Here is a 108,434-nt window from a genome sequence, read left to right as displayed (position 1 = left end):
TTCGAGGCGGTCTTCGCCGCCATGGCCGGCGTGCCCTCCGACAGGGTCCAGCAGGCCCGCACCAAGTGCCTCGGCGCCATCGTCGCCGAGTCCTGTTGGGGCCCCGGGGTCCCGGAGGTGACCACCGAGTGCTCCATGGCGGCCACGGCCACCGTGGTCGTGGACGCGGCCCGGCTCTCCTACGACGAGGGGCGCCACATGAGGCCCTGGGTCGTCGTGACGGGGCGCGTGGCGTCGGTGGCCGCCGACGCCGACGCGGGGTCCCCGGTGCTCGGCTACGGGGTCGCGGTCGTGGACATGGGGGAGAAGGCCCCCGTGTGCCAGGTGTGCGTGGACCTCACCGACGCCGACCTCGCGTCCCTCGTGGCCGCCGGCCTGCACCTCCGCGGATCGCGCCTGGACCTCTCGGGGCTTCGCGGGGCCTCCTTCGAGATGCCGGCCTCCGTCGACGTCACCCAGGTCTCCTGGGAGCAGGAGCGCTCCGTGGTCTTCGTGGACTCCATCGACCTCGAGGACGGCTGGCCCGTGGAGGGTCTCGGCGCCTTCGTGACGGTGAGGAGCCCGAGGGGCGTCGAGGATGCCTGACGACCCCTGCGTGGTGTCCGCCTCCTTCACGGTGCCCTCGCCCCGGGGCGGCTCCCGGGGTGCCTCCCCGGGGGCCCACGCGGCCCGCTACGTCGGCCGCGACGGGGCCTGCGAGTCCCTGGGCGCCACCGCGGCGCCCCTTCTCGCCCCGGATCCGCCCCGGATGCCCCTGACGTCGGTCCCCGGGGGCCGGAGGGTGGCCGACGGCAGGCTCTTCGGCTCCATGGAGGGCATCGGGTCCACCCTGTCGGGCACCGGCTCCTGGGCCGAGGCGGCCTGCCGCCGCATCCAAGACCTGTTCCTGGCCGGGCGCACCGTGGTCACCCTCGTCTTCTCCTTCGCCAGGTACTTCATGGAGTCCGTCGGGGCCGTCGCCAAGGGGGCGCTGGCCCTCGGGAGGGCCCAGGTGCTCCGGGTCCGCGCCGCCGTGGCCCGGGCCATGGAGCGGGTGGGGGAGGAGTACGACTCCATGGGCTGGGTGGCCGGGGTCCACACGAACACGGACCACGTCCACTGCCACGTCTCCGTGGTGGAGCAGGGCCGGTCCCCCCGGACCTCTAAGGGCAAGGTCCCCCGGCGCTGCCTCGCCGAGGCCCGGCGACGGGCCGCCGAGGCCCTGGAGGACGGCTCCTGCGGCCGCCCCTGGGCAGCCGTGGCCGCCGCTGACGAAAGGTCCCAGGCCTCCGTCCTCGACGGCCTCGAGGCCCCCGTGGTCGCGGCTGGGAAGTCCGCCCGCGACGCCGTGGCGCGGACCCGGGGCCAGGTCGCCTCCGCCCTGGAGGCCATGGCCCCCGAGGAGGTCCGGGACCTGGCCGCAGACGGCCAGGGCGGCACCTTTGAGCCCCCGTGGCCGGTCCTCGGGCGCCCCATGGCCAAGAGGTCGGCCGCCGAAGAGCGCTCGTGCCGCGCCCGGGCCCTCTCCGAGAGGGCGGCCGCGCGGCTCCAGGTGGAGTCCGTGAGGCCATCGGACACGGCGGGGCTCCAGGCGGCGTGGCTCGCCTCCCTGGCGGAGGCCGCGGCCGAGCTCTCCGAGCGGGAGCTGGAACGGTCCCGCCGAAGGCGCGCGGTCGCCGGGAGGGACCCGGAGCAAGGCCCGGAGGACGCCCCGGAAGACCCCCGGAGACACGCCCCCGGAAACGCCCCCGACGCCCTCGCGGAGGCCCTCCAGGACCTCGCCGACGCCGCCATCGCCCCGGAGCTTATCTCCGAGGCCGTGGCCCTGGGCATCGTGGAGGGCCCCCGGATGGCTCCGGCTCCGGAGGACCCCCTTCAGGACCGCCAGCCGGCCGTCGGCGCCACCGCGGCCAAGGGCCGCCAGACGCCCGCGGCACCCCCACATCGCCGCCCAGGGCCCGAGGCCGACGGGTCCGTGCCCAAGGCCGCGGAGAAAGCCCGGCGGGACGCCGACGCCGAGGCGCCGGAGGCCCCCCGGGACCCCTGGGGGCACGGGATCTAGACCGAAAGGAGGGCCGCCATGGCCCCTATGGACATCTACGGATCGCTCTCGACGGTGTTCTCGACCCCCAAGGGGCGCTCCGGGCTCGACGGGGAAGGCCCCGACGGTTTCGCCGCGGAGCCCCGCCGGCGCCTGGCGGACCTCTCGGGGTACGACGCCATCGCCTCCTGGGGCGACCTCTGCCCGGTGCCCGCCAGGGCCGTCGAGGGCAGGGACGCGGAGCTCGCCCAGGTGAGGTCCGCCCTGGCCCGCCCCGAGAGCTCCAACGTGGTGCTCCTGGGTCGCGCCGGCACGGGCAAGTCCACCATCGCCTACGAGGCCGCGAGGACCGACGGCGAGCGCATCTGGCTGGAGCTGGACGTGGCGTCCATGACGGCGGGCCTCTCCAACCCCGACGAGCTCGGCGCCCGCCTGAAGCGGGTCTTCTCCGAGGCCTCGGACCTCGCGAGGGGCGAGGACGCCGACGTGTGCCTCTTCATCGACGAGTTCCACCAGCTCCAGGCCCTGTCCTACGGCGCCGTGGAGGCCCTGAAGCCCCTTCTGGCCCGTACCGCCGACACCCGCGTCCACGTGGTGGCTGCCACCACCATGGAGGAGTGGGCCGAGCACCTGTCGGCCAACAAGGCCCTGGCCGAGCGCTTCGGCCGGGTGACCGTGGCCCCCATGGGCCACGACGCCTGCGTCTCGGTGGTCCAGGCCTTCCTGGAGCGCCACCTGGAGGAGGACTGCAGGATCCCGACGGGCTTCGCCGCGTCGCTCGTGAAGGCCACCGACGACTACATGCCCGCCGACGCCCAGCCCAGAAAGTCGGTGCTCGCCGCCAACGAGGTGGTGGGTGAGCACCGGGTGAGCGGGGCGCCGCTGGACCGTGCCATGCTGGCCCTGGCCGTGGAGCGGCTCTGCGGGGCCAAGCTCGAGGCCTGCTTCGACCCCGACGAGGTGCTCCGGGCCCTGGAGGCCCGGGTGTTCGCCCAAGGGGAGGCCTGCGGCGTCGTGGCCGCCCAGCTGAGGCTGGCTGCCGCCGGCTTCTGCGACCCCGGCAAGCCCAAGGCGTCGTTCCTCTTCTGCGGCTCCACCGGCGTCGGCAAGACCGAGCTGGCCCGCTCCCTCGCGTGCTCCCTCTTCGGCACCGAGGAGGCCATGGTTCGCCTGGACATGAGCGAGTACGTCACCGAGGCCTCCTGTGACCGCTTCCGCCGGGAGCTCTGCCAGAGGGTCTGGGAGCGGCCCTTCTCCGTGGTGCTCCTGGACGAGGTGGACAAGGCCCACCCGGCCGCCGTGAGGCTCCTGCTCCAGGTCCTCGACGACGCCCGCCTCTCCGACCGCAACGGCCGGGTCACGTCGTTCTCCTCCTGCTACATCTGCTGCACCACCAACGCCGGCTCCGACATCTTCGCCGACGTGGCCCGCTACGACTCCGACGCCTCCCAGGACCTGCTCACCAAGCTCGACCCCCTCGTGAGGCGCCGCCTCACCTCCTCGGACGGGGTGGGGGGCAAGTCCCGGTTCCCGCCGGAGCTCCTCGGCCGCTTCGACGCCGTGTGCCCGTTCCGGCCCCTCTCCGAGGCCACGTCCATGAGGATCGTGATTCGCGAGCTCGACCGGGTGGCCGCCAAGGCCAAGAGGCTCCACGGCGTGGAGGTGTCCTTCGCCCCCAGGGTCGCCGACTTCTTCGAGAGCGACCGCATCGACGACGCCTCCGGCGTCAAGGACGCCGCGGCCGGCGGCGCCCGCCGCATCCGCAGGCTCGTGGAGAAGGAGGTGGAGGTGCCGGTGGCCGACGCCGTCATGCGCCACCCCGAGGCGGCGTCGCTCCACGTGGACGTGGAGGGGGAGCTCCTCTCGGAGCAGCCCGAGGAGGCGGCCCTCAACTTCAGCCGACGCATCATGTCCGAGGCCCGCGTCGTCGTGGAGGCCGGGTCATGGAGGTGAGAGCGCCCCACGGCCAGGTCTCCCCCTGGGCGGGCAGGACGCGCCCGTCGGCCGGTCCGGGGCGGCGGAAGGCGGGCCGCGCCCTCGACCTGGTCCTTATCGCGGCGGCGGTCCTGGCCGTGGCCGGGGCCGTCCTCTGGTTCGCCCCCGGTGCGGTGGAGGGGGCGCGCCTCGAGGCCATGGCCGAGGAGACCTCGACCGATGCCGGCGGAAGGGACTGGGGGGCCCTGAGGGCCGCGAACCCGGCCTGCGTCGCATGGCTCACCGTGGAGGGGACCCCCATCGACTACCCCGTGCTCCAGGCCACCGAGGACGACCCGGACTACTGGCTCTCCCACGACTTCTGGGGAGGATGGAGCCGGGTAGGGTCCCTGGTGGTGGACGCGGACACCGACGCCTTGGCCGCCCACACCATGGTCTACGGCCACCACATGGGTCCCGGCGAGGCCTTCACGCCCCTCTACCGGGCATGGGACGACGGCGTCTTCCAGGGCATCGGCACGGTCGTCCTGGACACCCCGGAGCGGGGCACCGAGACCTTCCGGCCCCTCTTCGCCTTCCGCTGCGACAAGGCCGACCCCGAGGTGCAGCGCTTCGACTTTGCCGGCGGGGCGGACGGTTCAGGATGCGACGTCGCCACCCTGAGGTCCTGGCTCTCATCCCTGGGCACCCGGGCGGAGGCGTCGGCGGAGGGCTGGCAGGAGACCGCGGACGGCACGTCCCGGGTCCTCACCCTCGTCACCTGCTCGAGCCCCTGGGCGGGGCAGCGCGGGCGCACCGTGGTGGTCTGCGCCAGGGTCTGAGGGAGCAGACGGCATGAGGCCCCCTAAGGGATCGTCCCCTGGGGGCCTCTTTCTTGGCCGGGGATGTCCCTAGGCCGTCTTGTGGGCGGCACCGCCTGAGGCGCGATCCCACAGCAGGCGCCCTTGCCACCTCTCCCAGAGCCCGGCCCCCTCGGCACTTTCCCAGAAGGCTCCCTCGGCCTCGGTCCACCGGGAGCACCCGCCGACCGTTTCCTCGATGTCCACGGCGGCATGCTCCGTGACGAGTCCCAGGAAAAACCAGGACACGGGGGTTTCCGAGAGGGCCTCCGCCAAGGCGCCCTCGTTGTCGGCGAGCTTGGCGATGAGGCGCTTCACCTCGTTGTACTTGTCGACCCTTCCGTTCCAGCCCTCGGCGGCGGCTCCGAAGGCGACCTCTGCGGCCGGGGTCCCCAGGAACCCCCTCGGGTCGATCTCGATGCAGGCCCCCTCGGCGGCGCCTTCCATGGCCAGGGGCGCGACCGGGTGGCTCCTCCCGGGGGTCCGGCGGTGCTTTCGGCGAAAGGGGAGGTCGAGGCCGTCGTTCAGGAGCTCGCCCGCGGCCCAGCCCAGGCGGTACGCGAAGGGGTGCGGCGCAGGGTCGGCGGACGGCGCCACGGGGTGTGCCGCGGAGCCTGCCAAGAGCACCTCTACGGCCTCCCGGAGGCGGGCCGCGAGGGCGTCCCGGACCGCGTCCACGGGGACGGCCGACGGGGCCTTTGCGGGCGCCCCCGCGGGGGTCCTCGCGGGGGTTTCGGCAGCGGTCCCGGCGGGGCCCCTCGGCAGACGCCGGCGGAACGTCCCGGCGAGGGTCTCGGCGGCGGTGTCGGAGGGCAGAGCCAAGGGTCTCCTTCCCGGAGGGGCCGTAGCGGGGCGGTGCCTAGAGGGGGTTTCCTCGGGGAGGCTCATCGGTCCAGACCGAGGTGCTCCTCGACCTCCTCGAGGGAGTAGGTCTCAAGCTTCCCCGCGCGCCAGGCCCGGACGTCCTCCAGGACGGCCTTCTCGAAGGAGGCGTCGTAGGGGGTCTCGCCGGAATCTTCGCCGGTGGGTGCCGCGGGGGTGTCCTGGGTGCTCATCGAGGGGCTCCTCGGGGTTCGTGTCCAGGGTGGACGGAAGTGGATGTCTGTGTATTTTAGCAGCTCGGTGGGGGTGCCTGAGGTGGGACGGTGTCCTTCGGGACGGGCCGTTATATTACCTTATATTATAATCAAATATAATTACTGGGGGGATTCGGGCCGGTCTCCGGGTGCGGAGGATGCCCCCGGCGCGCCGCGCCATGGCGTGCGGCTCCGGGCCTCGGAGGACGACTCGCAAGGGACGCGCCTGAAGAGGTCGGTCCCCGCCGTGGGGATGTCTCGGGGGAGTTCCCCGCCGTCAGGTGCCGTCGACGTCCGTCACGGAGGTCCGCACGGTGCCGCCGCCGGCGTTCACCGCGACGGGGGCGACCCACCTGACGAAGGTGTCCGTGGGGGCGCCCTTGGGGCCGTGGTGGTAGGTGTGCCAGTGACCCCTGCGGATGTGGGGCGCCACGGTGCGCCCCGGGCCCTCCCCCGGGCCCTGGCCGGACCGGGCCCGCCGGAGGTCCGAGAGGAGGCTGAAACCCACGTCGGAGAGCTCGCAGGAGCGCCTTTTGGGGAAACGGCGCCGGATGGACCTCCTCCGGGCCGTCCTCGGCTCCTCCAGGGGCACCATGTCGGCGTTCTCCGAGGATAGGTACATGAGCGAGGCCAGGGTACGGGACAGCAGGAGGCCCGTGGTGGCCGCGAACGGGGCGGGGACGGCGGCCAGGGCCGAGAGCCTTCTCACGGTGTCCTCCACGACCTCCTCGACGGTGGAGTCCCAGGGGACCCTCAAGGGGATCGGCGCCACGGTGCGTCCCGCGGGGCCGCCGGTGTCCAGGAGGAGCACCGCCAGCACGCCCTCCTCGAGGGCCGAGGCGAGGACCCCGGTGCCGTCGCCGAAGGAGAGGTAGAGGTCGTCCACCGGCAGGTGCGCTAGGGCGCACGCCGGGAGCCGCCCGCACCCGGCGGAGAGCTCCTTGGCCAGGGCGGCGGGGACGCGGTAGACGCGCCTCGAGAGGTCCCAGGCGCAGGCGACGGAGATCGACGTGAACGACCCGACGCTCGGGTCGGCGGTGTCCATGGCGGAGAACAGCCCCGAGAGGTCGTCGGACCTGGCCCGGGAGAGGTCCCGCCTGATCCTGTCGAGGGCCCCGGGGCCCACCCGGGGGTCCTCCGACTCCTGCAGGAGGAGCCTCTCCGGCATGAACGGCGGCATCTCGCGCCGGGTCTCGGCGGGGGTCTCGGCGGTGTCCATGGGGGCTCCTCGAGGGTCCTGGGGGCGAAGGTGGGCTCACGGGGTATTCTAGCGGGTCCGGCGGGGGCATTGCAGAAATCATTAAGGACTTCCCTGTGGGGGCGCCTGGGATGGGCTAATCTGGTGCCGTGCCCCGCCGCCGGCCGTCACCGCGGCGGGCGGGTGTGCCCTTGTCCTTGGAAGGTGGGTCTCACATGGCGGGGAACAGTGCGTTGGGGGCCGCGAGGACCGCCAAGAACGACGAGTTCTACACGCAGCTCACCGACATCGAGAAGGAGCTGCGCCACTAAAGGGGGCATTTCAGGGGCAGGTCCGTCCTCTGCAACTGCGACGACCCGTTCGAGTCGAACTTCTTCAAGTATTTCGTGCTGAACTTCAACCGGCTCGGCCTCACGAGGCTGGTCGCGACATGCTACGCCGACTCGCCCATCGCGGGACGGCAGTTCCCGCTGCCCGATGTCGCGGGGGGGGGCTCGCCGAGGGCGTGAGGGGCAGGCCGTACAAGGCTGTCGTGACGAAGGTTTACGACGCGACCGGTGACGGCGGCATCGGCATGCTCGACGTAGCCGAGCTGTTCAGGCGGAGGGAGAACGAGCTCGTCGAGCTCGAGGGGGACGGGGATTTTCGGAGCCCGGAGTGTCTGGGGCTGTTGAGGGAGGCGGACGTGGTCGCCACCAACCCCCCCCCCTTCTCCCTTTTTCGCCAGTACGTCTCGACGCTCGTGGAACTCGGGAAGGACTTCGTCATCATCGGCCCGGACAGTGGCCGGAAGTACAGGGAGACGTTCCCGCTCATCAGGGACGACAGGATGTGGCTGGGCGCCACGAGGCCGAGGCGCTTCTACGTGCCCGACTCCTACCGGGCAAAAGGCGTGAGGGTCGACGACGAGGGCCGCCGCTACATGCAGATGGGGAAGGTCTGCTGGTACACGAACCTCGACATCGGGAAGCGCCACGAGGACCTGGTGCTGTTCCGGCACTATACGCCGGAGGCCTATCCCCCGTACACGAACTTCGACGGGATCGACGTGTCCAGCGTGAGGGACATCCCCTGCGACTACGCGGGTGCCATGGGGGTGCCGGTCAACTTCCTCGACGAGTACAACCCGGACCAGTTCGAGATCGTCGGCCTGGGTGAGGGCAACCTGGCCAAGGAGATCGGCGTCACCCGCAACCACGAGGGGCGCACGAAGCTCGAGGTGCGCGGCGAGGACGGGTCCTACAGCCTGCCGTATGCCCGCATCGTCGTCCGCAACAGGCGCCCCGAGACCCCGAAGGAGGCATGAGGCGATGCGTATCAAGGAGCTCAAGGTGACCGTCCGCGAGGTGTGCAAGGGCTATGCCAACGACGCCGAGGAGGGCGTGGTCGGCTACGGCGGCCGGCTCGACATCCGCCCGAGGTACCAACGGGAGTTCGTCTACAGGGACAGCCAGCGCGATGAGGTGGTCCGGACCGTGATGAGGGGGCTGCCCCTCAATGTCATGTACTGGGTCGACCGGGGCGAGGGGTGCGGGGGCGACACCGACGGGCCGCGCTACGAGGTGCTGGACGGCCAGCAGCGCACCGTCTCACTTTGCGAGTACGTTGACGGCTCCTTCTCGGTGGACGACCTGTACTTCTACAACCTGCCGGCCGACCGTCAGGAGCAGATCCTCGATTACTCACTGTTCGTCTACGTGTGCGAGGGTACGGACTCCGAGAAGCTCGACTGGTTCCGCATCATCAACATCGCCGGCGAGCGGCTGACCGACCAGGAGCTCAGGAACGCCGTGTACGCAGGGCCGTGGGTATCGGACGCGAAGCGGTACTTCTCGAAGACCGGGTGCGCGGCGTCCACCTTGGGGGACGGCTACCTGAAGGGCAAGAGCATCCGCCAGGAGTTCCTGGAGGCGGCCATCTCATGGGCTGCCGATGCGGAGGGGAAGACTGTCGAGGGCTACATGGGGGAGCACCAGAACGACCCGACGGCCCAGGGGCTGTGGAGCTACTTCCGGTCGGTGGTCGAATGGGTGCAGGCGGTGTTCCCGACCAAGCGTGGGGAGATGAAGGGCCTCAAGTGGGGGCTGCTCTACAACGCGCATGGCGACCGGCGCGACCTGGATCCCGAGGTGCTCGAGGGGCGCGTGAGCGAGCTCATGGCCGATGAGGACGTCACCAGAAAGCCGGGCGTCTACGAGTACCTTCTGACGGGCAACGAGAGGGTGTTGTCGATCAGAGCGTTCGACAGGCGGGACGCGAGGGCGGCCTACGAGCGCCAGGAGGGCGTATGCCCCATCTGCGGGGAGCACTTCGAGTTCAAGGAGATGGAGGCAGACCACATCGTGCCGTGGAGCGAGGGGGGCCGCACCGTCCCGGACAACTGCCAGATGCTCTGCCGCGACTGCAACCTGAGGAAGGGTGCGCGGGGCTGACCGACGGCGCCTGCCGGTCAGGGCCCCGACGGGGGAGGGGGCCTTGGGATGGTCCGGGGCAGTAAAAAGGAGGGGCCCCATAGGGGCCCCTCCTTGGTTACGAGCCGGGGTTCACGACGGGTGCCCCCCCCTTCGCGGTCCCGGCCCTACTCCCAGTGGCCGGGGACGTCCACGACCCACTTCTGGCCGGTCTGCTTCTTCTCGTAGTGGCCGTTGTCCACCTTCTCGTCGTAGGAGTCGTCGAGGTAGGTGCCGTGGGAGAAGTCGCCTTTCTCGCAGTAGGCGAAGTCGTGGTCGCCCCAGGCGTCCACGGAGCTGAACGACGCACCGCACCCGTTGCACACGTATTTCGGACGTGTGACGTAGGTGATCTTCGGCACCCACACGTTCTCGTAGACGGGCTCGTAGTGCCCCTTCTCGGCGACCCACTTCTTGGCCGGGGTGGTGGAGCCGCCGGAGGAGCCGCTGCCGCCGGAAGACTGGCCGCCACCGGAGGAGCCGCCATTGGACGACCCAGACGCCTGGCTGCCGCCCGAGGACTGGCCCCCGGAGGAGCCGCTACCGCCGGAAGAGCCGCTGCCGGACGACCCGGACGTCTGGTTGCCGCTGTCCGCAGGCTTCTGCTCCGCGGGCTTCTCCTCGGGCTTCTGCCCCTCCTCGGCCGGCTTGGACGCCGGCGCCTTGGAGGCGTTCTCCTCGGCCCTGTCCGTGGCCTGGGACCCGGCGTCTCCCGAGAGGGTGCCGTCGCCCCTGGCCACGGCGTCGGCCAGCTCGCCCTTGATCTTGTCCAGGTCCTCCTTGGTCACCTGGTCGGCGGGCACCGGGTCGAGCTTGACGTCGACCTTGGGGGCCTCGGCCCCCGCCCCGTCGTCGTCGGCCTCAGCCTCCGGTGCGGCCACGGTCACCTCCTGGGGCTCGGGCACCTTGTAGACGGAGCCGTCCTGGTTGATGGGGGAGACGAAGGAGACGGTGTAGGTGCCGGGCTTGAGGTCCACCGACGCCGTGCCGGAGGACACCTCCTCCGCGCTCACGGCGTGGGCGAAGGCCTCGGTGGGGGAGGCGGACCCGTCGTCGGCCCCCTGCTCGTCGCCCCCGGCGTCGGCCACGGGCTCCACCACGGCCACCAGCGGGCTGGACTGGTCCGTGTAGCCCTCGGCGCTCACCTCCAGGGCCACGGCCACCGGCTCCGCCTCCCCGTCGTCGGAGGCCTGGGCGGCCGCGGTGGGCGGCTCCGCCGGCACCGGCAGGGCGCCGGGGGCGGCCGCAGCCCAGGCCCCCACGCCGACCAGCAGGGCCGCGGCGGCGCAGCAGCCGGCGGCCACGGCGCGGTTGCGGGCCCTGTTCGGCGACGTCGTCAGGGCCTCCCGGAGGCGGGAGGGGACGGCCTTTATGGAGACGAGGACCCGTCTGGAGGCCTCGCGGAGCTCTTGCAGGGGCTGGTGGTCGGCCATACGGAACTTCCCTTCGGTCGTGGCCTACTGTTGAAAACAGTATAGCACGAACTAAGGGAAACGGCTGCTAGAACCGGGAAAAGAAGGAGACGGCACCGTTCGCGTTGAATATCGCCTGCATACCCTCTGGCCGGAGGGGCACCCCCTCCCCGTACCGTAGGGGCGCCCCGCGCCCGGGGTCGAGGCTCTGTGGGACACTGTCTGTCTCCGATCACAGTGTCGGCATCTGTTGTACAATGTGGGCACGCGACGGGAACGTCCGCCTTGGTCAGTGGGCGCCACCCGTGTTTACTTCGCTGAGAACCGGTAGCCTAGGCTACCGGTTCTCTGTTTTGTCGCGGATAGCGTCCTCGCACACGAGGCGGCGAATCCTCACCACCATGTACACGACATCAAGAGTGTAGTAGGCGCCCTGCAGGACATGCAGGGCGACGACAGACGTCTCGGCCATGGGTCCCACCTCCTTCCAGGAGGGCGGCGCCCACGACGGCCGTCCCCGCCGCGCACCGGCGATGTTAGCAAAAGGGTCGCCTTGCGTGTCCCGTTCGTCATCGACTTTGGCGCCGCCTTCGGCATCCCCCCAGCTAGACACAGGAATCGGGATTTCGCGCCGAATCCGGCCCCTCTACTCCCATACGACACTTGGGTCGACCGAGCCCACCGTGGGCCGAAAGGGCCCACCCGTCACCCCATCTCGGGGGCCTCCGGGACGAAACCCCAGCTAGGACGCTCGGGCCCCTCCCGACGACCCGGCAGGGGTCCCTCGGGTCCGCCACCATGGTCCCTGTAGGGCGAGTCCCGGTCCCGCGACGGCGGGGCGCCCTTGTCGGGGCCCCGCGATGGAGGAGAGGAGGATGCCGTGAGAGCCACCCGTGCCGGTCCCCGGGGCCGGCGAGCGAGCAGAGAGAGCAACGGAAGAAAGGAGGCCCCATGGGCCTCGGTATCGAAAGTAAGCGAAAGCAGGCCTCGCCCGGGGGCGGCCTCGGCCGCCGCCTCAAGGCGGCCCTGATGACGGTCCTGCTCGTGGCCTCCCAGGCCGCGGGGGTCCTGGCGTGCGCCACCCCGGCCGTCGCCGCCACGAGCCAGCAGCAGATCCGGGCCAGGAGCGCCCTGCACTACGGCCCCTTCGGCGCCACCGGCGTCTTCGAGGCCCGTGGCGGGGGCCTCCTCCAGTGCGCCGACGCGCACCTGCCGAGCCTCGCCCACGTGGGGGAGGGCTACAAGGCCCATAACACCACCTCGGACTGGGGCTGGTTCTTTCACGATTCCGTGAACAACACCGCCACGAACCGCAACCTCGTCCGCGCCATCATGTGGTGGGGCCCCGGGGGCCCGCGCTACGAGAACGCCAGCTGGGGCTCCGACGGCGGGCTCTTCCCCTCGACATCGGTCGTGAACCTCGGCGACATCTCCGAGTGGGACCGCGACTGGTTGCTCATGCACGTCCTCCTCACCGACATGCGCAACGGCAACGGCGACGTGGCCTGCACGGGCCTCACCGATGCCCAGACCGCCGCCGTCAAGCGCTACGTCATCGGTTTCGACCACCCTGCCACCTACGACGGCGAGGTGGGCGGCTGGGCCACCTCCGAGCACTGGAGCGGCGGGCCCTATCCCGACTCCACCCGGGCCAAGCTCATCAAGTACTCCGCCCCCGGCGACACCACGTGGCTGCCCGCCGAGGACGAGTTCGCCGTCTACTTCGCCACCGCCCCGGCGGACCCCCTGGGCAACCAGACCCTGGTGGGCTTCGAGTACAACCCGCGGGTGACGGTCACCTTCACGAAGCTCTCCGCCGACGCCCGCATGACCGTGGGCAACAGCGAGTACGCCCTGGGCGGTGCCGAGTACGAGCTCACCCACATCGCCTCCGGCGAGAAGACCAAGGTGGTCCTCGACGCCAACGGCCACGCGGACCTGAAGCTGAAGCGCAACGCCGAGTACTCCTACCGCGAGACCAAGGCCCCCAAGGGTTACAAGCTCGACCCGGAGACCCACTTCTTCCGCACAGGCAACTCCACCTGCGAGGAGAAGGTGACGGACGACCCGGGACGTCTCTTCCTGCACATCCAGAAGAAGGACTCCGCCACCAAGGGGGACGCCCAGGCCGGCGCCACCCTGGAGGGGGCGGAGTTCGAGATCAGCTACCCCTACAACGGGACCACCCAGACCAAGCGGGCCACGACCAACGCTAACGGGAATCTGTCCTTCCGGGACATCCCCTTCGGCACCGTGACGGTGCGCGAGACCCGGGCCCCCAGCGGTTACAGGCTCGACCCCACGGTCCACACCTACCACATCACCGCAGACTCAATGAACAACGCCGGCGTCGTCGAGCTCACCCCCGAGGACGACTACCTCGAGGACGTCATCGCCTTCAACCTGAAGCTCGTGAAGTACCTCGACACCGGCAACGAGGGTTCCGGCCTCCAGAACCCCGGCCGAAACATCTCCTTCGAGGTCGTCTCCAACACCACCGGCCAGGTGGTGGCGACCATGACCACCGACGACGAGGGCCGCGCTGAGCTTACGTCGGGCTGGTACGGCTCCGGCACCCGCCCGGACACCGTCAAGGGCTGCCTGCCCTACGACGCCGCCGGCTACACCGTCCGCGAGGTGGCCTCCACGGTGCCCTCCGGGTTCTCCCCGGCCCAGCCCTGGCAGATCACGGCTGACCAGATGGTCGACGGGGCCACCCTGTCCTACATCGTGGACAACGACCGCGTCGAGTCCCACGTCCAGATCGTCAAGACCGACGCCGAGAGCGGGCAGACCGTGCCCCTCGCCGGCTTCGAGTTCCAGCTCTTCGACGCCGAGGGCAACCGGATCGAGAACGAGCTGTGGTACCCGAACCACACCGTCCTCGACACCTTCGTCACCGACGGCTCCGGCATGGTGACCCTGCCCGAGGGCCTCCAGCCCGGCACCTACACCATCCGCGAGGTCAAGGCCCAGGCCCCCTACCTCCTGAACGGCAAGGACCTCACCTTCGAGATCGCCGGCACCCACGAGACGGCCCCCGTGACCGTCGTGAGGTTCTCCGACGACCAGGCCAAGGGCCGCGCCTCCATCGAGAAGACCGACGCCGAGACCGGCGAGGCCTTGGCCGGCGCCACCTTCCACGTCTACGCCAAGGACGACGTGGTGTCCCCCGACGGCCGTGTCCAGGCCGCCGCGGGCCAGCTCATGACCATGGTCACCACCGACGCCGAGGGCCGTGCCGAGACCGGGCTCCTGCCTCTCGGCACGGGGTCCGCCACATACAGCTTCGTCGAGACCCGGGCCCCCGACGGCTACGTCCTGGACGCCACCCCCCACGAGGTGACCCTCACCTACGCCGACGACAGGACGCCGGTGGTGACCGCCGGCACCGCCGCCGCCAACGCCCCGAACCACCTGGTCCTGTCCAAGGTCTCCGCGACCTCCGACAAGGACCTCAGCGGCGCCACCTTCGCCCTCTGGCCCAAGGACGCCGCCGACGCTGCCGAGGAGGGCGCCTCCCCGCTGCGCGTCGTGGCCCCTGACACCGAGGACCACGACATCCGCCTCGAGCCCGTCGACGCCTCGGCTGTGGTCCTGGCCGGCGACGTGGCCGAGGGCGTCTCCGTCTCCCTCGTCTCCGAGGACGGCTCCCAGACCTACGCCGTCACCGACGGCGGCACCCCCGTGGCCCCGGGTACCTACCGGGTGGCCCTCCAGTGCAACGGCAAGGAGGCCGAGGCCTCCGGCGAGACCGAGATCGAGGTCTCTGCCGGCTCCGCCTACACCCTGAACGTCGCCGACGTCGACGGCGCCTGGGAGGTGGGCTGCGCCGTGGCCGACCACGACGACTCCGTGGCCCTCTCCCGCGTCGAGGGCTCCGACTCCACCTGGGAGGCCCCTGAGGCCTTCGGCGGCTGGAACCTCGTGGTCGACGGCGAGACCGTGCCCGTGGCCGGCGCCGTCGCAGGCATCGCCGACGTCCGCCAGGGCGGCTGCACGCTCTTCCTCGGCCGCGCCGAGGGTGTCGCCCTGCGCGTCGACCGCCTGCTCACCGACGGCTCCGGCACCCGCTTCGCCACCACCGGCGCCGACGGCCGGGCCACCTTCGACCGCCTCGGCACCAACGCCCGGGCCACCACCTACGAGTACGCCGAGGTGGCGGCTCCCGTGGGCTACGTGGTCGACCGCACCGTGAGCCCCGTGACGGCCGCCGAGGACGGCCGCATCGAGGGCGACGGCGACCACCTCGTCACCGTGGCCGACGAGCCCACCAAGGTGGACGTCTCCAAGGTGGAGGTCACGGGCGGCCCCGAGGTCCCCGGGGCCACGCTCACCGTGACCGACCCCTCGGGCACGGTGGTGGACCAGTGGGTGTCCGGCGACGAGCCCCACCGCATCGAGGCCTTGGCCCCCGGTGAGTACACCCTCACCGAGACCATGACGCCCCGCGACCACGACATGGCCTCCGACGTGACCTTCACCGTCACCGAGGACGGCTCCGTGGTGCCCGTGGAGATGGTCGACGAGCCCATCGAGATCTCCGGTGAGCTCGACAAGCGGCAGCAGGTCGCCGACCCCGTGGCCGACGACGTCGTCGAGAACGGCGACGGCGCCAACCGGGCCCCGGTCATCGAGAGCGCCGACGGCACCTATACCTACACGCTGGACCACCGCTCCACGTCCAACACCTGGTGCGACGAGTACACCGTGGAGGACCCGCTCGAGGCCGTGGCGGCGGGCCTCGCCGAGCTCGACGCCATCCGCACCGGCGTGGCCGGCGCCGACTACGACGGCAAGGTGAACGTCTGGTATAAGACGAACCTCACCCCCGAGGACCACGTCGACCCCTCCGGGGCCAACCAGACCCTCTCCGACGGCCATGACAACCCCTGGCTTTCCGCCGACGAGAACGCCGGGCGCCTGGGCGACGACGGCCGCCGCCTCGACTACACCGGCTGGCGCCTCTGGGCCGAGGGGGTGCCCACCTGCATCGACACCGAGCTCAAGGTCGCAGACCTGGGGCTCGGCGAGGGCGAGCGCGTGACCGGAATCCGCCTGGAGTACGGCCGCGTGGAGGCCGGCTTCACGAGCCGCCCCGACGGGTCCACCTGGACCCGCGAGGACCTCAAGGACAACCACGACGACATCACCCAGGTCCTCCCCGGCGGTCCCTTCGAGTGCCCCTTCGAGGGCCACACCGGTCACGGCGACGGCTCGGGGAGCGCCTACGGCCCCATCCAGGTGACCATGAGGGTCAACGGCTCCTACATCCCCGAGACCGCCCTCGAGAACAGCGCCAACGTCTTCCTGGCCAGGAACGGCGGCGACGCCGACGGCCTCGAGGACTCCGACGAGGACAGGGTCGTCCAGACCCCCAAGGTCGCCGACATCGAGATCTCCGGCCGCCTCGACAAGCGCCAGCAGATCGCCGACCCGGTGGCCCCGGGTGTGGTGGAGAACGGCGACGGGGCCAACCGCGCGGCCGTCACGGTCTCCGACAGCGGTGAGTTCGACTACACGCTGGACTTCCAGAACACGAGCAGCACCTGGGTCGACGAGTTCACCGTCACCGACGAGCTCACCTGCGTCACCGACGGCCTAGCCAACCTCAAGTCCGTGACCACGCCCCAGGCGTGGCAGGACCACGACGGCCTGCTCAACGTCTGGTACGCCACGGACATGACCGACCGCGACTTCGTGGAGGAGTCCGGCCCGAACGCCACCATGGACGACGCCTACGACAACGAGGGCAAGGAGCGCCGCCAGAACTACACCGGCTGGCACCTCTGGAAGGCCGGCATCCCGGCCGCCGACGCCGACACCCTGGAGGTCTCCGACCTGAAGCTCGCCGAGGGTGAGCACGTGGTGGCCGTGCGCTTCGAGTACGGCCGCGTGGAGGCGGGCTTCACCACCCGCCCGGACGGCTCCGCCCTCTGGCAGAGCGACTCGCTCAAGGCCCCCCACGACGACTTCGAGGGCGACCCCGAGAGCCAGGGCACCTTCGAGGGGGCCGACGGGACGACCCGCCAGTACATGCCCGCCGTGCTCACCTGCGAGGTGACCGACGCCTACGTGCCCGGGGCCGACCTTGAGAACTCTGCCGACCTCTACGTCGCCCGCACGGCCTACGGCCGCCTCATGGAGGACACCGACGAGGACTCCGTGGTTCAGACCCCGCGCGACCAGGGCAAGCCCATCGAGGTGGCTGCCGCCGAGCACGCCGCCCGCACCATGCTCCAGACCGGAGGTGCCCCGGTGCTCGCCGGGTGCCTCTCCGTGGCCTCCGCCGCCACGGCCTGGTTCCTGCGCCGCCGCACCTACTGAGCCATAGGGGAGAGGCGCTGAAAAAAGGAGGGGCCCCGGGTTTCCCCGGGGCCCCTCCGTCGTCTCTTCCGCGATCGTCCGGTACGGGAGACCATGCGCCGACGTATGCGCCGGGGCGGCCCTCAGGCCGGTCCCCGGTCGACGTCGGCGCACGGCGCCGGACCCTGTGGCATTCCCTAGGACGCCCGCGTCCCCATGAGAAGGGGAGCGAGCCCCGGGTACTGCTCGAGGAGCGCCTCGACGCAGCACCCGAGGGACTCCCGGGCAGCCGCGGCGTAGGCGTTCGCAGACAGCCCCGCCCCGCAGGCCCCCTCCTCGTCGTCCACCGAGGCGACGAACTCGAGGGCCCACCGGTCCATGGGGCCGGCGGCGCCGCCCTCTCCCAGGATGCGGACCCGCCGCACCGCCGCGGAGGCCTCGTCTGCGGCCCACCGGCGGAACTGCTCGGACTCCTCGAGGGCGCCAAGGCACCTCTCGGTAAGGGTCCCGGTCTTCCAGCTATCGGTTGCGTCCATTGCAACCCCTATCTTTCAGAGTGTATTCAGAACTAAACCTGAAGACTCAAAACCATACGTCATGCAATCCTACTACCGGTGGGACCTAAAGTGTCCCACCGACCCCAAAGCGGCGCGGCGTCGGTGGGGGCCTACGCCGGTTGTGCCCATGGCTACTTTTACCCCCCCCCCCCCCCGACTTTCGGCAGCACGGGGCCATGAAAAACCCGTCGAAGGTTTCCCGGTGGGACGAAGGACCCTCTCCACATCCCTGCGGGTTTTCCCAAAGGGACGGTCAGGAACCTAAAGGCGCCCCTGCCAGGGGATGTCGCCGACCCTGCCGCAGCCCCCGAGGACAGCCCCGCCGAGGGTGCCTGGGGCCGTGGCAGCGCCGATTCGGTCGGTGTGCTCCGAGACCACCGCCACGAGGTCCCGGCGGGCCCTCGTGAGGGCTACGTAGTCGAGGCGCAGGTCCTCCTCGGAGGTCCTGGCGCCGTCCACGAGGCACACCACCCCGTCGAACTCCAGGCCCTTGGCCCCGTGGACCGTGGACACCCAGAGCCGTCCCGCGAGGTCTGTCCGCACGTCATCGTCGTCTGCCGGGAGGGAGGTCTCGAAGACGCGGATGGAGTCCATCAGGTCCCTCTCGCCCCGAAGGCCCAGGCGGCCCGCCCAGGACGCCCAGGCGGCCGCGGCGGCCTGGGCCTCGCCCCGTTCCTCGGCTGGGACGCCGAGCTCGGCGAGGTTCCGGCACACCTGGTGGCAGACCAGCCGGGGCCAGGTCTCGGGCGGTGTCAGGGACAGCACACCGCGGTAGCGGGCCCACCAGGCCGACAGACACGACGGCTGGGCCCTCCTGGGGGCCCTCAGCAGGTCCACGGCCACGTCTGGGAAGGCCTCCCTCAGGGCCTCCACGCACGCCTCCGCCTGGGAGTTCGTCCTGACGAGCACCGCACCGCTCCCGCCGGCCGCCACGGAGCCCACCACCCCCGCGGCCGCCCTCGCAAGGGTGTCTCCCAGGTTCTTCCGGGCGCAGGCCCTGCCGCGCCACCCGAAGGTGAGCCCGGTGGCGGAGCCCCGGGCCGCACCGTCGGGGGCCTTGAGGGAGATGCCCGCGGTGTTGCTGGCCATCATGGGCAGCACGGCGTTGGCCACGGCCAGCACCTCCGGGGCGCTTCGGAAGTTGTGGGTGAGGGTCATGACGTCGAAGGCTCCGGTGCCCGCCATGGCCGCCAGGGTGTCCGGGGAAGCGTCGCGGAACTCGTAGAGCGACTGGCAGGCGTCGCCGACCATGAACAGCGACGCCTTGGCCGCGGCGCAGAACGACAGCACCACCAGCAGGTCCACCGCCGAGTCGTCCTGGGCCTCGTCGACGATGACGTGGGATATGCCGGTGCCCTCGGACCCGGCCTGGGTGGCCGCCACGAAGGCCGCCTGGCCGGTCAGGTCGCAGCACCCCAAGGACCCCAGGGCACGCCTGACGGAGCCCGGGTCCCGGGCCACCTCCCAGACGGCCTCCAGGGCGCTCCCGTGACGCCCCTGCTCGGCGGCCGACGAGAGGGCCGCGATCCCCTCCAGGGCAGGGATGTCGCCGGCGAGGTTGGCGAAGGTCTCGCCGGAGCACGTGGCGACGCCCGGCATCGCCTCCTCGAAGCGCTCACGGCACCACGACGCGACGGTCTGGCTGCGGATGCCCGGGCAGATGCTGGTGAGGTGGTCGGCGGCGGCGTTGGTGAACGACAGGCAGAGGACCTCGCTGGGGTCCACGCCGGAGGCCGCCAGGGCCGAGATCCGCATCTCGATGACGGTGGACTTCCCGCAGCCGGCCCCGGCCACGACGAGGGTGGCGGGACCCTCGGCGCAGACGCAGGCGACCTGCTCGGCCGTGGGCTCGAAGGGGGTCTCGGGCATGGCGGGGGAGACCCTCGGGGCCTCGGGGCGGCTCTCGGAGAAGGCCGCCATGGCCGATGCGAGCAAGGGATCGTCGAGCACGCTGTTTCCTGCCACAGGGCATCACTCCCCACAAAAATGTATTAAACTTGTCCCAAAAGGTGCCCGGCTGTTGACAAGGGAGGTCCCATGAGGGGGAAGACCCACTTCGCCTGCGGCGTCGCCGCCGTCTTCACGGCCGCGTCCGCGGCCACCCACGCCGGGGGGTCCCCGGACCCCGTCCTCTGGGGCGGGATGCTGTTCCTGGCGGGCTGCGTGGCCCCCGACCTCGACACGCCGGACTCGGCGGTCTCCCACCGCCTTCCCTGGGCCCACCGGGGCCTGGCCATCCTCGGGGTGCGCCACCGGACCCTGACCCACTCCCTTGTGGGCGTGGCCCTCTGCGGAGCGATCTGCTGGGCTGTCGCGGCCACCTCCCCGGGGGCCCTCTGGCTCTGGCCGTGGTTTCCCGCCGGCTGCCTGTTCCACGTGCTCCTCGACTCCCTGAGCGACGCCGGGGTCCCCTGGCTCTGGCCCGGGGGCCGGTCGAGGAGCGTCCGCGGCCGCACCGTGGTGCCGGGCCATGTGGGCCTCTACCGCGTCGGCGCCCTCTCGGAGTACGTGACGGCCGCAGCCGTCTGCGCCGCCGTGGTGCTGTCGGTCCCTGTCTGGGACCTGGTCCTGGCCACAATGCCCGTCGCCTGAGGCCGGCGGGGGAGGGGTCCCTAGAGCCCCATGGCCCGGGAGTCCCCGGTCTCCGGGCGCTGCCCCAGGCCGCCGTCGCGGCGCCGGCGGGCATCCTCCGCGGCGGCCCCGGTCTCCCTCTGGAACGCCATGGCCCTCCTTGCGAGCTCGGCGTCGGTTATGGCCTTGGGGTCCTCGACGAGCCTCGGGGCCCGGAGGAGCCTCTTGGAAAAGCCCCCGTGGGTCTGGCAGTAGGCCGTGAGGGCCCGCCTCGCGTCGAGACCCATGAGCCTCTCGAGGCCCTGGGGGACGACGTCGAAGAGGGCCCGGCCGCCGGCCGCCGCCCCCTTGGTGGCGAACCCGGAGGGTGCGACGGCCCGGCCGGTGACGGTCAGGGCCAGGTGGAGCCCCGGGTTCTGCCGGTCGTCGACCGGCAGGAAGACCTTGGGCACCCCGGCGTCCATGAGGACGTGGACGTCCCGGCCCAGGTAGGCTGCGAGCCGGATGGGCAGGGCCTCCTCGTAGGGGGCCCTACGGAACCTCCTGGAGGCGCAGAGGGCCGCCTCCAGGTCGACGTCGGCCGCGGGGTCCTTTCTGCTGAACTGAGGGTAGGCCGTGAGGATCGCCACCTTGGCGGAGGCGGGGTCCGGGGCCACGAAGACCACCTGGGCCCTCTGGGACCTCGAGGCCTCGAGCCTGCCGGCCGCCCAACGGAGGCTCACCCCGCAGTCCGCCTTGGCGATGTTGACCACCGCCCTGGTCGTCCGCGGGGGGCCGGCCATCCTGCGCCGCACCCGGTCGATCTGCTCGCAGGCGTCGTCCAGGACGTCGGCGGCGACCGCACGGCTGGTAAACACCGAGGACAGCTCCTTGGATTCCGGGGCGAAGAGGCGGTCCACGGCGTCGGTCAGGGTGCCGGTGTGGATGGACTGGTGGGAGACCGAGGGGTCCACGAAGCGGTCCGACGGTCGCCTGCCGCCCCTAGGCATTGTCGGGGTTGTCGGCGCTTGCGGCCCACTCTTCGTCGTCGTAGCCCTTGAAGCCGTATTCGTCCTCCACCCAGGCCTCGCACTCCTTACTGGCGACGATCCGGTCGATGAGGTCGGCCACGAGGCGGCGGGGGGCGTCGGTCTCGACGATGTAGGGGGTCTGGAGGAAGCCCCAGTCGGGCCACTGGCGCCAGGCCATCTCGGCCCTGCCCTCGTCGTTGGTCCCGTGGCCACCCTCCCGGTAGCTCAGTAGGCGCGTGGCCGGGTAGCCGAGGCGCCTCAGGTTCCAGCCGGCGATGTCGGCGATCTCCATGGGGGCGACGAGGCGCCAGGGCCCCTCCGCCTTGCCGCCGGCCTTGACGTCGACGACGGGCATGGGGAGGTCCCGGTACCTGCTGGGGCCCCTCCTCTGTCTCCACCTTCGGACGATCCGGTCGCGCTCGTCCCGGGGGATGTCCGGGGTGAGGACCAGGGCCGCCCCGTCGGCGTCGGTGCAAGGCCCGATGGTGTCGGGGTGGTCGAAGTCCACCGAGGCGAGCAGCCTCTCGAGGTCCGCCCGCTCCTCGGGGTCCATGGCGTTTTCCATAGCAGTCCTCCCTCTCTCTCGGTCGGCCGTTTCCCGGGTCCCCTAGAGGATCCCCTGGGCCGCCGTCTCGGCCAGGTAGTCGTACCATTCCATGCCGCGCCGGCGCCCCTTCTTGATCTCCCTGAGCTCGGCATCGGGGAAGGTCCTGCGGGCGACGTCGGCGCACACCGCCAGCATCTCCCCGCGGCTGCACGAGGGGGCCTCGCGGCTCTCGGCGGCCCTGTGGAGCAGCCAGCGCATGCGGCGGTACTCCCAGGCGCTGCGGTCGCCGTCCGGGGCCTCGCCCCGGCGCTCCGAAAGGCGCATCAGCCACTCCGACAGGCTCAGGGCGTCGCCCTCGTGGGTCCTGACGGCCCTGGCGCGGAACCTTGCGAGGTCGTCGGCGGTGGGGTCCCGGCGCCTGCCGGAGAGGTGCTGGGGGCAGGCCGCGTAGTCGGCCACGAGGGCCGAGACGTCGGTGCCCCTGGCGGAGGGGTCCACGGCCCTGCCGGTGAAGGCCACCCAGTGCCTCTGGAGGTACTCGTGGTCCCCGTTGGCGCTGCGGACGCGCTCCGCGTCCCTGTCGAGGTGCCCCGCCAGGTCCCCGGCGTCGAACACGAGGTGGAGCCCGCGGCCCGACAGGGAGGCCTCCCCGTAGAGCCAGGGGGCGCCCATGAGGGCGTCGACCACGGAGGGGTCGCAGCCCGGCTCGATGTCGGCCACCAGGATGCCGGCCTCGGCCATGTCCAGGCGGAATGCCACGGGGGATCCGGCGGGCACGGCGTCGAGGAGCCGGGGGAGGTCCCAGCAGTCCGTGGCGTCGCCGTGGCGGTTGCCGCGGAGCCTGAAGTCGCCCCAGGAGCCCATGTCCACGGGGATCTTCGGCTTGCCGGGCATGGTGGCGCACCAACGCTCCAGGTGCGCGATGCGGTCCCAGAGCGGGCTCTCGCGGAGGGTCTCGAAGGCCATGAGGCTCCTTTCCTGGGTGTTCCGGGGACATGGCGACGGGGAAAAGGGGCGGGGCCCGCCTGAAGGCCCCCTTTAGAGGGTACTTCGTGCGGGCCCCGGACCCCGCGGGCGATCAGCCCGCGATGCCTCCGCCGAGGCCCACGGGGGCCTGGCCCTGGCGGTGGGCGGTCAGGGAGTGCTGGAGGGACTCCATGCGGGCCTTCTCCTCGGGGGAGAGGACGGACCCGGTGGCGGCGCGGGCCATGAGGGCGCCGAGCTCGGCCTGGAAGCCGTCGAGCTCCGCGGGCGTCGGCGGGAACGGGACCTCGTCGGCGAGCGTGCCCGGGGGCACCGCGGCCGCGACGGGCACGGGCTGGACGGCCGCGGGGGCCTGCGGCATGGGCTGGGGCGCCGAGGCGAAGACCGGCTGGGCGACCTGGGGCTGGGCAGGGGCCTGGGGTGCCGCGGCGGGGCCCACCACGTTGAAGCCCCAGGCGCTGGCGTCGGGGGCGCTGGTAGTCTCGGGGGTCCAGTAGGAGAGCTCGTCGAAGTAGACGGCCTTGAGCTTCACGTAGGTCGTGGGCTTCTTGGCGCGGTCCTTCGGCTTGGAGCGGCAGCACTCCACGAGCAGGTGGACCGGCAGGCCGCGGTCGGGCTCGCCCTCCAGGTCGATGGCCTTGTAGGTGCCGTCGGGCAGGCGCAGGTAGAAGAACGGCTTCGGATAGAAGACGTTGTTGGGGTTGCGCTCGTCGTTGGCGTTCTCGAAGTTCTCGTTGGTGGCGCGGGTCTTGGCGCTGAAGTGGTGGACGCCGTCGGCGCTGACGTAGTTGTTGACCTTGGCCATGGCGTAGAGCTCGAAGTTGGACTGGCCGCCGGTGGCCGGGTTCGGCATGAGCTGGGCGTTGTCGACGGTGATCGACCAGTAGGGGGCGGCGACGTTGGAGTTGTTGCGCTCCATGTCGTCGCGCAGGGCCTGGCCGTGGACGCACTCGAACAGGCGGCAGAAGCTCGTGGTGCCGCTGACCATGGCGTTGTCGCCGGCGTTGGAGGACTCCAGGTAGGGTCGGGAGTCGATCTTGGCCGTGGGCTGGGCGTAGGCGGGCTGCTGGGGCTGGCCGTAGTTGTTCGTCATGGCTGTGCTTCCTTTCTTCCTGGGAGTTGTGCCCCTCGAGGCTCTTCCTCTCGGGTCCTTCCTCCCTCTCCTCAAGGGACCTCCCGCCGGGGCCTGAGGCCCCGGCCCCTGCCGGTGCCTGGGGCACCCCTAGGACACGGGGACTGCCCTCGACCTCCTGCCGAGGGCGTCTCTCGCCACGTCCCGGAGCACCGAGTCCTGGACCTCGCGCTTGCCCGCGAGGGCTCCGGCGACCCTCTGGTCGACGGTGTCGGCGCACAGGATCCGGTGGATGATCACGGGGTGGCGCTGGCCCTGACGGGCGAGGCGGGCGTTGGCCTGCATGTAGACCTCCAGGGCCCAGGGCAGCGTGTACCAGACCATGGTGTGGCCGCCCTCCTGGAAGTTGAGCCCGTGACCGGCGCTCTGGGGCTGGATCAGGAGGCGCCCGATCTCACCCCGGTTCCACCGGGCGAGCATGGCCGCGGTGCCATCGAAGACCTCCACCGGGAAATCCCTGCGGGTACCGTCCCCCGCCACCCCGAAGCGCCGGCAGATCATGTCCAGGTCGCTCCTGAAGTGGTAGCAGACGAGCACGGGGGCGGTGCTCGCCTCGAAGACCTGTCCCAGGGCGTCGAGCTTCCTCTCGTGGACGGGGACGTACTCGCGGCCGTCCCCCACGTAGAGGGCCCCCGAGGCCATCTGGCGGAGCTTGTTGGAGAGCACCGTCTTGGAGACCGCGTCCACCTCCACGGGCCTGCCCTGGCCGTCGACACCGAGGGTGAGGGTCCAGTTGTAGAAGAGGTCGTCGTAGAGGTCGCGCTCCTTGGCGTCCATGGCCACGGTGATGTCGTTCACGGTGACCTCGGGGAGGCTGATGTTGGGGTTGGCGACCGACACACAGGTGTCGGCGATGCGGGCCATGACGGCCCCGTGGGCCCCGGGGAGCGGGTCCCAGAACCGGATCTTCTTCTTGCCCCGACCCGGGTCGTAGTCGTGGGGTGTGAAGAACGTCGTCAGGAAGGCGTCCTCCGAGGTGCCCAGGGATCTTCCTCCATCCAGGAGGTAGAGCTCGGGCCAGAGGTCCGTGAGGCCCTGGGGCGAGGGCGTCCCGGTGAGGCCCACGATCTTGGCCACCTGGGGACGGACCCTGGCCATGGCGCCGAAGAGCTTGCTGGAGCTGCTCTTGAAGGCCTGGAGCTCGTCCAAGATGACCACGGGGAAGGGCCAGGTGCCCATGAAGGGGCACGCGGGGTCGTCCATGACGTGGGCCACGACCGACGCCAGGCGCTCCTTGTTGAGGAAGCACAGGGTGGAGGGCTCCGCCGCAAGCCCGTCCACGAGCTCCAGGGTCCTTCTCCCGGGAAGTGTCCTGCCCCGCCCGTCCACCACGAGGCTCAGGGTGCGGAAGGGGTAGCCCCACTTCTCCACCTCGGCCGGCCACGTGGTCGCGGCCACGGTCTTCGGGGCCACCACGAGGGTGTGGCAGGCGGGGTTCATCTCGTAGAGGGCCTGGAGGCAGGTGAGGGTGTTGTGGGTGACGATGTACTCACCGATCTGGAAGAGATGGTCCTCCGCATCGACCGTGAGGCAGGTCATGTCCCTGGGTTCGACCTCCTCGATGTCCGTTATGGCCATGAAGGAGTCGAGCCACGTGTTGAAGTAGGCGCCATGGACCATGTCCAGCTTCCGTTTGCACGTGATGAGCATCTCGTTGGTGTAGATGGCCACGGAGAGGTCGTGCAGGGAGCCGTCGGGCTTGCGGGTCTCCTGGGTCATGGCTGCGAAGCCCAGGGACCGCGCAAGGCGCGCCACGTCCCTCTGCATCTGCCTGCTGAGGGTCGAGAAACGGTGATGCATCGAGCCCGTTCCGCCTTTACGCGAGAACTGGAGCGTTCCGTCGGTGTCGAGGAGGCCCTGCAGCAGCCTCTTGCGGTTCTCCTTCGAGTCCATGAGGTACTCTTCGGGGATCCACTTGTCCACGGATTTCACTCTGGTGAGCCCCAGACGCTTGAGCTCACGGCGGGCGCGGTCGGCACCTTCGCACCTGGTGAACTGCCAGCTGTAGTTTCTTCTGCTTTTCGAGACGTTCTCCCTTGGAACGCCCAGGCAGTCGGCAACCCCCATGACGACGTCCTCGTCCTGGGAGGAGATCGTCAGCGACGTGTCGCCGAACGACCCGTCTCCCAGCAGGGCCCCCATGGCGTAGGGGTCTATGACATGGTCGCGCCTCGGATAGCATGCGGCGTCGGGCTGTGGGATCCGGTACTTGTTCTTGATGTAGCCCTGGCTGTTCACGACGTTGTAGTCGTCCAGCATCTGACCGAGGGGCTTGACCTTGAGCTTCTTGGCCCCGGTATAGGTGATGTGGGGGATGAGGTGCTCGTCGCAGCATACGAACGAGCGGCCGTCTCTCAGGGTCACCCGGAAGGCCCGCTTGTCTTTGTGGTGCCAAACCGCGGTGACCCTTGTCGACCTACCGTCTCGCCCCAGAACCTTGTCGTCGACAACGATGTCCCCGATGGGCCTGAACGACCCGTCGGCCATGGGGACGGGGGTGGCGTCGTCGCAGGCTTTTCCGAACCCCATATCCAGGAATAAACCAACTCCCGATTTATGCAGGATGAGGTCCTTGGAATACTCCTGGTAGTCGTGGAGCCTCACGTCAGGCACGGAGCCCTCCTTCCTTTTTCTCGGCGGCCATGGTCAGGGCGGCGTCCAGGGTGACGCCCCCGATGGACCCGTCGGCACCCCTGGTGAGGTACGCGGGCACCTCGGAGGCCCCCACGGATGCGGCGAGGGCGGCCCCGGCGGCGGACCGGGTGGAGACCCATCGGGCTCCGCCGGTGGGGAAGAGCCCCATCACGGCCTCGCAGTCCGGGCACCCCGGACGGAACAGCACCGTGACCTCGCCCTCCGAGACGAGGTCGCCGGCGTCTTCCGGGGCCACCAGGAAGGAGGCGTCGGGGGGTCCTGTGAGCGCGCACGCCAGGGTCCTCGCCGGCCCCTCCTCGAGAAGCGTCGTGACCGACGCCCCCCGGGAGGCGCAGAAGACGGCCAGCAGGAGGGCGGCGAGGGCGGCCCCGCAGAGGAGCCCCCAGGCCCCGAGGGCCCTGCGGAGGGGCCCTCTCACGCCTCCTCCCAGAGGGCCTCGGCACCGGGGCGCCCCGCGAGGTCCCTGCGGATGGGCATGGCGGGGCCCCGGCGGTGCTCCCCGGCCCAGCGGACGTCGGGCTCGTAGGCGCGGAACCCGTGGTTGGCGCCGAGGTAGAAGGCGTGGGTGGCCAGGATGTCGACGGTGTCCGGGCCTACGGTCACCCGGCAGGGGACCTCGATGTCCAGCCGGCTGCCCTCGGCAAGGCAGGGGGCCGCCATGGCCAGGCCCATGAGGAGGCCCTTTTCCATCCCGGGGCGCCAGATGAGGTCCGGCGCGGTCATCACCGTGATGAACCGGGGGGTCGCCTCCAGGGGGACGAGGCCGAGGCTGTCGAGGATCGCCGCGAGCACGACCTGGCCTTCGGGGGTGGTCCTCTTGTGCACGGGCATGTGGCAGCGGACCACCTCGGGGTGTCCCCACACCGCCCGGAGGTTTCTGGCCACCGCCGCCGCGTGGTAGTCGCTCGGTGTGAGCGCGACCGGGTCCGGGAAGACCGTCGCGACATCGCAGTCCCGGGGGTCCTCGTAGGAGAACCCGTCAGGGCCCCCGTCGTCGGGGTCCTCGTCCTTCCCGAGGGCGATTTCGGCCGGGACCTCAATCTCTTCCACGTCGGGCCCGTCGAAGTCCGCGTCCTCCATGAGGAGGGACCAGGCCAGGGCCTCGATCTCCTCCACGTCGGCCTCTCCGACCGCCCCGAGGACCTCGTCGATGATTGCGGGGTCCGGGTCGTGGTACCCGAGCCACCCCTCGTCCCAAGGGGTCCACCCTTCGAGTTCCGTCATGGCTCCTCCTCCCATTATGTTGGGTTCAGATATAAACTCAATCCGAATGTGGCCGAAATATCGTCAAGTACGAGATATGATGAAAGCAATCTGGTTGAAGGTTTCCGGGGCCTGCCAGCGTTCTTTTCTCGAAATCCTAGGTAGACGCTTACGTATGTCTATATTTAAGGGAGAAATCGTATTCCTGAACCTGAGCTACATAAAACCATAGTAACATTGGTATCGACTGGTACCGCGTAGGTGTGAAGGGGGCATATCTTGAAGCTCTCGGGTAGGGTTCGGGTGGTCGTCGCCGCGACGGGGGAGTGCCTCGACTGGTTGGAGGAGGCGCTGGGCCGCGTCTCGGAGAACATCGAGACCCATGTGGTGGACGACGTGGAGGGCCTGCTCACGGCCACAGACAGCGGGCTGTTCGACACCTGCCTGGTCTCGGACGGGTTCTGCGAGCCAGAGAGGCTCCCCGTGATCATCCGTGCCGTCCGCAGGGTCAACCGGCCGGTCCCCGTGGCCGTCCTCGTGAGCCGCAAGGTCACCTGGGAGACCGCCTGGAGCGAGCACGCCGACCAGGCGCTGGCCGAGGGATCCTCCGACGGCAGGCTCGCCGAGGCCCTGGAGTCGCTTCTCGCCAAGGTCGCCGACCCCTGCATCGCCGTCTGCGCCATGAACCCCATCGAGGTGTGCCGAGGCGGCGCCCTCTACTGGGTGAGGCCGAGGGACATCTCCTGCATCGTCTGGTCCGCGAAGGAGAGCCGGAAGGACGTGTCCGTCATCACTGCCGACGGCGCCTACGTCTGGAAGAAGATCACCATGGTCGAGGCCGCCAGGCGCCTCACCGCGTCCGGCTTCGTCATGGCCTCCAGGGGATGCCTCGTCAACATCGCCCATATCAAGAGGGCGGAGAGGATGAGCTCCAAGCGCTACGCCCTCTACGTCGACTTCATGGACGAGCCCGTCGTGGCGTCCAAGGCCCAGACCCGCCAGATCAGGAGCGTCCTCGAGCACATGGGCCCCCTCGGCGCCCGGGCGCTCCAGCCCCTGAACCTCCATCGCGACCGGGACGAGAGCATCGAGGCCTACGCCCAGAAGTTCTACGAGCTCGTCGACGGCGCCGATGCCAGGCGCATCCCCGTGGTCCACCACGTCGAGTGCATCGATCGCGCCCTGTCCTCCAAGGGCCTGAGTCTCGCCGCCATCGGGGCCCGCGCGAGCTAGGCTCCGTGACCCAGCCGTCAAGGCCCCCGCGGGATGCGGGGGAGGCGGACGATAACCTCTACTTTACATAATCCACATTATCAGAGATTCCCCCTTCGAAATGAAACCCCAGCTACCGGTGGGTTCTCAAGGGGGTTCACTACGATATGTGATATGGGGTTCTCGGACGGCGCGAGGGTGTCCCCGAGGGCACCTGTGTCTCGGGGTCCGGGCCGGCCTCCAGACGTGACCCCCAGAGGGCCATTCCGCGCGGGCCTCTGGGACCCGCGCCGGCATCGGCCGGTTCTATCGGCCGGTCCTGCGGCCGCGACCCCGGCCCATACCGGCCCGGGCCGAGTTTGAACCGTGTTTTCAGTCCATGTTAAGTGCATCGACGCATTTGGTGTTTTACTCTTTAGGGGTAATTCGTGGTAACTCGGGTACCTTACACCTTAAGTTCACCCAATTTGACATCGCCCCCTTCGAATCGGGCGACGTCGCCTGACTGTGGCGATCGTTCTAAGTGCGGAGGAGCACGGTATGGCCAAGAACAAACCCGATGGGACGGTCGGCCGCGGCCCATCGGACGGCAACCGCCGTTTCAATATCCGGGCCCGGGGCCTCAACGAGGTCGGCGACGACGTCTGGAGGGCCGATTGGGACGTCACCGACCAGTACACGGACGCCCAGACGCGGATAAGCCAGCGGTTCTCGGCGAAGGGCCTGGAGGAGGCGAAGCTCCGAAGGGACGTCCTGGCCCCCACCGTCGAGGACAGGATCGTCGCCGGGGATTTCTGGCCCCTCATGGCCGAGATCTACCTCACGCTGTTCTCGCTGACCGTGTCGCGCGACGACCACCTGGGGCTCGTCCATGAGGTCACCAAGGCGCTCCCCCACGTCGCCGAGGCGCCGATCGGCAAGCTCTTCAGCTTCCGCTACAACAAGATCGCCGAGGGGTCCCTGGTGGACGTCCTTGCGGAGGGCGGCACCGACCGCTCCGCGGCAGAGGAGTTCTCGGCCATCCTCCTGAACAGGATCTCCCGCAAGACGGGGGGCGAGGGATGCGTCCCGGCCAACCCGGCAGGTGAGGCCAGCGGGCTCGTCAACGTCGGCAGCCGCACCATCTGCCCCCTCTCCGAGAACGGGATCCATAAGCTCGGCGAGCTCATCGACAGGGGGGCCTTGGCCGTGGTCATGGAGGTCGCTGGCGACGACGTCCAGTCGCCCGCCATGTGCGCCGCGGCGGCATGGGTGCACCTGCTGACCGGCCTCCCCATCGAGTCCATCCTCTCCCTCAAGGCCGAGGACGTCGACCTCGAGCAGAGGAGGCTCGTCGTGAGCAGGAGGCTGCTGACCGTGGGGCCCTCCGGCGACGTGCACAGCTTCGAGGCGAAGAAGATCAGCCTCAAGAACAGCACCTGGCCGAAGGGGCTCGCCCCCGTCTTCGAGTGGCTCCTAGGAAGGGCCCTGCCCGGCGGGTGGCTCTTCTACCTCGGGGACGCCTCCAACCCCAGGCGCCTCCTGCTGGACGACCTCAACGGCTGGGCCGTCAGGGCGCTCCACCCCCTCCTGTCCCAGATCGACAGGCGGTACTCGGTGGGCCCCATGAAGTTCCTGAGGGCCGTTTACGCGACCACCATGTTCGACCACGGCCACACCCGCTACCGGATCGAGAGCGGCATCGGTTACTGCAACTTTATGAGGGAGTGGCCGACCAGGGAGCCCCCCCGGGGCGAGGGGAGGCCCGAGCCCCTCTACGTCACCGCCCAGGACTGCCTCTGCTCCCCGTCGGCGGACCTCTGGAGGGACCTCGCGAAGGAAACCGACTAGCCGTCGGCAGATCCACCGCTCGGAGGAAGGCCCGGGCATCGGCCCGGGCCTTCCTCCATTTTCGGCCGCCGGGTCCCTCAGGGCTCCAGGGAGAACGACCGGGCCACTGCCAGAGCGTCGTCTCCGGTGAGGACGGTGTCCCCGGTGACCTGGGCACCCCTGCGGCCCAGGAACGTGTTGACCGAGGCCTCCCCCACCACGCACACGGGGGTCCCGGGCCCGATCTCCGCGAGCGCCCCGGCGGCCCTCCACCCTATGGCCTCGACGCCCTCGAAGACCCATTTGACATGGTCCTTGTCCCTGCCCATGGTCCTCACCTCGGCCTCCTCCCCTGCCAGGAAGAAGAGCGCCCCTTGGGGTCGGGCGAGGCCGGGGCCGAAGGGGGCCACCCGGGACAGAGCCCTGAGATAGCCTTGGACCTCGAAGAGGTAGTCGTCGCCCACGACGGTGTCGGCGGCCCTCCCGGGGGCCACGAGCCAGTCGACGGCCGACGCGGGCCCCACGGCCCCGGCGATCTCCCGAAGCTCCCCGTCGGCGGCCCGGAGCACCGAGGCGGCCAGCTCCAGGGACCCCTCGGCAACCGAGACGCCGAAGGCGGGGCCGTGGCCGGCTGCGGCGATGCCCGCGGCGACCAGGCGGCCCCGCAGGTTCGCCCCCATGGGGCAGCGCCCCGACCCCGACCACACGCCGTCGCCGGCGTCCACCAGGACGAGGCAGGGGGAGCCTGTGGCCTCCATGAGGCGGTTGGCCACCAGGCCGGCGAAGGAGGGCCTTACCAGCCCCGAGGTGTCGCAGAGGACCCACGGGGCCAGGGGCTGCTCCGAGGCCAGGAGCGCCTCCATGGCCTCCTCCACGGCGGCCTTGCGGCGCTCGTTCAGCGCCACGAGCTCGCCGGCCGCCTCGCTGCGCGCCTCCTCCGTGGGCGCCGTCATGAGGGCCCAGAAGCAGTCGAGGCCGGAACCGGTGCGGCGGATGGAGTTCAGCTGGGGGGACACCCTCATGTCCAGGAAGTGCTCGTCCACCCGGTCCACGGGGTCGGCGGACCTCTTGGGGGTGCCGTCGTTGGCGTACTCGAGGTTCCTGCGGACGAGGGCGCGCAGGCCCAGCATGACCGCCCCCCACATGCCGCCGTCCGTCAGCATGGAGCCGTCGGACAGGCAGATGAGGTGCATGAGGTCCACGGCCCGCCTCACCGAGGCCCGGGAGGGCCCCAGGGCTGGCATCATGTCGCCCCGGGCTCCCAGGCCGGCGATGGCCCGGGCGGCGTCCACCTTCCAGGCGACGGCGGCGTCCACCTGGAGCAGCGCCGCCACCTCCCCCATGAGCCGGGACGCCACCTCGGCCCCGCACACGGTGTGGGGGTAGGGGTCCTCGGGAAGGGCCGGGTCCGCCCAGGCGTCGGCCGACCTCACCTCCGAGTCCTTCTGGTGGTGGTCGGTGACCACCACCTCCACGCCCCTGCCGTGGGCGTACTCCCAGGCGTCGTCGGCCGAGATGCCCACGTCGGCCGTGAGGATGAGCCCCGTCGTGGGGTGGAGCTCCAGGAGCTCCGCCACCTGGGAGCGGGAGATTCCGTAGCCCGAGGCCGGGTCCGGCAGGTAGATGCCGACGTCGGCCCCCATGGCCGACAGGGAGGCGGTAAGGACCATGAGGCTCGAGAGGCCGTCGGTGTCGAAGTCGCAGAACAGGCAGATCCTCTCGCGGGAAGCCACGGCCCGGGCGACGCGCTCGGCGCAACGGTCCAGCCCCAGGATCGGGGCCTCCTCGTAGGCGTCGAGGGAACCCAGGAACTCGTCGGTCCACCCGCGACGCTCGCAGAGGCTTCGGAACAGCTTTGATTGGACCATGGTCGTCACTCCCCTCTCGGGCCGCCGGCGCGGACCTTGGCCATGAACCGGTAGACAGGGACGGCGAGGACGAGGGAGGCCGCAGAGAGGGCCAGGACCCCGTCGGGCTGGATCGGGCCGGTGGCCACGTGGGCCAGGGCCGCGAGGGTCATGGAGCAGAACAGGGCCGCCGGGCCCGCGAGGCGCACGATGGCCCAGGCCATGACGCTGGCCGCCCCGAGGCCCAACACGGCCACGAGGTCCACGGGCGCGCCGCAGGCGGCGCCGATGAGAAGCTGCGGCGCGCAGAAGGAGACGAGGGCCACGGAGGCCCGCTCCACGCGCCCCGTCCTCTCCCGGGCCATCTCGCTCGAGAGCTGGCCCATGCCGTAGAGGGGGCAGTAGCACACCACCATGGGCACGAAGACGAGGGCCGCCACGCCCGCCCAGGAGGCGGGCGCCATGGTGGGGGCCGCCGCAGGCACCATGGCCACGGACCCGACCGCGACCAGGGCGACGGTCGCAGCGCGGAGGCGCCTGGCCCACGCGGCCAGGATCAGGGCCGTGGCCGCGATCGGCTTGATGTTGAGCCAGAGGGTGAAGGCGGCCGCCGCGCCCGCGACGACCAGGCCCAGGGGCCCCGGGAGGCCCACGGCGGTGACGGCGAGGGTGCCGGCGGCCACGGCCACATAGGTCCCGGATCTGGCACGGGCTTCCTTACGTATCTCGTCGGAGGCCATGGCCCCCTCCTTTCAAGATCGAGGCCGACACGACAGGTGCGGCCAGACAGACGGTTCCCACCAGGGATGCGGCGACGCTCGCGACCGGGGCCGCCGCCCAGAGGACGGGGCTTGAGGCCAGGCCCTGGGACGCCGCGTTGAAGGCCCCGTGGCACGCCATGGAGGCGGCGACGCCGCGCCTCAAGGACACCACGGCGAAGGCGGCGCCGGCCAGGAAGGTCCAGAGGGTGCCGGCCATGTCCCTCGAGTGGACGAGGGCGAAGACGGCGGAGGTGGCAAGCACCGCGGCGGTGCGGCCGAACCTTCCCGCGAGGAGGCGGAGCACGGGGCCCCGGAAGCAGAGCTCCTCCGCTAGGGGCGCGCCGACGACCACGGAGACCCAGGCGACCGCGGGCACCGTCTCCTGCCGCTCGTGGCCCGCCGCCGCCTGGGCGGCGACGAAGGCCCAGAGGACGGCCAGGGCCACGGCCCTGGCCGGGACGGCGGGGCCCTTCCCCCTCCCGTACGGGGGCAAGGACGCCTGCCATGCGCCGAACAGGGCCGCCGTGGACAGCTGCCCCGCGAGGTTCACGGCCCAACGGTTCTCCGTCCCGGCGATGGCTGCCGCGGCCAGGGCGAGGCCCAGGGGCACGGCCACCGTGGCCGCGAGGGCCACTGCGCCGCCTGCGGCCCGGCGCCATGGGATGGGATGCAACGGCGGCCCCCTTCGCTTCGATGTCTGAATGTAGTTTAGCATTGTTTCAGCACCCATCAGGAACCTGAGGGAGCCATGGGTCGGCTATGGAAAGATAGGAATATAAGAGGATGGGATTCTCTTAATCCGGTTTCCGACCCCGGCCCAGCGCCGAGGCGACCGGGCCCCCTCAAGGACCATGCCGAGGGCAATGCCGCGCCCCGGGGCGTCGGGAGCCCCTTCCGCAGGCCCTTCCCACCCCTCCGACAGATCCCCCGCCCGGCGCTTACCGCGCCGGGGGCTCCCCGGGTTTCCCGCGAGGCCGCCGCCGGGTTTTCCCGCGAGGTCGGCGCGGGATCCCCCTCCCACGGGCGCCCCCGGTCGATGGCAGGGTACCGCCCCGATCCACCCCCCCCGGGGGGGGGTCTTCGAAACCTCCTGCGGCCCTCCTTCCCCCACCCGCGGCCGGCCCTCGGGGCCAGGGCGCCCAGCCCCTCCGGCGTCGTTTCCCCGGGCCACCGGAAAGGACCTTTCCGACCCATCCTCCCCGGCCCGGCAGCGGGCACCCAAGGGGGCAGGCCCCTGGGGCACCTCCCGCCGCCGGGCCGGGGAAGGGGTCCTGGAAGCCCCCTCCGGAGGACCCCGCGGGAGGCCCTGCCCGGAGGCGGCCCGGGGGCCCCGATGGGGGTCCCTCCGACGGGGCACCGGCGCCTTGCCGGGGGTCTCGCACCCATAACCTTCCGAACCGTCTCCCATGGGGCCCACGGGGTTTCACCGTTGATGGCTAACGGTTTCCCTTATGCTCCCTCAACCATGGGGGACCCCCCGGTGCGCCCCCGTGCCTGCCCTTGGAGCCCCTTAGGTCCCGCCAGCCTCCCATAGGCACCCTCCCAGTGCCTCCCCGACGGTCCCCACCTCGCGAATCCCTTCCCCCGGGGTCCCTGCCAGGGCCCCGCCGTGCCCTCCGCCTGTGCCCGGGCCGCCTTCGGCCCTCCCCCGCCATGGCCCCCGGGCCACCGCCGGGCCGGCCGGGCCACCCCCGGCCCGCCCCGGTGTCTGCCTGCGGTTTCGCCCCGGCCCTCCCCGGGGCCGCCCCTTTCGTGACACATATCTAAGCCATTCGATGGGTATCCCCGTCTCTGCCCCCGAAACCCGCTGCGGCCCGGCCGCGGCCCCCCGGGGCGGCGGCGGCACCCCCGCGGCCTCCCGTCCGACCCCGGCCCCTCCCCAAAGCACCTTCCCGAAGGGTTTTCCGGGGTGCCCTCCCGGCCCTTCCGGGGTGCCTCCGCGAGGCCTTTCCGGCCCTTCCGGGGTGCCTCCGCGAGGCCTTTCCGGCCGTCCCCCCGGGCCCCTCCCGAGGCGTCCCCGGGCTTCCCGTCGGGGGTCCCCGGGCCCTCCCGGCAGAGGTCTTCCGGGCGCCCCCGCGGCATCCCCGCCATGGGTCCCGCCGTCGCTTCCCCGGCCGTTCCCCGAGCACCTCCCGAGCTCTTCCCGGGCCCCTCCCCGGGAGTCCCCCGGACATCTCCCCGGGGCGCCTCCGAGTCTCCAGAGGGCCTTTCCCAGGGGTTTCCCAAGGGGTCCTCCCCATATCACCCATGGAACTTCCATCGCATAACCTACGAAACCTCCGACGGGGACGCCGGGGGGTCCCGCCGGCCCCTTCCGCGGGCACCTCCCGGACGTGTCGGGGGCGTCCCCCGAGCGCTCCCCCAGGGCCCGGTCCCGGCCCCGTGGCGCTCCGGTCGCCCGTCGAAGGGATTAAGAGAATAACAACATAGGAGGATAAGAGGTTCTTATCATAAGAGCCTTAGGGGTGGCCCCTGGGCCCTTAAGGGACCCCATGGGGACCTTCGAGGACGTCCCAAGGGGGCCTCCGGGAGGGTCTTCCGGAGAGCCCCGGTAGAGAGTCCCGGAAAAAAAGAGGGGGCCCGGCGGGGTCTCCGTCGGGTCCCGGGGGGGTCTTGGGGCCGTGTCCCCGGGTGTGCCCGGGGCCCTCCCCGGGGTTTCCCGGGGGGCCCGGCGGGGCCTCCGTCAGGCGCTTGCGGGCAGGGGCGCGGGGGCCACGGCGAAGGGGACGTCGTCTACGGCGGCTGGCTTCGGGCGTGCCGCGGCCATGATGTCGATGTCCTCCACGCGCACCGACAGGCCGTGGCGGGTGGCCCCTGAGGCACGGTCGGTCCAGGTGTCGTAGTGGTTGTGGCCCTTGATCATGACCTTGGCCCCTTTGGCGAGCACCCGGGAGAGACCCGCCGCGCGGGGGCCGAAGATCGAGCAGTTGCGGAAGCACGTGATCTCCTCGATGGTGCCGTGGCGGGGCTCCCGGGTGGTCACGGCGATGGCGAAGCGCAGCAGGTGCGACTCGCCCACGGCGATGAGCTCCGGGTCGGCGGTGAGGTTGCCGATGTAGGTGCAGCTGTTGATGCCCATGGGGGGCTCCTTTCGTCCTGTCTTCCCTCGGGGTCTTTTCCGGCCGCCCTTAGGCGTCGGCCAGCACCAGCACGCCGCCGTCGGCCATGGGGACCGCCCCGCCGCGGGGGGCGCGGTTGTTGAAGTCGATGTCGACGATCTCGATCTCTTCCTCGCCGGTGCGCATCCTGCCGGTCTTCTTGTCGAGGTAGCGGCCCTGGCGGATGGGGCCGCTGACGGCCACCTTGGTGCCCTTGCGCAGGTGCTTGGCAAGGCTCTCGGCGCGCTTGCCGAAGGTGACGAAGTTGGCGTAGCCGGTCTCCTGTCGGTAGGAGCCGTCGGCGGCGCGGCCGGGCTGGTCGAAGGCCACGCGGCCCTTGAGCTTGGCCGTGCCCGAGGCCGTGCGGGTGAGCTCGGGGTCGCTGACGAGGTTGCCGGAGATGTGGTTCATATTGAGTCCTGCCATGGTGCTCCCTTTTCTCTATCGGTTTTCTGTCCCGCGGCCGCGCCCCTGGCGTCTTGCCCGGTGCCCTGCCGCGGCCATATTTCGGGCCGGGGTTTCCCCCGGCCCCCTCCCCTCCGGCCGGCCGTTTCCCGGGTCACGGCCTGGAGGGGGTCTGCCGTCTTCTCCTCAGGCCATGCAAAGGTGGTCGAGGTCCAGCACCATGCGGCCGTCGTCGAAGTCCCAGTGGGAGCTGCCGAGGAGCCTCGCCTCCATGGCTTGGAGGCAGGCGTCGGCGCCGTCGCCGTAGTCCACCATGTCGGCCAGGCCCGAGAGCTCGTAGGCGTCGCTGAGGGCGTCGCAGGCCATCGCGTCGATGGCGTCGTCGAAGTTGGTGAAGTTGATGAGCTCCATGGCTCTCCCCTTTCCGGATCCTGCCCGGGTCGTTCCCCGGGCTCTCTCAAAGAGACCCCCGAGGGCCCCGTGAAGGGGCCCTCCCCGGTGGGACGTGCGCCCCGGCCCGGGGTCGCCCAGCGTCTCGCACCGTCGAAAAAACCGGGGCCCGCCGGCGCTTTGTCCGGCGGGCCCCTCTCTCGGGTCCCTGGTCGTCCCTTGGGGCCTTCCCTACTCGACGCCCTCGGGCACCGGCACCTGGTCGGGGACGGCGCCCTGGGTCTGGGCGGGGCTCATGAACTCGATGTCGTCCACGTAGACCTCGAGCTTGGAGCGGTTCTTCTGGGTGTCCTTGTCCTGCCACTGGCTCCAGTGGAGGTGGCCCTCGATGGCCACCTTGGTGCCCTTGGTGATGTAGCGGGCGATGGACTGGGCGCGGTTGCCGAACAGCACGCAGTCGACGTAGTTGGGGCGGTCCTCCCACTGGTCGGTCTGGGGGTTGTGCCAGCGCTCGTCCACGGCCACCGAGAACTTCAGCATCGAGGTCTGGTTGGCGGTGGCGGCGAGCTCGGCGTCGCGGGTGGTGTTGCCGGTGACGATGACGCGGTTGATGCTCATGGTGTTTCCCTTTCGTCTTGGGTCTCTCTTCCCTGAAGGGTCCTTCTCGGCCCCTCCCATGGGTCTGTCCGCGTCGCGGTCGTCCGCGACGCCTTGTTCCCTGCGGTCTCCGGCCTGCCTCAGGCCCCCTGTCCGGAGGTGCGGCCATGGCCTGTGCGGCCGAGGATCCGACCGCGGTCCGAGGCCCAGGCGCACAGCAGCATCGCGCCGGCCGCGCAGCAGAAGCAGCCGGGGTCCACGACGCAGGCGGCGGCCCCCTCGGGGGTCACGCCGGAGGTGGCCGTGACCACCGTGACGATGGAGGCCACGGCGGCCATGGCCCCAGAGGCGAGGGAGATCAGGTGCATCGTCCGGGCGCTGTCCATGGGGTCCTCCTCGGTCGGTCCTTGCCCGAGGGGTCCTCCCCCGGGTCTTCCGCAGGCGCCTCCGGAGGCGGCTCTTGCCGCCTCCCCTGTGGCAGGTCACGGGGGCGCGGGACCTTCAGAAGAGAAGGGAAAGAGAAAGGCGGCCTCCGGACAATCTTCCGGAAGCCGCCCTGGTCATGCATGTGGTCTGTGGTCTTGGCCGCCCCCTCACACCAGGCAGGCGACGTGTTTCACGGTCTCGGGGTCGACCGACCGCAGTCGGTAGCCCTCCTCCAGCCGCAGCCAGAACTCCGCGCTGGTGCCGAGGGCCTTGCCTATGAGGGCGGCGTACTCGGCGGTGATGGCGCGTCGGCCGTTGACGATCTCGGAGACGGCGGACTGGGGCTTGCCGATGGCCTTGGCAAGGCGGTACTGGCTGATGCCCAGGGGGTCGAGGAACTCCTCACGGAGGATCTCCCCAGGGGTCGAGACGATGTCATCAATGGTAGTCACAGAGCTCAACTCCCTTCGGACCGTCCTCGGTCCATTCGAAACAGATACGCCACCGGTCGTTCACCCGGATGCTCCATTGGCCGGAGCGGTCCCCCTTCAGCTGCTCGAGGCGGTTGCCGGGAGGAACCTTCAGGTCACCGACGCTGCAAGCGGCATCGAGCATCTGGAGCTTTCGAAACACCGCCTTGCCCATCGGTGGGCGAAGCCGCCTGGATGTCGGGGCCGTCGGGTCTGCCCAGAACGCGGCCAGGTCCTTGTCTTTGAACCACATCGGTTGCTCCGATCCGGATACTTCTGCCCAACAGAAGTATACCCCATCGTGTCATTCGCGCGATCGTCATCTTTTGTCCGTCTTCCCCAGCACCCCGAGGTGCCGGGTTCCGCGGCGACGGTGCCCCGGGGTCTCCCGGAGCCGCCCCTTGCCCTCCTATAGCGGGATCTCGGCGAGGGTGCCCAGGGTCAGGGTCGCGGGTTTCCCTGCGTCGATCCTGAAGTCGAGGGCCCTCAAGGGGACCCCCGCCGCCTCGGCATACCGCATGGTGGCCTCGGTGCCCCCTGTCCTGGCATCCCTGAAGGCCGGACCTCCGGAGTAGAGGGCGACACAGAGGGCCGCGGCGTCCACCATGGCGCGGTTCCTCCGGTGCATAGCGGCGCCCCGACGGTCGTCCGCCCCGCCGATGTGGAAGACCCGGTCCGCCACGGCCAGCATGGTCCGGTACTCCCTCTGGCCGAAGCAGCCCCTCTCGGCCCACCGGAACTCCTGGCCAGGGAAAGGCACGGCCACCGCGTTGCAGATGTCGGGGTGGCCCGACCGCCCCTTTGCCTTGTGGACCGCCCAGAAGGCCAGCTGGTCGAACCCCTGGGCACCCCCTGTCAGAAACCGCCGGAAGCCATCCCGGTAGAGGGACTCGACGACCTCCACGAGCCCCGCCACCGCCCCGCGGTAGCTCCCGTGGTCGTAGCCGCAGAGCCTCTTGGGGCGGGGGCCGGTGAAGCAGACCGTCCGGGGACGCAAGGTCGAGGACCGGGCCGTCAGGTCCTCGATGTCGAGGTGGGTCATGGGTTCCTTCTTCGGGTGTCGCGGGCTCCGTCGGTCTGCCGCAGCCGGGTCACAGCACCCCGAGGTGACGCGGCGCCACGGCGACGGTGCCCCGGGGCGCCACGACCCTTTTTAGGCCGCTTCCTCACTTCTGACCTCTAGGTACCTGGGCTCGATGGTGACGTAGCTGTGGGGCGCCTCGGAGTCCAGGGCGAAGCAGTCCATGGTGAGAAGGCCCCCGTGACGGTCCGTGGCCAGAGGCACCCGGGCGTTGCCGTAGCAGTCCACCACAGGGTCGCCCTCGAGCCCCCTCCAGACCCGGTGGATCTCCAAGAGGTCCAGGGCTTCCGAGAGCTTGCTCAGGGCCCGCTCGGTGTCCTCCCGATGGCGCCCCTCGTCTTTCAGGGGCACCCCGTCGGGGGCAAGGCAGATCCCGAAGACGTCCATGTGGTCCCCTGTGCCGGGGCCGTCGGGAAGGTCGATGCGGCGATAGTGGGAGACGTCGCAGGGAAGCTTCCCAAGGTCCTCCTCGGATAGCATCCCCGAGAGCTCCGCCGAGACCTTCCTCGGGTCCATCTTGGGCAGGTTGCAGCCGGGGATACAGACGTATCCGCAGAACCACACGCGCTCCTTACCCGAGGCGTCCGTGCGAATGTGCCGGCGGACCTCCGTGGGGATGAGCCCGTCGGCACAGCCTCTGTGGCCCACCGGGTCGCCCCCGAGGTAGTCCAGGGACCTAAAGACGGTGCGGTGGGTGTCGGCGGGGTCGATGCAAGAACCCTCACTCATAGCCACCCCCCCCCTTTCCGGTCAGGAGCTCGATCACGTTCTCGATGGCGGCGACCTCACCGTTGAGCATGTAGCTGGCGTCGACTTCGCGTGGGTCGAGGTCGCCGCCCTCGTAGGCGACGTCGAGGACCGCCATGGCCCCCTTCGCCGTCGCGAGGGACATCCTGAGCAGGTCCAGGGCGGTGGCGACGTCGCTCTTGGTCTTTTCCATGGGTTCCTCCTTGAAGGTTCTGTCTCGGGTGTCTGTCGCAAGGGGACGCCCGGGGTCCTATCCCGGGCGTCCCCTTGCGGTCCTTAAGCCATGGCGCTGCCGCAGGCCTCCTCCAAGTGCCCCTGGAGGGCCAGGCGGACGTCCGGGAAGCACTTGACGGCGGTCTCGACCCACCTGGTCCAGAGGGTGCGGTCGCGGGTAACGAGGGAGACGGCCTCCGCGACCGTCGGGGTGGTGCCTGCTGCCTCCGCCTGGGCGGCCACCTCGGCCACGGCGCAGGAGACCGCGTCGGTGAGGTCTGGGGCCGGGGCGGCAACGGCATCTTCGAGGCCAAGGAGCGCCAGGCACTGCTCGGCCGGGTCCTGCCCGTCCACGACGATGACGTCGTAGCAGACGTCGTCTCCGGAGCCGAACACCTCGTCGGCCTCGCAGGTCCAGACCTCTCCCTGGAGCCAGGCGTTCAGGACCGAGAGCTCCAAGTCCATGAGCTTCGATGCGGCCTGCTCCCAAGTCTCCCCCTCGCCGCGGTTCACATCGTCTTTCGAGACCCACTGGAACCCGTCGACGGGACGTGCCCGCTCGCCGAGGCTTGCGAGGACGGCGAGGTCCCATCCGTCCACCTGCCACGGGTCGCGCGGGTCACCGGATGCGACGACGGCCCTGAGATACACCCCGCGGGATGCGAGGAGCCTGGCGGTGTCTGCCGGTTCCCCTGAGAGGGCGTCCAAGCAGAGCTCTCCCAGGAGCCGGAGGTCGCGCGTGGCCTCCACCGAGGGGGCGCAGTCCGGGTCGGTCTCGTCCACCAGGAGGTAGTCCCCTGTGGGCCAGGGGCAGGGGATCAGGGCGAAGCCGTCCACGGGACCGGCCTCGAAGGCGTCCCATAGGTCGGGCTCCGTGGCGCCCTCCAGGGACGGGGCACGGCACCCCGCCTCCACAAGCTCGCGGATGCAGTCGAGAGCGCCATCGCCCTCGAGCTTTCCGGTGTAGCCAGTGCCCTCGTAGCCCACGAGGAGCGGATGGGGGCCAAAAGGCGAGTCCACGAGCTCGTGGTCGGTGAGGCCTCCTTCGGCCACGAAGGCTACGACCTCCTCCGGTGTGCAGGCGTCCTCCAGAAGCGAACGCAGGACCCCCTCGGGGTCCCGGCGCTGGGTGCCTGACCCGTCGGCGAGCCAGTCGAGGTCGCCGAACATCGCGAGGTGGTCCGGGTGGTCGAAGTCCCGACGCGGGTTCTCGGCATACTCCTCGCGACGGGCGAAGACGCAAAGCAGGCGGCCGTCTGAGTCCCTCACATAGGTGAGGTCGGGGAAGTTCTTCCAAAGGTCCATGGGGGCTCCTCTCGAGAAGGGCTGACGGAGGGGACGGTTCCAGACCCCTCGTGGGTGCCCCCGCCCGGGCGTGGCGCCCGGGGACCTCCGGCCTAGGACCGGCGATGCGGTCCCCTACCGGGGCGTCCTCCTTCTCAGCCCGTCTTCCGCCCCCACGGCGTCCACGATCTCCAGGAGCTCCGTGGCCTGGAAGAAGCGCCCCCGGCGCCGGTTGCCGCAGGGGCTCACCACCTGGGCCTCGCACGCCTCGTCGAGGACGTTCAGGGCCTGGCGCTCGCTCACGCCGAGGGCCTTCGCGGCGATGGCGACGGAGGTGACGGGCTGGGCCACCAGGTGGGGCAGGAGCCTCGCCGCGGCCCCCGTCCGCCTCGACCCCATGGCCTGCCGCCACCTTTCCATGACCGAGTCGACGGCCGTGGCCGCCCGGCGCCCCACGGCGACGCCGTAGAGGACCGACTCGGCCAGGCGCCCCACCAACGGGGACACGTCCCCCCCTTGGTAGGCGTCGATGGCGTCCATGTAGCGGCCGACGTCGTGGAGCAGCCCCGCCGAGAGCGGCGTCACCAGGCTGCGGCACACCCCGTCGTCTTTCAGCATGCGGTGGATGAGGGCGCGGCCGCAGCGCCCGTTGCCGTCCGCGAAGGGGTGGACGGTCTCGAACTGGCCGTGGAAGCAGGCGGCCTTGACCACGGGGTCGATGTCGTCCCTCCGGGAGAACGCGCAGAGGTCGTCCACGAGGGCGGCCACGCGCCCCGCCTGGGGCGGCACGAAGAGGGCCCCGTGGGGGCTGTAGGGGGTGCCGCCCACCCAGACCTGCTCCCCCCTGAGCCCCCAGGGCCTGCCCATGAGGGCCCCGTGGACCGAGACGACAGTGTCGCGGTCCACGGGCCCCCCGACCTCCAGGGCCCGGCCCATGGCATGGAGGTTCCGGGCGATGAGGCGCGCGTTTTCCGGGAGGTCGCCGGACACCTCGGCCCAGGCCACGTTCCTGGCGCTCGACGTGAGGTGCTCGATCTGGGAGCTCGCCGACGACTCCCCCCTCAGGAGGATGGCGGGAAGGTCGTAGCCGCGCTCCCCCTGCTCGGCGTCGAAGCGGGCGAGCTCCCGGCCGGCCTCGGAGACCAGGGGCCAGAGGTCGCCCTCGACCTCCGGGGTCGCCTCCGCGATCTTCGCCGGCACGGCCGCCCGAAAGGTCCCCAGGATCTTCCGACGCCGGCTCCGGGGAATCCAGGAGTCGTCGTCGTTGCCCGACCTCCAGGGCAGCTCCTCCCAGCCCACGGCCGGCCAGGCGCCCCTCTCCGGTTCCATGGCGCACCCCCCTTCCGGATCTCGTCCCTTTACGGAAATTATAGCCGGAAAATTTCCGTTATGGTGCCCCTTTCGGAAATCCGCCGGGAAAAAGCGAGGGGCCTCGGGGATTACCCCCGGGGCCCCTCGGTGCGGCCGCCCTAGGCGACCGGCTCGTAGTGGTTGATCAGGTAGCCGCCGCCCTCCACGCAGGTCTGCATGCCGATGCCGCCGTTGGCGTGCACCCAGCCCTCCACCTCGTTCCAGGTGGTGTCCCGGCTGACCTCCTTGGAGCCGGCCAGGCGGTAGGTCTGGCCGTTGACCTCGACGTACTCTGTGCGGCCGGTGATCTTGGCGCCGCTGTCGCTCCAGTCGTGGGCGATGTAGTAGCCGTCGGCCCACTCGGTGACGCCGCCGTCGGAGGCGGCCTCGGCGGTGCCGTGGGCCCTGCTGTAGTCGATGTGCCAGACGCCGTCGGAGCCCCGGTAGGTGGTGGCCCCGGCAGGGGCCGCGGCCACGGCGGCGGCCTCGCTGGCATAGCCCGCGGACGTCCCGATCGTCTTGGCGGCCGCCCTGGCGGCGGCCTCGGCGGCCTCGCGCTCGGCCACAGCGGCGTCCACCTCGGCCTTGACCGCAGCGGTCGCCTCCTGCAGGTCCTCCGTCGCCCCCCTCACCTGGGAGGCGTCCCAGAAGGTGTCGGCGCGGCCCATGAGGCGCACGAGGCAGGTCGCCGCCTCGAGGCGGCCCCTCGCCCCCTCCGAGGCCAGGGCGATGTCGTCCGACGCGGAGAGTCCCTCGGCCTCCGCCAGGGGTCCCTCCGCCTCGGCCCTGGCCGCACCCAGGGCGGCCTCCTTCTGGGCCCCGAGGCAGGCGGCCCTCATGAGGTAGGCCTCCTGGGCAAGATCCAGGGCCTCGCCGCGGGCCTGGCGGGCAGCCCCCGCGGCCGCCCCCATGGCCATGATGGAGTCCCCGGGCCCCTCCGCCGGCACCTCCGCCGGACCGTCCGCCAGCCACCCCTCGGCGGCGGTGCGGGCATCGCCCTCGGGGGTGTCCCCGATGACCTGGGCGAGGGCCTCGCGCTGGCCCGCCAGGCTCCCCTGGGCCACGGCGAGCTCCGCCCGGGCGGCCCCCAGGGCCTCTGCGGAGGCCTGCCAGAGCCCCGCCGAGGTGAGGGCCGCAGCCGCCACGGCCAGGGCGCAGGCGAGGGTCCCGGTCATTCTCCCGGGGGTGCGCCGGCGGTCCTTCGCGGCGCGGGTCTTGTATGCGGTGCTCTCGAGGATGGCCTCCATGGCGGGTCTCCGATCTCTCTCGACGTTCCCTTCTCACGGGGGTCGCCGCCGGCGGCTCCTGCCGCCGGGGACCGGGAAGGGGCCTCGGTGCTATCGGGGGGTCCTCGGGGGTCCTTCCAAGGAGTTCTTCCAGGGGGTTTTCGCCGGGGAGCTCGGCGGGGCCCTCGACGGGAGTTTCGGCAGGAGGAGCCGGCGGGAGGTGCCGGCAGGGCCCTCTGAGGGGGTGCCGGCGGAGCCTTCGGCGGGATGTCCCGGCGGGGCGGCTGCGGGAAGGCCCCACGGCGCCCCGGGGCGCCGGACCACGGGGGTCCGGGGGTCCTGTCAGGGCCCCCGGGGGTTGTCCTTGGGCTTTCCCGCGTCTCAGACCCAGGGGGTCTCAGGTGGCCCGCCGTCGGGCCATGGGGACCCCGGGAAGCCGAGGACGCCCCCAGGGCCACCGTCCAAGGCGCACCCCATATGGGGAGCCCCCGGTGCCGACTCCCTCGGGAGCCTCCCGGATCCGGCCCACGGTTCCGGCCGGGCCTTGGGTTCGGGGGCCGGGGGGCCGGGTCCGGCCCGGGCGCAACGCCGGGCACAACGCCCGCCATAGACCCGGCCGCCTCCGGGCGGCCGGGCACTACCCTCGGGGGACGGGGGCACAACGCCAGTTCTTCTTAAGGACAAAAAGCAGGGCCCCACCCGGACTCGTTCCGGATGGGGCCCTGGCCCTTCGGTTGTCTTCTGTCGGCTCGCGCCGGGGGCCGCCCTCAGGACTCGGCCGCCGGGTCCAGGCCCAGGGAGCGGTCCTCGAGGATGTCGCCGCCGGATGCCGCCAGGCGCTGCCGGCCCACCGCCACGGCCTCGAAGAGGGTGCGCTCCGACGCCTTCAGCACGAGCTCCCGGTAGCACCCCACGCACTGATCGCGGGCCCCTTCGGGAAGAGACCCTGCGGGTATGCCCTCCAGGGCGTCCGCGAGCTCCCCCAGGAGGGCCACGTAGGTGCCGAGGACCTCGGCCGCGGCGACGGTCGCGGCCCGGCCCGAGGGGACGAGGGGGGCGACCCGGGGGACCTCCGGGGCGTCCGGGGCGATGCGGCAGAACACCGGCAGGTCCGGTCCCATGGCCCCGCAGAGGCGCTCGTCGCTCACGTCCATGCGCCGCCCGAGCTCGGCGGCGAGCTCCCACTCCATGTAGCACCAACCGTCGACCAGCTCGACGGGGAGGTGCCCGAGCACCTCGCGGACGCTCTCGTGGGCATCGTATATCTCGTAGTCGGCACCCTTGAGGGGGGCCTCGAAGGTGCTGCGACGGCGGTGCCTGTCATCGAATCCATGCATGGGTCGTCACGGTGCCGGGCCTGCCCTGGGGCCGCGCCGGCACCTTCCTCCTTTCCATTCCCATTCTCTCAAGGCGATGGCCGAGGGGCCCTCGGGGCCCCTCGGGACCATGGCCCGCGGAAGGCCCCTCCCCATACCCCGGGGCGCCCGAAAAGAGGGGGCGCACCCGGTCGGGTACGCCCCCTTTGAGGCAGTGGCTATCGGGAGACGGCCTCTGCCAGGGCCTCGCGCTGGCGGGCGCCGAGCCCCGCCACGCGGCGCTTCTCCGGGATGCCCAGCTCCTCCACGATCTTGGCCACCTTGGCGTTGCCGAGCCCCGGCAGGGCCTTGAGCAGGGACCTCACGGGCAGGCGGCGGCAGGTCTCGTCGTCGGAGGCCAGCACCTCGGCGACGGTCGTCGTGCCGTCCTTGACCCGGGCGAGGAGCTCGGCGCGGGCGTGGCGGGCGGCAGCGGCCTTGGCGAGGTTCGCGGCGCGCTGCTCGGGGGTGAGGTCGGGAAGTGCCATGGGTATCTCCTCTCGCCCCCCCATCGGGGGGGGGGTCGTTCTCCTTGACTGTCAGATGGCGCCTACCCCGATATACCCCGGGGTAGGCGCTTTTCGGTCGATCTTTTAGAAGGGGCTTTCGGGGGACGGCGCCGCCGCCCGGTGCCGTCGGGACCCCGGGTCAGACGCCCAGGGCCCGGAACAGCTCGGCCGCGCCGGGGTAGGTCTCGTGGGGCCCGGCGGCCAGGGCCTCGGCCTCGGCCACGGCCTCCAGGGTCTCGGCGTTGGGGGTGTCGTCGTCGGCGGGCAGGTCCCCGGGGCCTGTGCCAGGGCCCTTGCCGAACGGGTCGGTCCCGGTCGTCATGGCGGCCTCTCCCACGGCCTCTCCCTTCGGTCGTCGCCCCGGGCCCGCCTGCAGGGACGGGGCGGTTGGGCTATGCTTGCGGTGTCGGCACCGGGGCAGGGCCCGGTGCGGCGGGTGGCCTCCCATGTGGCCGCCCACGGGTTGAAACTGTGTTAAGTGGGGGCAGGCGTTAGCCTCGGATGGGGGCGGTCCCCGCGTCCATGCGGGGCCGCCCCTTTTCCCTGTCGGGGCCCCTAGCGGCCGTCCCTCCCCTTGTCGTGGGCGCGCAACGCCACGTTGCAGACGGCGGCGAGCTGGCGGGCGTCCAGGGAGTCGGTGGGGTCGCTGTCCTCCCCCATGGACTCGGCCCAGGCGCCCCGGACGCAGGCGATGACGTCGGCCCAGGTGCCGGGGTAGCGGGACAGGCCGGAGATGATGCCGGCCCGGTGCCAGGTGTCCTCCATGGAAAGCGTGCCGTCCGCCTCGGCCTCCCGGTACTCGGCGACGCTCATCCACCCGTAGGGCTCCGGGGCGGGCCTTGCGTCCGGGTCGCCGCCACGGCCGGGGTAGGCCACGGACGGGTCGTCGGGCACCTCGCCGTCGCCGAGGTAGAAGGTGTCGCTGCCGGCGTCGACCATGGCCTGCCACTCCCTTTCGGTCTCCACCCACTGGGCCTCGGGCGCCTCGGCCCACTCCTCGCGGTCCTCGGTGTACCAGCCCTCGCCGCGCCAGACGTTGAAGGTCTCCTCGTCGGTCATGGTCCCCTCCCTTTCCTTGCGGTGACCGGGACATAGGCTATGCTAGCGGTGTCGGCACCGGGGCAGGGCCCGGTGCGGCGGGCGGCCTCCCACGTGGCCGCCCACGGGTTGAAACTGTGTTAAGTAAGGGCAGATCTTGCATCCGGGGAAACGGGTCACGCGTCGACGTCGTGACCCGTTTCCTTTTCTCGAGCGCCCGTCGTCGCTCCGGCGAGGGTGTCGTCCACCGTGCCTGCCCGAGGGTTCCCGCGGCCTCGGCCGCAGGGAGACGTCAGCGTCTGCCCGCTCACACCGCCCGGCTGGACCCGTCGGTGTAGTCGATGACGACGCCGTCCTGGACGTTCTCGACGTGCTCGTCGATCTTGAGGTCCCCCTCCAGGCAGGACGCCTCCATGCGCACCGCCCGGCAGACGGCCTCCTCCCCCTCGAAGAGGGGCGTCACCTGGTACATCACGGGGTGCCCCGTGGACCTCAGGTGGGAGGCCACCTCGTTCTCGATGGGAAGCATCCCCTCCACGTTCATCTGGCGGGTCCCGGTCACCAGGTTCTTCCAGTTGGCGCTGTCGTCGTTCCAGAGCTGGTCGCCCAGGAGGTGGCAGCGGTTGTAGAGCCAGCCGCCGTCGATGCCGTCGTAGCGCTTCTGCCTCCACCCGCTCGGCTCCACCCCCGAGATGTCGGGCCTCTCCCCGGACCCCATGTAGGCCTCGTCCAGGACCGCGAACACGGGCCCGCACCGCAGGTTCCCGTCGAGGTCCGAGAAGGTCGCGTGGGGCTCCAGCGAGCCGTCGTAGGCCGAGAACGACGCCGCCATGTCCCCGGGGGCCCCGGCGGTCGTCGCCGCCGGGGCCGTCGACGCCGATGCGGTGGGGTCCCCGACGGCCCCGGGGGCCTCCCAGGGGGTCTGGGCGAGGACGGCCGTCAGGGCCGCGACGACGATGGCCCACGCCCCGCCGATCCTCGGGCGGCCCTTCCCGCGTCTTGCCATGGATCCTCCTTCCGGTGACGCCCGCAGCGGCGGCCCTAGAGCACCTCGTGGACCATCTCGACGCCCTCGGGCAGGCCCTCGCCGTCGGCCTCCACGACGTAGTCGCCGAAGGACGTCGGGACGTCCACGCCCTCCTTGAGGGACGCCGAGACGCGCTCCAGGTTGGCCTCGGCGGCGCACACCCCCAAGGCGTTGGGGTGCGTGAAGCAGGTCAGGGTGCGGAGCCTCATGGAGGGGCGGCTCGAGCTGCGGTCCTCCCAGAACATGCGGCGGAACGCCCCGATGAAGGCGTCCCAGTCCCCCCAGGTGAAGCCGGTGTCTCTGGCCCGGGCCGGGGAGACGAAGCCCGAGACGCGGTAGAGGCCGTAGGGCACGACCCACTTGACGGCCATCTCGGAGGTCTTCTTCTCGCGGTCGGCCTCCGTGGTCACCGCCTGGCGAGTGAGGGTCTGCCCCTCGGGAAACACCGGGTGCTCCGAGACGGCGAAGGACAGCTGCACGGGGCCGCGCACCTGGCCGCCGGCCAGGTTGTTCTTGGCGAAGGTGGTCATGACGGCGCCGAAGCAGCGCACGTCGAAGTAGGTGCGGCACATGGCGTCGCGGACCCGCAGGGCCGCGTCGGGGTCGCTCTTCCTGAGCCCCTTGAGGTCGGCCCCGGCCCCGAGCACGGCCTCGAAGCCGCGCTCGTCCTTGGAGTTCAGGGTCCCCGTGGGCTCGATGTACAGGTCGAAGCCCTCCTCGCCGCCGTGCTCCAGGGCGATGCGGTCGCGGACCTTGCGCTTCAGGCACACGTCGGTGACGATGCCGCGGCCGTCGTCGAGCTGGCGGGGGCGGTTGCCGGCGTCGGGGTCGCCGTTGGGGTTGCCGAGCTCCACATCGAGGTAGGCGACGAACTCGATGCGGCGGTCCAGGGTGTTGTCCATGGGTGGTCCTCCTTGGGGGAAACGTGTGGTGGGGCCTTCCGTCGTTCCGGGGCGGTGCGGGAGTGGGGCCCTAGCCCGCGGGCACCTCCTCCGCCTCCGGGTCGGCGCCGTCGCCGGCGGGGCGGTAGAGCTGGTCGCGCTGGCGGTAGTAGCCAACGTAGAAGCGCCAGGAGGCCGCAGCGTCCATGGTGAGGGGCACGGGCCCCGCGGCCACGGCCTCGGAAAGCGCCGACTCGTAGAAGGCGGCGAGCCCCGGCTTGGTCCGGGAGAGCTTCTTCAGGTGGGCCTGGGCGGTGGCGACGAGCGTCGGCAACACCCGGGCGGGGCTCTTGGCGGCCCCGGCCATGTAGCGGGTCCTCACCGGGGCGGCCAGGCGCCCCTGGGCGGCCTTCTGGAGGCCCTCCAGGATGGCGAAGATGCAGCCGGCCCGGTAGGCGGGGTCGGCGGGGCAGAGCAGGTCGTCGGTCTCCATTCCCGACTCCTTTCGTGTCGACAGGGCCGAGGCGGCCAGGGTGCCGGCCACCGTGGGGCCGATGTCTCCCGCGGACGCCATGGCGGCCGCCCTCTGGGTCAGGGTTCTCGGCCAGGGCCCTCCCACGACCAGGGCGCCCACCAGGGAGGCGGCGTCCTGGCAGCGGGTGGCCGGGGCCTTCTCCCCCGGCCTCTCCAGGGCCTTAAGAATCGAGAAGGCCGACGGGACCCTCCCGCCGAAGCAACCCTCCCACCGCCCCAGGGAGTCCCTGGCGTCGTCCCAGGTGACGGTTTCGTACCAGCGGAGCTGCACCCGGGCGTACTTCGAGGAGAGGCAGGCCACGTGGAGGGGCGCGCCCCCGGCGTCGGCGTCCACGTCGGCCGCCCCCTGGCCCCGGAGGGCGTCGGCCACGGCCGGCGCCACGGATGCGTCGGCCTCGCCGTCGGCCCACCAGACGAAGGTGGCCTCGCCGAGGCGCAGGCTGTGGCACCCATCCTTCAGAAGCCAGTCCAGGGCCGCCGAGTAGCGCTCGGCCGTGGGACGGGCCATGGGCGACAGGTAGCCCTGGGAGGCGCCCCAGGACTGGGCGCTCTCGATGTTGCAGCCCACGACCGGCGCCGCCTTCTCCCCGGGCCCCGCGAGGGCCGGGGCCTTGGGGTGCACCCTTAAGGGCTCGCAGGGCTCCCCTGTGACCAGGTCCGTGTAGGCGCCGCCGCCCCTCTGGCAGGAGCGCCTCTCCAGGGCCTCTTTGACACCCTCCGTGTCCAGGAGGTCGCGGACGGCGCCGTCGGCGTCCACCAGGCAGAACTCGAGGAAGGCCCCGTCAAGGTCCACGGGGCTCTCGGCGACGGCCGTCACGGACGGCGCCCGGGCGGGGTCCCAGGAGTCGAGAAACGCCAGCAGGGGCGCCGCCTCGGCCACGCCCCCGAGGGCCTCGCGGTGGAGCCTCCGGGACGCCTCGAACTTCTCGGCGGCCCGGGCGTCGCCCTTGGGCGAGTGGCCGAGGAGGTAGGCGGCCGTGTCGCAGAGCAGGGCCGCGGCGATGTTGGCGGACCTCACCGGGGGCGCCGGCGCCAGGGTCTCCGCGGGCTCGTCCCCGGAGTAGTCGCCGGGAAGGATCCCCAGGAGCCTTCCTGCGGGGTCGATGGCGACGCGCCCGCGGACCTTCCGCCACGCCATGCCGGCGGGGGCCACGGCGGCCCCGCGGGAGACGAGCTCCCCGTGGAGCCTCACCAGGTCTTCCAGGAGCACCTAGACCACCTCCCTTCCGGCCACCTCGACGCACCCGCGGTCCATGACCGCGTGGAAGAACCGGGGGCGGTCCACGGCGGGGTCCGTGCGGTCCATGCCGCAGAACACGAGGCCGAGGTCCACGGGGCCGCACTGGGAGTAGTGGCCCTCGGGCACCCCTCCCTCCCAGGCCGAGAAGGAGCAGGGGTGCTCCCGCACGCCGAGGTAGGGCTGCTGGTAGCACTGGCCGCGCCGGAGGCGTCTATCGACGATGGACGCGATCTTGGCGCGCTTGGCCCTGGAGTCGGTGCCGTCCGTGATGGAGAAGCGGCACTGGACCACGTAGTCGACGTCCACGAGGCGCGACGTGCACCGGATCTGGCGGGGCTCTTCCACCCCCACCCTGGGCATGGGGCCCTTGCCCTTGGCCGCCTGGAGCACCTTCGCGGAGCTCGCCTTGGAGGAGACCTCCTTCACCGCCACGGACTGGCGGCGGATCTCGTTCAGGACCCAGTAGCGCTCCACCTGCCACTCGATGCCGGGGTGGAGGTAGATGGAGGCCAGGGCGCCGGCCAGGGCGCTCGGCGTGGGGACGTCGTAGCTGTAGCGCTCGACCTTGAACTCCGGTCGGGTGAACAGGGCCATGGGGCCCCTGAGACGGACCATGAAACCTTGGGCCACGAGGCACCTCCCTTAAATCTTAAATAATCTGAAAGTGACTATATCACAGGGCCTTAGGCCGCACGGGTGCCCGGCCTCTCATGAGTCGGGACCCAGGTCCTCGTGGGCCATGAGGTCCTTGACGTGGTCGGGGAGCTCGTCCCAGGCGTACACGGTGGCATCGTTGGTGTACGGCCACTCCGTGCCGTGCCAGGTGTTCGGGTCGTCGGTGGCCACGTAGCCGTGGCGCTTGAGCCACGCCTCGGTGCCCCGGCGGGTCTTCAGGGCCCGGTGCCACGTGTTCCTCCAGAGCTCGCCTTTCTCATCGGACTCGCGGTAGTTGACGTAGTATCTCAACGCATCCCTCCCCTTCAGGCGGCCCCCGCCTCGGCGTCCCCGTTTTCCGCCTCGGAGAAGCAGTGGTCGAAGAGCCAGTCCGAGGCCCTGCCCGCCGCCGTGGCGGCGGTCATGAGGGCGTCGGCGCGGTCGCCCTCGTCGAAGGCGGCAAGCCAGCCCTTGAGGTAGGCCCCGTGCTCCGCCCACCGGCCCCCTTCGGCCAGGTCCGCCGCGGTGAGCTCGGAAAGGTCGATGGAGAGCCTGCTGGCCGCGAACACGCTGCCGAGCTCCGCCACGAGCTCCTCCCGGGCGATGTCTTCGCGGGTCGCATCGGCCCGACCGCACACGGCGGGGCGACCGAGGCGCCCCTCGGCCCCGGTGGCGTGGCACTCCTCGTGGAGCAGCGTCCGGAAGAACGCCCCCTCGGAGGAGAAGGTCGCCGCCGGGGGCACCGTGATGCGGTCGCGGCCCGGCTCGTAGAAGGCCCCGTTGCTCACCACCGTGTCCACGGGGCACGGGCCGTGGTCCACGAGGAGGTCCATGACCTCGGGGTTCTCGGGGGTCGCCTCCACAAGGAACGGCTCGACTCCCTCGATGTCGACGGCGTTGAAGACGGTGTAGTGGCCCACGGGCACCACCCGGGTGCCGTAGCGGGGGTCCTTCCGCATGGCCGCCCTCTCCCGGGCCCCCTTGGGCTGGGCCACGGGCTCCTTGGGATCGGCCTTCAGGAAGAAGACCTCCTGCCACCGCTCCACGGGAAAGCCGTGGGCGCCGCGGCGGACCATGAGGCCGGCCTTCCGGACCTGGGTGAAGGTCATGAACCGGGGGTCCGAGAAGCGGTGCTTGCGGATGACGTGGGTGAGCAGCAGGGCGTTGCGCCCCTTGTATACGGTGCCGGACAGCGGGTTCCGAGGTGCCTGGGATACCCAGGGGCGCACCCAGTTGGCGCCCAGGGCGTCGATGTCGGCCGCGATCTGGGCCGCGATCTCCCTGCGGGCGGCGTCGAGCTTGGCGTCTGCCATGGGGACCTCCTTCATAGGTTGTCGGGACGGTCGGTACGGGGGTCAGCCCTTCCCCTGCCACTGGTTCCAGGCATCCACGGCCTGCTTTCTGGCGGACATCTCCACGTCGTAGGGGCAGTCCTGGGGCGTCGTGACGGTGACCTTCGCCCCGCACTCGTCGTTGGCGCAGGCCACCTCGATGCGGGTCCTCTCGAGATCCGGGTCGTAGGTCTCCTCGACCCGGGCGTCGCAGTGGCAGAAGCCGCAGGGGGCGAGGTCGGTGAGCTCGAAGTCCTCGACGGTGGTGACCGTGGGCTCGGGAGGCATCCGGTCCAGGAACGGCAGGTCCTCCTCGAAGGGGCCGACAGGGCCCCTCCATCCGAGGCAGGTGACCCTCACCCCCTCCTGGGCGAGCACCTCGGCCACCCGGGCCGGGTAGAGGTCCATGAAGTCCTTCTGGGCGTCCTCGTCGTCGGGCCATACCCGCTCGGCCAGGGTCTCGGCGGGCTCGCCCACGAGGGCCGGGGCGAGGCCCACGGAGAAGACGGTGCCCACCGTCATCGGGCACGCCCGGGAGTAGACCTCGCAGCAGAGTTCGCGGAAGTCCGACGGAGTCTTGACCGGCCGGCCCTCGACCAGGAAGTACGCCTCATATCCCGACCCCGTGTAGCGAAACGTTGTCATGGTCACTCCCCCGCCCTGCGGTTCCAGGCGCTCACCACGTCGGTCACGGCGACGTCCACCCCGGCTTCCGTGGTGAGCAGCCCGATTCGGGCCGCGCACATGTCGTAGGAGCACTCCACGGCCACCGTGACGCCCCCAAGGACGCTGTCACGGCCTCTGTAGACCCTCGCGGGGGCCCCGCAGAATGGGCACCGGCGGAGGTCCGTGAGGTCGAAGTCCTCGACCACGACGGCGTCCCTGTGGACCTCGGAGAAGCGGTCGCGCTCTGCGGCCGCGGCTTCGTCCACCTCGTCGGGGTAGTAGTAGCCGAGGTTCTCGAGGATGACCCCGGACTTCCGAAGGGCCTCTCGGACCCTCCCGGGGTACTCCCCGAGGAAGTCCTCGCGGTCCCCGCCGTCGATCCCCGCGAACCTCGCGAGGTTCTCCGCGGGGTCGTCGGTGAGGGCCGGCAGGAGGCCCACGGCGAAAGTGACCCCGACGGTCACCGGGCAGGCCTTCGCAAAGACCTCCCGGCAGAGGCCGCGGAACACCTCAGGGGAGTTCACCTCGGGGCGGTCGCACGAGAGGTAGCAGACGAAACCCTCCTCGACGTACTTGAAGACGGCCATGGGATCTCCTTTCGACAGATATGCGCCAGGGCCCCGCCGGCCATCCGACGGGGCCCTGGAAGAGGGGTTCTATGGGGTTTCGCGGGGGGGGCGGAGGGGCGGTCACTTCCCCACCCTGAGGTTCCAGGCCTCCACCACGGAGACCCTGGCGTCCTCGACGTCCCCTTTCGGGGCGATCAGGGCGATCTGGGCGCCGCACATGTAGTTGGCGCACTCCACGGCCACCTTGGTTTCGCCGGATACCCCGTCGGGTTCCTCGCGGACCCTGGCGATGCCCCCGCAGAAGGGGCACTTCCGAAGGTCCGTGAGGTCGAAGTCGCGGATCACGTCGGCGTCCCAGTAGACCGCCGCGAGGCGGTCCCGCTCCGCGGCCAGATCCTCCGACTCCCCGTGCATGAAGTAGTAGCCGAGGACCTCGAGGGAGACCCCTGTCTCCCTAAGGGCCTCCCAGACCCTCTCGGAGAACTCCCCGAGGAAAGCCCAGCAGTCCTCGCCTCTGAGGCCGGCGTCCCAGGCCAGGTTATCCAAGGGTTCTTCCGTGAGGACCGGCAGGAGGCCGACCCCGAAGGTGGACCCGACGGTCACCGGACAGGCCTTCACAAAGACCTTGCGGCAGAGGTCGCGGAACGCCTCGGGGGAGTTTACTTCAGGGCTGTCACAGGCAAGGTAGCAGACGAAATTATCCTCGACGTACTTGAAGACGGCCACGGGCGCTCCTTTCGACAGGTACGCGAAGGCCCCGCCGGGGTGTCCGACGGGGCCTTTCGCGAAGGGAACTTCTGGGGTTCAAAGGGGAAGGCCCCGGATTGCGGGCTCCGAGGCAGGCCAGGCCCCAAGCTCTAAGCAAGAGGCTCGTGTGCATTCTAGGGGACTTCCCTGGGTTCGCCTTTAGACGTTCAGACGCGACTTTTGGTCCTTGGCCTTCTGGCGTCGATGCCGAGGTCCGGGGCCACGGGGCCGTTTCGATCCACACGCCTCGCAATGGGCGTGACTGCCACACAATGGGCGTGACTGCCACAGCTTGTGGAATGTCGCCCCTTTCGTCGCGTTCCACGGGACCTTCCACCCGGGCCTGCCGGCCCGGGCCCCCTGTGGAGCCGATTCCGGTCCAGGGGCACGACCGGTTGAGGGAGGTCGGCTCAGAGCTCGCCGGTACAGGGGGTGCTTCAGCGCTCCAAAAAGCGCACCTTGAGCTCTTCAAAGCCCTCTTTGGTAAAGCCTTCAAGTTCGTCTTTAGAGCACCAGGCAATGGTGTCTCCTGCCCAGGCGCCCACCTCATCAGCGCTATCGGGGCCGTAGTAGTCTCCCCCGCCTTGACCGTTGCCTACCGCGCAAAGCAAAGGCAGCGGATGATGGGCGCAGCAGAAGTGGCCGAAGCAATTGACTTCGCGCAGACCCAGTGAGGCAAGGATGTCTACGAAGAGCTTCCTGGAAAGATTTACCAGAAAGCCCTGGCAAGCGAGGTGCCCGTCAAGGGTGTTCGACAGAGGCGTTGCCTTGTTCGAGTTCTTCCAAGCGGCTTTCCAAGCAGCGACGCCATCGACATCGGTATTGGAAAGAACGTCGTCGGCGTAGTCGCCCATCCACCACACTTGAGCACCCGTGGCACCGGCTTCCTTAAGGGCACCCATGGCGGCAGACACAGCCTCGCCAACACAGGGGCTGCCGGGAGTACCAAGGTCGTTGGCATAGGCGTGTTCGGTCAGCTTTAGGCCATCCTTGAGAGAGCCGGGGTCTGCCAAAAGAAAGTCGTCTGAGCCTTTCTTGCGAAGCACTCCTACAAAATACTGTCCCATGAAGGGCCTCCTTATATTCCTAGGTGCCTGGTTCATCGGCCAAACCAACGTGGATGTCGGAGCCAAAGCAAGGGCCCCTCTCTTGAGCTGGTCGACTAGAGGCTTATTTCAAGCTCCCACCTCCATAGGTGGGGGTAGTTGACTATTGACCCCATCTCAAAAAGGCCCTCCGAGGAGGGCCTTTGCTCGATGTCGTTCTCTAGGCCACCAGGCGAGGGTTTTGTCCGTCTTCCACTCGCCCGGAAGCCACCGCAGCGGCCCCCTCAAGGCGCCCCTGCTCATAGGCATCGCGGCCATAGGACTTCTTGCGTCGCTTGTGAGAGGTCAGATTCATGTTGTCCATATAGTCGGCTACCTCAGAGGGCACCAGCACAAGGAGCTCTTGGGTCTGCTTGTCCAGGACACTGGCAACCCCCGACACAAAGCCCGCTAGAAAGCTCGTGCGAGCTTTGGCTGCCTCCTGGTTGAGCCAACGCTTCACATAGTCCTCTTTCAGCGACTCATGGCCATAGAGATCCGCCTGGGCCTGGGCAGCCTGCTGCTTGCGGGCCTCCCCTGCCTTCTTGGAAAGCTTCTGCCCGAGGTTTGCCAGGGAATCGAAAACCAGCTTTGCCGCGCTGGCGTCTGAGGAACGACCCACAAAGATGCCCTGGAAGGTCTTGCCGCCACCGCTTAGATAGCATGAGCAGCGATAGCTGCGAGCGACCACGCTCAAAAGGCTCTTTTTCCAGTCCATGCGGACGCTGCCCACAGAGATCTCTTCGATCACCTCGGGCACCTCTGCCCAAAGCTCTCGCTCAGAGATGTCGTGGGCCACCATGAGGCGCTGGGCGGCCAAAGCGGCAGCCACAGCCTCCGCCTCCGTGGCCCCCGCCTCAGAGGTCACGGCCAAAAGCTTCTTGATCTTGTCGATGAGACGGTCTTTGGCGGTATCTGCCATGGGAGCTCCTTTCCACATTACTTCGCAGGGCCTCTGGCCGCTGGTTTTACCAGCGGGCTTTTTGGCGTGAACGAACACAGGACCCCAGGAGAAAGCGGCTTTCCTGGGGCTTCTAAGACATTTGCTTTTAAGCTTCTAAGACAGTGTGTTTGGCAAGTGCTTTCCAAAGTGGCCTATGACGATCTGGCGGGCGTCCTCGTCAAAGATGAAGTGCAGCCGCACCGACCTGTCGTTGCCAACGTTGCACACTTTAAGTATGGCCGACAGGCCCCGCGGGGTTCCCGCAGGCCCTGCCCGCCCTGTCTCGAACGATCTCGCCGGCCCTCCATGAGAGGGCCTCAGGCCTCCCAATTGCTGTGGGTTTCTGCGGAATAATATTCCACGGAAACCCACACCAAGGCGTCTAGCTGGGGATACTTCGACCGGCGTGCGGCCTCAGCCCTCGGCGCGGCGGCGCTCCCGGTCCAGGAGGTCGCCCACGGCACGGCAGATGACGTCGGCGTTCCTCAGGCAGAAGTAGTTCTGGCCGCCGGTGGTGTCACCCGGCCCCTCGCAGATGCGGTACAGGGCCTTAGGCAGGGCCCTGGGCTGCTCCCCCAGCATGGGGAGGATGTCGGTGTCCACGAACACCCAGCGCTCCCCGTCGGTGAAGTAGCCGGAGCAGCCGACCCTCTGCTCGTGGAAGAGGATGTTCTTGACGTCGACGGCCTCGATGTCCGGCCGGACCCTCTTCATGGCGTTCTTGAGCTTGACGGCGAGGACGACCGGCTCCGCCTTCGGTTTCATTGGTGTGGCCATGGAACCTCCTTGAAGTATGGCCGGCAGGACCCGCGGGGTTCCCGCAGGCCCTGCCGGGCCCTGTCTCGAACGATTCCGCCGGGCCTTTCTGAGAGGGCCTCAGGCCTCCCAATCGAAGGCGCCGACGATGTGGCGCAGGCGCGCCATGCGGTCTCCCGTGATGACGATGGAGACCACGTCCACGGAGACGGTCCCGGGGCGGTCCTGGGTCGCGACGTAGGAGAGGGCGTCCCTGCGGAACCCTGGGCGCTCCCGGTCGTCCACCACGGCCATGAGCGGGTCGGTCGCCCCGGGCTCCACCCGGGCCCTGACAGACACCAGGACGGGGGTGCCGTCGGCGTCCCTCGCCTCGATGTAGGGACGGCCCCCGGGGCCCACCCAGGGGTCCTCGAGGACCTCACAGCCCCTGCGGAGCAGGTAGATCCGGGTGAGGTCCGCGGCCTCTGCGAGGGTCTCGGCCTCGCCGTAGGCCTCCACGGGCTTCCCGGGGCGCTCGAAGGCGTCCCAAGGGGCACAGGAGGGGTCGGCCGCGAGGTCCCAGCGGACACCGCACGGGATGTCGGCGGGCTTCTCCGCGGACCCGTGGCGCGGGGCCTCCCCGGGGGTCTTCTCGGCCCCTCCCGCGATCTTTGCGAGGCACCCCGCGAGGGCCAGGAGGTCCCACCACGGGATGTCTTTGCCCGAGGGCCCCTCGGAGAGGTCCGAGACGCGCCCCGAGAGCACCGAGGCCAGGGTGTCGGCGTCCATGGGCTCCCCCGCCTCGGAGCACCACCGGGCCGTGGCCGCCCAGACCAGGGCCTCGCGGATCTCTCCCGGGAGCTCTGCGAGGAAGGCCTGGGGGCCCCAGGGGGTGCCCTCCCCGGGGGCCGGGGTGTGGAGGTCTGAGACCATGGCGTCGAGCACCGACCAGAGCCTGGCCGTGGCCGATATGCGGGCGCGCGCCGCCTCGCGGCCGAGCTCGCCGCCCGCCGACAGGCCGACCTCCCCCGGGACCCGGGCCAGGTCGGCCGCAGCGACGATGAGCTCCCCGGCCTCCCCGTCGCAGCCGAGCGCCGGGCCGTCCTGGGCGCAGCGGATGTAGGCCGCCGCGCCCGGCAGGCCGTCGCCCCCGTCCAGGCCGTAGTCGAAGGCCGAGAGGCCCTCTCCCCAGCGGGAGGGCCCCTCCGTGGCGGGGCCCACCCAGGGTCCGGCCACGGCCAGGATGCGGCTCCGGTCCTCGTCGAGCATCACGGGCACGCAGGCGCCGCGGCACGGGTCGTCCACGGGGGTGACCACCACGCAGCAGGCGAGTGCCCGGCCGTCGTCGAGGTCCAGGGTGCCGACCACGGCCATGTGGCAGGCCGTGTCCCAGTCCGGCACCTCCATGAGGGCGGGCAGGGCCCCGTCCTCGGTGAAGCCCAGGGAGGCCGCCTCCGCGGCCACCTCGGCGATGCGCTCCGAGAGGGCCTCGGCGGCGCACCCGACGAGGCCCGCCACGAGGCCCGGCTGGGGCGGTTTCACGAGGATCGATGAGAGGTTTCCGGCGGGCCAGCCCACCGCGGGGTCGAGAAGGTCCATCATGTCCTCCTTGAGGTTCGGTCGCGGGTGTCTCGTTCGGGAAGGCCCCCTCAGGCGGTCTCGGGGGCGCGGCCCTCGGCCCAGGCCGCCTCCCCCTCGTCGGAGTCCCAGAAGCCGCACTCCCCGTCGCAGGCGGCGACCACGGCCCTCACGGCCCGCTCGCAGGCGAGGCGGTAGAGGGACTGGTAGGCGCCCACGTCGGCGAGCCACCGGTCCCAGGAGTCCGTGGGAAGGCCGTCTTCGTCGAGCCCCCACGCGTCGGCCTCGGCGGCCTCGAGGGCGCGCCCCAGGGAGGCGAGGGTCGGGACGAGGCGGTTCCACTCGGAGCAGCCCTCGTAGTCGAGGTCGCAGGTAGCCTCCACGGGCAGGGCCCGGGGCACCTCGTCGCCGTCCAGGTCCACCTCGAGGTAGGTGCCGTGGACCGAGTCGTAGAGGTACCAGCCACCGACCGATGGCAGGGTGCAGGTGCGCCCGGTGCCGAAGTTCTCGAGGTAGACCCAGAAGCCGTCCACCAGGCGGGCCCCGACGTGGGCGCAGAGGCGACGGACCGCCCGGTCCCCCCGGGCGCAGATGCCGGCGACCATGTCGCCCAGGACGTTCGTTGCGTGGTCAGTGCGGCCGGTGACGGTGCCGAAGGTGCCGGTGCGCTCGACGGTCGTTTCCATGGGATGCCCCCTCTCGTCTCGGGCGCACCCACTGCGGGCCGCCCCCGCGGGCACTGCCGGGCGCGCCTTTGCGCGCGACCCTCGCCGGTGCCGGGGCGAGGGAGGCGGGGCGCCCAGGGAATCCCGGGCGCCCCGTCGGACCTGTCGGGGATGGGCCAGGGAGGCCGGGGCATCGACCGGCCCGGCCGTCCAGGCCCCGTCGAGGCCGAGGTCGAAGGCGACATCGGCCAGGGGCCCCGGGATCTCTCCCGGGGCCCCTCGGGGTGCCTTCTCGGATGTCTTGGGTCGGGTGCCCCGCGGGGCGGCCTAGGGACGGCCCCCGGCCGGGTGGGACACGGACAGGGGGCCGGGCTCGGAGCGGAAGACCCGCCTCTCCTGCCCGCAAGGGGGGACTTTCGGCCACCTTTCCCGGCTATCGTGTAAGTTATCGGCGTAACTTACACGATTGTGCAGGATGTTGCACATTGGAGCCGGTCCTAGCGAAGTCTCGCCAGTGTGGCCTCGCACACGGATCCGACCGGGTCCAAGAGGCGGATGCGAAGCTCCTCGGCCCCGCCCACGCCGGAGACCTCGTCCAGGGCCGTTGCGACGGCATCGGGGAGCCCCTTCGAGAGGTCGGCCACCTTCGCGACACACCAGTCACCGTTCAGGTCGCACGCCTTGGCCATACGCGTCACCGCCCCGATGCCCAGGCGTCCCACCGCGCTCACGCCCCCTATGCCCATGGCGACCCTGCGGTCCCTCGCTCCGTCGTAGGGAAGCCCGGACGCGCAGTCGTACATCGGGGCCAGGCGGACCCCTCCGTCGGGATACTCCAGGAGGGAGAAGTTCTTGGCGTGGCCGTCGGGCGCCCCCAGCAGGTGGTTCGCGACGGCCATGAGGAAGAAGGCTTTCTTGTCCGTGTCCGGGTCGTCGCTGAACCGGTCTATGGCGGCGGCGATGTCCGGGGCCCCGGGGCCCCCGTTCTCCGTGTACTTGTTCTCCGGCAGGATCCCGCACGCCTGGCAGAGGTCCTCCTGGTGGATCCGGACGACATCGAAGGGCCTCCGGACGACCCGGTCGAACCTCTCGATGCAGACGGCACCGAGCCCGTCGAGGTACTCGGTGTTCGCGACCTCGACGCCCATGAGGGCGCATGCCCTCATGGTCACGTGCTCGACCAGGGACTGGAAGGCCATGCCCTTGATTCCCGGCTTAAGGATGTGGGTCGTGGCCGCGTCGCCCTCGCAGGAGTACCAGCGTCCGTCGAAGCGGGCGAGGGCGATTTTCGGCTGGAACCCCCCGAGGGACCAGTGCTCCGCCCTCGCCTGCCAGGACGCCTCGCCCCCGTCCATGAGCTCGGAGAGACGGAGTCCCAGGACGCCCTCGTCGACCTCGACGTAGTCGGACGCCCTCGGAACCGGGCCCTCGCCCACGCCGAGGAAGGAGACGGCCCCCGGGCAGTCCCTTCCCATGAGGGACAGGAGCCCCATGACGTTTCCGGGGCCGACCCCCTCGCCCTCGCCCATGGCCGCCCTCGCCTCTCGGTCGTCCGGCAGGAGCCCGGCAAGGAAGGGCTTCAGGTCCTTCTCGAGGTAAGGCGGCGTCCTTACGGGCAGGCGCACCGAAAGCGGCATGCCGTCGTAGCCCGGGGCGTACCGGAGTCTCATGAGGCCGTGCCCGTCGCGGTCCACGACGGCCGTGGGGGTGCCGTAGAGCCATGCGGTGAGGGCCTTGGCTACCATGGCGCTCCCTTCTCGGACGCCTCGAGCATCCTGGCGATCGCCTCGCTGCGTGCCTGCTGCCGTCGGGCGCGAAGCTCCTGGATGGTGGGGCCCGCAGGTCCTCCCTCGTCGGCCCCGACGGTCACGGCGAGCCCCAGGGCCTTGAGGATGCGGTCGGCCTTGTCCATCGCCATCCCGTCCGCCCGGCCCGCCTCGAGGTCGAGGATGCGCCGACGGGAGACGCCGGCGAGCTCGGCCAGCCGGGCCTGGGTGAGGCCCTGCTCCTCCCTGGCCTCCCTCACGGCGAGCCCTATCGCCAGGGCCAATCTGAAGGCCATGGGACACCTCCGTCCGTGCTGGATGTGCAATATCATGCACAAGTCTCCATGGGCATGATATTGCACATCGGGAGGGGCATCAAGGGAGGGGTCGGCGGCCTGCGACGAGAGAAGGGCCCCGGGAGATGATCCCGGGGCCCTTCGGGGGCGCACCCGTCGTCCGCTTCGCTGTCTAGGACCCGACGGTCCCCCTGAGCGTCCGGACCGCCCTCCGGATCGCCTCCGCCTCGGCAGCGAGGTCGCCGCACGGGACGTCGAAGGGCTCCGCCACGGACACGAGGTCGGACACGGTGATTCCCGAGCCCTTCCCGGCCACCGTGCAGGCCCTCTCCCGGGTGCCGTAGGCCCTCCATGAGGGGGTGAGGTCGTAGGCGGGTGCCAGCTCCCAGGCACCTTCGCGGCACAGGTACGAGAAGTTCTTCGCGTGGTCGTCGAGGTTTCCCGAGAACACGTTGAAGCACATCAGGCGGAAGAGCCGCAGGCGGTCCCCCGCCGGGCACCGGAGGGCGTCGGTCAGCTGGAACAGGTTCTCGTAGTCGAGGACAGGGATCCGGTGGGAGACCTCGAGAAGGCCGCCGGCGCTCACCATGTGGACCCGTCCCCCACCGGGCGTGCGGTCGAAACGGCGGACCGCGAAATAACCGGGGCACACCTCCGACGGGGGCAGACGCGTCTCGGGGACGTCCAGGCCGCATTCCGCGGCACAGGCCATATAGGCATACTCCTCGACCCCCGCAGACGGTCCGTCCTGCCCCGTGGGGAACTTGACGATCCACGGGTCGCCTTCGATGGAGACGAGGGCCTTGGGTCGGTCGCCCCCGGAGGAGCCGGCGAGGACCCTGAGCCTGTCGACGTCGGCCGGGTCCTCCAAGGGCTCGTCGTCGAGGATCCGGCGGCACTCCCCCAGGAAACGGTCGAGGTCGCCGATGTCGGCGACCATGGTGTCGGCCAACTCCCGGCTCGGTTCGAACGAGAGGGCCCCCATGGCGCCGTCGCCCACGAGGCAGAGCCTCTCGAGCACCCCGACGGACCTCGGGTCCACGCCCTGCATCCTCAGGGACCTGTCCAGCAGGAGCCTCCCCCACCCGTCCGGCATCGCGTCGTCGATGACGCCGAACACGCCTTCCAGGGGGTCCGGCGAGGCGACCCGGACCCCCGGGGCCAGCGGGAGGCTGAAGGGGCTGATCGAGAACCCCTCCTCGATCCAGGAGGGGGCGTACGAGAAGGCCATGAGGCCGTCGGGTGTCATGGCCGCCGTACCGACCCGCGACCCCTCCAGGGAGACGGAAACGGTCTTCGGGGCCTCAGCGACGGGGTTTCCCCTCCGTGCCATCGGCGACCACCTCCTCGATGGTCCGGTACGCGGGCTTGGCGAACAGGGCGTCCAGGTCGCTGTCGCAGCCCAGGGCCCGGGCCACCTCCACGACCGTCTTCAGGGTGGCCCTGCCGCGGTGCTCGAGGTTCCGCAGGGTGGCCACCGAGACGCCGCTGCGCTCCGCCAGCTGCTCTTGGGTGAGGCCGAGGGCGGACCGCCGTGCCCGGACACGGGAGCCGAGGGCCTCGAGGGTCCTTTTGGGCGTCGCCGTTCCGGATATGATCTCGAGCGGTGTGGCCATCATGGACTCCAGAATCGCTGGTTTCTTAGCGGTAGCGTTGCGCTTATCTGGGATTATTCTACCAGAAGCGCTAGATTTCTAGCGGTAATGGCAGCGCAGTGCCAGGTAGAGGCGGGCCACATCCTAGTCGAGGAGCCCGCAAAGCTCCTCGAACTCCCCCTCGGGAAGGGATACCGTGCCCATGGCCTCCGAGACCATGGTGCGCAGGTTCCAGTCGTCCTCGAGGCGCTCCGCCATGGCCTCCATGACGAGGCGCCGGCAGGTCGAGTTCGGGCACTTCCTCCGGAAGATCTCGGAGTCGTCGTTGCCGGTGGCCGCGAGGACGCCGGCGGCCACCCCGGCACTGCGGCTGACGCCGCCGTCGCAGGCCACGACGACGAGGCCGGCGAGGTCCATGGCCAAGGCGCCGTCCCAGACGAAGTCGGCCACGGCCATCGCCTGGTCCTTCCCCATGGGCTCCAAGGGGCGGCCCCAGGAGGCGTGCTCCCCGTCCTCCACGTCGTCGAACAGGAGCTCCAGGTGGCGGGCGGCGCCCGCGGGCACCTCGATGGGGTCGGAGTCCGGGCCGGTCATGAGGATGCAGTCGAAGGGGCCCTCCAGGCTGGACGCCTGGACCCTCGGGCAGACGACGATGCGGTGGGCCTCGCCGAGGATGGTGCAGTCGACGGCGACGAGTTCGGTTCCCATGGCGGGCTCCTTTCTGGGGGTCGGTCGTTAGGGGTCGTTGTCTTGGGTCAGGGGGACGAAGCTGGGGCCCTCGGGGCCCTCCCGTCTCACGGCCGCCACGCAGCCGGTGAGGTTCGGGCACCGGCACGGGAAGAGGTCCCCGATGGCGCAGCCGCACCCCGCGTCGGTGTCCACCAGGCCGTCGGCCCCCGCCTTGTGGAGCGTCTGGGAGAGCAGGACGTCGGCGGCCGTGAGGCGGGCGAGGGCCCGCGCACAGCGCCTTCGGTAGGACTCCGACGGCAGGGTCCCCTCGAACCGGGGGTCGAGATGGTCCTGGAGGTCGGCCGTCTTCACGAGGCTCGCCACGGGGTCCTTGGCCACGCGGTCGATGTAGGCGGTGTAGCCCTCCCCCTCCCTGCGGGTGAGGGCGTCCACGGAGGCGGCCAGAGCCGGTGAGAACCCGAGGGAGATGTCGTCCAGGGTGACCTCGGAGTCCTCCACCAGGTCGTGGAGCAGGGCGGCCGAGATGGGACCGGTGTCCGCGGGGCCCCAGGCCCTCTCGACGGCGGCAGCCACGCGCTCGGAGTGGGCCTTGAGGCCGTCGTCGAACTTCGCCACGTACAGGAGCAGGAAGCGGGCGTTCTCCACCTCCGTGTGGTCCGACCAGCCGGACCCCTTGGAGATGATCTCGCGGATGGGTATGTCCATGGGGGACCTTTCTTCCGTAGGGCGGTCCTCTAGGACCACTTAGGGACGGTCCCGTGGCGGTCCTCCGGCTCGTCCGAGGAGGGCTCGCCGGGGTCCGGGAGAGCTCCGTCCATGGCTCAGGCTCGCAAGTTGATCCAAGCCAGCGCGAGGCCCGTCCCGCTCCCGATCAATGCCGTGAGGGCCAGCGGGCGCTGCGCCACGCCGTCCCCGTAGATCGCGGTCATGGGGTCCACGAGGAAGGAGAAGAACAGCAAGAGATATGCTGGGATGATCACGAGGAGCGTGGCGGCCATGAGGCACTGGAGAAGGACCGGGTGGCGCCTGGCCCAGGCCATGAGGGAGGCGTCGACGGCCTTCACCAGGGGGCACTGGAGAAGGGCCCGACAGCGCCTGGCCCAGGGGCGGCGGCCGCCCGTCTCGATGTCGTCCATGGGATCTCCCTTCGGGTGATGTGCTTGGTTTCGGGTGGCGTGCCTGCGGGTCGCCCGGAAGGACCTGCATCCCCGGTGCGCGTCAGCACCTAGGGGAGGGTCTCCCAGTGTCCCCCGTGGCGGGGCCCCACCCGCCTTAGGCGCCCCTCGGCCTTGAGCCTGGAGGCGCACCGCTCGACCTGCCTCACGGTCGCGCCCAGGGCCCGGGCCGCCTGGGCGAGGGACAGGTCCGGCCGGTCCCTGAAGAGGGCCAGGAGGCGCCCCTGCAGCGCCCGGGGGCCTTCCCGGTCCAGGGGCGCCAGGCCCCGGCCTGCCACCGCCCGGGACAGGGACGCCCCTATGGCGTCGAGCATGAACGCCACGAACGGTGCGGCGCCCCCCGTGACCCCGGCTACCCCCAGGGCCCGGCGGTAGCCCTCCTCGCGCCCCCAGACCTCGGACTCCACGGGGAGGTAGGTGAAGACGCCGCTCCACCGGCACAGGACCGCCGTCTGCCAGAGCCTGGCCAGGGCCCCGTCGCCCTCGGCGAAGGGGCGGGTGCACAGGATCTCGCAGTGGGCGACGCAGGCCGCCACCAGGGGGTGGGCCGTCGTATGCCCGATCCAGGAGAGGAGGTCAGAGACCCCCTCCGGCACCTCCCCCACGGGCCGGCCCGTGAGGGTGCCGTGGGCCCAGAGGAGGTCCTCTGCGGAGTGGGGCGCGAGCCCCGGCAGGGCGGCGTAGGCCCTGCAGACGTTCTCGACCCCGAGGGCGTCCGGGTCCGGACCGGCCGCGGCGCGGCCCCAGGCCAGGGCGGCCACCTGCCCCTCGGACAGGGTGCCTCCGCCCAGGGCCAGGGAGGCGTGGACGGCCCTCGCCCGGGCGCGCCGCCGCACCGCCGGCTCAGGCTCCGCGAGGCCCGCCGCCTCGGCCCGGCCGACGAGCCGGCCTATGGAGACCATGGACCGGACCATCCCGTCGGAGACCGCGAGGGCCCTTTCGAAGGCCAAGGCGCACCCCCTTCCACCGCCGCCTTTGGCGCCATGGTACCGGTTATCCCCGGGAAGTGCGGTTTTTCGGCCCATCCGGGAAATCCTGGCGTCTCCGCCGTCAGAGGACCCCGTCACAGACCCGGTAGGGCTCCATGGCCTTCAGGTCCAGCCGGACCAGGGGGTAGGTGCAGAAGCCGCTCTTCTCCTCGATGCCCGTGGGGCGATACAGCCCGAGCTCCCCGAGGCGCTCCCGGAGCGCTTTGGAACAGCCGTTGGTGTCGATGTAGGCCATGGCGCCGTCCACATCGGGCATCCCGCCGAGGTTCACGGTGACGTCGCAGAAGGGCTCCCCGGTATCCGCCTCCACGGCACCGACGTAGGTTCCTCCGAAGTAATACTCCTCCACCGTCAGGTAGAGCTCCGTGGGTTCACCCAGGAAGTCGATGACGATGGGGGTCGGGCGGGTCTCATCGGTGTTCGCCATGGCGTCTCCTCTACGTTGTTTCTTTGCTTCCTTGGCCGCGGTGCCGGGGCCTCACCCCGTACCGCTCGCGCCCCCTCCCGCCCGCGCCTCCCCGGCGCGGGTCCCTCGGCGATCCCGGTGTATGATCACTGTGGGGATAAATATCACCCGGGTGATATTTTCTGGAGGTGCCATGGGTCGGTTGGAGAGGCTCCGCGAGGTGGAGCGCGAGATCGAGGGGAGCCTGTCGGACGCCTCCATGGGGTGGACCCGTGTCTACCGCCTGGTGTCGGAGGTGGCCGAGGAGCGCCTCTGGCTCGACTCCTACCGCTCCCTCGCCTCCTGGATGAGGTCCTTCGGGGACAGGTCGAGGGTGTCCGTGAACTACCTCAACCGGGTCCTTGCCGCCGGGCGCTCCTACGAGGCCTTCCGGGAGCGGTCCCTGGCCGCCGGCAGGCCTTGCCCGGAGCTCTCGGCAGCCCCGGTCTCGGCCACCGCCGTGGCGGAGGCCCGAAGGGTCTCCGCCGGGCGCCCCGAGGCCTTCGATCGCCTCATGGGCTCCCTCGTCTCAGGCGACACGACGCTTTCGGAGGTCCGCCGGATGGCGGCCGCCGGGGCCGGCCTGAGGGACCGCGGGCGCCCCCGGGCGGGCACCTCGGCGCCTTCTGGGCACCTGCCCGAGGAGCTGCTCTGGGCCCTCTCGCCGGAGGCCCTCGGGGCGACGTCTTCCGACCCCTCCCGAAGGTTCCTCTGGCAGGCCTTCCCGGAGACCTCCGGCAGGCACTCGGCGTCAACCCTCGTGGCCACAGACTGCCTCAGGCAGGCCACCCTGGAAGACCTCGACGGCACCCCTGCGGGGATCGACCTCCTGTGGTTCGCCGCCGTGGCCGACCCCGGGTTCCCGTCGGCGGTGGTGCCCAAGGCCCCTGCCGGGGTGGATTTCGCGTGGCTCTGCGTAGACGCCGCGGAAGCGCCCGCCGCGGCGTCGGCGAGGCCCTCCGGATGGGGCCTCACGGTCTGCGATGTCTCCGCCGGGACCGTGACCGAGGTCACCCGGGGGCGCCGCCGGAGGGCCGACGCAGGGGGGCGCACCGACCTCCTCGAGGGGGCCCTCATGAGGTGCCTCAGGAGGGTGTGAGAGGGGCTGTCAGAGAGGTGCGACGGCGTCCTCCACGAAGGCCTTGCCGAGGCCGTCCTTGAAGGCCCTGAGGCCGCCGGCGAGGACGAGGCGCTCTTCGACGGCCCTCTTCCTCTGGGCGGTGTAGGTGGCAGGGACGCTCATGGGCCCATAGGGCCCGTACAGCTCGTCGACCAGGGGGCAGGCGTCGTAGGAGAGCGCCCATGGGCCCCTGTGGCGCCCCAGGGCCTCCGCGAGGGCCCTGTGGTCGCCCTCGGAGAGGCTCCGGCGGTAGAGGCCGGGGCCGGCGGCCACGTAGGGCGGGTCGAGGTAGCAGACCGCGTCGGGGCCGAGGGTCGGTGCGACCTCGGCCATGAAGGCCGTCGCGTCGCACCACCGCACCTCGATGCGGTCGGCGAGGGCGGCGATGGAGCGCACCTTCGCCTCGAGGTCCTGCCGATTGAAACGGTCGGACAGGGCCCAGGGACCGGTCTGGCCCATGCCCCCCATGGGCCTCGCGCCCAGGATTCCCGCCCTGTTCGTCCGGGACAGGAACAGGCAGGCGCAGGCGAGCCCGAAGGAGGGCTCCGCGGCCCCGGCCCAGAGGTCGTGGCACCTTCGCCACGTGTCCAGGTCCAGGTCCACCCGGCCGATGAAGGCGCAGAGGTCCTCGGGGCGCTCCCTCACGGCCTGCCAGAAGGCGGCCACGGCCGGGTCGGCGTCGGCGAGCACCACCCGGGACACGCAGCCCTCGAGCAGGAGGGCCATGGCGAGGCCCGCCCCGCCGCAGAAGGGCTCCGCCCAGGTGCCGCCCGTGAGGCCGTTGGCGGCGAGGAGGCGGGCCATGAGGGGGAACAGCCGGCTCTTGCCGCCGGGGTAGCGCAGGGGTGTCTTGGTGACAGGCATCGGTCCTCCTCTCCCCTGCGGCCCCCGCCGCCCGCGCCTCCGGCGCGGGGGCGACCCCGCACGAAAAAAGGCCCTCCCGGGGCTGCGCCGGGAGGGCCTTGGTCGCGCGGTACCGGAGGGGTTTTGCGGTCTATGGCCCCTTGAGCCTTCGCTCCGCCGTGAGAAACACCCTGCCACCGTCCCTGGGGCCGATGGCCACCACCTCGACCACCTCTACGACTCCGTTTCTGATTCTGTACACGAGCCTCAGGTTGTCCGATCGGAATTTGAGCTCCCGACATGGGGCCAGGCCGCCCCGCAGGGGTTTTCCCACTTCGTCGGCACGGTGGCGAAGCCTGTCGAGCCCGGCGTTGACGATGAGGCGCTGGGAGTTGTCGAGCTTGCCGTAGTCCTTGGCAGCCCCTGGAAGGAACTCGATCGCGAAACGCCCGCTCATTCGAAAAGGTCCTCGTCGGTCAAGGCGCCACCGGCCATGGTCAGGGTTTGCTCCCAGTCTCGGCCAAGAACGTCCTCGATGGGGACGGCCCGGTCGCGCCCTGCGTCGACATCCTCGAGGCGCTGGGCACACTCGTCGTAGAAGCGTTCCATCCGCAGCTCCTCTATCTGGGCCATGAGGTCCTGGAGCATGGAGAAGTCCAGGACGGCGACCTCGATCTCCCCCGTCCTGCCCTGGATGAACTGGGGACGATTCTTGGCCTGCTCCCGGACGCGCCTGAAGTTTCTCGTGGCATCCGTCGCGGTGACGATCTGGTCCTTGGAGAAGAGAAGCTCCCCGTTCCTCACAGGGATCCGGTCCTCAAGGGATGTCGAGGTGGCAACAGGTGCGCCGTTCTCGATCGTGGCCATGGCTCTCACTCCGTTCGTCCTCCTTTGCAGACCTCGTTTTGTATTCTACTGCGAATTGCCATGCGTATTCAACGGAATCGGGCTGACCGAGGATGTGGGCGAATAGCATTCGCCCAAGGCCCGCTCCATGGCGTCGATGTTCCGGATGCGAGGCCGCCATGGTCCCGGCGCCCAGGCCCTGGAGGGGGCGGGCTTCCGGTGGCTCATGGCGCCCGCGGACGCCCCCGGGGTCCTCGAGGGGGCCCGCGGCCGCGGCTGGGGCCTGATCCTGTCGGACGGGGCCGCAGGGGCCGCAAGGACGGTCCACCCGGCCCCCCCGGAGGGGCCCCTCGGCAGAGGCCCGGGCCCGGCTCATGGAGGGGGCCCTCGTGAGGGTGCTCCAGAGGGCCTGACGGGGGGGGTCCGCGGTCGTTCCCTAGGACCTAGGAGAGGAAGCGGGGGGTCTCGCCGAAGGTCTCGGCCCATCGCTCACAGATCTCGTCGTGGTTCGCCACGATGAAGTCCTGGATGTCCCGGAGGTCCTTCGGGGAGATCCTCGAGCCGTTCGAGGCGACCGTGCAACCGCCGCCGGCGGTCAGCCAGATCTTCGTGGCGCCTTCCACAGGCCTTTTCACTGCGACGTGGACGTGGATCGGCTCGCCGCCCTCGTTGCTCCAGAAGAAGATGACGAAGGAGCCGAAGACGAACACCCTAGGCACGGGCGGGGGTCTTCTCGCGGGCGAGCCTCATGATCAGGAGGGCGTTGTTGCGCACGAAACGCCGGAGCCTCTCGAGGCCGTCGCCGCAGAACCCGTCGACAAGGGTCCATTCCAAGGACGGCAGCTCGCACTCGGCGGAGTCGAAGCCCCAATCCCTGGGGCGCTCGACCAGGACGCGGACGGTCCCGTCGGGGCGCTCCTCGGAGTGGGTGACGACGGTGTCGTCCTCCAACCTGCAGTATTCGAACAGCACGGTCCCTCCGATCCTTCTTGGCGAACGCTTTCATTGTGACACGGCGGAGCACCCCGGCACCCCCGCGGGCTCATGGAGGGGGCCCTCGTGAGGGTGCTCCAGAGGGCCTAGGCCGCGGCATCCCGACAGGTATTCCGACAGGTATTCGAAAAATCCGCCCGAATAATCGAAAAAAGTGCCCGGAAATTCGGAAAAGCTGCCCGGTCATTCGAAAAGGTGCCCGGACATCCGAAAAGGTTCCCGGGCACGGCCACGAACGTCCGCCGTGGGACGGGCACGGTCGCGTACGAACGAAAATGTGCGGGGCCGCGCTCTCACGCGACCCCGCACAGACCCCTCGACCTATTCTTCTGGAGAAAGAGCCCCTTGGGTTCTTGTCAGCAGAGGGGAACCTTTTCGACTCGATCATCGTCGCAGCTCGGACGGACCGCAACGACCCGACGGGTCTTCTTCGCGAACGGCGGGGATCGAGGGCTAAGAGACGCCGCTCAGGGCCCTCGCCGCTCATGATGACGCCGCCAGGGTCCTGTGGGGGCCCTGGCGGCATTCTGTAGGTTTGTGCGCCGCCAATCAACGAAGGGGGCCGTTCTCGGCCTCCCAGAGGGTCTTGCCGCGGAAGGCAATGGAGACGAGGCCGCAGGAGGGGTCGTCGAGGGCGTTATCCAGGGCCTCGCGCTCCTTCTCGGTGGTGGGCCCGCCGTAGGAGTAGGAACAGCCGAGCCAATCGACGGCGTCTGGACCGGCGTTGACGACCGCGTCCAACATCGAACGCGTCCCCATTCGCACCGTAGCCTCCCCGCTCTCGCCTTGAAACATCGCCACACAGCTCTTGCCGGCCCGGTCTAGGCCGTAGAAGAGCGAACGGAGGTCTTGGAGGCGCCCCTCCCGTGTCTCGGAGAGCTGCCTTCGGGCGGCCTCCCACTCGGCCGTCTCGAGGGCCATGCGGGATACGGCCTTGTCGAAGTCATCGCGAAGACGCAGGTCGTCGAGGACGGTCCCCACGGCCCTCTCGGAGTCGCCCACGCACAGGGGGGCGAACCAGAGAATGTCGCGTCGTCCCCATCCGTGTTGCTCGACGGCCCTGCTCACGTAGCTGCGTATGGTCTCCCCGAGCCGGTCGTCTGCCTTGTTCCAGATTCGTTCCTTGACCATGGCGCTGAAAGCCCACCTGACAGTCCTACCGTCGGGCTCGACGCAGTCTTTGAGCGCCTCGGTTTTCGCGGCGATCTCGGGACAAAGACCGTCTGCCACCGCGACCTTCATTGCCTCGATGGCAGAGGACGTGGTCGGCACTCCCTTAAGGACGCTGTACAGGGGGAAGGGGGTCTGGATGGACGTGATGGACAGGGTCGCCAGGTGAACGAGGGCGACCGGAACGGGCTTCCAGTCGGAGTCGTCGAACATCTCGACCAGGTCGACACCCTTGACGAAGGTGGCGGCCTTCAGGAGGACGATATGGTCCCCTTCGGTCAGGGCGTCGGAACCAACCGTGGCCCTTGTCGGAACCCCGCGTTCCATGGAGGAGACCACCTCCAGGAGGCCGTCGAGGTCCCTGATGGTCGGGGCGGCGTCCCGGGGGCTTCCGCCGAGGGTGCGGGTGGGATAGGGGCTCATGGCCCCTCCTTTCACTACGGCGCCGCCGAGACCCCGTGGGTCCCGGCGGCGCACTGTGGGGTCGTGTGGAATCCGGGGCCCCGGACACGTCCGTCACGTTGTCGAAGGCCCCGTCGGACAGCTAGTCGCAAGGGGGGTTCCGGAAGGCACCCATGAGGGCGGCCACCGAGTCCTGGCTGTCGAGGCAGGTGTCGAGCAGGTAGCCCGGCTCCGACTCCCACCGGGCGAGGCCCCGGTAGTAGAAGGCCTTCTTGGAGTCCTCGATGAGGAACGGCATGTGGCCGTGGCGCAGGCACTCCTTGAAGGCCGCGAGCCTGCCCACGCGCCCGTTGCCGTCCTGGAAGGGATGGATGCGCTCGAGGTCGTGGTGGAACCCCACGACGTCCGCGAACGAGACCTCGTCTCTGGCCTTGTATGCGGACAGAAGCCGGCCCATCTCCCGGGGGACGTCCTCGGGGGCGCAGGTCTCGCGGCCTCCAGCGACGTTCGGGCGCCGTTTGCAGTCGGTCATCGACACCCCCCCCATGCTTTATCTGGCACCCGGATTCGGGCACGAACGCTTTACTTCTGGTGCACTTTCATAGCTCAGAGGTAAAGCCCTAGGCCGCCCCGTCGAGGACCCTCGCCGCCATGCGACGCACCTCGGGCACCGCGTGCGATCCGTAGGGGTGGGCGTCGAGCCAGGCGTCCACGACGCTTGCCAGGGCCTCCTCCCGGGAGAGCCCGGGGAGGTTCCGGCGCAGCCCCTGGCCGACGTCGAAGACGAGGCAGCCGCCCTCGTCCAGGGAGAAGCTGCAGAAGGTGCCGGCGATGTCGCCGGCGACCGGTGCCGTGCGGGTCGTGTCGCCCATGGTCTTACCTCCGGTGTCGGTGTGTCTGTCGGTGCCCATCATGCCGTCCCTCTCCCCGACCCTGCCAGGCGCTTCTCGGCCCGGCCGGTGGGCGGGTGGTCGCAGGCCTCTTCCAGGGCCATGTCGAAGGCCGCGCCCAGCGAGGTTTCCCAGTCGGTGTCCCAGAGGATCGCCAGGGCGCTCTCGACGATGTCCGCGGGATCCACCAAACCCTGCTCCACAAGCTTCGCCACCTCGGCCGACCGCTCGTCGTAGGGGGGCTCGAAGACGACGGTGCCGTTGTCTTTGCCCCAGAGGCGGTACTCGAGCTCCCCCTCGAGCCGGTTCCGACAGAGCGCCTCGCAGACCTCCTCCGCCTCGCTCTCCGTGAGGGCGACGGTCCTGCCGTCGGCAAGCCTGACCTCGATGTCGTTCATGCCGCCTCCTTCCCGGCGCCCGCGAGGGCGCAAAGGGCCGCCGCCAGGCGCTTCTCGGCCCGACCGGTGAGCGGGTGGTCGCAGGCCTCTTCCAGGAGCAGGGCCGCGGCCAGGGGCGAGAGCGTGCCGGCCGCCACCCGGGCGACGCACCCGTCCACATCGCGGCCGTCCAGGTATGGGAACCCCTCGATGTGCGCCATGGGCGCCTCCTTTCGCTTCAAGGCACCGGGTCAGAACCCGGTGCCGCACCATGCCCCGGCCTCGGTCTCGGCCAGGGGCCGGGCCGTCAGGACCCCCGTGTCCTTGTCGAGGACGGCCAGGTGGAAGGCGCCGCGGCCGTCCACGGCCAAAGACTCTGCCTGCCCGGAGGCGTCCTTGCGCGAGCCCGCCACGAGCACCTCGCCGGGGCCGCAGGTGAGCTTGGCCGCCTCCACGGCCCCCGAGACCCAGCTCTTCCAGCCGCTGAAGGCGGCCATGACGCGGTCGACCTCGTCGTCGGAGATCGATGTCGAGGCGCCGGTCTCCGGGTCGAAGCCGATGCAGGCCATGGGACCGAAGACCACGTCCAGGAGCTCCCCCTCGGCGATGGGGCGGGAGGGGTCGGCGGGGCTCCTGAAACCGGCCACCACGTGCTCCTTGGTGGCGTAGACGGCCCGGTTGGGACGGAGGCCGTCGATCTTGCCCTCCTCGTTCACGTAGACGGCGGGCTCGTCGCCCAGGATGTGGCCGCAGGCCTCGATGGGGCCGCCGACGATCCCCTGCAGGGCGCCCAGGGTGTCGGCGCCGTCGATCTCGGTCACGTAGGGGTCCGCCCCCACGGGGACGACGACGTAGCGCAGAGGGCGGGTGTCGCAGGTGTTCATGGGGTCTCCTCTCGGTTTTCTCGGGTGGGGTTCTCTAGACGAAGGCCGTGGCGGTCACCGGGGCCGGGATCGCCCGGAGCTCCTCCAAGACCTGGGCCTTGGCGAGGCCCTCGCCATGGCCCAGGGGGGTCCCGTCGGCCACCCGGGAGACGCGCCAGGCGCCCCGGGTCTCCAAAGACGGGGTGACGAGGGTCTCCAGGAGGGTCCCGGAGGGCCGCTGGGCCCTCACCAGGAGCCCTAGGGCGCCCCCCGCGAGGGCACCCTCGAAGGCCCTGTCGAGGGCGGCGAGGTAGGTGCCCCAGGCCTCGTCGGCGGCCTCGTCGAAGAAGCATTCGGAGATGTCGGCGGCGGGGGGCTCCGGGAGCCCCAGGGGGACCTCCTCCATGGGGGTGGCGGCGGCGCGCTCGGCGGTGTCCATGGGCCCTCCTTCGGGGATTTACGCGGAAGGGCCCCGCCGCACGTCCGACGGGGCCCTTCCGGGGCGGTCTATGGGGTTGTCCTCTAAGGGGTGCTCGGGGGGGTTCTACTTGGAGCCGTGGATGCGCTCGTACCTGTCACGGACGATGTCCATGGTGGTGTCCTCGTCGTCGTCGATCGACAGTCCCCGGACCGTGTCGAGGGCGACGCAGATGCCCTCGCACAGGCCGTAGGCCCTCTCCGCCTCCAGGCGGTAGCTGTAGTATTCCAAAAGGTTGCTGTGGTAGCTGTGGAAGTCCGAAAGGAGTTCGCGGTCCTCCTCGTCTGCGACGGCCGCGGCCTTCCCCATGGGCTCGCGGTGCTCCTTGTAGACCTCATAGGCCCTTTCGATGCGGTTGTAGTCTTCGTCGTTGGGGACGGCCATGGCCTTCTCCATAAGCTCGCGGTACCGCCCGTAGGCCTCGAAGGCCCTGTCGGACAGACAATCGAAGGCAACCCGGCTGGTTCGGTAGACGTCGAGACGCCTACAAGGGGAGAACATCCGCAAGACCCCGAGCCCCTCCGCGATCTCGTCTATGGCGAAGCCCGGGTCGGACCAGTCGACGCCGAGCTCGTCCGCCAGGTCGTCCATGGCGACGCCCCTCTCATCGGCGGCCTTCTGGCACTCCTCGGCGACACGCTCGTACTCTTGCCACCACTCGGCATCGTCCTCGGTGGCGAGGGTGGGCACCTTCTCGGGACCCTCGAAGGTCAGGCCGTGGTACCGGCACATGGCCTCGTAGGTGCTGTCCTTGTACTCGTGGGAGGCCTTGGCCTCGGTCTCGGTGCAGATGACGGTGGTGCCCATCGTGGTGTCCTGTCTGTCGTGGTCGGTTGTCCGTGTCCGGATGGCCGTTGATGCGCGCAAGGCGCCCCGGGGCCCTCCTCGAGGCCCTCGATGAGGTCGTGGACGACGGCCTCGTGGCCGGCCCGGTACCGGGGCATGACGCCGGCGGCGGGGGTGAAGGGGTTGCGCGGCGGGTGCCGTGCTCCCCTTCTCTCCATCTCGGTCCCCTCCCCTCGGAACCATCCCCTCTAGCAGGTATTATTCTACTCTATTCCGTTTTATTCTGATTTATTCTCCCCGGCTGGGGCCGCCGAGGGTCCCGCGACGCCTCCCTACCCCGTCGCCGGCCCCTCATCGAGGGACTCCCTGATATAGTCCTCCAGACACGGCCGCACTTCCTCCTGGAAGAGCCGGCAGAGGTCCATGGGCCCTATGAAGCCCACGAGGTAGGTGATGCAGACGTCGGTGGCGGGACGGTCCCCGACGACCTCCGAGACGGCCGCCGCGGCGGCGTCGGCGGGGTCGTCCCCGAGGGAGACGCGCTCCCGGGCCCTTCCGACCATCTTTCCCACCATGGCCTCGACCTCGTCCTCCATGGCCCTGATGCCCGCGGAGATCTCCATGGGCGCTCCCTTCCTGGCTCCAGTCGTCGTCCACCTCAGCTCAGTGTAGAAGGCCGTCCCAAGGGTCCCTCAGGCGCCGGCCTTCTCCCCGCAGTCGATCCAGAAGCCCTCCCCGCCGGGGTCCATCGAGACCCTTGACCCGGCATCTTTCGCCAGGTCCTCGAGGCGGGCCGCGGCGGCGGGGTCGGCGGGGCGGTCGACGTAGCGGCCGTAGAGCCCGTAGGTGTCGTACCAGGCGGCCCCGCAGGAGGTGCAACAGAGGTCCTGGACGGCGACGTCGACCTCGATCTCCACCTGCTCGCCGACGATGTCGGCCGAGCCGCACACAGGGCAAACCTCGGTGTTCATAAGGCGGTCGGTGCCCGGGGCGTTCTTCGACATTCGGGTCTCCTTCCCTTGTCTGTCCCTTGCCATGGCCGAGGGACGACGGCCCCCCGGCATCAGTCCTCCACCTCGGTGTAGAAGGCCACGTCGGGGACGAAGCGGGGGTCTGCGTAGGCGGCCTCCACCTCGGCCACCGTCATGGCGGCCACCTCGTCGAAGTCGTACTGGCCGTTGTCCGTGATCATCCAGGCGCGCTCCCACCAGGGCTCCGGGGCCAGGGCCCAGACGCGGTACCACTCCTCCTCGGTGACGTAGTAGCCGGCGTCGTTCACGCGGAAGACCGGCTCGCCGGGCTCCAGCGTGTCCGTGTCCACATAGCGCGCCTCCTTTTCGAAGTGGTCCACGATGGCTGTCAGGAGGTCCCTGCCGATGGGTTTCGCAGGGCCCCCGGGGGCGGTGGGTGCGTCGATGGTGCGGTCCATGGATCCTCCTGGGTTCTCGTCGTGTTCCCGGACGGCCGGGGCGCCCTGCAGGATGTGGCTGCGGGGCGCCCCGGGGTGGGTCTCGGTGTGTCTCGGTGAGGCCTGTTAGGCCTCCTCGCCGGTGTCGTGCCACTGGAGGCCGCGGGCGCGGTAGAGGGGCAGGAAGTGCTTGATCAGGAAGCTGTAGCCGGCACCGTCGACCCCGAGGGCGAAGAGTCCGTGGTCGTCGGAGTTGTAGATGAGCGTGAAGCCGCAGTCGGCGACCTCCTCCTTGTGCTCCTCGATCCACTCGGCCTCCGGGGCACACGGGATGAACCACGTGCCCCAGAGGGGCTCGTGGGTGACACCGTAGGTGCCCACCTCGTCCTCGCCGTCGGCGTCCTCGACGTTCATGAGACCCTCGAAGGCCCACGCCTCGTACCACCCTTCGGTGAACTTCTCACCCACGAGGGCCGCGGGAAAGCGGTCGAACCCGTCGACGAAGCGCTGCACGGCTTCCATCTCGTTCATGGTGGTACCTCCCTGTGGCTTGTCTTTGTGTGCGGTCGCAGGTCCCGTCCCATGGGCGAGGGCCCCTCCCCGGATGTCCGGGAAGGGGCCCTCTGGAACCGTCGTTTTCGGTGCGCCCGGTGAGGCCCGTCAGGCCTCCTCGCCGGTATGGGCGGCCGCGGGGGTCCCCCCCCCGCCGGCGCCCTAGAACCTCCCGAGCTCCGCCATCTCCCGGCGGACGTGCTCGGAGCGCTTCGGGGCCATGGAGCGGCGGCAGGCCTCGAAGGCCTGCTCCAGGGCCTCCTCTCGGGAGGTCTCCCAATCGCGGTCGAGCCATGCCGCCATGGCCTCCCCCACGATGTCGTCGGGGCTTCCACAGCCCTCCCCGATCAGGAAGCGGACCTCGGAGGTGAGGGGGTCGTCGAAGACGTAGGAGCCCCCGAAGCGCCCGGTGAGGCGCCAGTGCACCTCCTCGGCGAAGCGGGCTTCGTCCACGAGCTCGCAGACGGCCTCGGCGTCGGTCGCGGAAAGCACCACGGGCTCGGCCCCGCGGCGGCGGATCTCGAATGTCTCGGCCATGGTCTCCTCCTCGGGTCCCTATCGGCTCATCCTATAGAACGTATCCCAAGTCTCCGCCCGGTCGAAGATCTCGAGCGGCACCCCGTGGGCCAGATCGGTCTCGGTTTTGAGGAGGTCCCCCCAGCGGCTGTCGCCGGAGCTGGCGACGGCGCCTCCCGGCATCCACGGGGCGCATCCCTCGGAAGGCTCCGCCACGGGCTCCAGGTGGGGAGTGTGGGTGCCGAAGGGACCCCTCTTTTGGACGAGACGCACGAGGTTCTCCGGCGGGTCGTCCGGGTCGACCTCGACGTGGCCCTCGGGGCAGACCACGAGCACCTTGTCGTAACGCTCGCTGATGCCGCCGAGGGAGCACCCCTCGAACAGGGGGTTGCGATAGATCGTCAGGGGCAGTGCTCTCATGGCTCCTCCTTGTCAGCAGTGGCAGTCGACGACGTCGACCGTGTAGTCGTCCTTGGGGAGGCTCCGGACGTAGTCCCAGAAAGGGACCCCGCCCTCGACCCAGGAGCCGTCGGCGTCCACGTACGCGTAGGGTTCGGCGCACTCGCGGAACCTGATGTGGGTCCGGCGGAAATCGTCGAAGCTCTTCGGGCGCCTGCGCTCGCAGGACTCCCCGTGGCGCTCGATCTTGGCCAGGAGACTCTCGTAGTCGAGGCGGATGGCGTGCTCCTCGGCCTCCGTGGGCTCGTAGGTCTCGGGGTCCGGGAGGTCTGCCAGGGGCATGGGGGCGAGGTCGTAACCCCAGAGACCCTCCCAGCGGCCGCCCTCCTCCCACCAGTCCCAGTGGGCGTCGGGGTTGTACCAGTAGCCTTTCGCCTGGGCCTCGTCGTCGAAGTCCTCGTCCTCGTCCTCCTGGAACTCCGGGACGGCCCCTCCCAGGGCGGCGAGGTCGGGGTCTTCGCAGAAGGGGGCGAGGATGCTTGCCAGGGAAAGCGGTCCCTCCTTCGGGCGGATCACGGCTACGCAGCAGTGCATGGGCATCCCCTCTCCATAGGGCGAGGGCCCCTCCCCGGATGTCCGGGAAGGGGCCCTCTGACGGGTGTCTATTGGTGCGCCCGGACGGATTCGAACCGCCGACGCCGGCCTTAGGAGGGCCGCGCTCTGTCCTGCTGAGCTACGGGCGCAGGATCGGGAGGAGCGCCTCGGCGCCCCCTTCCACGGGACCTACCCCCGGCGCCTCCGGGCGCCGGCCCCGGGAAGACAGATGAGGGCCCCGCGAGAGACGCCCGCGGGGACCCTTCCGGCCGTCCCTGTGGGGGTGCGGGGGTGGGACGGCCACGCACCCCTGAGGGGTGCGACGGGATGATCAGGTCGTTGGCGGCCTGACGGGTCAAATTTCAACACACGCATCCCTGCAGGGTACGACGGGAACGATTTGTCTCGATGCGTTGATCCTTCCTAATTTCGACACACGCACCCCTGCGGGGTGCGACGTTGTAGATGGCGTCCGTAGATTGCGGGATGGTCGTTTCAACACACGCACCCCTGCGGGGTGCGACGATTGCACACGAGGTTGGGCCCCTCCTTGAGCACATTTCAACACACGCACCCTTGCGGGGTGCGACTCCCAAAGGTCATGCCCGAGCCCCCTGCCCCACGATACCCCGTGGCCCGACCGTAAGGGAAACCATGGATAATCATATCAAGGACGCCCCTTGCGGGACATCAGGAAGACCCCGGCCAGGCACCCCGGGCGGGCGTTCCCGGGGGAAGGTTCTGCAGGAAGGCCTCCGGGGGGCACGGGAAAGGGACCGCTTTGGTATCTTTGGCGGTTGATTGTCAGACAACCGTCAGGAGATGCCATGGGAAACCGCACGAAGGTCGTTTTGACGGCCCTTTCCGCATCCGCCCTCATGGTCTTGGCCGGGTGCTCGGGTGCCGGCAACGCGGCCGACCTCGAGGCCAGGGTGGCCGCCCTCGAGGAGCGGGTGGACGCCATGGAGGGGACGGCGCAGGACCAAGGGGGGTCGAAGGCCGACGACGCCGAGACGGGGGGCGGCGACCTGGTGGGCGCCGACGCCGTGGAGGTCGGGGACGCCGCGTTCGAGAACGACTCCTTCGGGGACGGCAAGGTCGTCCTCGTGCCCATGACCTTCACGAACACCACCGCCAAGGAGACGTCGATCACGGGGGTCGCCTCCGTCAGGGCCTACCAGGGCGGGGTCGAGCTGGACAGGGGCTATGCCGAGTCGTGGACCTCCGGCATACCGCAGACGAACTCGGACATGTGGACCTCTATAAAGCCGGGGGCGTCCATCGAGGTCTCCGACTGCTTTGAACTGAGGGACACATCCCCCGTCACCGTCGAGGTGAGCACTCCCGAAGGCGCCACGGTCGCCCAGAGGACCTTCGAGGTGGGTTGACCCGGGTCAGGACATCCGAGTTATTCTCCGATGACGACCAGGCCCTCGATCCCCATCTCGCCCACTACCTTCTCCTTGACATAAGGAAACATATCAAGCGTTGCAATGGTTTCCGACACAGGGGCCAGCACAAGGTCCTCGAACTCAGTGGCGGTCAGCACCGTTTCGATCCTATCGATGAAGTCCTTGAAGCGGTAAGAGTCACGCCGGCCTGTCCGTGCGCAGAACAGACGATCCCCATGGGCGCATATGTTGCGGTAGTCCCTAAGAACCTTGTAGGTGAACGACATCCTCTTCGATTCGATTCTTCTGCCCACGACCCTTCCGACGAGCTTGCACGCCTCGTTGCGCGTGGGAACGTCGCACAGATCATAGAAATGGGCCATGTTCCCGAACGATAGGCAACCCGAAAGGACCCAGAGGGGGACGTCGTCGTAGTGCTCGAGATAATGACCGACATATGCCTTATGGTGACAGTTGCCGAGACTTGCAGACTTGAGCATCGTGAGCAGGTCGCTGAGGTTGGCGTCGTAGCGCCTCGGGGCGCGATACTGGTCTTTCGAACAGTAAGAGGAGAATGAGAGGTAGTCTAACGTCCCCCTATGCCTGTCGCAGAACGCATGGACGGTGGCGGTCTTCATTCTGCTCTCGGCGACCTCAAGGGCGAAAAGGCACCTCGACCTCAACTCCCGATCGAACATGAACACAGCCACAAGCTGATCGAAATCGGAGCCTTCTCGGAACACCTCGTTACCGGGTTTGCTTCTATCCTTGTCGAGGAACAGGAACTTATATCCGTTGACCACCCGGTAGTAGTTGTGGGTGATAAGGAAGTTCTCGGCGGCCCTTCGGTCGGAAACGGTCATCCCCCTGCTGGTGAGTCTGGAGACTTGTTCCTCAATCGAACAGAACGGGTGGGGTGTTTCCATCGGCATCTCCGAAAAAGCTAGGAGGGGAACTGGCAAAAGCGCCAGCCCCCCTCCAGTCCCCGCCTCACGTAGAGTCCACGGGGTCTAATCAGTGACATGAACTATAGCATCCCGTGTGTTTCGCTGCAAGACGAAACACACACGCAAGACCTAGATTCCCAGAAATCCCGCAGCAGCCCTGACCTCCAGGGCACCGCGGGTGTCGTCTCGGACGGGGTCCGGGCCCACCGGGACGCAGACCCGGGGGAACGCCTCGGCACCCCCTACCCCCTCCACGGGACCTGTCCCCGGCGCCTCCGGGCGCCGGTCCCGGGAGGACGGGGAAGGGCCCCCACGAGAGACGCTCGTGGGGCCCTTCCGGCCGCCCCTGTGGGTGTGTGGGGCGGGACGGCCACGCACCCCTGCGGGGTGCGACTCGGTCTCCTCTCGATGGCGGTGGTCTGCATGTCGTTTCAACACACGCACCCCTGCGGGGTGCGACGTTTGATCTCGACCGACAGATCGATGGTGACCATTTTTCAACACACGCACCCCTGCGGGGTGCGACCCCCCATCCAAGCGCTTGGCAGTAACGACACTCACGTTTCAACACACGCACCCCTGCGGGGTGCGACTCGTACTCGCGCTCGGAGGCGTCCTTCTCGTGGTCGTTTCAACACACGCACCCCTGCGGGGTGCGACTCCCAAGGGTCGTGCCCGAGCCCCCCTGCCCCACGACATCCTGTGACCCGACCCCAAGGATAACCATATCGAATCATACCAAAGACGCATCTTGCGGGACAATCCCGCGCGAACCTCCGGGGAAGGTACGTGATAGGGATACTCAAACCGAGGAACACCCTCCTCGGCACAAGAAAGGGGCCGCGTCCCGGTGGGCGCGAACCCCTTCCCAGGCCCCGGCCCTATCAGGTGCCGGGCGCCGGATCACTGATACTGGGCGTGGAGGACGAAGGCTTTGACCGAGGGATCGAGGTCACCCCTTGCGGCGGAGACCTCGGGGTCGTCGATGTGGGCGGGGACCCTCTCGGTGGCCTAGGGCACGAGGTCGGCCTCCCGCGGCCCGTGGCGGTTGCCCGAGATCCACACGGGCCCGTCCCTGAACCCCTTCAGCCCCTCCTCGTCCACCAGACCCTACCGGCCGCCGCTGTCGGAATCCTCCGGAAGCTCCCAGACGACCCTTCCAGTCTTGCCGTCGACCACCTTGGCGACCCAGACCTTCTCGTCCTTGCCCGATGCCTGGATGTGGCCCACGACCCACCCCAGGGCGTCCTCGGGCACCGCGGGAAGCCAACCGAACTCGAGGGTGTCCTCCGCGAGGTGCTGGATGAGGACGGCAAGACCCTCCAGGTCCATGGCGAACTCCGCCTCGTCGCCGGCACAGCGCAGGGTGACGGCGTTGCCCTCGCAGGCGATGTTCCTCACGGCCCCGTGGACCTCGGCCAAAGACTCCAGATGGCGCTCCCTTCCGGCCTCGACGGAGGCCGCGAGGTCCCAGGCGGCCTTGAGGCGGGAGGCCCAGGCGTCTACCTGGGGGACCTCGATGGGGCCGTCGTCGAAGACCTCCACCGGGTGGTTCCCGGAGAGCCAGGCCTCGGCGGCCCTCTCGGTCCTGCCTCGGGGTCCGACAACAGCTCCATCGCTGTCGCCAGGTCCACGACGGTCCGGCCCTGAAGCAGGGTCTCGGAGACCGCCCAGGTCTCCTCGGCGACGATGTCTTTCACGGGGTCGAACCCGAGGGGGGTCCTTGCGGTGCTGGCGAAAATGGCCCGGGTGCGGGCCACGTCGCCCTCGAAGGGTCCCGCGGGGGACTCCACGACAAGGCCGTGAACGATGGCCGCGGCCTCCTCGGAAACACCCTTCTCGAGGGTCCGAAAGACCGCGCTCGAGAGCCTGACGTCGGGGTCTTGCGCCGCGATGTCCACGGTGGACCCGTCGGGACCCTCGAGGACGAGCCTGTAGTCGTTGCCCATGATCTTCTCCAAGCTCTTCTTAGGTGTCATCCCGCCAGTGCCCCGCCGTCACGCCGCCAGGGCCCCGCCGGAGGCCGCCTCCTTGCACTCGCAGTCGCACCAACGGACGATCTCTTTGACGGAGCGCTTTTGACGGCTTCCATGGAGGTCACCTCGCGGTCCGGGCGTCCGGGGCCTTCCGCCCGGATCTCGCGAGGGCCTCCGTCCGCGCGTCACCGCGCGGAGAAAGGTAGAAACCCCCTCAGGAAGCTTTCAACGGAAGGGCTTTTCCTATATAATTGTTATATAGGAATTAGGGGGTGCACCGTGGAGAACAAGCCCGGGGGCAGGCGCGGGCCGAAGGGCGTGCCCAGGAAGGCCTGCCTCATCAACATGCTGGAGACGGACTACCGCGACCTCACCCGGTGGGCCGAGGAGGGCTCCTCGACGAAGGCCGAGGTGTTCCGCGAGATGATGGCCCGGGAGAGGGAGCGCAGGGAGGGTCGCGACCATGGCTAGAGCCGACAGGACCGACAGGAGGGGGGCCGCCAAGGGGTTCGTCTCGCGCTGGCGGGACCGGGGCGACGAGGAAAGGATCGTGACCCACCTGTTCGGGCTCTACGCGAAGGCCGTGGAAGGTGGAAACCGATGAGCACGCCGATAGACACGCTCCGCTACGTCTGGGAGGCGTTCTTCCCGGCCCACCAGACGCCGGGCCAGCGGGCCTACAACACGGCCATGCTGGTACTCTTCGCCCTCACCGCCGCCGCCCTCGTCTGGATGGCGATTCGGACCGGGCGCCGCCAGCGCGAGGTCCGGCGCACCCTCATGGAGGCGGCCCCGGTGTCTGCGGAGGAGTTCCTCGAGAACTGGAGGATCGGGAGGCGGGGGTCCGGCCTCGGCTACGGGGCCACCGACGAGGCCGGGTGCTACGTGATCCTGACGAACCCCGTCTACGACGGGTCCGGCGATGTGTCCTACGAGGCCGTCTACGTGGGCCAGTCCATCCATGTGGCCCAGAGGGTGATGGCGCACCTCACCGGCCACGGCAACGGGGACGTGTATGCCGACGTCCGGGCGGGCAAGCCCGTGGAGGTCCGCATGGTCCGCTGCGCCCCGGCCGACCTCAACGCCACCGAGCGCTCCCTCATCGCCGCCTTCGACGCGACGAGATCCTACAACCGCACCCGCGGCGGCTCCAAGGCCCGCTGACCCCCGAGACCCCCCGGAAGGTCGGGAGGGAGCGGGCCGAGGCGGCCTCTCCCCCTTAGACCAGCTCCCTCATGGTCAGCCCCTCGGGAAGTTCCCCCGGCTCGGGCAGCACGACCTCGTAGTCCGAGAACGAGCTCGCCACCTCCACGTCGGGGAGCTTGCGGGCCGACACCTTGGCCACGGTCTGGGCCTGGGGCAGCGCTCCCAGGCGGCCGCCGTGTTCGAAGACCACGAGGCGCCGCACCGCCAGGGTCTGCCTGCTGGCCGAGGAGGTGAGCTCGGGCCAGTAGGTCAAGGCCTCCAGGAGCAGGGCGAGGTCGTCCTCGGAGAAGCCCGTCTTCTCCGCCGCGTAGCTGCTGATATGAAAGTCGAAGCGGTAGAGGCCGTAGGGCACCACCCACTTGCTGCCCATGGTCTGGTCGCCCTGATTCTCGCGCTCCTTCTCCGTGGCCACCGCGCAGCGGGTCACGGTCACCTGCATTGGCACCACCGGGTCCACGCTCACGGCGTTCGTTATCTGGACGGGGCCGCGGACGCTGAGGTTGCCGAGACTCGCCTTCGAGTAGGCGGTCATCACCGCACCGAAGGTGCGGACGTCGAAATAGGTCCTGCACATACAGTCAGTCAGGGCCTTACCGGCACCCTTCTTCTTCTCGCCGAGGCTGTCGACGAACCTCCTCACGGCATCGAAGTCCTCGTCGTCGCCCTCGAAGCCGTAGAGTTTGCGCAGGGGGTCGATGTCCCGGCTGTTCAGGGTGCGGCCCCCGGAGATGTAGATGTCGAGACCCGGCTCGCCCTCCCGGGTCGTGGCGACGTAGTCGCGGAGCTTGCGCTTGATGGCCACGTCGGTGACGAAGCCCTGGTTCGTGGTGGGGACGGTGCGGGGCATGTCGTCGTTGTCGGGGTCGCCGTTGGGGTTGCCCATGGAGATGTCGAAGTAGCAGACCCCGTCCACGCGGTGATCGAGGTACTTGGTCTCGGTGACCTTGGCCATTGGCTGGTCCTTCCTACGATGGTTTCATATGGTTCCCACGGGTTCTTCCTCAGGCGGTCTCGGGGTCCTCGTCAGGGGATTCCTCGGTGTCCCTCTTCGTCCAGCGGATCTGCTCCTCGAGGTAGAAGCCGAGGCAGAACTGCTCGCGCTCCACTGCCGTGAACTGGGTCGGGGCCACGCCGGTGGCGACCACGAGGTCCCCGAGGCGGCGCTCGAGGGACACGGCGTAGGCGGGCTTTTCCTTGCGGAGCTTGGACAGGCGCACCTTGGTCTGGGTGATGATGTTGGGAAACACGGAGGCCGGCACCGTGGAGGCCGCGGTGAAGAAGCTGCCACTCAGAGGCCTGGCATTTGGAGACACGGCCTTCTGCACCTCCTCACACACCGACAGCAGGCGCCCGAGACCCATGGCCTGGGGCTGTTCGGCGGGGTTTCCATCGATCGTCATAGATTCCTCCTCGATTCCGTGGTTGCGGATCAGGTCCGCCTTGATGATGCGGGCGCAGGGGGCCTCCACCACGGACCACCGGTCCTCGAGCTTGCCCTTCTTTTTGGGACCGCACAGCGCGAGGGCCCTCTGGGCGAGCTCCGGCGGGTAGGGCCTGCCGGTGAGCACCGCCGACACCAGGCGGGTCATGAGCCTCGCCCGCCAGGGGGCCGGGTCCTTAGGGAAACGGCGCAGCCCGTCCAGCTCCCCGTAGAACGAAAGGCACCGAGCCTGGCGTCTGACGCCCTTCTCGGTCCGCTCGATGGAGAGGGCCCTCTGATGGTCGGCGATGCGGCCCAGGATCTCCGTGGCCGACCCGGTGACGGCCATCTCGCAGATGAGACGCGAGACGTTTGACGAGATCACCGCCACGTGGACCCTGGGGTCGTCCACGTCGGGGCCCGCCCAGGACCCCCGGGCGGCCCTGGTGAGGGCCTCTGTGAGCCTCATGTCGAGGTCCTGGCAGCGCTCTTCCCTGTCGGAGTTCCCGCCCATGTCGAAGGTGAGGTCCTCGAGGCTGCAGGCCGTCGACAGCGCCTCCGCGAGCTCCCTGTCGGCCCCGTCGGCCCACCAGATGAGCTTTCTTGCGGCCCCTTTCTTGGACCCGGGGATATCGCAATGATGACTTGGGTCTTTCGCCAGGCGCTCCAAGGCCTCGGCTGCATCCCGGGCGACGTCCTCGGCCACGGCCATGGTGATGTGCTTGTTCTCCTTCGACGTCCAGTGCAGCATCGATTTCTTGTCGCCGTTCACAAGGCAGGCGTTCTGCGTCCCGAACTTCCTCTTCGGGTGGGTCCTCGCGACCGGTCCCACGGCCCCCGTGACGGCGCACACGGCGACCTCCCCCCGGTCCTTCCCGAGGGCCCCGTTGGCTGCCTCGACCACACCCCGGTCGTCCGCGGGGTCCGTGAGCTTTCCGTTGGAGTCCTGCACGAGGAACCCCACGAACCCACCCGAAAGCTTCTTGAGATTGTCCCGGATGTGGTGGTTCTCGAGGGTATCTTCGGGGTCCGCCTCGCAGAAGCGCAGCAGGGGGGCGGCCGCGGGGACGCCGGCGAACGCCTCGCGGTGAAGCCTACAAAACGCCTCGTGGCAGTCCCGGGACCACCCGTTGACCCCGTCGTCGGAAATCCCCAGGGAGTAGGCCGCGTTGTCCGCGAGAAGGCTCGCAGAGATCTTCTTGCCGGTCCTCTCGGCTTTCTGGGGGAGCCGTTCCTCCCACGGCCCTTCATGGACCCCGACGGGGGTCCCCGATTCGTCCAGAACCACCTTGGTTTTTATCGTGCGTGAACTCCAGAAGCGCTTCCCGGCCTCGGTGTCGGACGCCTCGCGAAACTCGGGCTCGGCGCCGGACGCCTCGCGAAACTCCCGCTGGTTGGCCGCGAGGGCGGCCAGTACGGACTCATGGGAGGCCGGCACGGACCCATGGGGGCTCATAGGGCCGCCACCTCGCTGTGCTCGACGTCGATCACCCCGTGGTCGAGGATGCAGTGGAAGAACCTCGGGCGGGGCCTCCCGGGGTCCGTGCGGTCCCAGCTGTGGAAGACCCATCCAAGGTCCATGGGGGGGCAGTGGGTGTAGGCCCCCTCGAAGTCCTCCGGCCTCGCCAGGGAGAACTCGCAGGGGCAGTCCTCGGTACCGAGGTAGGGGTTCATGTGGGCGCCCTTGCGGACGCTCTTGCAGTAGAGGGCCAGGGACCTGTCCGGGTCCGCCCGCACGCCCCCGAGGGGGTTGTCGACCATGTCGGCCTCGACGATGTAGGCCACGTCCACGAGCATGGGCGCCGCCCGTTGCTGACGTTTTTTAGGGCCGGCGGTGTCGTAGCAGGGCATCTCCTTCCGCTCCATGCCCCTGGCCACGTCCTTGAAGAACTTGGCCAGGTCCCTACTCGGGGCCGGGGAGGCCACCTCGTTGCGGCGGCAACCCATGATGTCGATGGGGTTCAGGACGTGGATTTTCCTGATCCGGAACGTGAGGCCCGGGTTCCAGTAGATGGACTCCAAGGTTCCCACCAACGCCGAGGGCGTGGGTACCGGGTAGGTCTCGCGCTCCGAAGGCATCTCGGGGCGGTTGTAGGCCGCGAACGGGCCCGTGAGCAACAGGGGCCTCAATGACCGGCGCCAACGAGGCCCCGGCGCGCCCCTGTTGCCCGACGTCCGGCCCGGGGCCGGTCTCACTGCTGTCATCGGATCTCCTCTGCTCTTCGACACCTCGGGAGGGGCGTCGCTGCGGCGCTGAAGGCTTGGATCCGGATGCCCTTCGTGGAACGTGACCGTCGCGGCCGCGGCCAGACGCCCCGTCCTTCGTGTTTCAATCCACATGCCCCTTGCGAGACGTGACCCGCACCATGGCGGCCCGGAGGTCGGTCACCGACTCATTTCAATCCACACGCCCCTTGCGGGACGTGACCCCTGCCGCAGCAGCCGGGGAGGTCCCCGAACCCATTTCAATCCACACGCCCCTTGCGGGACGTGACCCTCCGCCCTGCCCGGGTCGACCGTGACGCGCAGATTTCAATCCACACGCCCCTTGCGGGACGTGACGTCGGCGAACTCACGGGACTGCTTCACCATCATATTTCAATCCACACGCCCCTTGCGGGACGTGACAGCCACAACTTGTGGCCACAATCAGTATATTACTATATGCGGTAGCTGGACGATGTCCCGTTATATATCCAGTTGATTTAACACCATGTGACCGGGGATGTCGCCGCGCGAACCCCCCGGCATCTGCGCCGTCGCTCAGGGTTCGCGCCCGCACCCCCACACGTCGAGACCCCAGACCGGGTCGTACCTCTCGGGATCCCGGAGCACCCCGAGCCCTTCCGACACCTCCTCTACGACTCCCCGGGCCACCATGCGTTTGCCCTCCTTGCGCTCCAAGGTCACCGAGACCTTCCGGAGCGCCCTCATGTCGCGCCTGTCGGCGGTCCCCGCAGAGATCCTCGCGAGCTCCCCGGAGACCTCCCCGGGGTACACCACGACGGTCCAAGGGTCGTCGTGGATCATGGCGAACCTCTCGGAGACGCTGCGGTAGGGCACCGACTCGACGCCGAGCCAGCTCGAGAGGGCCCGCCAAGCCCCGTCGACGTCGTCCTTGTCGCAGAGTATCGAGAGGTTCTTGAAATAGGTGTCGAGGCACCCCTCCGGGGTCCGCCCGAGGGCCAGGATCATGCGCGCGGCCTCGGCCCTCAGGCACGCGTCGGCCGGGCCCTTGACCCCTCCCTCGGGCATGAAGACGGTCACCACGGAGTCCCCGGGGTCCCTGGACCCGTTGCGGTTGCAGCGCCCCGCCGCCTGGACCAGGGAGTCGATCCCCGCCATGGCCCTCAGGACCTTCGGGAAGTCCAGGTCGCAGCCCGCCTCCACGAGCGACGTGGCCACCACCCGGCAGGGCTCCCCTGCGGCAAGGCTCCGGGCCATGGCCCCCATGGCCCGGGCCCGGTCCCGGGGGCACGTGAGGGTGGTGAGGGGCACCGCGCCCTCCCCCGCTGCCCGGGCGACGTCCAGGGCCCGCCTCCTGGTGTCCACGACGCAGAGCACCTGGGGCTCCCCCGCGACCCTCCCGGCCACCTCGGCGTCCGAGAGCTCTCCCGGGACGATCTCCCAGGAGACCCGGGAGAGGCCCCGGTAGTCCCTGTCGGCGCTCACGGCGATCTCCTCGCACCCCCCTTCGGGGAGGGCCTCGGCCACGGCCCCGACCACGGTCGACTGGGTGGCGCTCGCGAAGACCAGGGTGGAGCCGTAGCGGGCCACGAGCTCCGCCAGGCCATGGCCCAGGGGCCGCTCCTGGGCCAGGGGGAGCCCCTGGGTCTCATCGACGACGATGACGGCCTTAGCGAGGGCATGGAGGCGGCGGAGCCCTCCCGGCGAGGCGTCGAAGAGGGTCTGGCCAAGACGCACCTGGGAGGTGACCACCACGGGGGCGTCCCAGTTCTCGGAGGCGAGCTTCAGGCGCTTCTTGGGGTCCGTTCCGCTGTGGTGCACGAGGACGTTCCCCTCTCCGAGGGCCTCGGCCAGGACGCCTCCCACCTGGTCGGCCACCGCCACCGTGGGGGCGGCGACCACCACGCGCCCCATGCCGTGGGCCACGGCGTGGGCCAGGGCGAACCGGGTGTAGGCCAGGGTCTTGGCACCCCCGCAGGGCACCGTGAGGGTGTAGACGCCGGGCGCCCGGCAGGAGGCGCGGAGGGCGTCGTCGAGGGTCCGGCAGCGCGCCTCGTTGAGCCTGAGGGCCATGCCCTGGCCCCTTGGGGGCCAGAAGGCCCCGAGGTACCCCTCGAGGCGCTCCTTGAGCACCGGGAGGGGCTCGAAGGCTTCCCGGGGGAACCCCCTGTGGAACCTCTCGGTGCAGAGGCGGTCGGCGTCGATGAGGCAGGAAGCCATCATGCGGCCCCACATCTGCAGGGCGAACCTCATCTCGGCCCCGCCCTCGGCCCCGCCGCGCCACTCCGTCTCGGCGATGGCCGGGGCTTCGAGGCGGTTGAGGGTACGGCTGGCCTCGAGGTCGCGGAACCCGGACCAGTCGTGGTCCGGGTCCCCGCCCCGGTCCCAGGCCTCGGCCTCCTTCAGCTGGCCGACCAGGGTGCCGTGCCCCGGCTGGGCGTTCCTGCCGCCCCCGTCGGGAAGGCCGGCGTGGTGTCCCACGGCCCCGTAGGAAAGAAGGGTCGCCCAGGGGCCCTTGTCATCGGGGACGATCCTTTGGAGCTCCAAGGCCCCTTGGGCGGCGTGTTTGATTCTCGGTCCCCCTTGAAGGCGCCTCTGAAAGCCCTCGGAGCACTTGCCGGCGTCGTGGGCCGCGCCCAGGACCAGGCCCGCGGACCTAGACCCGAAGGAATCCGCGAACTCGCCGCAGAGCTCCGAGGTCTGCCGCAGATGGTCCTCGAGGGGCTCGACGCACCCGTCAGGGGACGTGTGGGCGATCGGGCGGCGTTTCACAGGCCTCTCCTTCCGGGTGTCGCTCCGGCGCCCCCGTGGGTCGTGGCGCCCAAACCCCCGCCTGGAGTCATCTCCCGGTGGTTTGGACACACACGTTCCCTGAGGGGCATGACTGCCGCGACCTGCGGTTACGGTCGATATTTTACTGCACGGGGTGGACGGCGGAGGGGTCCGCCGTATAGCCCGGTGGCCCGCTCCCCCATGACCGGGGAAGACGCCCCTCCCGCCACTGCACGGGGTTCGCTCACCTCCCCGCACATCGGGTCCTCAGGCACCCTCGTCTAGTCCCGCCCCTTCTGCACCACCTCGAAGGTGAGGTCCTCGGGATCCAAGTCGAGCCCCTCGAAGATGCGGCAGAGGTTCCTCACGATGCGCCACACGGACATGCCCGTGTGGGCCCAGAGGTCGGCCGCGATGCGGACGTTCGTCTGGGGCGTCTGGCCGGAGGAGAAGCAGTTGTTGCCGAGCTGGAGGGCGACCTGCCTGAGCCTGTCAGGGTCGGCCTCCGCCAGTGTCTTCAGGACGTCGACGTACATGTTCCTCCAGTAACCCTCCTTGTGGGTGTCGTCCCAAAGCGTCCAGGAGGCGAGCGTCTTGTTCGTGGCCGGGTCGTCGGCGAGCGACACGGTGCTTCGGTTGGGCGACTTCAGGCAGGGGGCGTCCTCCACCCCGGGCCAGAGCTCAAGGAAGAGCTCCTGCATCATGCGGTTGCGCTCCTTGAGCTGGTCGAGCGTCCACTCGTCCTGGGCGGCGACCCAGGAGTTCAGGTGCACGCGGCTGTCGGAGAACCCGTCCTCCATGTCGCGCTTCTCGGAGAAGGGCTTGTTGGAGTACCTGGAGTTGTAGCCCGTGAGGGTCAGGTTGGCGATGCGGTTGACCCAGGTCTCGTGGATCTCCTGGGCCTCCGGTCCGAGGGCGCGGCGCCACTCGGGCGTGAGTGTCTGGGGCATGACGTGCTCGATGGTCAAGGTGGGTTTCTCAGCCTCCATGGAGCCCACCACGTCCACCCGCTCCGGACTGTCGCCGTTCTCTATCCGGTCGAAGACGTAGCAGCGCATGTTTGCCTTGACCCCTCGGTAGAAGTCGCGGGTGGCGACGCTGTGCCGGAAGGTGGTGTCGTCGATGAAGCGCGACGACCCGGTCTTCTCCTTCAGGACGGATCGGAGGGCCTGGTCGTAGGTGAGCTCCCCGTTGTCATTCAGGGCCCGTAGGACGTCGCGGTGCAGGGTCACGAAGACCTTGTTGAGGCCGCTGGTGGCGACCCCGGCGACCCAGCGGCGGAACACGTAGGACTCCACGACGGAAAGCGACCGGGTGACCTCCTCGGGGCCCAAGGCCCCTTCCCCCATGGAGGTGAGCAGCCCCATGATGTAGGGGGACAGCACGTCGAGGTCGAGGCGGTCGAGCCTCTCGAGGACCTTGTCCATGGGATGGATGCCGGTGTTAGCTTGGGCGATCTGGCGCCAGGTCTCGGAGCGGTCCCTGAGCACCGCGAGGACCTCGGTCATGTCCTTCCCGGAGTTGGTCTCCTTGAATGCCTCGTAGACGCCGCTCTTCTTCGGGGACACGCCGTTGGCCATGGCCAGGTAGTGCCTGGCGAACGAGCTCACGTCGTAGTCGGTGTTCCGCTCGACCACGTTCCAGTACTGCTCGTAGTAGTGTTCCTGATCCTTCAGGGGGATGTCCATGAGGACGAAGTTCCTAATCTTGTCGCCCTCGGAAAGGTCCAGGCCCGTCGAGTTGAGCGACTCGAAGACCGACTGGGGGTCGTCCCCGTCGCCGAGCTGCACGGTGATGACGACGAGCCGCTCCATCGCCTCGACAAGCTCCCTCAAGGAGCAGGGGGACCTTTCAATCCTCTCGGCGATGTAGGCGTAGTTCTCGGTCACGTTCGAGCCCCCGGGGCCGGCCGCCCCGTTGGCGATGGCCGTGAGTGCCGCGGCGTCGTCCTTCACCAGCTTGAGCCTGAGCTTGAGGGGGCCCTTGACGCCGCTGTCGGAGAAGAGGTACTCGGACCTGATCACCTCGGCCCACTTCCTGCCCTCTTCCGTCCCATCTTTCAAGAACGCCTGGCAGATGGCCGCATAGAGCAGGTAGAGGGTCGTGATCCTTTGCTGCCCGTCGATGATGGCCTGGTCCTCGAAGAGGCCCCCGCCGGAGATCACGACGCTACCGAAGAAGTGGTTCCGTAGCCCCCGGGCGACGAGGTTCTCCAGGTCGTCGAAGAGCCTTCCGCACTGTTTCTCGGTCCAGTCGTAGTTTCTTTGATAGACGGGGACCACGAACTCGGCCTTGCGCATGACTTCGTACATCATCATGTCTCTGCCCTTCATGGGCCTCCCTCCGTCGAAGGCGTTCGTGACTACAGAATCGCACCAATCATCACAGGGGGAAACCCGTGCCGTGCCATGGGGGCGCGGCACGGCCGGGGCCCTTGGCCGTCGCGTCTTTTTCACCCCCCCCCGCTGTACCGAAGCCGTGATCCGGGGCTCGCCGTCGAACGTCATCAAGACAGCCTTGTCCCGGTTCGAACGCCTCAACGAGGAGACCTGGCTCTCCATGGCGAGGGACCGCTCGGCCGCCCTGTGCATCTGCTACCCGGAGGACACCGCACGTCTTGCCGGCACCGTCGTAGACCGGTACCTCCCTGCCTTCCAGGATCTGGCCGACGGTGTCCGCGGGAGGTACGGGAGTCGGCTGGAAAAGCTCCCCTAAGACTCACCTCCTGAAGGGGCCATGGTGGCCGGGGCACCTTCCACCCCTCACATCAGCAGCAGCCCATTGGGCTACTGGTTCGATACGGGCCATTTCCGGACCCATCGGTCCCACATCGGGCAGGTGCCCCACCCCTGTCTGAAGCCCATACGCCTGAGGTCGTCACGGTTCCTGGCCGCCAGGAGCGTCAGGACCTTGCCGTACCAGGAGGTGCTGGGGGCAACGTGCTCGAGCATGAAGCCGAGGACCGTCAGGACCGTGAATGTGGAGCCGTTGCCCACCTCGAAGGGGTCGTGCCATTCGGGGTATTTGCTGCCCCTCGGGATCTTCGTCTTGTTTCCGAGCCGTCGGTTCCAGAGACGGTCGTGATGGGCGCAGATGTTTCTCACGGTGTTCAGCGTCAGCAACCAGGACCTAAGAACCGGCCCGGAGACACCGACCTCTGTCGCAATGGCGTTTTTCACGGGGTCGGGGGCACCGGTGAACAGGGTGAGCATCGTGCCGAACTCCATGAGGTTGACGAGCTCCCAGTACGGCGGGAGCCCATGACAATCCCCGTACTTTTCCTTGAAGTGCTCGGCAAACGGGGCCTTGGACCTTGCGTAGGAGGAATAGCACTTTGATATAAGGCGCCCGTAGTTCTCCTGGTCAATGCCAGGAAGCGACGAGCGCTCGAGATAGCCGAAAGGACCGTTCGTCCCGCCGAGCCTGTAGGCCAGCTGCGTCCTCATGTAGATCTCGACCCGCTCGACGGCGTCGAGCGTGAGCAAGCGCAGCTGTCGGTCGAAGGTATAGAGGTCCCATACTCTGTCGAAGGTGGTTCCGGTCTCGAAGGACTCGTCACCGCCCTTTGGGTCGACTTTGAAGATGTGCCAGTATCCACTGAGGCGGTAGTACCCTACGTCCGAGAGATGGGCCACCAGGTCTTGACGGTCGAAGATGAGGCCGCGTCTCTCGAGAAGGTCGGCCTGCTCGTCGTAGGAGAGCCAAGGCTTGGTGTACTCCATCCCACCTCCGCAAAAAAACACCCGCCAAAGTTTGCATCGTCCCACGTTCGTCGGGATGAGAGGCATGGCGGGTCCACTGGCTTCAGTGTATCACTTCAACGCAACGTTTCACAACGCTTTTTAGAACCCCCTCAGCGGCCCTCCAGGGCCACCTCCAGGGCCACCATGGCGGCCCAGACGGCCTCCTCCTCGGAGGCCACGGCGGGGTTCTCAAGGACCTCCCCCAAGATCAGCTCCCGGGCCTTCGCGGGCCCCATCCCGGCGGCCCTCCGGCCGAGCCCCTCCGCCCAGGCCCTCACGGCGCCGCCCACAGACATGTCCTCGGCCATGGCCCTCACTCCCCCCTCCCGGGGGGCCTCGTGGCTCCCCTGCCGGATACCGGGGCATCTACCCCGAAGAGGGCCCCCGGAGACCCGTCCGGCGGCACCCCCGCCGGCCCCCCGCGGGACCGTGGTGGGGTAAAATGCCTGTTGTCCTTCGGAGGGTGACGGGAAGAGGCGGCCCATGGAAACCGTGGAAGGGACGGCAGACACTGTCCCCGTCTCCGACATCGTACGCCCCGACATGGAGGACGAGGCCTTTTCCCGTGGCCGCACCGGGCCCGGGAGGTGACCCCCGCCCGTGAGAAGCGTCGACGCCATGGAAGCCCTGGCCGCCGAGGACCGCCGGGGGGCCTACATCTGGCACCTGGACGGGCTGGGCGGGCTGTTCGGCGAGGAGGGCGACCGCCTGCGCGGCACCGTGGAACGGCTCGTGGCCGAAGGGGCCCTGGGGCGTGTCGCGGACGGCCTCTACTACAACAGGCTCTCACGGTCGGTCGGCCTGGACACCCTCTACGACTTCGCCCGGGCCCTGAGGCCCGACGGGCTGTCCTACGAGAGCTTCGAGAGCGCCGCGTCCCAGTGGGGCATCATCTCCCAGGTTCCTTGGCGGCTCACCTTCGCCACCCAGGGGTCCGGCGGCGAGTACCGCACCCCCCTGGGGACCGTCGAGTTCACCCACACGGGCAGGGATGACGACGAGATCCTCCGGAACACCTCCGAATGGCCGGATGGGCGGGGCCGCATCGCGAGCTACGCCCTCACTTTGGATGACCTGCTGCGCCATCACAGAAGCGTCGACCTCATCGACTGGGAGGAGGTCGACGGCGCGCTCGGTGTCGAAAGGCACTTGCGGTGAGGGACGGCCCACAGGCCCCTCACCTCTCCCTCGCGTACAGGTCCATGCCGAGCCTTCTCACCACCCGGAGCACCTTGTCGAAGGAGACCGTCGGCCTCCCGCGCTCGAGCTCGCTGATGAGGCGGGTGCTCATCCCGCAGGCCCCGGCGACCTCGCCCTGGGTGTAGCCGAGGGCGCGCCTCCGGGCCCGGATGGCGGCCCCGATGTCCTCCGGTCGCGAGATCTTGGTCTCCACGGCACCCCCTTTTTTACGTCTGCGTACATTATCCCACAGGGTGGGCGAGAATGCACGTATACGTAAAACGGACGGCCCCGCAGCACCCCCTCAGGTCCCCCCGCCGGCCAGCACGTGCCAGAGCCCCGGCGGGTCCAGCCAGAGGGTCCTCCGCGCCCTCCCGGGCCCCACCTCGACGGTGTAGCGCACCCCCCGGGCGCAGTCCGGCCGCTCGGTCCTGGCGGGGCTCCGGGACACCACCCGGACAGGCAGCCTCCGGCCGTCCTCCCAGACGATGCAGGTGGGCATCACCCGCCCGTGCCTGTCGCAGGACGACTCGACGTCGACGAAGACGCGCCTGTCTGGGACCCTTCCCACGGCACCCCCTTGAACGATCACGGTCAAGAATCGTCGCGGGATTCCTCGATCACCGCCGCCACCTTCTCCCGGAACCCCTCCAGGGCGTCGAAGGGGGCGAACTGGGCGGCCCTGGTGCCGCCGGAGACCGCCTCCCGGCACCCGTCCGCGGCCTGCCTCTCCCGGATCCTCCCCAGCACAGCCCGGCGGCGCTCCGCCTCGGCCACCGTGGGCGCCCCCGCGAGCACCCGGGCCATAAGCCCCGCCGTGAGCTCCGGGGCCCGCTCACGCACGGTGGCCCCCGATGCGCCCGGCGAGGTCCCTCGCGGTCCCCTCGGGGAGCAGGCTCGAGGCGAGGAGCACCGAGCCCCTGCCGAAGCGCTCCGCCACGGCCCTGCGGGCCTCGTCCAGGCGCTCCCTGCGGGGGTCCCCGGACGCCGGGTCGAAGAGCCTCGGCTGGCCCTCCCGGGTGAGCCCCGTGAGGGCCACGTCGACCCTCCTCACGGGGACGCCGGGGAAGACCGTGGCGGAGAACACCGCCGAGGCCGCCTCGGCGGCCCCGCGGGCGGTGAGGGGGCCCTCCAGGGGGCGGGACCCTCCCGTGGCCGGCCACGAGTCCCCGGAGTAGCCCACGGCAAGGGTCAGCCTCTCCGCGTCCCAGCCGCCGGATTCGGCGGAGAGGGCCAGGTCGTCGGCCATCTCCCGGACCACCGTGGCGGCCTCGGCCGTGGTGTAGTCCCTCAGGAGCACCTGGCCCCGGGCCATGCTCCTGCCACGGGGCTTCCAGGCGGAGGCCTCCGCCACCGTCGTCGGCTCCAGCCCCCAGGCGTGGTCCACGAGCAGGCGGGCCCTCGCGGGGCCCAGGAGGCGCTCCAGCTCCTTGGGGTCGGCGGCGGCCACCCCCGCGAGGTCGACGGTCCCTGCCGAGGCGAGCCTTCGGGCCGTCGCCGGCCCCACCTGCCAGATGTCGGTGATGGGGCGGTGGAACCATATGTCGCGGTAGAAGGCGGCCAGGTCCAGCTCGCAGATGCCCTCGGCGTCGTGCTTGGCCAGCACGTCCAGGGCGACCTTGGCCACGAACGGGTTCGGGCCCACCCCGCAGGTCGCCGGGTACCCGAGCCGCTCCGCCACCGCCCCCTGGAGGCGCTTGGCCATGGCCCTCGGCGTGAGGCCGTAGTAGGGCAGGTAGGGGCCGATCTCGACGAAGGACTCGTCCACGGAGTAGACGTGGACGTCGTCGGCCGAGACGTGCTCCAAAAGGCACGCCACCACCTCGCAGGAGGCCTCGAGGTAGCGCGCCATGCGGGGCCTGGCCACGACGACGCCGCGGCCCCGGGGCACCTCGGCCATGCGGCAGCGGTTCCTGACCCCCTCGGCCTTCAGGCGCGGGGAGACGGCCAGGCAGATGGTGTTGGCGGAGCGGTCGGGGTCCGCCACCACGAGCCGGGCCTCCATGGGGTCCAGGCCGCGGTCCCGCGCCTCCACCGTGGCGTAGAAGCTCCGAAGGTCGATGCACAGGCAGACCCTGGCCCCCTCCCCCATGGCACACCCCCCCGAAGACCCCGTTACCGAACATCCGTTCTGTATCATAGCACCCCCGGGGGACACCCCGTACCGTCCGTGCGGAAAAGGAAGGGCCCCGGCCCCGGCATGGGGTCGGGGGCCCGGCAGGCCCAAAGCGTCAGGTGAGGGTGTTGGGCAGGTGCCTCCCCAGGTGCCCGACGACGATGCGGCGCCCCTCCTCGTCGAAGCAGAGGTGCATGCGGATGTTGCTGTCGCCCGATCCCCCGGTCACGGCCACGTGGGCCGGCATGTAGGTGCGTCGCCCCTCCCAGGGGAAGGTGCGGGCCTCGCGGAGCCTTGGCATGGTGGAGACCGTGAAGGACTCGGTCGGGGTGAACCTGAACCCCGTGCGGGAGGCGAACTCCCCCGCCTCGTCGGCCGATCCTTCCACGAAGTGCAGGGGCCAGAGGCACTCCGCCACGGCGCAGAGGGCCCTCCAGGGCCTGTCCAGGTCCCTGCCCGACCACGCCCGGGCCGCGTCGTGGGCGCTTCCGAGCACGAGGAGCCGCTCCGGCCACGCCCGCTCCGCCAGGGTCAGGACGTCGTCCAGGGTCCTCGGCACCGAGGCCATCTCCGAGACCACCATGGAGGTCTCGCCCCGGGCCGCCTCCTGCTCCCGGGCCCGGGAGGCCTCGAGGGTGGCCAGGCGGGCCTTGAGCCTGCGGATCTCGTCGTCGCGCCCCGAGACCTCCCCCTCCAGGCGCCCCACGGCGGCCTCCAGGGCCTCCGAGCGGGCCCGCTCCTCGTCGGGCCCCCGGCCCTCGCCGGCCGTACCCGGTCCCGCGGCCTCGGCCTCCTTGAGTTTCTCTTTCAGGTCCGCGGCCTCCCTGCGGGCGGCCGCGGAGTCGGCCCGGGCCTCCTTGAGCAGGGCCATGAGGTGGGCCTCGGCCTTGCGGCGGTCGTCCTCGGACTCCTCCAGGCGCCGCCTCTCCTCGGCCAGGGACCCCTCCAGGGCCCTGGCGGTCCTCTCGAGGGCCGCCAGGCGCTCCCGGGCGGCGCGCTCCTCCTCCCGGCCGCCCCGAAGGCGCCCGGACAGCCGGCCCATCAGGGTGCCGGCCGGCGCGCGGCCCCCTGAGGGCCCGGCCCCGCCGAAGGGGCCCGCACCTGCAAGTATCTGTTCCATGGTCCGTACCTTCCGAGTCGTGTTCCAAGGGGGACGGGGCCTAAGGCCCCCTCCCCGTCCATAGCGCCCCGCGGCGGCGCCCCTCAGAGCCGGGTGGGCATGACGAGGCAGCGCACCTCAGGCAAGCCCGGGGAGGAGAGCACCGCCGGGGACATCTCGCCGGACATCCCCAGGGACACCGCCTCCCGGCCGTCGAAGGCCGCCAGGGCGTCGGCGAGGAAGCGATAGTTGAGGCCCACGGCCACCGGCGTGCCCTCCACGGAGCACCCCACCGAGTCCGAGGCGTCCCCCACCTCGCCGCTGGCGGCCGAGACCGCCACCTCCCCCTCCGAGGCGCGGACGTCCAGGCGCACCCTCGGGTTCTCCTTGGCCACCAGGGCCACCCGGGACAGGGCGTCGAGGAAGGGGCCCAAAGGGAGCCCCAGGGTGCAGGAGGACGTCTTGGGGAATAGGCTCTCCACCTCGGGGTAGCACCCCTCCACGAGGCGGCACACGTAGGAGCCGCCCCGCCAGGAGACCACCCACTGGCCTCCCCCGCGGCCCACGGACAGGCCCTCGGCCCCGGAGGCCATGGCCACGGCCTCGGCCAGGGCGTCGGCCGGAAGCAGGGCCGTGAAGGAGGCGCCGTCGTCTGCGAGCTGTGCCGAGGCCACCGCCAGGCGGTAGCCGTCGGTGGCCTTCAGGGTGAGGCGCCCCGAGCCCACCTCCACGGCCACCGAGCACAGGATCGGCCGGGACAGGTCCTTGGAGGCGAACCGGCGGACCCGGCCGACGAGGTCTGCCAGGACCTCCGCGGGAAGCTCCGCCGACGAATCCGGGGACACCTCGGGAAACGCCGGGAAGTCCTTCGGGGGCAGGGCCTGGAGGCTGAACCGGGAGCGCCCGGAGGAGACCTTCAAGAAGGCCCCCGAGCCCTCCAGGGAGCAGACGCCGCCGGGAAGGCTCTTGGCCACCCTCGCCAGGGTCCTGGCGGACACCACGGCGGCCCCGGGCTCCTCCACCTGGGCGGCCACGGAGAGCCTGGCGGAGCGAAGGCCGTCGGTGCCGGTCACGGAAAGGGTCCCGGAGGCGTCGGCGACGAGGAGCACGCCGGCGAGCACCGGGGTCTCGGCCACGGTGGCGGTGACCTTGGACACCGAGGCCACGGCGGCGGCCAGGGCGTCGGGTGCCACGGATACGATCATGGGTTCGTCCCTTCTCTCGGACACGGGGGGGTAGGTCAGGGGATGCGACGGCGGGGCCCTTAGGCGCCCCCGTCGTCGCTTCCGGCTACGTGCACCAAGACGAGGACGGTGACCAGGGCGGCCACGGCGGCGGTGAGCCATGCGAGGACGGCCGAGATGGAGTCGGAGGCGGCCGCGGCCGGGACGGCGGCGTAGACGGCGCAGACGACGCAGATCCCCACCGCCACGCCGCAGAGCACCATGGCCAGGGACGTGTTGCCGTAGCGCCCGACGGGGTTCGGCCGGCGTCGGCCGCGGTGGATGCTGACGAGGAGCGCCTCGAATATGACCGTCCAGGCGATCAGGTTCGTGAGGAGGAACAGGCAGAGCACCTTCAGCGCGACCATGGCGACCCCGCTTCTCGGAAGCACGAGCGCAGCGGCCATGACCGGCAACGATAGGACCGCGACGACCGCGGCGGACCATCCCGGGTTGGCGACTATGGCGCTGAGGACGCTCCTGCGCGGTTCGTTATCTTTGTTCATGGGTTCTCCAATCCGATCGTCGTGGGCCCCCGGCCGGGGGCGGGTCCTGTGGGCGGGCCTCGGAAAGGGCCCTCGCCATGGCTGCGGCAGAGGGGCCCTCCCCGGCCCTGTGGGAGACGGCTGCGGCGGTGCCGCAGGCGAGGCAGCAGGCCTTCGTGCGGCACCTTCCGGAGGAGCTGCCCAGGGCCAACGTCACGCCGCCGGCGACCGCGAGCACCTGCCCGCAGGAGGCGCAGCGGACGGTGCGCCAGGCCCTCCCCCGGCAGGCCCTGGACCGGCTCACCGCCGGCACCCCCCGACGGCACCGACCCCCGGGCGCCCGCCGGGGCCGCCGGCGGGAGGGGCGTCCGGTCTGCCCGGACGCGCCCCGCCCGACACCTTGCGGGGATCATCGCGGGCGGTGCCGAACACGGCCTCGAAGAGCCCCTCCGCGGAAAGGCGCGGAGGCCTCGCCGGGCCCTTGCCCGGGGCCATCAGAAGGGCACCACGTCGTCGTAGACCCCCTGGGGCGCCCCGGGGGCCGCCGCCGGGGGCTCCGGGGGCACAGCGGCCGCGGGAGGGGTCTGGGCCGGGGGCACCTGGAAGGCGGGTCCCGCGGGGGCCTGCGGGGGCACCGGGGCCGGAGGGGTCTGGAAGGTCGGGGCCTGAGGGGCCTGCGGGGCGGGGGTGCCGGGGGCACCGCCGCCGGGGGCCTCGCGGCGGGGGCCCATGAACTCGATGTCGTCCACGACGACCTCCACCTTGGAGCGGTTCTTCTGGGTGTCGCGGTCGACCCACTGGCTCCAGCGGAGTCGGCCCTCGACGGCGACCTTGGTGCCCTTGGTGAGGAAGCGGGCCACGGACTGGGCGCGGTTGCCGAACATGACGCAGTCGATGTAGTTGGGGCGGTCCTCCCACTGGTCGGTCTGGGGGTTGTGCCAGCGGTCGTTGACCGCCACGCCCAGGCGCAGGACGCTGGAGCCCGACTGGGTGGCGGCGAGCTCGCCGTCACGGGTGAGGTTGCCGGTGATGATGACTCGGTTGACGCTCATCTAGTCTTCCTTTCTCTCGTCCCAGAGCCTCGCGGCCTCGCCGAAGGCGCTGGGGTGGTAGTAGGTCTCGCCGTCTCGGAGCGGGGGTTCGATCTCCACGGAGAACGTGGGGCCCTCCGCGCCGCAGCGCAGGCACCGGACCCGGACCAGGACCTCGCAGGCGCCGGGGAGACGGACGAAGAAGGGGTCGTCGCCGGCGCGGTCCCAGACCGCCGTCGTGTCGTGGGACCCGCAGAACGGGCAGGGCTTGCTCACTCCCATTCGACGCACCTCCTGTCCGTCATCGCCATGTCCATGAGCAGGTAGCAGTGGGCCGCGCCGCACCAGGTGTCGACCAGTCGGTCCGTGAGCAGGTTGCCCTCGTCGTCCTTGGCTCTCTTGCCGAGCCTGTCCTCGACATCCAAGAGCTTGGCGTACGCCCGCCACAGCGCTGCCTTCGCGTTCTCGCAGGCCATGGACGCCGCCAGCAGGGCGGCGCGGTCCTCGGCGGTGAGGTCACTCATCGGCGCCCCCTTTCCTCAGCGCAGCCACCCGATCGGCCACCGTGACGATGCACCCGGCAGCGGCGACGGATTCAAGGGCCGCCTCTCTGAATGGTTCGAAGTCGTAGAGCGCGTCGTAGGCGTCCATGCAGGATTCCAATGCGCGCGCGAGGGCGTCCCCGGCGCGCAGGAGCGCCGCCTGCCCGTCAGCGGTCCCGCCCATGGGCGCCTCCCATTTGACCGACCCCTTGCCGAGTACCTCCATGTCGAGGAGCTCGCGGATGTCGAACACGCCGCACTGGGCGTCGAACAGCCGCTGTGACAGTCCTATGCCGTCGTCGTCGAAGGCCACCCTGAGATGCAGGTCCTCGGCATCCCAGAGGTGGTGGCGGGCGCGTATCAGGGCTTGCTCGGCGTTGTCACAAGCCACGGACGCCGCGAGCAGGGCGGAACGCGCCTCGCCGCAAAGGTCACTCATCGGCGCCCCCTTCCCCGTGCTCCCGGACGAAAGCCTCCACCCCGGCCAGCGCAGCATCGGCAGGGTCCTCCGGCACGTCGTACTCCATGTCCGGGTCGAAACCGAGGGAGGCCAGGTACTCGTCAAGGTTTGGCGTCGTAGCCATCGTCTCCCCCTCTCACCAGCTCCACCCTCACACGCAGGCGGTCTCCGTCCCGGACGGTGCCCTCGGGCACGACGATCGCGGGCGCCTGTGGGCAGTCCCATAGGTCGTAGAAGTCGGGTGCCCAAGGGTCGTCGACGGTGGCGATGCGGTCGGACCCGTCCAGGGACACCGCATCCATCCCTGAGACGCCGATGTGCACGATGCCGTCGACGGGCAGCTCCTCGTCCACCAGGACGGTCGTCCGCTCACCCATGGCCCGTCACCGCCCCACACCCGTCGTCGTGACCCCTCATCGCCCACACCTCGTGGTGCAGGTCCTTCAGGGCGTCCTCGGCCCTCAGCGCCGTTCCGTGCAACGGCGCGCCCTCATACAGGTGGTCCTCACGCAGGGCTGCAAGGGCCATCCACAGGTGCTTGCGGGCGTGGTGGATTTCCATGTCGGCGATAAGGCGCAGGGCGTCGGGGTCCGTATGCTCCATGCTGCTGTAGTAGTCCGTGACCTTATCCACGCGGCATCACCACCCTCGCCCCGCAATGGGGGCAGAAGGAGAAGCGTGGCATGTACGGGGGTTCGGTCTCGAACCAGCCATCGTCTCCGTACGCCATCACCCCGCCGCAGTTGGAGCAGACGAAGTAGGCGCAGCCCTCGTCGGGCTCGATGGTGTCGACCTCGGTGCCGTCCTCGTCCCAACGAGTGGCACACATTTCGGGGATGAAAGTGCAGGTGAGCCCGGTGTCGCTCACGTGGATTCGCTCACTCATCGTCGGTCACCCCCGAGAGGGCCTTGGCGCGGGCCAGGATGTCGAGGTCCTTGGCGCGGGAGCAGCTTACCGTGCCGTACCGCTGCATTGGGTCCTTCCCGTTAACCTCGGCCGGGCAGTCCTCGCAGTCGACGTCCTGGCACGACCAGTAGTCGTACACGTCCTTCCGTGTGTCCTCCTCCAGGCGCTCCCAGCTGTCGGGCCCGGGCTCTGGCTCTGGCTTTGGATTGGTGCGGGTGAGGTCATCCATGGACACCCACACGTCACCCGACTCCATCTCGACGGCGGTGGCGAACCCGGCCGTGAACTTGACATCGGAAACCTCGTGCCTGCACCCCATGTCGTCCCACAGCACGTCGCCGGGAACGACCGGTTCGCCATCAACCTCGGGCCACACGACGCCCGGCAGGAGCCTGCGCTTGGACGCGCACAGGTCCAGTGCCTCGGCGATACGCGAACGGGCCTTGTTGCTCACGCCCACGCGCTCCCCGTCGATGACGATGTGCCAGTCCAGGAGGTCTCCCGCAAGGTGGCGTATCTCGATGCCGCCGTCGAAGTTCTTGCAGAGGCACAGCGCGTCCGCCGGGGCGTCGCCCACGCGCTTAACGCGCTCACCGGGTTCAAGGTGAAGGTGGTCGCAGTCGCCGATGACCGTCGTGGCCGCGACATACACCTCGACGCCCTCGACCTCCATAGGCACGATGGCCCCCTCAACCTTGTCGCCGATGCGGACGGGAGCGCCGTCCTCGTAGAGCGGCCAGTAGCCGCGGATGATGTCTCGGTCCATGTCTCCTCCCTCACTCTCCTATGGACGTCTTGTCGGTGCGGCCCCGTCAGGCCGCGGTGCAGATCAGGTGGGCCAGGACGGCCAGGCAGCAGGACGCCGCCGCCCCGATGAACCCCAGGGTCGCCCCCAGGTGGGGGGTGTCTTTCCGCAGCGTGTCGACGAGGGCCGCCGCTGCGAACGCCGCGAGAGACGCCGCCCACGGCCACGGGGGCCACGACCGGGGGCAGCAGCAGGACGCCGCCGACCAGGCCCCCCAGAGGGTCGACGCCACGAGGGCGATGCCCGTGGCCGCCAGAAGGGCCATCAGGAGGCCCCGTGGGCGGTTGCGGGGCCTCCTGGCGGCGTGACCCGCAGGCGGCGCGCCATGGCCGCGATGGCGGCGGGCGCCCTGCCGGGGAGAACCCTTGCCCACCCGTCCCAGGACGGGCCGTGGGCCGGGTAGCGCTCCTTGAGGCGCCCGATCTCCCCCTCGGTCCAGGGCCTGGGACGGCCGCCCCCGGCCTTGGGGCCGAGGCGCTTCGCCCGGGCGCGGATGGCGAGCTCCGTCCTGCCGGGGAGCAGGCGGCCCCACCCCTCCCAGGCCGCGCCCTTCTTGTCCCAATACATGGAGAGGATCTCCACCTCCCGGTCGGTCCAGCGCCCCGCCCTCGGCCCCCTCGGGACCGCGAGCTCACGGGAGCGCGCCTCGATGGCCGAGGCGCCGCGTCCCGGCAGGATCCGGCGCCACCCGACCCAGACGCTGCCGTGGGCCGGGTAGTGCTCCTTGAGGCGGGCGTCCTCCTCGGCGGACCACGGCTCCCGGGCGCAGGGCACGGGGATGCCGAGGGCGGCGGCCTTGGCGCGGACGCTCCTCGGCGAGCGGCCGGGGACGGCCTCGAGGACCTCCGCCAGGGTGGCGCCGGCGCGGTCGGCGCAGGCGCGCAGGGCGTCCACCTCCCCGGGGTCCCACGGCCTGCCGGACCGGTGGTAGCTCCGGCGGCGCCGGGCCGCGGGCGACCCCGGGGCTGCGGCGAGGACCTCCGGGATCCTCTCCGCCACCTCCTCGGCGCCCCTGCCGGGCAGGATGTGGCCCCAGCCCTCCCAGGCGGCGTCGTGGAGCCCCGCGCAGCAGCGGACGACGGCGTCCTCCCGGGCCGTCCAGGGCCTTTCTCGGGTCTCGGTTCCGGTCATGCCGCGGCCCCCTTCCTGCGAACGATGTGGCAGATCCCGAGGAAGGCCGCCCGGGCGCGGATCGAGGTCTCGCTGCGCCCCGGGAGGCGCTTGGCCCAGCCGGTCCACCTCGGGCCCCAGGTCCCGTAGTGGAGGATGAGGCAGTGGTCGTCCTCGACGGACCACCCCGTGGAGGCGACCCTCGCGAGGCGGTTCCTGCGGGCGCTCGGGTTCCTTCCGGGCAGCGCCTCGGCCCACCCCTCCCAGGACTGGCCGTGGACGAGGGAGAGCACCAGGAGGGTGCGGGTCTCCTCGGGGGTCCACCGGGGCGCCCGCGACCTCTTGGGGACGATGCCCAGGGCCTTGGCCCTGGCCAGGCAGGCCTCGGGGCTGCGCCCCTCGAGGCGGGAGGCCCAGTCGTCGGCCCCGGAGGCGGCGAGCTCCCTCAGGGCCCTGTCCTCCCCGGCCGTCCAGCGGGGCCTGCGGGTGGCCCCGATGCGGCTGGCCCGGAAGGAGATGGCCTCGAGGCTCCGGTCCGGCAGGAGCTCCCCCCAGCCGTCCCAGCCCTTGCCGTGGACGGGGTAGTGCTCCCTGATCAGGGAGTCCTCGCGCCCGTCCCAGGGCCTTCGCTCCGTCTGTCCCACGGTCACCTCCCCTCCCCCGGGCCTCACAGGGCCCCGTGGAAGATAGTGTTCGTCTGGTTGTTGAGCAGGATGCGGGCCTCCCGGGCCCGGCACACCGACCGCCAGGAGGGCCCCGGCGGGTCGTCGGCCGACCCCTCCACCCAGAGGTCCCTCAGGGACCTCGTGGGGAAGATATGCAGGACCGCTGCGGTGGGATCGTGACGGAGGCCCCCGCTGTGCCAGAGGGCGTACCAGCGCTGCGCCGGGCCCTTCCCGTCGGTTCCGGCCATGGCTCTCCCCTTCCTCTCAAAGGTGCAGGACGCGGTCGCGGATCTCCTCGGTGCGGCCCTGGTTCCAGAACTGGGTCCCGATGTAGCCGCAGGTGCGCCTCGCGACGTTCAGGGTCGACTGGTCGCGGTTGCCGCAGCGGGGGCACTCCCACAGGAGCCTGCCGCCCTCCTCCACGACCGCCACCTCGCCGTCGTAGCCGCACTCCTGGCAGTAGTCGCTCTTGGTGTTGAGCTCGGCGTACATGATGTGGTCGTGGATGAAGGAGATGAGGGCCATGACGGCCTCGACGTTGCCCTTCATGTCGGGCACCTCCACGTAGGAGATGGCCCCTCCCGGGGACAGGCGCTGGAAGTCGCTCTCGAAGGCGAGCTTGGCGAAGGCGTCGATTTCCTCCCTGACGTTCACGTGGTAGCTGTTGGTGATGTAGTCGTGGTCGGTGACGCCCTCCACGACGCCGAAGCGGCGTCGGAGGCACTTGGCGAACTTGTAGGTGGTGGACTCCAGGGGCGTGCCGTAGACCGAGTAGTCGATGTCCTCGGCGGCCTTCCACTGGGCGCACCTGTCGTTCAGGCGCTCCATGACGGCCATGGCGAAGGGCGTGACGGCGGGGTCGGTGTGGCCGTGGCCGAACATGGCCACGCAGCACTCGTGGAGCCCGGCGTAGCCCAGGGAGATCGTGGAGTAGCCCCCGTAGAGCAGCGGGTCGATGACGGCGTGGCGCGGCAGGCGGGCGATGGCGCCGTGCTGCCAGAGGATCGGGGCGACGTCGGAGGGGGTGCCCAGGAGGTGCTCGTGGCGGATGCGCAGGGCCCTGTGGCAGAGCTCCAGGCGCTCGTCGAGGATCTCCCAGAAGCGCCCCTCGTCGCCCGCGGCGGAGAGGGCCACGTCGGGCAGGTTGACGGTGACCACACCCTGGTTGAAGCGCCCGTAGTACTTGCGGGGATGGGCGGGCGCCGTCAGGGCCCCGGAGGGGTCCCCGGTAGCTTCGCTGAAGCGGTCGGGGGTGAGGAAGGAGCGGCAGCCCATGCAGGGGTACACGTCGCCCTTCTCCCGGCGCATGACCTTGGCGCTGATGTAGTCGGGCACCATGCGCCTCGCGGTGCACTCGGCGGCGAGCCTCGTCAGCCACCCGTAGGGGGCGCCCTCGCCGACGTTGTGGTCGTCGAGGATGTAGAGGAGCTTCGGGAAGGCCGGGGTGATCCAGGCCCCCGCCTCGTTCTGCACCCCCTGGATGCGCTGGCGCAGCACCTCGGCCACGACCATGGCCAGGTCGTCTCGCTCGGGCCCCTCGGGCACCTCCCCGAGGTCGAGGTTGAGCGAGACGAAGGGGGTCTGGCCGTTGGTGGTGAGCAGGGTCAGG

The 108,434-nt window shown here is 70.1% G+C and carries 124 protein-coding genes, 1 tRNA gene and 1 pseudogene (2 of these 126 cut by a window edge); 17 read left to right on the top strand and 109 right to left on the bottom strand.

The genetic code is table 11. The features are described from left to right. The 4 genes in view from NFR49_RS10100 to NFR49_RS10085 are tightly spaced (at most 18 nt apart) and all read left to right on the top strand, a layout consistent with a single transcriptional unit that may run on beyond the window. Positions 1–585: the 3' portion of a hypothetical protein gene (locus NFR49_RS10100; RefSeq protein WP_251159478.1), read on the top strand. Its footprint begins 18 nt before the window's first position; only the last 585 of its 603 coding nucleotides appear in the window; its start codon lies off the left edge, out of view; its stop codon occupies positions 583–585. Beyond that, positions 578–2,041 (top strand): relaxase MobL, encoded by a 1,464-nt coding sequence (mobL, locus tag NFR49_RS10095; protein ID WP_251159477.1) that lies wholly within the window; start codon positions 578–580, stop codon positions 2,039–2,041. Before NFR49_RS10100 ends, mobL begins: the two co-directional genes overlap by 8 nt. An 18-nt stretch (positions 2,042–2,059) precedes the next feature. Further along, positions 2,060–3,973 (top strand): AAA family ATPase, encoded by a 1,914-nt coding sequence (locus tag NFR49_RS10090; RefSeq protein WP_251159476.1) that lies wholly within the window; start codon positions 2,060–2,062, stop codon positions 3,971–3,973. Next, positions 3,964–4,776, top strand: coding sequence for a class B sortase (locus NFR49_RS10085; RefSeq protein ID WP_251159475.1), 813 nt, complete (start codon positions 3,964–3,966; stop codon positions 4,774–4,776). The genes NFR49_RS10090 and NFR49_RS10085 overlap by 10 nt, the downstream gene beginning before the upstream one ends. Positions 4,777–4,845: 69 nt before the next feature. On the opposite strand, the gene NFR49_RS10080 is transcribed toward NFR49_RS10085, so the two are convergent. The 3 genes from NFR49_RS10080 to NFR49_RS10070 form a co-directional block, all read right to left on the bottom strand. Continuing rightward, the gene (locus NFR49_RS10080) at positions 4,846–5,616 is read right to left on the bottom strand and encodes a hypothetical protein (protein ID WP_251159474.1); all 771 of its coding nucleotides are present in this window, start codon (positions 5,614–5,616) and stop codon (positions 4,846–4,848) included. 62 nt (positions 5,617–5,678) lie between these two features. Beyond that, positions 5,679–5,849 carry a hypothetical protein gene (locus tag NFR49_RS10075; protein WP_251159473.1) on the bottom strand — a complete coding sequence of 57 codons (171 nt, stop codon included), beginning with the start codon at positions 5,847–5,849 and terminating at the stop codon, positions 5,679–5,681. A 298-nt stretch (positions 5,850–6,147) separates the two neighbouring features. After that, positions 6,148–7,089, bottom strand: a complete 942-nt coding sequence (locus NFR49_RS10070; protein ID WP_251159472.1) for an AcrVA2 family anti-CRISPR protein — start codon at positions 7,087–7,089, stop codon at positions 6,148–6,150. Between the two features lie 194 nt (positions 7,090–7,283). Between NFR49_RS10070 and NFR49_RS10065 the strand changes: the two are divergent. From NFR49_RS10065 to NFR49_RS10055, 3 genes and pseudogenes are all read left to right on the top strand, one after another. Beyond that, positions 7,284–7,577: pseudogene (locus NFR49_RS10065) on the top strand (adenine-specific methyltransferase EcoRI family protein). Continuing rightward, the gene (locus NFR49_RS10060) at positions 7,574–8,374 is read left to right on the top strand and encodes an adenine-specific methyltransferase EcoRI family protein (protein ID WP_251159471.1); all 801 of its coding nucleotides are present in this window, start codon (positions 7,574–7,576) and stop codon (positions 8,372–8,374) included. Before NFR49_RS10065 ends, NFR49_RS10060 begins: the two are co-directional and overlap by 4 nt. A 4-nt stretch (positions 8,375–8,378) precedes the next feature. Next, a complete protein-coding gene (locus tag NFR49_RS10055) occupies positions 8,379–9,500 on the top strand; it encodes an HNH endonuclease family protein (protein ID WP_251159470.1) in 1,122 nt (373 codons plus the stop codon). 146 nt (positions 9,501–9,646) lie between these two features. On the opposite strand, the gene NFR49_RS10050 is transcribed toward NFR49_RS10055, so the two are convergent. Both NFR49_RS10050 and NFR49_RS10195 read right to left on the bottom strand, forming a co-directional pair. Next, positions 9,647–10,951: a prolipoprotein diacylglyceryl transferase gene (locus NFR49_RS10050; protein ID WP_251159469.1), complete on the bottom strand. Its 1,305-nt coding sequence runs from the start codon at positions 10,949–10,951 to the stop codon at positions 9,647–9,649. Between the two features lie 316 nt (positions 10,952–11,267). Beyond that, on the bottom strand, positions 11,268–11,402 hold the full coding sequence (locus NFR49_RS10195) for a hypothetical protein (RefSeq protein ID WP_275557156.1): 135 nt from the start codon (positions 11,400–11,402) through the stop codon (positions 11,268–11,270). 479 nt (positions 11,403–11,881) lie between these two features. On the opposite strand from NFR49_RS10195, the gene NFR49_RS10045 reads away from it, so the two are divergent. Continuing rightward, the gene (locus NFR49_RS10045) at positions 11,882–17,257 is read left to right on the top strand and encodes an MSCRAMM family protein (RefSeq protein ID WP_251159468.1); all 5,376 of its coding nucleotides are present in this window, start codon (positions 11,882–11,884) and stop codon (positions 17,255–17,257) included. 176 nt (positions 17,258–17,433) lie between these two features. Here the strand turns inward: NFR49_RS10045 and NFR49_RS10040 are convergent, their stop codons facing one another. Together NFR49_RS10040 and NFR49_RS10035 are read right to left on the bottom strand one after the other, a co-directional pair. Further along, complete coding sequence (locus NFR49_RS10040; RefSeq protein WP_251159467.1) at positions 17,434–17,772, bottom strand: hypothetical protein; 339 nt, start codon at positions 17,770–17,772, stop codon at positions 17,434–17,436. A 282-nt stretch (positions 17,773–18,054) separates the two neighbouring features. Then, positions 18,055–19,743, bottom strand: coding sequence for a UvrD-helicase domain-containing protein (locus NFR49_RS10035; protein WP_251159466.1), 1,689 nt, complete (start codon positions 19,741–19,743; stop codon positions 18,055–18,057). 87 nt (positions 19,744–19,830) lie between these two features. Here NFR49_RS10035 and NFR49_RS10030 point away from each other — a divergent pair, with 87 nt between their 5' ends. Further along, positions 19,831–20,385 (top strand): metal-dependent hydrolase, encoded by a 555-nt coding sequence (locus tag NFR49_RS10030; RefSeq protein WP_251159465.1) that lies wholly within the window; start codon positions 19,831–19,833, stop codon positions 20,383–20,385. Positions 20,386–20,405: 20 nt separating this feature from the next. On the opposite strand, the gene NFR49_RS10025 is transcribed toward NFR49_RS10030, so the two are convergent. The 7 genes from NFR49_RS10025 to NFR49_RS09995 all read right to left on the bottom strand — a co-directional run bounded on the left by NFR49_RS10025 (position 20,406) and on the right by NFR49_RS09995 (position 27,916). Then, on the bottom strand, positions 20,406–21,317 hold the full coding sequence (locus NFR49_RS10025) for a hypothetical protein (protein WP_251159464.1): 912 nt from the start codon (positions 21,315–21,317) through the stop codon (positions 20,406–20,408). Between the two features lie 28 nt (positions 21,318–21,345). Continuing rightward, entirely contained in the window at positions 21,346–21,939 is a 594-nt protein-coding gene (locus NFR49_RS10020; RefSeq protein ID WP_251159463.1) for a hypothetical protein, read from the bottom strand. Positions 21,940–21,981: 42 nt separating this feature from the next. After that, the gene (locus NFR49_RS10015) at positions 21,982–22,887 is read right to left on the bottom strand and encodes a hypothetical protein (protein WP_251159462.1); all 906 of its coding nucleotides are present in this window, start codon (positions 22,885–22,887) and stop codon (positions 21,982–21,984) included. 112 nt (positions 22,888–22,999) lie between these two features. Further along, entirely contained in the window at positions 23,000–23,998 is a 999-nt protein-coding gene (locus NFR49_RS10010) for a hypothetical protein (RefSeq protein WP_251159461.1), read from the bottom strand. Positions 23,999–24,127: 129 nt separating this feature from the next. Continuing rightward, on the bottom strand, positions 24,128–26,650 hold the full coding sequence (locus NFR49_RS10005) for an SNF2-related protein (RefSeq protein WP_251159460.1): 2,523 nt from the start codon (positions 26,648–26,650) through the stop codon (positions 24,128–24,130). Beyond that, complete coding sequence (locus NFR49_RS10000) at positions 26,643–27,110, bottom strand: hypothetical protein (RefSeq protein ID WP_251159459.1); 468 nt, start codon at positions 27,108–27,110, stop codon at positions 26,643–26,645. Before NFR49_RS10000 ends, NFR49_RS10005 begins: the two co-directional genes overlap by 8 nt. Beyond that, positions 27,107–27,916, bottom strand: a complete 810-nt coding sequence (locus NFR49_RS09995) for a hypothetical protein (RefSeq protein WP_251159458.1) — start codon at positions 27,914–27,916, stop codon at positions 27,107–27,109. The genes NFR49_RS10000 and NFR49_RS09995 overlap by 4 nt, the downstream gene beginning before the upstream one ends. Positions 27,917–28,174: 258 nt before the next feature. On the opposite strand from NFR49_RS09995, the gene NFR49_RS09990 reads away from it, so the two are divergent. Next, complete coding sequence (locus NFR49_RS09990) at positions 28,175–29,128, top strand: LytTR family DNA-binding domain-containing protein (protein WP_251159457.1); 954 nt, start codon at positions 28,175–28,177, stop codon at positions 29,126–29,128. 519 nt (positions 29,129–29,647) lie between these two features. Next, the gene (locus tag NFR49_RS09985) at positions 29,648–30,937 is read left to right on the top strand and encodes a hypothetical protein (protein ID WP_251159456.1); all 1,290 of its coding nucleotides are present in this window, start codon (positions 29,648–29,650) and stop codon (positions 30,935–30,937) included. Positions 30,938–31,014: 77 nt separating this feature from the next. Here NFR49_RS09985 and NFR49_RS09980 read toward each other — a convergent pair whose 3' ends face one another. From NFR49_RS09980 to NFR49_RS09765, 43 genes are all read right to left on the bottom strand, one after another. Next, a complete protein-coding gene (locus tag NFR49_RS09980) occupies positions 31,015–32,784 on the bottom strand; it encodes a DHH family phosphoesterase (protein WP_251159455.1) in 1,770 nt (589 codons plus the stop codon). A 5-nt stretch (positions 32,785–32,789) separates the two neighbouring features. After that, positions 32,790–33,503, bottom strand: a complete 714-nt coding sequence (locus NFR49_RS09975) for a hypothetical protein (protein WP_251159454.1) — start codon at positions 33,501–33,503, stop codon at positions 32,790–32,792. Then, positions 33,481–34,197 carry a CPBP family intramembrane glutamic endopeptidase gene (locus tag NFR49_RS09970; protein ID WP_251159453.1) on the bottom strand — a complete coding sequence of 239 codons (717 nt, stop codon included), beginning with the start codon at positions 34,195–34,197 and terminating at the stop codon, positions 33,481–33,483. The genes NFR49_RS09975 and NFR49_RS09970 overlap by 23 nt, the downstream gene beginning before the upstream one ends. A 2,010-nt stretch (positions 34,198–36,207) precedes the next feature. Beyond that, positions 36,208–36,603, bottom strand: a complete 396-nt coding sequence (locus NFR49_RS09965) for a single-stranded DNA-binding protein (protein ID WP_251159452.1) — start codon at positions 36,601–36,603, stop codon at positions 36,208–36,210. 49 nt (positions 36,604–36,652) lie between these two features. Then, positions 36,653–37,048 carry a single-stranded DNA-binding protein gene (locus tag NFR49_RS09960; RefSeq protein WP_251159451.1) on the bottom strand — a complete coding sequence of 132 codons (396 nt, stop codon included), beginning with the start codon at positions 37,046–37,048 and terminating at the stop codon, positions 36,653–36,655. A 165-nt stretch (positions 37,049–37,213) separates the two neighbouring features. Beyond that, positions 37,214–37,438 (bottom strand): hypothetical protein, encoded by a 225-nt coding sequence (locus NFR49_RS09955; protein ID WP_251159450.1) that lies wholly within the window; start codon positions 37,436–37,438, stop codon positions 37,214–37,216. Positions 37,439–37,648: 210 nt separating this feature from the next. Continuing rightward, positions 37,649–38,035: a single-stranded DNA-binding protein gene (locus NFR49_RS09950; RefSeq protein ID WP_251159449.1), complete on the bottom strand. Its 387-nt coding sequence runs from the start codon at positions 38,033–38,035 to the stop codon at positions 37,649–37,651. Between the two features lie 119 nt (positions 38,036–38,154). Next, entirely contained in the window at positions 38,155–38,400 is a 246-nt protein-coding gene (locus NFR49_RS09945; protein ID WP_251159448.1) for a hypothetical protein, read from the bottom strand. Positions 38,401–38,607: 207 nt separating this feature from the next. Continuing rightward, a complete protein-coding gene (locus tag NFR49_RS09940) occupies positions 38,608–38,892 on the bottom strand; it encodes a HigA family addiction module antitoxin (RefSeq protein ID WP_251159447.1) in 285 nt (94 codons plus the stop codon). Beyond that, positions 38,879–39,163 carry a type II toxin-antitoxin system RelE/ParE family toxin gene (locus NFR49_RS09935; RefSeq protein WP_251159446.1) on the bottom strand — a complete coding sequence of 95 codons (285 nt, stop codon included), beginning with the start codon at positions 39,161–39,163 and terminating at the stop codon, positions 38,879–38,881. Before NFR49_RS09935 ends, NFR49_RS09940 begins: the two co-directional genes overlap by 14 nt. A 156-nt stretch (positions 39,164–39,319) precedes the next feature. After that, the gene (locus tag NFR49_RS09930) at positions 39,320–39,952 is read right to left on the bottom strand and encodes an SLOG family protein (protein WP_251159445.1); all 633 of its coding nucleotides are present in this window, start codon (positions 39,950–39,952) and stop codon (positions 39,320–39,322) included. Between the two features lie 111 nt (positions 39,953–40,063). Beyond that, the gene (locus tag NFR49_RS09925; RefSeq protein ID WP_251159444.1) at positions 40,064–40,720 is read right to left on the bottom strand and encodes a hypothetical protein; all 657 of its coding nucleotides are present in this window, start codon (positions 40,718–40,720) and stop codon (positions 40,064–40,066) included. Beyond that, positions 40,713–40,931: a hypothetical protein gene (locus NFR49_RS09920; RefSeq protein ID WP_251159443.1), complete on the bottom strand. Its 219-nt coding sequence runs from the start codon at positions 40,929–40,931 to the stop codon at positions 40,713–40,715. The genes NFR49_RS09925 and NFR49_RS09920 overlap by 8 nt, the downstream gene beginning before the upstream one ends. Positions 40,932–41,014: 83 nt before the next feature. Continuing rightward, complete coding sequence (locus NFR49_RS09915) at positions 41,015–42,256, bottom strand: hypothetical protein (protein ID WP_251159442.1); 1,242 nt, start codon at positions 42,254–42,256, stop codon at positions 41,015–41,017. A gap of 114 nt (positions 42,257–42,370) precedes the next feature. Continuing rightward, positions 42,371–43,564, bottom strand: coding sequence for a Fic family protein (locus NFR49_RS09910; protein WP_251159441.1), 1,194 nt, complete (start codon positions 43,562–43,564; stop codon positions 42,371–42,373). A gap of 140 nt (positions 43,565–43,704) precedes the next feature. Further along, entirely contained in the window at positions 43,705–44,832 is a 1,128-nt protein-coding gene (locus NFR49_RS09905) for a hypothetical protein (protein WP_251159440.1), read from the bottom strand. Between the two features lie 746 nt (positions 44,833–45,578). After that, the gene (locus NFR49_RS09900; RefSeq protein WP_251159439.1) at positions 45,579–46,148 is read right to left on the bottom strand and encodes a hypothetical protein; all 570 of its coding nucleotides are present in this window, start codon (positions 46,146–46,148) and stop codon (positions 45,579–45,581) included. Between the two features lie 197 nt (positions 46,149–46,345). Next, on the bottom strand, positions 46,346–46,654 hold the full coding sequence (gene mihF / locus NFR49_RS09895; protein ID WP_251159438.1) for an integration host factor, actinobacterial type: 309 nt from the start codon (positions 46,652–46,654) through the stop codon (positions 46,346–46,348). Positions 46,655–46,814: 160 nt separating this feature from the next. Then, positions 46,815–47,012, bottom strand: a complete 198-nt coding sequence (locus NFR49_RS09890; RefSeq protein WP_251159437.1) for a hypothetical protein — start codon at positions 47,010–47,012, stop codon at positions 46,815–46,817. A 218-nt stretch (positions 47,013–47,230) separates the two neighbouring features. Beyond that, positions 47,231–47,734, bottom strand: coding sequence for a hypothetical protein (locus NFR49_RS09885; protein ID WP_251159436.1), 504 nt, complete (start codon positions 47,732–47,734; stop codon positions 47,231–47,233). 286 nt (positions 47,735–48,020) lie between these two features. Next, positions 48,021–48,719, bottom strand: a complete 699-nt coding sequence (locus tag NFR49_RS09880; protein WP_251159435.1) for a DNA/RNA non-specific endonuclease — start codon at positions 48,717–48,719, stop codon at positions 48,021–48,023. Between the two features lie 35 nt (positions 48,720–48,754). Further along, positions 48,755–49,642, bottom strand: a complete 888-nt coding sequence (gene cas7c / locus NFR49_RS09875; protein ID WP_251159434.1) for a type I-C CRISPR-associated protein Cas7/Csd2 — start codon at positions 49,640–49,642, stop codon at positions 48,755–48,757. Positions 49,643–49,712: 70 nt separating this feature from the next. Further along, complete coding sequence (locus NFR49_RS09870) at positions 49,713–51,365, bottom strand: type I-C CRISPR-associated protein Cas8c/Csd1 (protein WP_251159433.1); 1,653 nt, start codon at positions 51,363–51,365, stop codon at positions 49,713–49,715. Beyond that, positions 51,366–52,025 (bottom strand): type I-C CRISPR-associated protein Cas5c, encoded by a 660-nt coding sequence (gene cas5c / locus NFR49_RS09865; RefSeq protein WP_251159432.1) that lies wholly within the window; start codon positions 52,023–52,025, stop codon positions 51,366–51,368. It lies immediately after the preceding gene. A gap of 78 nt (positions 52,026–52,103) precedes the next feature. Continuing rightward, on the bottom strand, positions 52,104–52,361 hold the full coding sequence (locus NFR49_RS09860; RefSeq protein WP_251159431.1) for a hypothetical protein: 258 nt from the start codon (positions 52,359–52,361) through the stop codon (positions 52,104–52,106). 14 nt (positions 52,362–52,375) lie between these two features. Continuing rightward, complete coding sequence (locus NFR49_RS09855; protein ID WP_251159430.1) at positions 52,376–53,362, bottom strand: zincin-like metallopeptidase domain-containing protein; 987 nt, start codon at positions 53,360–53,362, stop codon at positions 52,376–52,378. A gap of 42 nt (positions 53,363–53,404) precedes the next feature. Then, entirely contained in the window at positions 53,405–54,025 is a 621-nt protein-coding gene (locus NFR49_RS09850) for a hypothetical protein (RefSeq protein ID WP_251159429.1), read from the bottom strand. 2 nt (positions 54,026–54,027) lie between these two features. Further along, positions 54,028–54,633 carry a Lar family restriction alleviation protein gene (locus NFR49_RS09845; protein WP_251159428.1) on the bottom strand — a complete coding sequence of 202 codons (606 nt, stop codon included), beginning with the start codon at positions 54,631–54,633 and terminating at the stop codon, positions 54,028–54,030. A 102-nt stretch (positions 54,634–54,735) separates the two neighbouring features. After that, entirely contained in the window at positions 54,736–55,341 is a 606-nt protein-coding gene (locus NFR49_RS09840; RefSeq protein WP_251159427.1) for a Lar family restriction alleviation protein, read from the bottom strand. 458 nt (positions 55,342–55,799) lie between these two features. Continuing rightward, positions 55,800–56,429 carry a hypothetical protein gene (locus NFR49_RS09835; RefSeq protein ID WP_251159426.1) on the bottom strand — a complete coding sequence of 210 codons (630 nt, stop codon included), beginning with the start codon at positions 56,427–56,429 and terminating at the stop codon, positions 55,800–55,802. A 199-nt stretch (positions 56,430–56,628) separates the two neighbouring features. Then, positions 56,629–57,369, bottom strand: coding sequence for a DUF7168 domain-containing protein (locus NFR49_RS09830; protein ID WP_251159425.1), 741 nt, complete (start codon positions 57,367–57,369; stop codon positions 56,629–56,631). Between the two features lie 435 nt (positions 57,370–57,804). Next, positions 57,805–58,167: a hypothetical protein gene (locus NFR49_RS09825; RefSeq protein ID WP_251159424.1), complete on the bottom strand. Its 363-nt coding sequence runs from the start codon at positions 58,165–58,167 to the stop codon at positions 57,805–57,807. Between the two features lie 99 nt (positions 58,168–58,266). Continuing rightward, the gene (locus NFR49_RS09820; protein ID WP_251159423.1) at positions 58,267–59,724 is read right to left on the bottom strand and encodes a hypothetical protein; all 1,458 of its coding nucleotides are present in this window, start codon (positions 59,722–59,724) and stop codon (positions 58,267–58,269) included. A 50-nt stretch (positions 59,725–59,774) separates the two neighbouring features. Next, positions 59,775–60,389 (bottom strand): hypothetical protein, encoded by a 615-nt coding sequence (locus NFR49_RS09815; RefSeq protein WP_251159422.1) that lies wholly within the window; start codon positions 60,387–60,389, stop codon positions 59,775–59,777. Positions 60,390–60,865: 476 nt separating this feature from the next. Continuing rightward, positions 60,866–62,113, bottom strand: coding sequence for a HipA domain-containing protein (locus tag NFR49_RS09810; protein ID WP_251159421.1), 1,248 nt, complete (start codon positions 62,111–62,113; stop codon positions 60,866–60,868). Continuing rightward, the gene (locus NFR49_RS09805; RefSeq protein ID WP_168354093.1) at positions 62,107–62,430 is read right to left on the bottom strand and encodes a helix-turn-helix domain-containing protein; all 324 of its coding nucleotides are present in this window, start codon (positions 62,428–62,430) and stop codon (positions 62,107–62,109) included. The genes NFR49_RS09810 and NFR49_RS09805 overlap by 7 nt, the downstream gene beginning before the upstream one ends. 172 nt (positions 62,431–62,602) lie before the next feature. Next, the gene (locus tag NFR49_RS09800; RefSeq protein ID WP_251159420.1) at positions 62,603–63,763 is read right to left on the bottom strand and encodes a type II toxin-antitoxin system HipA family toxin; all 1,161 of its coding nucleotides are present in this window, start codon (positions 63,761–63,763) and stop codon (positions 62,603–62,605) included. Beyond that, positions 63,735–64,046 carry a helix-turn-helix domain-containing protein gene (locus tag NFR49_RS09795; RefSeq protein WP_251159419.1) on the bottom strand — a complete coding sequence of 104 codons (312 nt, stop codon included), beginning with the start codon at positions 64,044–64,046 and terminating at the stop codon, positions 63,735–63,737. The genes NFR49_RS09800 and NFR49_RS09795 overlap by 29 nt, the downstream gene beginning before the upstream one ends. A gap of 123 nt (positions 64,047–64,169) precedes the next feature. Beyond that, positions 64,170–64,733, bottom strand: coding sequence for a hypothetical protein (locus NFR49_RS09790; RefSeq protein ID WP_251159418.1), 564 nt, complete (start codon positions 64,731–64,733; stop codon positions 64,170–64,172). A 27-nt stretch (positions 64,734–64,760) separates the two neighbouring features. Then, on the bottom strand, positions 64,761–65,420 hold the full coding sequence (locus NFR49_RS09785) for a hypothetical protein (protein WP_251159417.1): 660 nt from the start codon (positions 65,418–65,420) through the stop codon (positions 64,761–64,763). A gap of 116 nt (positions 65,421–65,536) precedes the next feature. Continuing rightward, entirely contained in the window at positions 65,537–65,851 is a 315-nt protein-coding gene (locus NFR49_RS09780; RefSeq protein WP_251159483.1) for a hypothetical protein, read from the bottom strand. 89 nt (positions 65,852–65,940) lie between these two features. Next, positions 65,941–66,840, bottom strand: coding sequence for a Fic family protein (locus tag NFR49_RS10190; protein ID WP_275557155.1), 900 nt, complete (start codon positions 66,838–66,840; stop codon positions 65,941–65,943). A 100-nt stretch (positions 66,841–66,940) separates the two neighbouring features. Then, positions 66,941–67,306 (bottom strand): DUF4313 domain-containing protein, encoded by a 366-nt coding sequence (locus NFR49_RS09765; protein ID WP_251159416.1) that lies wholly within the window; start codon positions 67,304–67,306, stop codon positions 66,941–66,943. A 172-nt stretch (positions 67,307–67,478) separates the two neighbouring features. On the opposite strand from NFR49_RS09765, the gene NFR49_RS09760 reads away from it, so the two are divergent. Next, on the top strand, positions 67,479–68,423 hold the full coding sequence (locus NFR49_RS09760; RefSeq protein ID WP_251159415.1) for a hypothetical protein: 945 nt from the start codon (positions 67,479–67,481) through the stop codon (positions 68,421–68,423). Between the two features lie 9 nt (positions 68,424–68,432). Here the strand turns inward: NFR49_RS09760 and NFR49_RS09755 are convergent, their stop codons facing one another. The 21 genes from NFR49_RS09755 to NFR49_RS09655 form a co-directional block, all read right to left on the bottom strand. Then, the gene (locus NFR49_RS09755) at positions 68,433–69,308 is read right to left on the bottom strand and encodes a DNA adenine methylase (protein WP_251159414.1); all 876 of its coding nucleotides are present in this window, start codon (positions 69,306–69,308) and stop codon (positions 68,433–68,435) included. A 130-nt stretch (positions 69,309–69,438) separates the two neighbouring features. Continuing rightward, positions 69,439–69,744, bottom strand: a complete 306-nt coding sequence (locus NFR49_RS09750) for a type II toxin-antitoxin system RelE family toxin (RefSeq protein ID WP_251159413.1) — start codon at positions 69,742–69,744, stop codon at positions 69,439–69,441. After that, on the bottom strand, positions 69,741–70,154 hold the full coding sequence (locus tag NFR49_RS09745; RefSeq protein WP_251159412.1) for a hypothetical protein: 414 nt from the start codon (positions 70,152–70,154) through the stop codon (positions 69,741–69,743). The genes NFR49_RS09750 and NFR49_RS09745 overlap by 4 nt, the downstream gene beginning before the upstream one ends. Positions 70,155–70,576: 422 nt before the next feature. Further along, positions 70,577–70,852, bottom strand: a complete 276-nt coding sequence (locus NFR49_RS09740) for a DUF4160 domain-containing protein (RefSeq protein ID WP_251159411.1) — start codon at positions 70,850–70,852, stop codon at positions 70,577–70,579. After that, positions 70,845–71,105: a hypothetical protein gene (locus NFR49_RS09735; RefSeq protein WP_251159410.1), complete on the bottom strand. Its 261-nt coding sequence runs from the start codon at positions 71,103–71,105 to the stop codon at positions 70,845–70,847. The genes NFR49_RS09740 and NFR49_RS09735 overlap by 8 nt, the downstream gene beginning before the upstream one ends. A 570-nt stretch (positions 71,106–71,675) precedes the next feature. Beyond that, positions 71,676–72,719, bottom strand: a complete 1,044-nt coding sequence (locus tag NFR49_RS09730) for a hypothetical protein (protein ID WP_251159409.1) — start codon at positions 72,717–72,719, stop codon at positions 71,676–71,678. Positions 72,720–72,840: 121 nt separating this feature from the next. Further along, complete coding sequence (locus tag NFR49_RS09725) at positions 72,841–73,230, bottom strand: Fic family protein (protein ID WP_251159408.1); 390 nt, start codon at positions 73,228–73,230, stop codon at positions 72,841–72,843. Positions 73,231–73,318: 88 nt separating this feature from the next. Beyond that, positions 73,319–73,609, bottom strand: coding sequence for a hypothetical protein (locus NFR49_RS09720; RefSeq protein WP_251159407.1), 291 nt, complete (start codon positions 73,607–73,609; stop codon positions 73,319–73,321). After that, a complete protein-coding gene (locus NFR49_RS09715) occupies positions 73,609–73,986 on the bottom strand; it encodes a hypothetical protein (RefSeq protein ID WP_251159406.1) in 378 nt (125 codons plus the stop codon). The genes NFR49_RS09720 and NFR49_RS09715 overlap by 1 nt, the downstream gene beginning before the upstream one ends. After that, positions 73,983–74,186: a hypothetical protein gene (locus tag NFR49_RS09710; protein ID WP_251159405.1), complete on the bottom strand. Its 204-nt coding sequence runs from the start codon at positions 74,184–74,186 to the stop codon at positions 73,983–73,985. Before NFR49_RS09710 ends, NFR49_RS09715 begins: the two co-directional genes overlap by 4 nt. Positions 74,187–74,216: 30 nt before the next feature. Continuing rightward, on the bottom strand, positions 74,217–74,849 hold the full coding sequence (locus tag NFR49_RS09705; RefSeq protein WP_251159404.1) for a DUF3846 domain-containing protein: 633 nt from the start codon (positions 74,847–74,849) through the stop codon (positions 74,217–74,219). Between the two features lie 34 nt (positions 74,850–74,883). Continuing rightward, positions 74,884–75,267 (bottom strand): hypothetical protein, encoded by a 384-nt coding sequence (locus NFR49_RS09700; RefSeq protein ID WP_251159403.1) that lies wholly within the window; start codon positions 75,265–75,267, stop codon positions 74,884–74,886. Positions 75,268–75,372: 105 nt separating this feature from the next. After that, on the bottom strand, positions 75,373–76,113 hold the full coding sequence (locus tag NFR49_RS09695; RefSeq protein WP_251159402.1) for a hypothetical protein: 741 nt from the start codon (positions 76,111–76,113) through the stop codon (positions 75,373–75,375). 311 nt (positions 76,114–76,424) lie between these two features. After that, positions 76,425–76,715 carry a hypothetical protein gene (locus NFR49_RS09690; protein WP_251159401.1) on the bottom strand — a complete coding sequence of 97 codons (291 nt, stop codon included), beginning with the start codon at positions 76,713–76,715 and terminating at the stop codon, positions 76,425–76,427. Between the two features lie 69 nt (positions 76,716–76,784). Continuing rightward, positions 76,785–77,096, bottom strand: coding sequence for a hypothetical protein (locus tag NFR49_RS09685; RefSeq protein ID WP_251159400.1), 312 nt, complete (start codon positions 77,094–77,096; stop codon positions 76,785–76,787). Positions 77,097–77,155: 59 nt separating this feature from the next. Next, the gene (locus NFR49_RS09680; protein WP_251159399.1) at positions 77,156–77,521 is read right to left on the bottom strand and encodes a hypothetical protein; all 366 of its coding nucleotides are present in this window, start codon (positions 77,519–77,521) and stop codon (positions 77,156–77,158) included. 105 nt (positions 77,522–77,626) lie between these two features. Then, the gene (locus tag NFR49_RS09675) at positions 77,627–78,031 is read right to left on the bottom strand and encodes a hypothetical protein (protein ID WP_251159398.1); all 405 of its coding nucleotides are present in this window, start codon (positions 78,029–78,031) and stop codon (positions 77,627–77,629) included. Between the two features lie 183 nt (positions 78,032–78,214). Then, positions 78,215–78,589, bottom strand: coding sequence for a hypothetical protein (locus NFR49_RS09670; RefSeq protein ID WP_251159397.1), 375 nt, complete (start codon positions 78,587–78,589; stop codon positions 78,215–78,217). An 18-nt stretch (positions 78,590–78,607) separates the two neighbouring features. After that, positions 78,608–78,988 (bottom strand): hypothetical protein, encoded by a 381-nt coding sequence (locus tag NFR49_RS09665; protein ID WP_251159396.1) that lies wholly within the window; start codon positions 78,986–78,988, stop codon positions 78,608–78,610. Between the two features lie 12 nt (positions 78,989–79,000). Next, positions 79,001–79,561: a hypothetical protein gene (locus NFR49_RS09660; RefSeq protein WP_251159395.1), complete on the bottom strand. Its 561-nt coding sequence runs from the start codon at positions 79,559–79,561 to the stop codon at positions 79,001–79,003. 72 nt (positions 79,562–79,633) lie between these two features. After that, positions 79,634–79,710: transfer RNA gene (locus NFR49_RS09655), tRNA-Arg, on the bottom strand. Between the two features lie 678 nt (positions 79,711–80,388). On the opposite strand from NFR49_RS09655, the gene NFR49_RS09650 reads away from it, so the two are divergent. Next, positions 80,389–80,949 carry a DUF5067 domain-containing protein gene (locus NFR49_RS09650; protein WP_251159394.1) on the top strand — a complete coding sequence of 187 codons (561 nt, stop codon included), beginning with the start codon at positions 80,389–80,391 and terminating at the stop codon, positions 80,947–80,949. A gap of 20 nt (positions 80,950–80,969) precedes the next feature. Here NFR49_RS09650 and NFR49_RS09645 read toward each other — a convergent pair whose 3' ends face one another. The 3 genes from NFR49_RS09645 to NFR49_RS09635 all read right to left on the bottom strand — a co-directional run bounded on the left by NFR49_RS09645 (position 80,970) and on the right by NFR49_RS09635 (position 83,860). After that, positions 80,970–81,878 (bottom strand): Abi family protein, encoded by a 909-nt coding sequence (locus tag NFR49_RS09645; RefSeq protein ID WP_251159393.1) that lies wholly within the window; start codon positions 81,876–81,878, stop codon positions 80,970–80,972. Positions 81,879–83,009: 1,131 nt separating this feature from the next. After that, complete coding sequence (locus NFR49_RS09640; RefSeq protein ID WP_251159392.1) at positions 83,010–83,444, bottom strand: hypothetical protein; 435 nt, start codon at positions 83,442–83,444, stop codon at positions 83,010–83,012. After that, a complete protein-coding gene (locus NFR49_RS09635) occupies positions 83,402–83,860 on the bottom strand; it encodes a hypothetical protein (RefSeq protein ID WP_251159391.1) in 459 nt (152 codons plus the stop codon). Before NFR49_RS09635 ends, NFR49_RS09640 begins: the two co-directional genes overlap by 43 nt. A 294-nt stretch (positions 83,861–84,154) precedes the next feature. On the opposite strand from NFR49_RS09635, the gene NFR49_RS09630 reads away from it, so the two are divergent. The 3 genes from NFR49_RS09630 to NFR49_RS09620 are packed head-to-tail and all read left to right on the top strand — an operon-like array spanning position 84,155 to position 85,039. Further along, positions 84,155–84,346 carry a hypothetical protein gene (locus NFR49_RS09630; protein WP_251159390.1) on the top strand — a complete coding sequence of 64 codons (192 nt, stop codon included), beginning with the start codon at positions 84,155–84,157 and terminating at the stop codon, positions 84,344–84,346. Then, positions 84,339–84,479 carry a hypothetical protein gene (locus NFR49_RS09625; protein ID WP_251159389.1) on the top strand — a complete coding sequence of 47 codons (141 nt, stop codon included), beginning with the start codon at positions 84,339–84,341 and terminating at the stop codon, positions 84,477–84,479. Before NFR49_RS09630 ends, NFR49_RS09625 begins: the two co-directional genes overlap by 8 nt. Then, a complete protein-coding gene (locus tag NFR49_RS09620; protein ID WP_251159388.1) occupies positions 84,476–85,039 on the top strand; it encodes a hypothetical protein in 564 nt (187 codons plus the stop codon). The genes NFR49_RS09625 and NFR49_RS09620 overlap by 4 nt, the downstream gene beginning before the upstream one ends. 55 nt (positions 85,040–85,094) lie before the next feature. On the opposite strand, the gene cas7c (NFR49_RS09615) is transcribed toward NFR49_RS09620, so the two are convergent. From cas7c (NFR49_RS09615) to NFR49_RS09585, 7 genes are all read right to left on the bottom strand, one after another. Beyond that, entirely contained in the window at positions 85,095–86,033 is a 939-nt protein-coding gene (gene cas7c / locus NFR49_RS09615) for a type I-C CRISPR-associated protein Cas7/Csd2 (RefSeq protein ID WP_251159387.1), read from the bottom strand. 49 nt (positions 86,034–86,082) lie between these two features. Continuing rightward, positions 86,083–87,957: a type I-C CRISPR-associated protein Cas8c/Csd1 gene (locus NFR49_RS09610; RefSeq protein WP_251159386.1), complete on the bottom strand. Its 1,875-nt coding sequence runs from the start codon at positions 87,955–87,957 to the stop codon at positions 86,083–86,085. Next, complete coding sequence (gene cas5c, locus NFR49_RS09605) at positions 87,954–88,619, bottom strand: type I-C CRISPR-associated protein Cas5c (RefSeq protein WP_251159385.1); 666 nt, start codon at positions 88,617–88,619, stop codon at positions 87,954–87,956. Before cas5c (NFR49_RS09605) ends, NFR49_RS09610 begins: the two co-directional genes overlap by 4 nt. A 645-nt stretch (positions 88,620–89,264) precedes the next feature. Beyond that, positions 89,265–91,460 (bottom strand): CRISPR-associated endonuclease Cas3'', encoded by a 2,196-nt coding sequence (locus NFR49_RS09600; protein ID WP_251159384.1) that lies wholly within the window; start codon positions 91,458–91,460, stop codon positions 89,265–89,267. Between the two features lie 281 nt (positions 91,461–91,741). After that, positions 91,742–93,793, bottom strand: coding sequence for a DUF262 domain-containing protein (locus NFR49_RS09595; protein WP_251159383.1), 2,052 nt, complete (start codon positions 93,791–93,793; stop codon positions 91,742–91,744). A gap of 453 nt (positions 93,794–94,246) precedes the next feature. Then, positions 94,247–95,182 (bottom strand): Abi family protein, encoded by a 936-nt coding sequence (locus tag NFR49_RS09590; protein ID WP_251159382.1) that lies wholly within the window; start codon positions 95,180–95,182, stop codon positions 94,247–94,249. 131 nt (positions 95,183–95,313) lie between these two features. After that, positions 95,314–95,511 carry a hypothetical protein gene (locus NFR49_RS09585; protein WP_251159381.1) on the bottom strand — a complete coding sequence of 66 codons (198 nt, stop codon included), beginning with the start codon at positions 95,509–95,511 and terminating at the stop codon, positions 95,314–95,316. 292 nt (positions 95,512–95,803) lie between these two features. Here NFR49_RS09585 and NFR49_RS09580 point away from each other — a divergent pair, with 292 nt between their 5' ends. Continuing rightward, positions 95,804–96,361, top strand: coding sequence for a hypothetical protein (locus NFR49_RS09580; RefSeq protein WP_251159380.1), 558 nt, complete (start codon positions 95,804–95,806; stop codon positions 96,359–96,361). 19 nt (positions 96,362–96,380) lie between these two features. On the opposite strand, the gene NFR49_RS09575 is transcribed toward NFR49_RS09580, so the two are convergent. The 21 genes from NFR49_RS09575 to nrdD form a co-directional block, all read right to left on the bottom strand. Next, positions 96,381–96,596, bottom strand: a complete 216-nt coding sequence (locus tag NFR49_RS09575; protein ID WP_251159379.1) for a helix-turn-helix domain-containing protein — start codon at positions 96,594–96,596, stop codon at positions 96,381–96,383. 90 nt (positions 96,597–96,686) lie between these two features. Next, positions 96,687–96,953: a hypothetical protein gene (locus tag NFR49_RS09570; protein WP_251159378.1), complete on the bottom strand. Its 267-nt coding sequence runs from the start codon at positions 96,951–96,953 to the stop codon at positions 96,687–96,689. Between the two features lie 23 nt (positions 96,954–96,976). Continuing rightward, a complete protein-coding gene (locus NFR49_RS09565; RefSeq protein ID WP_251159377.1) occupies positions 96,977–97,225 on the bottom strand; it encodes a hypothetical protein in 249 nt (82 codons plus the stop codon). Then, the gene (locus tag NFR49_RS09560) at positions 97,218–98,474 is read right to left on the bottom strand and encodes a Y-family DNA polymerase (RefSeq protein WP_251159376.1); all 1,257 of its coding nucleotides are present in this window, start codon (positions 98,472–98,474) and stop codon (positions 97,218–97,220) included. Before NFR49_RS09560 ends, NFR49_RS09565 begins: the two co-directional genes overlap by 8 nt. A gap of 139 nt (positions 98,475–98,613) precedes the next feature. After that, positions 98,614–99,618 carry a hypothetical protein gene (locus NFR49_RS09555; RefSeq protein WP_251159375.1) on the bottom strand — a complete coding sequence of 335 codons (1,005 nt, stop codon included), beginning with the start codon at positions 99,616–99,618 and terminating at the stop codon, positions 98,614–98,616. An 83-nt stretch (positions 99,619–99,701) separates the two neighbouring features. Beyond that, the gene (gene dnaN, locus NFR49_RS09550; protein ID WP_251159374.1) at positions 99,702–100,802 is read right to left on the bottom strand and encodes a DNA polymerase III subunit beta; all 1,101 of its coding nucleotides are present in this window, start codon (positions 100,800–100,802) and stop codon (positions 99,702–99,704) included. Between the two features lie 59 nt (positions 100,803–100,861). Beyond that, positions 100,862–101,188: a hypothetical protein gene (locus NFR49_RS09545; RefSeq protein WP_251159373.1), complete on the bottom strand. Its 327-nt coding sequence runs from the start codon at positions 101,186–101,188 to the stop codon at positions 100,862–100,864. A gap of 611 nt (positions 101,189–101,799) precedes the next feature. Next, positions 101,800–102,357 (bottom strand): single-stranded DNA-binding protein, encoded by a 558-nt coding sequence (locus NFR49_RS09540; RefSeq protein ID WP_251159372.1) that lies wholly within the window; start codon positions 102,355–102,357, stop codon positions 101,800–101,802. Next, positions 102,358–102,618 carry a Lar family restriction alleviation protein gene (locus NFR49_RS09535; RefSeq protein ID WP_251159371.1) on the bottom strand — a complete coding sequence of 87 codons (261 nt, stop codon included), beginning with the start codon at positions 102,616–102,618 and terminating at the stop codon, positions 102,358–102,360. Continuing rightward, a complete protein-coding gene (locus NFR49_RS09530) occupies positions 102,609–102,860 on the bottom strand; it encodes a hypothetical protein (protein ID WP_251159370.1) in 252 nt (83 codons plus the stop codon). The genes NFR49_RS09535 and NFR49_RS09530 overlap by 10 nt, the downstream gene beginning before the upstream one ends. Next, positions 102,853–103,317 carry a hypothetical protein gene (locus NFR49_RS09525; RefSeq protein WP_251159369.1) on the bottom strand — a complete coding sequence of 155 codons (465 nt, stop codon included), beginning with the start codon at positions 103,315–103,317 and terminating at the stop codon, positions 102,853–102,855. The genes NFR49_RS09530 and NFR49_RS09525 overlap by 8 nt, the downstream gene beginning before the upstream one ends. Further along, on the bottom strand, positions 103,310–103,462 hold the full coding sequence (locus tag NFR49_RS09520; protein ID WP_251159368.1) for a hypothetical protein: 153 nt from the start codon (positions 103,460–103,462) through the stop codon (positions 103,310–103,312). The genes NFR49_RS09525 and NFR49_RS09520 overlap by 8 nt, the downstream gene beginning before the upstream one ends. Then, on the bottom strand, positions 103,440–103,715 hold the full coding sequence (locus tag NFR49_RS09515) for a hypothetical protein (protein WP_251159367.1): 276 nt from the start codon (positions 103,713–103,715) through the stop codon (positions 103,440–103,442). The genes NFR49_RS09520 and NFR49_RS09515 overlap by 23 nt, the downstream gene beginning before the upstream one ends. After that, positions 103,708–103,971: a hypothetical protein gene (locus tag NFR49_RS09510; protein ID WP_251159366.1), complete on the bottom strand. Its 264-nt coding sequence runs from the start codon at positions 103,969–103,971 to the stop codon at positions 103,708–103,710. Before NFR49_RS09510 ends, NFR49_RS09515 begins: the two co-directional genes overlap by 8 nt. Continuing rightward, entirely contained in the window at positions 103,964–104,224 is a 261-nt protein-coding gene (locus NFR49_RS09505; protein ID WP_251159365.1) for a hypothetical protein, read from the bottom strand. Before NFR49_RS09505 ends, NFR49_RS09510 begins: the two co-directional genes overlap by 8 nt. Beyond that, a complete protein-coding gene (locus NFR49_RS09500) occupies positions 104,217–105,011 on the bottom strand; it encodes a hypothetical protein (protein ID WP_251159364.1) in 795 nt (264 codons plus the stop codon). Before NFR49_RS09500 ends, NFR49_RS09505 begins: the two co-directional genes overlap by 8 nt. 46 nt (positions 105,012–105,057) lie before the next feature. Beyond that, positions 105,058–105,315 carry a hypothetical protein gene (locus NFR49_RS09495; protein WP_251159363.1) on the bottom strand — a complete coding sequence of 86 codons (258 nt, stop codon included), beginning with the start codon at positions 105,313–105,315 and terminating at the stop codon, positions 105,058–105,060. Beyond that, entirely contained in the window at positions 105,315–106,181 is an 867-nt protein-coding gene (locus tag NFR49_RS09490; protein WP_251159362.1) for a hypothetical protein, read from the bottom strand. Before NFR49_RS09490 ends, NFR49_RS09495 begins: the two co-directional genes overlap by 1 nt. Beyond that, on the bottom strand, positions 106,178–106,804 hold the full coding sequence (locus NFR49_RS09485; RefSeq protein ID WP_251159361.1) for an SANT/Myb-like DNA-binding domain-containing protein: 627 nt from the start codon (positions 106,802–106,804) through the stop codon (positions 106,178–106,180). The genes NFR49_RS09490 and NFR49_RS09485 overlap by 4 nt, the downstream gene beginning before the upstream one ends. Before the next feature lie 23 nt (positions 106,805–106,827). Then, a complete protein-coding gene (locus NFR49_RS09480) occupies positions 106,828–107,073 on the bottom strand; it encodes a hypothetical protein (RefSeq protein WP_251159360.1) in 246 nt (81 codons plus the stop codon). A gap of 16 nt (positions 107,074–107,089) precedes the next feature. Continuing rightward, positions 107,090–108,434: the 3' portion of an anaerobic ribonucleoside-triphosphate reductase gene (gene nrdD / locus NFR49_RS09475; protein WP_251159359.1), read on the bottom strand. Its footprint extends 863 nt past the window's final position; the window shows 1,345 of its 2,208 coding nt (coding positions 864–2,208); its start codon lies beyond the right edge, outside the window; the stop codon is at positions 107,090–107,092.

It is taken from the genome of Caniella muris, assembly GCF_943193035.1.
Lineage (GTDB): Bacteria > Actinomycetota > Coriobacteriia > Coriobacteriales > Atopobiaceae > Granulimonas > Granulimonas faecalis.
Note: the sequence above shows the minus strand (reverse complement) of the source record. Positions and strands in the feature narration are given on the sequence as shown.

Excerpts from the sequence above, each read along its gene's own strand:
- NFR49_RS09695 (WP_251159402.1), bottom strand. The coding sequence starts at position 76,113 with ATGGGCACCACCGTCATCTGCACCGAGACCGAGGCCAAGGCCTCCCAC.
- NFR49_RS09700 (WP_251159403.1), bottom strand. The coding sequence starts at position 75,267 with ATGGACACCGCCGAGCGCGCCGCCGCCACCCCCATGGAGGAGGTCCCC.
- NFR49_RS09785 (WP_251159417.1), bottom strand. The coding sequence starts at position 65,420 with ATGGACATACCCATCCGCGAGATCATCTCCAAGGGGTCCGGCTGGTCG.
- NFR49_RS09525 (WP_251159369.1), bottom strand. The coding sequence starts at position 103,317 with ATGAGTGACCTTTGCGGCGAGGCGCGTTCCGCCCTGCTCGCGGCGTCC.
- NFR49_RS09590 (WP_251159382.1), bottom strand. The coding sequence starts at position 95,182 with ATGGAGTACACCAAGCCTTGGCTCTCCTACGACGAGCAGGCCGACCTT.
- NFR49_RS09610 (WP_251159386.1), bottom strand. The coding sequence starts at position 87,957 with ATGAGCCCCCATGGGTCCGTGCCGGCCTCCCATGAGTCCGTACTGGCC.
- NFR49_RS09800 (WP_251159420.1), bottom strand. The coding sequence starts at position 63,763 with ATGGCACGGAGGGGAAACCCCGTCGCTGAGGCCCCGAAGACCGTTTCC.
- NFR49_RS09780 (WP_251159483.1), bottom strand. The coding sequence starts at position 65,851 with ATGGACGACATCGAGACGGGCGGCCGCCGCCCCTGGGCCAGGCGCTGT.
- NFR49_RS09835 (WP_251159426.1), bottom strand. The coding sequence starts at position 56,429 with ATGGGACAGTATTTTGTAGGAGTGCTTCGCAAGAAAGGCTCAGACGAC.
- NFR49_RS09660 (WP_251159395.1), bottom strand. The coding sequence starts at position 79,561 with ATGCACTGCTGCGTAGCCGTGATCCGCCCGAAGGAGGGACCGCTTTCC.
- NFR49_RS09650 (WP_251159394.1), top strand. The coding sequence starts at position 80,389 with ATGGGAAACCGCACGAAGGTCGTTTTGACGGCCCTTTCCGCATCCGCC.
- NFR49_RS09975 (WP_251159454.1), bottom strand. The coding sequence starts at position 33,503 with ATGGCCTCCGACGAGATACGTAAGGAAGCCCGTGCCAGATCCGGGACC.
- NFR49_RS09795 (WP_251159419.1), bottom strand. The coding sequence starts at position 64,046 with ATGGCCACACCGCTCGAGATCATATCCGGAACGGCGACGCCCAAAAGG.
- NFR49_RS09685 (WP_251159400.1), bottom strand. The coding sequence starts at position 77,096 with ATGTCGAAGAACGCCCCGGGCACCGACCGCCTTATGAACACCGAGGTT.
- NFR49_RS09930 (WP_251159445.1), bottom strand. The coding sequence starts at position 39,952 with ATGACCCACCTCGACATCGAGGACCTGACGGCCCGGTCCTCGACCTTG.
- NFR49_RS09645 (WP_251159393.1), bottom strand. The coding sequence starts at position 81,878 with ATGGAAACACCCCACCCGTTCTGTTCGATTGAGGAACAAGTCTCCAGA.
- NFR49_RS09670 (WP_251159397.1), bottom strand. The coding sequence starts at position 78,589 with ATGGCCGAGACATTCGAGATCCGCCGCCGCGGGGCCGAGCCCGTGGTG.
- NFR49_RS09910 (WP_251159441.1), bottom strand. The coding sequence starts at position 43,564 with ATGGAACCGGAGAGGGGCGCCTGGCCGGCCGTGGGCTGGGAGGAGCTG.
- NFR49_RS09915 (WP_251159442.1), bottom strand. The coding sequence starts at position 42,256 with ATGGACCTTTGGAAGAACTTCCCCGACCTCACCTATGTGAGGGACTCA.
- NFR49_RS10020 (WP_251159463.1), bottom strand. The coding sequence starts at position 21,939 with ATGGAAAACGCCATGGACCCCGAGGAGCGGGCGGACCTCGAGAGGCTG.
- NFR49_RS09955 (WP_251159450.1), bottom strand. The coding sequence starts at position 37,438 with ATGGAGCTCATCAACTTCACCAACTTCGACGACGCCATCGACGCGATG.
- NFR49_RS09995 (WP_251159458.1), bottom strand. The coding sequence starts at position 27,916 with ATGACGGAACTCGAAGGGTGGACCCCTTGGGACGAGGGGTGGCTCGGG.
- dnaN (WP_251159374.1), bottom strand. The coding sequence starts at position 100,802 with ATGATCGTATCCGTGGCACCCGACGCCCTGGCCGCCGCCGTGGCCTCG.
- NFR49_RS09765 (WP_251159416.1), bottom strand. The coding sequence starts at position 67,306 with ATGGCGAACACCGATGAGACCCGCCCGACCCCCATCGTCATCGACTTC.
- NFR49_RS09480 (WP_251159360.1), bottom strand. The coding sequence starts at position 107,073 with ATGGCCGGAACCGACGGGAAGGGCCCGGCGCAGCGCTGGTACGCCCTC.
- NFR49_RS09830 (WP_251159425.1), bottom strand. The coding sequence starts at position 57,369 with ATGGCAGATACCGCCAAAGACCGTCTCATCGACAAGATCAAGAAGCTT.
- NFR49_RS10195 (WP_275557156.1), bottom strand. The coding sequence starts at position 11,402 with ATGGCCGAGACGTCTGTCGTCGCCCTGCATGTCCTGCAGGGCGCCTAC.
- NFR49_RS09710 (WP_251159405.1), bottom strand. The coding sequence starts at position 74,186 with ATGGCGCACATCGAGGGGTTCCCATACCTGGACGGCCGCGATGTGGAC.
- NFR49_RS09545 (WP_251159373.1), bottom strand. The coding sequence starts at position 101,188 with ATGGTCGCGCTGAAGGTGCTCTGCCTGTTCCTCCTCACGAACCTGATC.
- NFR49_RS10010 (WP_251159461.1), bottom strand. The coding sequence starts at position 23,998 with ATGACGAACAACTACGGCCAGCCCCAGCAGCCCGCCTACGCCCAGCCC.
- cas7c (WP_251159434.1), bottom strand. The coding sequence starts at position 49,642 with ATGGACAACACCCTGGACCGCCGCATCGAGTTCGTCGCCTACCTCGAT.
- NFR49_RS09515 (WP_251159367.1), bottom strand. The coding sequence starts at position 103,715 with ATGGGTGAGCGGACGACCGTCCTGGTGGACGAGGAGCTGCCCGTCGAC.
- NFR49_RS09790 (WP_251159418.1), bottom strand. The coding sequence starts at position 64,733 with ATGGGAACCGAACTCGTCGCCGTCGACTGCACCATCCTCGGCGAGGCC.
- NFR49_RS09495 (WP_251159363.1), bottom strand. The coding sequence starts at position 105,315 with ATGGCCCTTCTGGCGGCCACGGGCATCGCCCTCGTGGCGTCGACCCTC.
- NFR49_RS09985 (WP_251159456.1), top strand. The coding sequence starts at position 29,648 with ATGGCCAAGAACAAACCCGATGGGACGGTCGGCCGCGGCCCATCGGAC.
- NFR49_RS09965 (WP_251159452.1), bottom strand. The coding sequence starts at position 36,603 with ATGGGCATCAACAGCTGCACCTACATCGGCAACCTCACCGCCGACCCG.
- NFR49_RS10090 (WP_251159476.1), top strand. The coding sequence starts at position 2,060 with ATGGCCCCTATGGACATCTACGGATCGCTCTCGACGGTGTTCTCGACC.
- NFR49_RS09555 (WP_251159375.1), bottom strand. The coding sequence starts at position 99,618 with ATGGAACAGATACTTGCAGGTGCGGGCCCCTTCGGCGGGGCCGGGCCC.
- NFR49_RS09815 (WP_251159422.1), bottom strand. The coding sequence starts at position 60,389 with ATGGAAACGACCGTCGAGCGCACCGGCACCTTCGGCACCGTCACCGGC.
- NFR49_RS09595 (WP_251159383.1), bottom strand. The coding sequence starts at position 93,793 with ATGAAGGGCAGAGACATGATGATGTACGAAGTCATGCGCAAGGCCGAG.
- NFR49_RS09855 (WP_251159430.1), bottom strand. The coding sequence starts at position 53,362 with ATGGCAGACGCCAAGCTCGACGCCGCCCGCAGGGAGATCGCGGCCCAG.
- NFR49_RS10070 (WP_251159472.1), bottom strand. The coding sequence starts at position 7,089 with ATGGACACCGCCGAGACCCCCGCCGAGACCCGGCGCGAGATGCCGCCG.
- NFR49_RS10030 (WP_251159465.1), top strand. The coding sequence starts at position 19,831 with ATGAGGGGGAAGACCCACTTCGCCTGCGGCGTCGCCGCCGTCTTCACG.
- NFR49_RS09900 (WP_251159439.1), bottom strand. The coding sequence starts at position 46,148 with ATGCATGGATTCGATGACAGGCACCGCCGTCGCAGCACCTTCGAGGCC.
- NFR49_RS10015 (WP_251159462.1), bottom strand. The coding sequence starts at position 22,887 with ATGGCCTTCGAGACCCTCCGCGAGAGCCCGCTCTGGGACCGCATCGCG.
- NFR49_RS09690 (WP_251159401.1), bottom strand. The coding sequence starts at position 76,715 with ATGGAGATCTCCGCGGGCATCAGGGCCATGGAGGACGAGGTCGAGGCC.
- NFR49_RS09540 (WP_251159372.1), bottom strand. The coding sequence starts at position 102,357 with ATGAGCGTCAACCGAGTCATCATCACCGGCAACCTCACCCGTGACGGC.
- NFR49_RS09850 (WP_251159429.1), bottom strand. The coding sequence starts at position 54,025 with ATGACAACGTTTCGCTACACGGGGTCGGGATATGAGGCGTACTTCCTG.
- NFR49_RS09725 (WP_251159408.1), bottom strand. The coding sequence starts at position 73,230 with ATGACCGACTGCAAACGGCGCCCGAACGTCGCTGGAGGCCGCGAGACC.
- NFR49_RS09530 (WP_251159370.1), bottom strand. The coding sequence starts at position 102,860 with ATGAGTGACCTCACCGCCGAGGACCGCGCCGCCCTGCTGGCGGCGTCC.
- NFR49_RS09810 (WP_251159421.1), bottom strand. The coding sequence starts at position 62,113 with ATGGTAGCCAAGGCCCTCACCGCATGGCTCTACGGCACCCCCACGGCC.
- NFR49_RS09560 (WP_251159376.1), bottom strand. The coding sequence starts at position 98,474 with ATGGGGGAGGGGGCCAGGGTCTGCCTGTGCATCGACCTTCGGAGCTTC.
- NFR49_RS09920 (WP_251159443.1), bottom strand. The coding sequence starts at position 40,931 with ATGGAAAAGACCAAGAGCGACGTCGCCACCGCCCTGGACCTGCTCAGG.
- mobL (WP_251159477.1), top strand. The coding sequence starts at position 578 with ATGCCTGACGACCCCTGCGTGGTGTCCGCCTCCTTCACGGTGCCCTCG.
- mihF (WP_251159438.1), bottom strand. The coding sequence starts at position 46,654 with ATGGCACTTCCCGACCTCACCCCCGAGCAGCGCGCCGCGAACCTCGCC.
- NFR49_RS09505 (WP_251159365.1), bottom strand. The coding sequence starts at position 104,224 with ATGAGTGAGCGAATCCACGTGAGCGACACCGGGCTCACCTGCACTTTC.
- NFR49_RS10085 (WP_251159475.1), top strand. The coding sequence starts at position 3,964 with ATGGAGGTGAGAGCGCCCCACGGCCAGGTCTCCCCCTGGGCGGGCAGG.
- NFR49_RS09520 (WP_251159368.1), bottom strand. The coding sequence starts at position 103,462 with ATGGCTACGACGCCAAACCTTGACGAGTACCTGGCCTCCCTCGGTTTC.
- NFR49_RS09585 (WP_251159381.1), bottom strand. The coding sequence starts at position 95,511 with ATGGCCGAGGACATGTCTGTGGGCGGCGCCGTGAGGGCCTGGGCGGAG.
- NFR49_RS09500 (WP_251159364.1), bottom strand. The coding sequence starts at position 105,011 with ATGGACCGAGACATCATCCGCGGCTACTGGCCGCTCTACGAGGACGGC.
- NFR49_RS09745 (WP_251159412.1), bottom strand. The coding sequence starts at position 70,154 with ATGGCCACGATCGAGAACGGCGCACCTGTTGCCACCTCGACATCCCTT.
- NFR49_RS09905 (WP_251159440.1), bottom strand. The coding sequence starts at position 44,832 with ATGGAGGCCATCCTCGAGAGCACCGCATACAAGACCCGCGCCGCGAAG.
- NFR49_RS09720 (WP_251159407.1), bottom strand. The coding sequence starts at position 73,609 with ATGGGCACCGACAGACACACCGACACCGGAGGTAAGACCATGGGCGAC.
- NFR49_RS09705 (WP_251159404.1), bottom strand. The coding sequence starts at position 74,849 with ATGAACACCTGCGACACCCGCCCTCTGCGCTACGTCGTCGTCCCCGTG.
- NFR49_RS09730 (WP_251159409.1), bottom strand. The coding sequence starts at position 72,719 with ATGAGCCCCTATCCCACCCGCACCCTCGGCGGAAGCCCCCGGGACGCC.
- NFR49_RS09980 (WP_251159455.1), bottom strand. The coding sequence starts at position 32,784 with ATGGTCCAATCAAAGCTGTTCCGAAGCCTCTGCGAGCGTCGCGGGTGG.
- NFR49_RS09535 (WP_251159371.1), bottom strand. The coding sequence starts at position 102,618 with ATGGGAGTGAGCAAGCCCTGCCCGTTCTGCGGGTCCCACGACACGACG.
- NFR49_RS10045 (WP_251159468.1), top strand. The coding sequence starts at position 11,882 with ATGGGCCTCGGTATCGAAAGTAAGCGAAAGCAGGCCTCGCCCGGGGGC.
- NFR49_RS09925 (WP_251159444.1), bottom strand. The coding sequence starts at position 40,720 with ATGAGTGAGGGTTCTTGCATCGACCCCGCCGACACCCACCGCACCGTC.
- NFR49_RS09750 (WP_251159413.1), bottom strand. The coding sequence starts at position 69,744 with ATGAGCGGGCGTTTCGCGATCGAGTTCCTTCCAGGGGCTGCCAAGGAC.
- NFR49_RS09625 (WP_251159389.1), top strand. The coding sequence starts at position 84,339 with ATGGCTAGAGCCGACAGGACCGACAGGAGGGGGGCCGCCAAGGGGTTC.
- NFR49_RS09620 (WP_251159388.1), top strand. The coding sequence starts at position 84,476 with ATGAGCACGCCGATAGACACGCTCCGCTACGTCTGGGAGGCGTTCTTC.
- NFR49_RS09490 (WP_251159362.1), bottom strand. The coding sequence starts at position 106,181 with ATGACCGGAACCGAGACCCGAGAAAGGCCCTGGACGGCCCGGGAGGAC.
- NFR49_RS09805 (WP_168354093.1), bottom strand. The coding sequence starts at position 62,430 with ATGGCCTTCAGATTGGCCCTGGCGATAGGGCTCGCCGTGAGGGAGGCC.
- NFR49_RS09945 (WP_251159448.1), bottom strand. The coding sequence starts at position 38,400 with ATGGACAGCGCCCGGACGATGCACCTGATCTCCCTCGCCTCTGGGGCC.
- NFR49_RS09755 (WP_251159414.1), bottom strand. The coding sequence starts at position 69,308 with ATGCCTGTCACCAAGACACCCCTGCGCTACCCCGGCGGCAAGAGCCGG.
- NFR49_RS09680 (WP_251159399.1), bottom strand. The coding sequence starts at position 77,521 with ATGGACCGCACCATCGACGCACCCACCGCCCCCGGGGGCCCTGCGAAA.
- NFR49_RS09960 (WP_251159451.1), bottom strand. The coding sequence starts at position 37,048 with ATGGCAGGACTCAATATGAACCACATCTCCGGCAACCTCGTCAGCGAC.
- NFR49_RS09845 (WP_251159428.1), bottom strand. The coding sequence starts at position 54,633 with ATGGCCGTCTTCAAGTACGTCGAGGAGGGTTTCGTCTGCTACCTCTCG.
- NFR49_RS09825 (WP_251159424.1), bottom strand. The coding sequence starts at position 58,167 with ATGGCCACACCAATGAAACCGAAGGCGGAGCCGGTCGTCCTCGCCGTC.
- NFR49_RS09820 (WP_251159423.1), bottom strand. The coding sequence starts at position 59,724 with ATGGACCTTCTCGACCCCGCGGTGGGCTGGCCCGCCGGAAACCTCTCA.
- NFR49_RS09935 (WP_251159446.1), bottom strand. The coding sequence starts at position 39,163 with ATGTGGTTCAAAGACAAGGACCTGGCCGCGTTCTGGGCAGACCCGACG.
- NFR49_RS10075 (WP_251159473.1), bottom strand. The coding sequence starts at position 5,849 with ATGAGCACCCAGGACACCCCCGCGGCACCCACCGGCGAAGATTCCGGC.
- NFR49_RS09665 (WP_251159396.1), bottom strand. The coding sequence starts at position 78,988 with ATGAGAGCACTGCCCCTGACGATCTATCGCAACCCCCTGTTCGAGGGG.
- cas7c (WP_251159387.1), bottom strand. The coding sequence starts at position 86,033 with ATGGCCAAGGTCACCGAGACCAAGTACCTCGATCACCGCGTGGACGGG.
- NFR49_RS09675 (WP_251159398.1), bottom strand. The coding sequence starts at position 78,031 with ATGAACGAGATGGAAGCCGTGCAGCGCTTCGTCGACGGGTTCGACCGC.
- NFR49_RS09885 (WP_251159436.1), bottom strand. The coding sequence starts at position 47,734 with ATGACCGACGAGGAGACCTTCAACGTCTGGCGCGGCGAGGGCTGGTAC.
- NFR49_RS10055 (WP_251159470.1), top strand. The coding sequence starts at position 8,379 with ATGCGTATCAAGGAGCTCAAGGTGACCGTCCGCGAGGTGTGCAAGGGC.
- NFR49_RS10050 (WP_251159469.1), bottom strand. The coding sequence starts at position 10,951 with ATGGCCGACCACCAGCCCCTGCAAGAGCTCCGCGAGGCCTCCAGACGG.
- NFR49_RS09760 (WP_251159415.1), top strand. The coding sequence starts at position 67,479 with ATGGGTCGGTTGGAGAGGCTCCGCGAGGTGGAGCGCGAGATCGAGGGG.
- NFR49_RS10040 (WP_251159467.1), bottom strand. The coding sequence starts at position 17,772 with ATGGACGCAACCGATAGCTGGAAGACCGGGACCCTTACCGAGAGGTGC.
- NFR49_RS09715 (WP_251159406.1), bottom strand. The coding sequence starts at position 73,986 with ATGAACGACATCGAGGTCAGGCTTGCCGACGGCAGGACCGTCGCCCTC.
- NFR49_RS09880 (WP_251159435.1), bottom strand. The coding sequence starts at position 48,719 with ATGGCAAGACGCGGGAAGGGCCGCCCGAGGATCGGCGGGGCGTGGGCC.
- NFR49_RS09950 (WP_251159449.1), bottom strand. The coding sequence starts at position 38,035 with ATGAGCATCAACCGCGTCATCGTCACCGGCAACACCACCCGCGACGCC.